A 115,343-nucleotide genomic window follows, 5' to 3' on the forward strand; every position below is an offset into this window, starting at 1 on the left:
GATGATGATTGGATCTTAGATGCACTCTATAATGAACCCTTAAGACTACGAAGTTATATCGCTAATAAACTTTGGTTAGAAATACATACACCTTACTATATTAGTGACGAACCAAATGCTAAATCTGGTGCAGATGTCATGTATGTTGAGATGTTTTTAAATGGACAATACAATGGAGTATACAACCTTTCTGAGCAAGTTGATAAAAAACAATTAAAACTTAAAAGTTTTAATGATAACATGAGAGGTGAACTCTACAAAGGTGTGTCTTGGGGAGCTTCTACTTTTACTGACATACCAAGTTACGATAATGAAAGTAGATTATGGAGCGGTTATGAATTTAAATACCCAAAAGAAGATGAAATCACTGATTGGACAAACTTATACCAGTTTACAGATTTTGTAATCAATTCATCAGTAATAGACTTTACTAATACTATTTGGACAAGGTTTAATGAAGACAATTACATTAACTACTTTTTATTTCTCAACTTAATACGTGCAACCGACAATACAGGTAAAAACATTTATCTAGCAAAATATAATACTGATGAACCATACATTTATATACCTTGGGATTTAGATGGTTGCTTTGGAACAATCTGGAATGGCACAAATGACAACACTACTAATGATATTTTAAGTAATGGATTCATTAATAGAGTTATAGACATAAACCCTAATAATATATCACCTAATATAGCAAGTACGTGGTTTGATTATAGAAGTACTATTTTTAGTAGTGAATCTTTATCTAACAACATTACAGATCAATATAATTTCCTCCAAACCAATAAAATTTATGAAAGAGAATCTTTAGTTTATCCAAATTATTCATTTGACAATCAAGATTTATCTTACACTCTAAATTGGTTAGAAGACAGATTAGAATACTTAGATATTTATTTTGGAGATTTTCTTTCAGTTGATTCATTAACTCATTCAGATAAGATGAGTATGTATCCAAATCCTGTTAAAGACAAAATCTATATACATTCAACAAGTAAACTAAATGACAAAAACTATAAGATATACAATAACTTAGGACAACTAGTTACCGAAGGCATCATTCAAAATGATTTTATTTCATTTGAAAAATTCAAAAGAGGATTATATTTTATTAAACTTGATGGTAATACATATAAATTAATAAAAGAATAACGTTTTTACGTGATATAACATTCCATTCAACAACTTAACATAAACCCATCTTAAATCAAAAATAAACATGGCTACAATAACATTAAAAGGACAACATATTAACACGTCTGGCACACTTCCAAAAATAGGAACACAAGCTCCAGATTTTAAATTAACAGCTGTTGATTTATCAACCAAAACTTCTAGCGATTTTTCGGGACATAATCTCGTATTAAACATTTTTCCGAGTGTAGACACTGGAACCTGCGCACAATCTGTAAGAACATTTAACAAAAAAGCTAGTGAACTAAGCAATACTAAAGTACTTTGCATTTCTAAAGATTTACCTTTTGCTATGGCTCGTTTTTGTGGTGCTGAAGGTTTAGATAATGTCATCAGCTTATCTGATTACAAAAGCGGAAACTTTGGCAAAACCTATGGTTTAGATTTTATTGATGGTCCATTAGAAACATTACTATCACGTTGTATTGTGGTGATAGACAAAAACGGAACCATCATACACACTGAACAAGTCAAAGAAACCGTAGATGAACCTAACTACCAAGCTGCTTTAGAGGTATTATCTTAAAACATGTCGAAAAAAGAGTCGTTTTTGGTAAACCGATTAAAAAGTGTTGGTTATGCTTTTAAAGGCGCTATGTACCTTTTAAAAACTGAAGCTAGCATCAAAATTCAAGTCTGCATTGCCATTATTGTAACTGTAGCAGGCTTTTATTTTGACATTTCTAAAACCGAATGGCTTATACAAATCACCTGTATTGGTTTAGTAATGAGTTTAGAAGGCATGAATACTGCTGTAGAGTATATTGCAGATTTTATTCATCCAGACAGACATGCAACCATTGGTAAGATAAAAGACATTGCTGCAGGTGCTGTTTTTATTGCTGCCACTTGCGCTACAATTGTTGGTCTAATTATTTACTTGCCTAAAATCTTTTAAGGTTAATAACTCCGTTAATATCTCTTTGGTTAAAATACTTTTAAGTTAGGATAAACGTTAGTAATTTGTATTTTTGTTTTACACTAAGAATCCTTTAATGGCGAAGAAAAAAACGAAGACTAAAAGCAAAGCTAAAACAACGCCTAAACTAAAAAAACCGAGTTTTAAATTATCAAGTCAACAAAAATTGATTGTTGGTAGTTTATTAATTATTCTTGGCATCTTGTTATTTATAGCATTCTTATCGTTTTTCTTTACAGGAAATGCTGACCAAAGTACTCTTACAGAATTTACATCTCGTGACGTTAAAACGCAAAACTGGCTTAATAAACTAGGTGCTTGGGTAAGCGATTTATTTATTAAAAAAGGCTTCGGAATATCATCCTTTATTTTCTCTGGTTTATTATTTCTATCTGGTGTATACGTAACTTTAGACATTAATAAATCGAGATTACGAAGACATTGGATTTGGGGAACATTAATTGCAATATGGATTTCGGTTTTCTTTGGTTTTTTTGCTCACAAATACGATGCTCTTGGAGGTACTATCGGTTTTGAATTGAATAGCTTTTTTCAAGATTACATAGGAAAAATAGGAACTATACTCCTACTCGTTTTTATTCTTATTGTGTATTTAGCCATTCGGTTTAAAGTTACAGGAGAATCTATTGCAACACTCTTTAAAAAGGCGAATAAAGAATTTAGAGATGATATCAATTCAAATAAAGACACTGATAAAGATGTCATAGTTCCTCTTGATAATGATTTATCTGCTGAAGCTGAAGACATCAAGTCGGCTTTTGAATTAAATGTAGACAATCCAGAACCTACCATAGAAAAACATTCGAAGCCAGAACCCAAAACTGAAACTCCAAAAGTAGAAATCACTCAACCTGAGCCAGAGCCAGAATTAAATATTGAAATTAAAACTGTTGAAGAGGAAGTTTCAGAAACCGATAACCTATCAAACAAACTCGTTGAAGATTTCGGTCAGTTTGATCCAACTTTAGACCTTAGTAAATTTGAATTTCCGCCTTTAGACCTTCTAAAAAAATACGATACTGAAGGCATTACCATCAATCAAGATGAGCTCGAAGAAAACAAAAACCGAATTGTTGAAACCTTAAACAACTATAAAATCGGGATTGCTAGCATTAAAGCAACCATTGGTCCAACAGTTACACTTTATGAAATTGTACCTGAAGCTGGTGTTCGTATTTCAAAAATTAAAAACCTAGAAGACGACATTGCCTTATCACTTTCGGCATTAGGCATTCGTATTATTGCTCCTATTCCTGGTAAAGGAACGATTGGTATTGAAGTTCCTAATAAAAATTCAACCATTGTTTCGATGCGTTCTGTAATTGCTTCACAGAAATTTCAAAAGTCAGAAATGGAGCTTCCTATTGCGTTTGGTAAAACCATTAGCAATGAAACTATGGTTGTCGATTTAGCAAAAATGCCTCACCTTTTAATGGCTGGAGCAACAGGACAAGGTAAATCGGTTGGTTTAAATGCTGTATTAACATCTTTACTTTATAAAAAACATCCAGCCGAAGTTAAATTTGTTTTAGTCGATCCTAAAAAAGTTGAGCTCACACTTTTTAATAAAATTGAACGTCACTACTTAGCTAAACTTCCCGACAGTGAAGATGCTATTATTACAGACAACACCAAAGTTATCAATACCTTAAATTCGTTGTGTATTGAAATGGACAACCGTTACGAAATGCTAAAAAATGCCATGTGTCGTAACATTAAAGAGTACAACACAAAATTTAAAGCACGTAAACTCAATCCTAATGATGGTCATAAATTTTTACCATACATCGTATTAGTTGTAGATGAGTTTGCCGATTTAATCATGACTGCTGGTAAAGAAGTTGAAACACCTATTGCTCGACTTGCGCAACTTGCTCGTGCTATTGGTATTCATTTAATCATTGCAACGCAACGTCCTTCAGTAAATGTAATTACTGGAATCATTAAAGCAAATTTCCCTGCACGTATTGCCTTTAGAGTAACTTCAAAAATAGATTCAAGAACTATTTTAGATGGCTCAGGCGCAGATCAGTTAATTGGTCGTGGTGATATGTTATACACACAAGGAAATGATATTATTCGTATTCAATGTGCTTTTGTTGACACTCCTGAAGTAGAAAAAATAACCGATTTTATTGGCTCGCAAAAGGCTTATCCTGAAGCACATTTGTTACCAGAATTTATAGGAGAAGAAAGTGGCACAAGTCTTGATAACAATATTGCAGATAGAGATAAATTGTTTAGAGAAGCTGCCGAAATTATTGTCACAGCACAACAAGGCTCTGCATCTTTATTACAAAGAAAGTTAAAGTTAGGTTACAATAGAGCCGGACGATTAATCGACCAACTCGAAGCTGCTGGTATTGTTGGAGGATTTGAAGGCAGTAAGGCTAGACAAGTGCTTGTTCCAGATTTAACTGCTTTAGATCAATTATTAGAAAACGAATTATAATTATAACTAACATTATTTTAGAAGATGAAACAGATTGTAGTAGTATTAGCCGTTTTAATAAGTGCCTTTGGGTTTTCACAAGATGCTCAAAGTTTACTTGATGACGTTTACAACAACACTAAATCTTATGAAAACATTTCGATAGACTTTAAGTATGTGCTTCAAAACACTAGCGAAAACATCAATCAAGAAACACGAGGTGATGTTGTTATTGAAGGTGACAAATATGTGTTAAACATTCTAGGTGTTACTCAAATTTTCGATGGAAAAACATTGTACACTATAAGTCCAGAAGATGAAGAAGTGACTATCTCTTCAGATAACACCGAAGAAGAATCAACAATAACGCCTAGTAAGATGTTGTCATTTTATAAAGATGGATATACTTATGAACTCGATATTGTTCAGAATGTAAAAGGACGAAAAATTCAATATGTAAAGTTGAATCCAATTGATACCAATTCTGAAATAAAAGAAGTCCTTTTAGGAATTGATGCCAACACAAAACACATCTACAATTTAATTGAAATTGGTAAAAACGGAACAAAAACAACCTTAACTGTTAATTCTTTTAAAACGAACGAGCCCATTTCAAAAACCTTATTTACATTTGACAAAAGTAAATATGGAGACTATTACATTAATAGACTCGATTAGGCGAACAACCATCAATGAAAATATTAGATAGGTACATACTAACGACCTACTTAAAAACTTTTTTGAGCGTGTTTATTATACTCATGCTCATTTTTGTTTTACAGTCTATTTGGCTATATATTAGTGAATTAGCCGGTAAAGATTTAGCTATTGGAGTGGTTTTAAAATTCTTAATATATGTTACTCCTACGCTTATTCCATTAATATTACCTCTAACTGTATTATTAGCTTCAATAATGGTTTTTGGGCAATTTGCCGAAAACTACGAGTTCGCAGCAATGAAGTCTACTGGTATTTCGCTTCAACGTGCTATGAGAAGTTTAAGTGTGTTTATTATAGCATTGGGTATTGGCTGCTTTATTTTCTCAAACAATGTCATTCCGTGGGCTAATTATAACTTTTACAATCTTAGAAAAAACATTGCTAAAGTACAACCTGCTATGGCTATTGCCGAAGGTCAGTTTAATGACATTGGCGATTACAATATTAAAGTTGAAAAGAAAAGTGGTGATAAAGGTGAGTTCCTAAAAAAAGTCGTTATTCATAAAAAAGGCGTAAGTCGCTCAGGAAACACTACTGTTATCATTTCAGAGTCTGGAGAACTAAAGAGTAATCCAAACTCAAATATTCTTCAGTTAGTTTTGTTTGATGGTCATTATTACGAAGAAATATTTAGTAAAAGTCCAAAACAACGAGCAAAAAAACCTTTTGCAAAAAGCTATTTTGAAGAATATACAATTAACGTAGATTTAGAAGGATTAAATGATGTTGATATTGATGATAAAAGTTACGACAATCGCTACAACATGCTCAATGTAAATAGTCTTGATTACACTATTGATAGTTTGTATCAAAAGCAATTTGACCAACAGAAAAGTTTTTCCAAAACACTATACTCACGTTCAACATTTGAAAATCTAAATGAGAATATTACAATAAAAGAAGATTCAATTTTCGAAGGAAATATTCTTGACTTATTTAAAAGTAAATCTAAAGTCCAATTACTCAATCTAGCATCTAACACAGCATCTAGCTCAAAACAAATTATTTATTCTAATAAAAAAAACGCAGCTGGAGCTACAAAATGGCTAAACAAACACATTATTTCTCTACATGAAAAATACATTTTAGGCTTAGCCTGTATTATTCTCTTTTTTGTTGGAGCTCCTTTAGGTGCCTTAATTCGTAAAGGTGGCATTGGCTTACCTTTAGTCATTGCTATTCTACTATTTTTAACCTATCACTTTATTGGGATATTTGCAAAAAACAGTTCTTTAGATGGCACATTAAATCCTGTTTTTGCGACTTGGTTATCAACCTTAATCATGTTGCCTTTAAGTATTTATCTAACTAGAAGAGCTACAAAAGACAGACAGTTATTTGATTCTGAAGGACTTCTAGATCCACTTAAAAAGTTATTCAGAATTAAGAGTAAAACTCTAGCATTTAACACCAATACCTTAGACAACAACTCTGATGAGTACCAAAATCTAGAAAATTACGACAACAACAAATTAATTGATATTGTTAAACACTACAGACAATATAATTATGGTATAGAATATAAAAATTCGTCGCTAAGCATATTAAATTCTAGAGGCATTACACAGCAGCAATTAAAATTTGCAGGTAATCTAACCGATTACTCTTATGAAGAATCTTTAAGGCTAAAATATTTATACGAAGAAAACTCAAAGTTAGCTTTTGTACTTTATGGCATTACATTGTTATTAATGCTACCAGGAGCCATTTTAAAAAATAACGGCTTCCCTTCTATTGGTCAAGCACTATTTGTTTGCGGAATTATTATTGGTGTGTTTTATGTGTTTGCGTTAATAAAATCATTTGTAGATAGTTCTAACCTTAATAAACATTTAGGCAAAAACAACATCTCTAATGCTTTAATTTTTGTGTTATTCGGAACGCCTTTATATTTTATATTTTACTTTTTTCAAAAGAAAAAAATAAAGGAAGATTTAAAAATTAGTACTAACAACAAAAGCAATACAAAAAGCTCAGATAAAAGCGTTGCAATTTCTCATACTGAAGGTTTAAGTACTTTAATAAACGATTACAAAACCTATTCTAAATTTTCACTTATATTTTACCTCATCGCTGTTGCGCTTATAGTATTATATTTTGTATTTAAAAACAATAAGCTACCAGCTGCAGAAAGTGCTTCTTTTGAATTGTCTATCATTTCAAGCCTTCTATTTTTATTATACACCATAATTTCAAGTATTAGCTTCAAAAAAATATACACCTTAACAAATCAAACGCTAAGTTCTCATGTACTTTGGACTATTTTAGGGTTTATGGTGTACCCTCTAATTTATATTAAGAGGCAAAATAAAATAACTAAAGACTTTTCAGCATAGAAAAAATAAGCCATATCTTTGCGCCACTAATTCATTGTTATGCAAACTATAATGTCAAAAACAACAGATTCAAAAAAAATACAACTCAATACCATTTCCGAAGCCATTGAAGACATCAGGAACGGTAAAATCATTATTGTTGTAGACGATGAAAACAGAGAAAACGAAGGTGATTTCTTAGCTGCCTCAAGTAAAATTACTCCAGAAACCATCAATTTTATGGCTACTCATGGTCGTGGATTGATCTGTGCTCCTCTTACCGAAACCAGATGTAAAGAATTAGATTTACACATGATGGTAAACAACAATACAGACCCTATGGAAACAGCGTTTACGGTTTCTGTTGATTTACGAGGAAATGGAGTCACTACTGGGATTTCGGCTAGTGATAGAGCTAAAACGGTTAAAGCGCTTATTGATCCTAACACAAAACCTTTTGAATTAGCTAGACCAGGACACATATTTCCTTTAGTTGCCAAAGATGGAGGTGTTTTAAGACGTACTGGTCATACTGAAGCTGCCATAGATTTCGCAAGATTAGCTGGATTAGAACCTGCTGGTGTTATTGTTGAAATCATGAACGAAGATGGCTCAATGGCACGTTTACCTCAACTTATGGAAGTTGCCAAAAAGTTTGATTTAAAAATAGTATCTATTGAAGATTTAGTGGCTTACAGAATGGAGCACGATTCTTTAATAGAGAAAAAAGAAGATTTTGATATCGAAACGCGATTTGGAAACTTTCGCTTAAGAGCATACCAACAAACCACTAACAATCAAATACATATTGCCTTAACTAAGGGAAGCTGGAAAAAAAACGAGGAGGTACTAACTCGTGTTAATGCTACTTTAGTTAATAATGATATTTTAGGTACACTTACTAACAATGCCGATAAAAAGCTAGATGACATGTTTAAAGTCATTAATGATGCTGGCAAAGGTGCTATTGTGTTTATCAATCAGCAATCACAATCTATGAATTTGTTAAAACGACTAAATCTTTTAAAAGACTCTCAAGTTGAAGGCAAAGTTGTGAAAGCTCCTAGAATTGATATGGATTCTAAAGACTTTGGTATTGGCGCTCAAATCCTACATGATTTAAACATTCACAAACTCCGATTAATATCAAACAGCCAACAAACCAAACGTGTTGGTATGATCGGTTATGGTTTAGAAATTGTGGATTATGTTAACTATTAATTGCGTCTTTTATACAAGAAACCATCATTTCAGCTCTTTGTCTAACCTCCTCTTCGGCCCAAGACAGCTTGATTAAACACGATATGTTTCGGCCAATAAAGTGATCAGATTGTTCAAATGATTTACTTTTAAGTTGCTCTAATTCTTCTTTAATTTCTGAAGACAAAGGATACAACGATTTAGCATCCTTTAAATGATTCCACTTACGAACATAGTGCCAATTGTTATCGTAATAATTCCAACAAGCATCAATACCATTAGTTTTGAAGGTTTCTACAACCTTACGAGCAGATTCTAAATCTGGTAAAAAGAAATTCAGAAAAGCATAACTTTCTTCGCCTCCTTTGGGAACTCTTCTAAATGTAACTTCAGGAATTTCAGCTAAAGCATCTCTTAAAACCGTATAATTCTTTTTCTGAATTGCTATAAACTCTTTAAGACGATTAACTTGTGCCAAACCAACAGCAGCATGTAATTCTGAAATTCTAAAATTATAACCCAAAAACGGATGGCTTTCTGCGCCTCTATCACTTCCTATATGATCATGACCATGATCGCTATAATGGTCGGCATTTTTATAATACTCAGGATTGTTTGTAATTACTGCGCCTCCTTCGCCACAGGTAATAGTTTTTACAAAGTCGAATGAGAAACAACCTAAATCGGCTATACTTCCTAAAGGTTTTCCTTCATACGTTCCTCCAATAGCTTGGCAAGCATCTTCAACAAACACCAAATTATGAGCATCACAAACTGTTTTTAATGCTGTCATATCTGCCATACTACCACACATGTGCACCACCATAACTGCCTTAGTTTTTTCAGTTATTGCAGCTTCAACCGCTTTTGGATCTAAAGTTAAGGTATCATCAATATCAACGAGAACAGGAATTGCGCCAAGCATCATAATGGCTTCAAAGCTTGCCACAAAGGTAAAGGTAGGCATAATAACTTCATCACCTGCTCCTATTCCAGCAGAAGCTAATGCTACAGAAACAGCTGCTGTTCCACTTGATACAAGTTGAACATGATTAGACTGAAACGTGCTCTGTAATTCTTTTTCAAGGCTTTTAGCTTTCCAATGGCCTTTTCGCATGCCATCGAAACCATAACGCATCAACACGCCATTATCTAGAACATCGTTAACTTCTTTACGTTCTAAATCTCCAAATAACTCAAATCCTGGCATATATTAGTGTTTGGTCTTTGTTTTAAGAAAACTCATAAACTCAGAAATAGATTCTGAATTAAATTCTGTTAAGGCCTTACCTATCGTGTTTCCATTTTTATCAACTAAAACCAAAGCAGGTACAGCATCGCTTTTAGTATAATGTTTAGCTAAACGCTTATTATAACTATTAGTTGTAGTATTAAGATTTAATAGTATAAAACTTGATGTATATGATTTGAATGCCTTTGAATTAAAAACTTGATCTTTTAGCACTTCATAACTTTTGGTGTTAGACTCATCGTCAACAAAAACCAAAACTGGATTATTATGTTTTTCTGAAGTTTTTAAAGCTTCTTTATAATCTGTTAACCAGTTTAGAGTATTTGTTTGAGCCGAAAGATTAGCACAAAAAGCAAATAGAATTATAGCAATTATTTTTTTCATAACATGAATTTTTGAATGTACAAAGCAAATATAAGATATTCGTTTATAACAACTCTAGAAATTATATAGTGATGACAGATTCATCAACTTGTTTTCTAACTTTTTGAAATGTAGCAAACTTATCGTCCTCGGCTCTATAACCAATAGGAAGCAATAACACAGACCTCAAATTATAGTCTTTAAGATGTAACAACTCATCGTATTTGCTTGGTATAAAACCTTCCATTGGGCACGCATCTATATGTTCAAAAGCACAAACGGTCATTAAATTACCAAGTGCTATATAGGCTTGTTTTATAGACCATTCTTGACGTTCGGTTTTGGTCATGTTTTGCATCATTACTTTTAAATCTTCTCTGTAAGGTTCTAAAATAGATGCTGGTGTTTGCCTTAATTCCGATATTGTATTAAACAAACCTTCTACGTCGGCATCTAAAATATCGTCTTGAATGCAAATCACTAGCAAATGTGATGCATCGGCTACCTGCCTTTGATGATACGAATGCTCTACCAGTTGTTCTCGCTTATCTTTATCACTAACCACCACTAAACTTATGGTCTGTAAGCCATAAGAAGTCGCTGTTAGATTAAACGCCTCTTTAATGATATTAATTTTTTCGGGAGATAAACTCTTATCCGAATCAAATTTTTTAGTTGCATAACGCCATTTTAGAGCATTGATCGTTTTCATGGTAATGTATTTAAGTGCAAACTTAAGCCTAGTTTTATGGAATTAAAAGCATCTTTCAATTAATAAAATGAATAGTCGTATAATTTAGTTTAAAAATATTATGATTTTATTTGAAAGAGTAAAAAAAGCGTTCTATATTTGCATCCGCATTCAGCAAATAGCTGATGAGGCACTCAAGGAGAAATGGCAGAGTGGTCGAATGCGGCAGTCTTGAAAACTGTTGAGGGTCACACCTCCGGGGGTTCGAATCCCTCTTTCTCCGCAAAAGAAACCCGCAACTCTTGTTGCGGGTTTTGTGTTTTTAGGAGGTGTTAAAAGCTTGCTTTTATAAACCACTAAAAATACAAAACCTAACAAACGTAGTTTGTTTGCGGTTTTATGCTTGTTCAGGATTCCCTTTTTGGGATATCCAATCCCGCTCTCTTGTATGTAAGCACAACTAAAAATACAAAACCTAACAAACGTAGTTTGTTTGCGGTGTTATGCTTGCTCAGGATTATCGCTATGAGATAACTACAAGTACCCCCTCTTTATCCAAATAAAGCCTTGTAAAAATACATTTACAAGGCTTTATTTTTTTAGTTAACAGGGTAATTGATTTTAACACTACTCAACACCATTAATAAAAGTCTTCACAAAATCTTTTATCTTTTCTGTTATTCTATTACTTATAGTTTCACGTTGTAAAACACTTGGCTGTTTTTCTAATGCTTCAATTACCTCATCTTCGGTTGCCATTCTGCCTGTAAACAAATAATCACTTATAATATCTTCTACTTTATCTTCCTGTAAGGCTTCCGTTTTACTTAAAACTTTTAAAGCTTTTTTAGATTCTTCTTTCCAATAGCTTTTAAATTCATTTTCTATGTCTGCACTATTGGCTATTTTAGGTAAATTGTTTTGAATAAACTGCTCTATTAATTCTCTTTTACTTCTTAGTGTAGATTCACCTGCCAATAAATCTAGTATTTGTTTTTTCTGTTTAGCTTGTTCTTTTGGTTTTGCTTCTTTCAACTGCGTTAACAATTGCATAATGTAGGTTACGTTTATTTCGTCTTTATGCAATAGTTCTATTTCAAAATCTATTTCGTTTAATATAGATACTTTTTGTTTTTGAGTATTAAATCTAATTTTATCGTTTAAATCTTGATATTTAGTAGCAAAATCTTGAAATTCTTGTGCTGACATAGGCACATCATCAAAAGTAAATTCTGTAAACGATTCTAATACGTTTTTCAAACGCATAATATTTCTAAATGCTTTTGCAAATTCTAGTTCATCTTCTTCTGTTACCAAATCATTAACACTATTGGGTGTTGGTGTAAGTCCTATTAATTTAACATAAGCTTCTTCAAAAAACGTGAGTTGCTTTTTATAGGGTGCAATAGTAATGGTTTCTTTTGCCGACAGATTAGAAAACAAACGTACTGCATCATCCGTATTTTGTTTTAAATTACGAAAGGTTACTATATTACCTTGTGATTTACTATCATTTAATATTCTATTAGTACGCGAGTAAGCTTGTATTAAACCGTGGTATTTTAAGTTTTTATCTACATACAAGGTATTCAGTGTTTTACTATCAAACCCTGTTAAAAACATATTTACTACTAACAATATATCTATGTCTTTATCACGTACTCTTTTAGAAATGTTAGTTTTATAATTTAGAAATGATTTAGCATCGTTGGCAGAATGTGCATCATTAAACATAGTATTATAATCGGCAATAAACTCGTCTAGTTTATCTCTTACAGATTGGTTTATAGGTGCATCATCTGTTACATCTTCTTCTGCAATATTACCATCTATAGTATCTACTTCTGGATTTGCTGCATACGAGAAGATAGTTGCTATTTTATAATCATGTTCGCCTGCTTGTTTTTTAGCTTTAAAAAGCTCGTAATATTTAATTAAGACATCTACACTACTTACGCAAAACATTGCTGTAAATTGCCTGCTATTGGTTTTGTAGTAGTGATTTTTAAGTATATAATTAGTAATAGTTTCTAAATATCCATCACTTTCATACACTTCTTTTGTATCTATGGCTTCTACTTTTACATCTTCTTCATCTTGAATTTTCTTTTTAAAAACATTGTAGTACTCTATTGAAAACTTTAATACATTTTCATCTCTTATAGCATCTGTAATAACGTACTTATGTAAACACTCGTGAAATAAATTTGCTGTAGTTTGTTTTATACTTTTTACACTTAAAGCATTTTCTTCAAAAATTGGCGTCCCTGTAAAACCAAATAGTTGATGATTGGTAAAAAAGTTTACAATAGCCTTGTGTGTTTCTCCAAATTGAGAACGATGACACTCATCAAAAATAAAAATAGTTTTATCGTCTTTAATTTTTTCTATTTGATTTTTAAATGCTGCTTTTTTTATGGCAACATTTAATTTTTGAATCGTAGTTACTATTAACGGTCTTGTTGGGTCTAAAAAGTGTTTTACTAATGTTTTGGTATCTTCTGTTCCATCAATACTTTCTTTATCAAATGCTCTAAACTCTTTTACGGTTTGATCATCTAAATCTTGCCTATCTACTACAAATACCACCTTTTTAATTTTTGGGTTATTGGTTAGTAGCTGACTTGCTTTAAAAGAGGTTAGTGTTTTACCAGATCCTGTGGTATGCCATACATAACCATTTTTATCGCTATTTTTAACCCGATCTATAATAGCCTCTACTGCATAATACTGATAGGGTCTAAGTACCATTAAAACCCTGTCTTTTTCGTGCAGTACTACATACTTGGTTATCATTTTAGCAATATGGCAAGGCTCTAAAAAGATATTGGCAAATTTGTCTATTTGGCTAATGCGTTTATTTGTTTTATCACTCCAATAGCTTGTAAATTTATAACTTGGCATTTTACCTTGTTTAAAGGTATTGGCATAATATTTTGTGTTTTCGCCATTACTAATCACAAAGAGTTGCACGTAATTAAATAACGCGTGGTTTGATGCAAACGATTCTTGTTGATACCTACATACTTGCCTATGTGCTTCTTTAAGCTCTATACCTCTGCGCTTTAATTCTATTTGTACTAATGGCAAGCCATTAATAAGAAGGGTAACATCGTAACGATTTTCTCGTTTACCGTTAATGGTGATTTGATTGGTGACTTGAAACTCGTTTTGACACCAAAAGTCTTGGTTTATAAACTCTATATATGCTTTATCACCATTATCTTTTTGAAGTACATATTTTGGCTGACGTAAAAACTGAGCTTTATCAAAAATATTACCTTTAGATAAGTCGGTTAAAATACGATTAAACTCAGTAGCTGTAAAGGTGGTTTTATTGTGCTTTTCTAATTGTGTTTTTAGGTTGCTTACTAAATCATCTTCGGTTTTTATAGTAACCAATTTATGACCTAAGCCAATTAATTGGCTTACTAAATTATGTTCTAATACGTGTTCTGGTTGCGTGGTCATGATTATTTTTCGAGTAATGAACGGTAATCTTTTATGAATCCTAAGATTTGAGCTGAAATACTATTTGTAATTTTAATTAATTCATCTTTATCATTTAGCAACTTTAAGAATGATACATCATTTAATCTAATTTCCTTATTATTATATCTTAATGGTTGATGGTGTACCCAGTTTTTTGTAACTGGTAAAAAATAATCTTGAGTAGACAAATTATTTTTATCGTCAAAAATCCCAATAAACAATAAAGAATCCTTATGTCCCTTTCCACTAAAACTTTCTATTACAAACCACACTTTTTCGAACATTTTAGGTTTAGTATTATGAAACCAAATATGTGAATGTTTATTATTAATGTTATTATTTGTAATATGAAAATCAGTTAATTTGCTTTTCAAATCTTCTAAAACCTTGTCTCGAAACCTCTTTTTTAATCGATTACTAAGTTGGTTGTATTTAGATACTATTATTGCTGCTTCTTCAAAATTCTCTCCAATAATAGTCGTTAACTCTTTATCTTCTTTGTCTCCCAAAGTATTTGTTATTTGTTGAATTAATATCTTGTATTGCTTTATACTTTCCCTTAAAATAGGTTGGTCGCTTGCTAAACTTTGGCATTCTTCCAGCCAATTTATTATATCTTGCTGATAACTAAGAATATGAAAATCTTTTCCTTCTATATAATCACCTTTACTATTGTAATCAGGACTATCTCCATATTTTGAAATATAGACAACCTTATTCCCATTTTTTTTATTATAATTATAGTAACGCTCAATTTGAAACAATTGGTCTCCTGCATCAATTTTGTTTTCAATAACTATGGTCTTATTATAGCCATCTTTTATTAAAATATCTATTCGTCCTCCAATCTTTAAATCATTATTAATTGGTCCAGTATGATACTCAACCAAAACTGTACAAGTTTCGGCATCAATATAGTCTTTAAAATATTCTAATGGCAACAACTTTATAAATGCTTCTAAAAAAACTGAACCTAAAAAATGTGTGCCTTTCGGATTTAATAATTCTGCAATAAAAGCCGAGTGCGTGCGCACCTCTTTGGTCTTTAAACTAAGTATATTGTAAATATTAAAAAGCTCTCCTTTTGCTTCCGACAATTCATGATGATGCTTAGCAATTCTTTTTACATCTTTAATAATCTGTTTTTGTTTGGCTAACATTAAGTTAAAAATTGTGTTTTACTAAATTATGCTCTAATACGTGTTCTGGTTGCGTGGTCATGTAATTTAGGATATTTTATATAAAGCTAATACATTAACTATTCTTGCTCTACAAGATTCTCCATGATCAAAATCTACCCAAGTATATAAAAACGGGTCTTTTTCATCATTGCTTTTAAAAACGGCATTCCAATAATTTTTAGGGGATTCTGAATATTGTGGACTTAAACAAAATAATGTTTTAATAGATTTCTTTTTTACAACCTCAAGAGCTGTAACTAACATAGAAAATGTGTTATCAAATCCCTTTACGTCAAATTCTATTATTACAGCATTATTTAATTCTATATGATTAACAATAAATAAAGACATAAAACGCTTATCTGTTTCACAAACTATCAAATCTTTATCTAATCTACTTTTAATAATTAACCCTTCATAAGAATTATTAAGCTTAAAATTAATATCCTTTTGTAACTCGCTTTCTAATCTATAGATAAACTCTCCTAATCTTGTTGATCTATTTTTTAACCCTCGATTTAATATTTGCTCATAACTACCTAATCCAATTAAAATAAACCCCATTAACCAACAATACACATCACTTCCACCATACATTAAATCATGCTCTAAAAACAATCGATTACCATCTTGATTATTAACGATTATATACCCATCAACAAGTGAAATATCATTGTGTAGATTAATGTTTCTCATATTATTCTAAACAAACATTTTTTGTAATAAGCCTTTTTTAAAGACTTTACTTTGTTCTATCTTAGCATTTAAAGCTTCTAGCTTTACATCTATATCCGATAAGAAATTGGCTATTTGGGTTTGTTCTTCTATACAGGGAATTGAAAAAACAATATTTATCATTTGAGAAACTTTAACACTCGGTTGTACCGCTCCCATTTCAATTCTTTTGAATTTATTATTATTCTTATTTTCAGTTAATAAATAATACATAAAATTAAAATTTTCTTTTTCAAATCTTAAACCAACTAAATTTTGAGCTATTGCTGACAATACATCTTGTTTGTATATGGCACAAATTGCTGTTTTACCAACTGTAGAAAAAAGTAAATCACCATCTTGTAAATATTTTCTAAACCATTCTTTATATACATTTTCAGAAACAAACTTCGATACAAGCCTATAATCAACAAATCGGTTTTTTATAGAATTAATCTCTATTAGTGGAATACCTGTTTTTTCTATTGGTGGTGTTTTCCCTCTATTATCAACTATTGTTTTTAATAAATCCCCTAACTTCTTCTCAACCCATTTAGGAAATTCATTATCATTCTTATCTTTAAACCGTAGTTCTTGACTAAAGATTTTTTGCATTAAGCCTTTTTTGTATTGCTCTAAAAGGGCTTTCTTTTTGGTTAGTTGGGTAATTTTAGCATCTACATCTGTAAGGAATGAAGCTATTTTTTGTTGTTCAGTAATATTTGGAATATTTATACTTATTTTCGATAAGTCAGTAGAATTAATTGCTGGATAACTTGTACCTGTACATCTAACTAAAACCTTATTTACAAATTTTTCTGTATGTAAATATTGGTAGAGATATTTAGAAACTTGCTTTGTTCTTATTTGTGCATAACCAGTAGATGCAACATAATCATTTGCATTTTTATCAAAAAAATAATTGTTCTTTTGATAAGGTCTAACTGTTTGATATATAATATCATCTTTTCTTAACAATCTTTGTGCTCTACTTGGTGCTTCAGATTTATTAATTCTTTCTTCTTTAGATAATAGACCATTTTTCACACTTTCTAAATCTATATAAATAAAAGATTCAGGAAGCTCTTCACTTTTAGGATTAAAAGTCGCAATTTTTTTAAGCTCAACCCTTTTATAACCTAAATCAAACTCTGGAAACCTCAATTGTGGTAATAATTGTTCTTCCATCATTAAAAAGGCGTTTTAATATTTAATTCTTTGCAGTAAGAAGCAATACGTTTATCGGTTTTTGCTATTTCTATATCTAAGGCTTGAATTTGTTCCGCAACAGCATCAATATCAATAGGTGCTTCTTCTTCAAAGGTATCTACATAACGTGGTATGTTTAGGTTATAATCGTTATCTTTTATTTCCTGTAAGGTTGCTCTATAACTGTATTTATCTATAACCTCTCTGTTGGTATATGTATCTACAATGTCATCAATATGGATTGGTAATAATTTATTGTCTTTACCTTGTTTTTCAAAACCTTGTGAAGCATCAATAAACAAAACATCTTCATTAACTTCTCTACATTTTTTAATTACTAAAATACAGGTTGGAATACCTGTACCGAAAAATATGTTTGCAGGTAAACCAATAACAGCATCTATATAGTTTCTATCTTCAATTAAATACCGTCTTATATGTGCTTCTGAACTTCCTCTAAATAATACACCGTGAGGTAAAACGGTTGCCATGATTCCACTTTCATCTAAATGATGAATCATATGCTGTACAAATGCAAAATCTGCTTTTGTTTTAGGTGCTAACTTACCATACTGACTAAACCGATCATCAGTACTAAAAATACCTTTTGCACTCCATTTAGCAGAAAACGGTGGATTGGCTACAATAGCTTCTGCTTTTAAGTCGATTGCCATATGTTGAGGCTCTTCTAAAGTATCTTCTTGTTTAATATCAAACTGACGATAATTTACACCGTGTAGAATCATATTCATACGTGCCAAGTTGTAGGTCGTTCGGTTTAATTCTTGGCCGTAAAACATACCTACATCATCCACTTCTTTAGCTACTCGTAACAACAAGGACCCACTACCACACGTTGGATCATATACTGATTTTAAACGCTTTTTACGAGTAGTAACAATTTTTGCTAATATGGTTGATACTTCTTGAGGGGTATAAAATTCACCTGCTTTTTTACCTGCTCTTGATGCAAATTCGCCTATTAAATATTCATAAGCATCACCCAATAAATCGCTTTCAGTATCTTCTAATTGAAAGTCTATTGCATCTAAATGCGTGATAATTTTTGCAATGGTTTCATTTTGGGCTTTTACGGTTCTACCTAACTTACCAGACGTTAAATCTAAATCTTCAAATAGTTTTACAAAATCATCTTCTGATTCTGTACCCATGGTGCTCTGCTCAATATTGGTAAGAATACGCTCTAAATCTTCAATGATGAAAAACTGTTTAGCTTCATCAATTTCATTAGTTTGGATTTCTGATAAGTTATTTCCTTTTTGAGCTATAGATGTAAATAATTCACTTGGCTTTAAAAAATAACCTAATTCTTTTACACAAGCTTTTTTAACCGCTTCTATATATAACTTACCTTGATCTGAATGTTCATCTAATTGCTCATAGGTTAAATTATCAGGCGCTAATATTTTATTAGCATATAGGTGTAGCTTTTCCGAAAGGTATTTAAAAAAGATAAAGCCCAAGATGTAGTTTCTATAATCGTCCGCATCCATTTTACCTCGTAAAAGGTTGGCAATAGCCCATAATTGTTTTTCAAGTAACTTTTTTTGTTCTTCAGACATTGATTGATTATTGTTTTAGAATGTTAAAAATATAAATCTTTTAGCCGATATAGTACTTAATAAAAAATATTATTTAACCCGTTCTGTATTTTGAGTACAATTAAGCATCAAACTGACGAATGTTATCAAAACACACAACAATAAAAAATAAACACAAAACAACACAATAAAAAATTCCCCCTCAGTACAAAACCAAGGAAGAACCCTCACATCTAAAAATCCAACAATCTAAAGATCTAAAAATCTAACAAGTCTAACAATCTAACAAGTCTAAAAATCCAACCACCAAACCCAATTCCGACAACGTCGGAAAACCACGCCTCTAACATCTGGCAGGCGAGTGTCAATAGCATGCAAAAGAACAAATAAAAAACAACAAACCACCCGTCATGCCGAACCAGTTTCAGCATCCATCAAAAACACAACACAACACAACACAACACAACACAACACAACACAACACAAAACAACACAAAACAACACAATAAAAAATTCCCCCTCAGCACAAAACCAAGGAGGAACTCTCACATCTAAAAATCTAAAGATCTAACAAGTCTAACAATCTAAAAATCCAACCACCAAACCCAATTCCGACAACGTCGGAAAACCACTGTAAGCAGAAATAGCGAACTGAATAAACACCAAAACCAGAACCATCAAGGATTGAAGCAAAACCATACTAAAAACCAAAAAACAAGAAGCACAAAAGTGAGCGTTACGAAGTAATTTCCTCTTACAGTAAAGGAGTTTTTGGTTCATTTTTGCTCCATCAAAAATGAACAATAAAAAATAAACAAACAACAACACGATAAAAAAGAGATTGTCACGTCCTATGTCCTCACAATGACAACCATTAATAATAATTCAAAGAAACCATCAATCAACTTCCAATTCCGACAACGTCGAAAAACCACGCCTCCAACATCTGGCAGGCGAGTGTCAATAGCATGCAGAAGTCGTAAAAAAAGAAATGCTGTTAGAGCGCAGCGAGTTCATTTCTTTTAGACTTCAAAAGCGTAATAGACCGCCGAAGATGTAAAGGCTAGACCTTTTTGGTTCTTTTTTTGGCAATGAAAAAAAGAACATACAAAAAACAACAAACCACCCGTCATGCCGAACCAGTTTCAGCATCCTATCAAAAACACAAGACAATACAATAAAAAAATTCCCCCTCAGCACAAAACCAAGGAAGAACCCTCACATCTAAAAATCTAAAGATCTAACAAGTCTAAAAATCTAACAAGTCTAAAAATCTAAAGATCTAAAGATTCAGCCACCTAGCCACCAACAGCTATTTTCATCGCATGACCCTGAGCAAGCTCATACAACTCACCATTCACCATTTGGTAAAACACAATACCAGTACCAGCAAAAATAGCACTAGTTACAGGTACAGCGCCAAACGAAGACATATCAACCTCCAAAGACGTATCATTACCAACCATGCCACCAACAGCAATCTCAGCACTATAAGTCACCATACCACGGCCATTAACAACCTCATCAACAGGCTCATAACCCCTAATAGCAGGAACCCATTCATAATTACTCGTATAACCAGCAGCTAATACCAACTTAAAATGCGTAGCTCCTTCAGGCACACGAACATAAGCATCCGTATTAAAATCAGGAATTTCCCATTTCGCAACATGTCGATCCAAATCTATTGTAGGAGCATTTGCAGGTGCATTAAACTGAGTATCAAAAGGCTTATTCAAATTAAAATTAAACCCATTAAGCAAGTCAACATGACTAACAACATCAATAACACGCTCACCACGAACACCCGTTCCATAAGAACAAATATTACGCATAACACTACTCAATCGAGCACTAATATAAGTATCTCCAACAAGCCTTAAAATTCCCGAAAAACTCTCTCGCAAAGCCTTAGCAGTTCGTGCCGAACCACCAAACTCTTGCATATTCTCTCGAGTTCTACGATAAGCAGGATCATTCATAATACGATTCTTACTAACTCGGTTTTTTGTCTTTACAAAAGACTCACCATTCTTTCTATAAAAGGTTAACCCATCCAAGGTACCTTCAAGTTTAATAAAGCTATTGTTCCTAGCCATAATCTTAAAGTTTTATGATTGTTTAAATATTGAAACAATCTGGTTAATATTCAAAAAGCAACAACAGTCACTTTTCACGATAAATGAGGGAAACTATTTATAAGGGAATAAATAAATAGGGTGAGGCTGTACAACCAACATAAGTCTAAAATTTAGCTTCCGGACAACATAAATTTCAAGCCTTACATGCCAAACATAGCAAATAAAAAATAAACCAAATTCGCTTCAAATTAAATGATTATCAATAGATTACACGTTTTATTGAATTTTTTTCAAAACTCAAACCAATAGAGGTAGAATATTTTCTATATTCTCAACACCACCCGAACACGCACTAAGAATATCATAAAAATCAAAAAAATTGAAAAAAAAGCAAATTCATAAGTAAAAAGCATTAATTGCTTAAGCGGGTCATAAGCGAGTCATCCTCGGGTCATAAGCGGGTCATCCTCGGGTCAGTCAAAACAAAAAACCATCAAACATCAAAAACCAATCAATCTAGAAACCTATAATACCCACATTTTAAGTAAGCACCTTCAGTAAAACCAATAGGATGATCAATGTCGTGTTGCGTCTTCTGCTCTATTTTAAACGGTCTGTTACACTGCTGTAACGTTTGTGCATTAATATCATAAAACGCCGTAGCAGTCACTCTAGACGAACAAGATGCTAACACTAGCATGCCTTTTTTAGCCGTAAGCTTTACACCTAGCTCAGCCAACTGTGCATACTTCTTTTTGGCAAGCGCTACTTCAGATTGCTGCTTAGCAAAGCTCGGCGGATCAATAACCACCACATCAAAGGTTTTGCCTTTTGAAATCAATTGCTCAAGCACCTCAAAAGCATCACCAGCTAGAGTCTTATGCATTCCAGAATAACTGTTGAGTTTTCCATTCTGAAGTGCAATCTCTAACGCCTGAGCACTAATATCAACACTAGTAACCTCTTTAGCATCATTAGCCAACGCATGCACCGAAAATCCGCCAGCATACGAAAACACATCTAAAACCGTTTTATCTCTACTTAAGAGTCCCACTTGTCGCCTATTATCACGATGGTCTAAAAAGTAACCCGTTTTATGACCTTTAATCACACTTGCCGAAAAATTAACACCATGTTCAACAAACTGAACCACTTCATTGTCTAATGTTCCATAAACAACTTGTCCGTCGTTAAGCTGATGTGATTTAGAATTTTGAAGACTTCTACTCAATCTAATAACAACAGTTTCACATTCTGAAACCTTAACCAAACTCTCTAAAATGCTGTGCAAGTATGGCAACCATATTTCCGAATAGAGCTTCACCACTAAAACGGAAGCATACACATCGGCAATCAACGATGGGAATCCGTCGTTTTCACCAAACAGTAAGCGATAACTATTGGTATTTGTTTCTAAAAGCGGAAGTCGTTTTTGATACGCCTTTTGAATCTTACTAAGAAAAAAAGCAGCATCAATAGTCACCGATGTCGTGTCACTATAAATCATTTTAATCCGAATAGGTGACGCAGCATCATACAAACCAATGCCAATCATTTTGTTAGCACGCTTCCCGAAGATAATAGCCAAATCTCCTGTTTTAGCATCAGTATTAATTTTAGTAATACTATCTGAAAACACCCAAGGATGGCCTTGCTGTACGTAGTTTTCACCTTTTGCTGTAAGCTTAACGGCCAGGCGTTTGGGTTGGTAGTTAGTGTTTAATTTATCTAAAAAAGGCATACTTGTTTATTAGGTGTCGAAAGTACAAAACTTATCATTAAATCAGTTTTTTTTATCCTTGTCAGTTCGAGTAATTTGCCTAAGCAAATTGTATCGAGAACTTGCTTTTAGTTAAAATACTTCTCGATACGATTTCAAGTTCCTTGAAATCACTCGAAGTGACGCATAATATAAAAAAGCGCAACCCTTTAGGATTGCGCTTTTACAAATGTTAAGTAATTATATTTGAGATTCCTCGACGATGCTCGGAATGACAATTTTATGAGATGCTGAAATTAATTCAGCATGACGTTATTCTCTTGAGCTCCCAAATCAAGTTTGAGATAAGCGAATCACCCAATTCCGATAAATTAGGAATTGGTTCTCTGCTTATTTTACCTCTTCGAAGTCAACGTCTTCTACATCATTACCTTCTGCTTGTCCGTTTTGGCTAGCATCTGGTCCTGGCGCTTCTGCTCCACCTTGCTGTGCTTCGGCTTGAGCTTTATACATCTCTTCTGAAGCGACTTTCCAAGCTTCGTTTATTTTTTCTAAAGCAGGCTCAATAACAGCGATATCTTTAGTTTCGTAAGCTTTTTTCAATTCTTCAAGTGCTGCTTCAATTGGCTGCTTTTTATCATCTGATAATTTATCACCAAACTCTTTTAACTGACTTTCCGTTTGGAAAATCATCGCATCTGCTTGATTCAATTTATCAGCAGTTTCTTTTGCCTTAGCATCTGCTTCAGCATTAGCTTCAGCTTCTTGCTTCATCTTTTGGATTTCTTCTTCTGTCAATCCTGAAGACGCTTCAATTCTAATATCTTGCTTCTTACCAGTGGCTTTATCTTCCGCAGATACTTTAATGATACCATTAGCATCAATATCGAACGTTACTTCAATTTGAGGTGTACCACGACGTGCTGGTGGAATACCATCTAAGTGGAAACGACCAATTGTTTTATTATCTGCTGCCATTGGACGCTCTCCTTGTAATACATGGATTTCTACCGATGGCTGATTATCTGCTGCTGTAGAGAATACTTGCGATTTTTTAGTAGGAATCGTTGTATTTGCTTCAATCAACTTCGTCATTACATTACCCATAGTTTCAATACCAAGAGATAATGGTGTGACGTCTAATAATAAGACATCTTTTACATCACCTGTTAATACACCACCTTGGATACCAGCTCCTAGAGATACAACCTCATCTGGATTTACACCTTTACTTGGTGCTTTTCCGAAGAACTTCTCAACAGCTTCTTGTACCGCAGGAATACGTGTTGATCCACCAACTAGAATCACTTCATCAATATCAGATTTTGATAAACCTGCCGCTTTTAAAGCTGCTTCACATGGTTCGATGGTACGTTTTACTAAATCGTCAATTAATTGCTCAAATTTAGAACGTGTTAATGTACGTACTAAGTGTTTTGGTCCTGAAGCTGTCGCTGTTACATAAGGTAAGTTGATCTCTGTTTGCGCAGACGATGACAACTCAATCTTTGCTTTTTCAGACGCTTCCTTTAAACGTTGTAACGCCATTGGGTCTTTACGTAAATCAATTCCTTCTTCAGCATTGAATTCGTCTGCTAACCAGTTAATGATTTTTTCATCAACATCATCACCACCTAAGTGTGTATCACCATCTGTAGATAGTACTTCAAAAACGCCATCACCTAATTCTAGGATTGACACGTCATGTGTACCACCACCAAAATCGAAAACCACGATTTTTTGATCTTGCCCTTTTTTATCTAAACCGTAAGCTAAAGCTGCTGCAGTAGGTTCGTTGATAATTCTACGAACTTTTAAACCTGCAATCTCACCAGCTTCTTTAGTAGCTTGACGTTGCGAATCGTTAAAGTAAGCTGGTACAGTAATTACTGCTTCACTTACATCTTGACCTAAATAATCTTCAGCTGTTTTCTTCATTTTTTGAAGAATCATTGCTGACAATTCTTGTGGTGTATATAAGCGTCCGTCGATATCAACTCTAGGTGTATCATTATCGCCTTTTACCACTGTATATGGTACACGTTCTGCTTCTTTTTTAGATTCAGAATATTTATTACCCATAAAACGCTTAATAGAATAAACCGTTTTTGTTGGGTTAGTTACTGCTTGTCTTTTAGCTGGATCACCAACTTTAATTTCTCCACCTTCTACAAAGGCGATAACCGAAGGTGTTGTTCTTTTACCTTCAGCGTTTGGGATAACAACTGGTTCGTTACCTTCCATTACAGAAACGCAAGAGTTAGTTGTTCCTAAATCGATTCCAATAATCTTACTCATAATAGTGTATTTGTTTTATAGACTTCTGAATTGTATCAGAAATGTTGTGTTCATTTTTAATTACGATTGGATTATGACAATCTTTATGCCATGACAAAAAATATGACATGATGTCATTTTTAACACTAAACTTTTAGACAAATCGTATCACAATGTTTTAAAACAAACTATATTTGGCACACTAAACGATTATGTACATGGAATGTATTTCTGTTTTTGACATGCTCAAAATTGGTGTTGGTCCTTCGAGTTCACATACATTAGGACCTTGGCGAGCTGCAGAACGTTGGATTAAAGAATTAAAAGACAGCAACACCTTTGATAAGGTTGAAAAAATAACCGTTGACCTCTATGGCTCCTTATCGCTTACAGGTAAAGGTCATGCTACAGATTATGCTGTAATTTTAGGCTTGTTAGGTCATGATCCTGAAACGATTCCTACCGAAGATATTTCAAAACACATAGAACAACTTAAGCAAAGTTGTATTTTGAATTTTAATGGCGAAAAATCTATTGGTTTTAATCCTAAATTAGATATTGTATTCCATAAGACATTTTTAGATTTTCATTCTAACGGATTAACATTCAATGCCATAATACATGGTAAAAAACAATCATCTACCTACTACTCTATTGGTGGTGGATTTGTTGTGCAAGAAGAACGAAAACTTGCTAAAGCTAATAAGATTATCTTTTATTGTACATTTCCGTATCCAATTTCTAATGGTGTAGAATTATTAAAGGCTTGTCACCAACTTAATTTACCAATTTCTGGTGTAGTTTTAGAAAATGAAAAATCGATTCGTGATGAAGCCTCTATAAATTCAGAATTACAACGCATTTGGAATACGATGTTAGACTGCATGTATATAGGTTGCCATACTGAAGGTTATCTTCCTGGTGGTTTAAATGTAAGACGAAGAGCTTATGACATGCACCAAAGCTTAAAAGGGAGTGCTCCATATACAACACCAATTGAATGGCTTAACGCTATTAGAAACACCGAAGTAAAGTTTCGACAAATTCTTAAATGGGTCAGTTGTTTTGCTTTGGCTGTTAATGAGGTTAATGCTTCATTAGGTCGCGTGGTTACTGCACCTACTAATGGAAGTGCTGGTGTAATTCCAGCCGTCTTAATGTATTACTTAGTTATTGAAAATCACGATGGTAATTTTGACGACATTAAACGCTTTTTGTTAGTCGCTGGAGAAATCGGAAGCATCTTTAAAAAAGGCGCAACCATTAGTGCTGCAATGGGTGGGTGTCAAGCAGAAATCGGTGTCTCTTCTGCTATGGCAGCTGGAGCCTTGTGTGAACTTTCAGGTGGATCACCAGAACAGGTTTTAGTTGCTGCCGAAATAGCCATGGAGCATCATTTAGGCTTGACCTGCGATCCTATTGGTGGATTGGTTCAAATACCCTGTATAGAACGCAATGCCATGGGAGCAATTAAAGCCATTAACGCTTGTGAATTAGCACTAGACACAGATCCAAACAATGTAAAAGTGCCATTGGATAAAGTCGTGAACACCATGTGGGAAACCGCAAAAGACATGAATACTAAATACAAAGAAACTTCTGAAGGAGGATTAGCAGTTGGTGTACATTTAAGCGACTGTTAAGCCTTCAAATTAATTTACATAACAAACATTATCATTTAATATTTTTATTTTTACATCATAAATCCATTGCACTTATGTCAACCGCAAAAAAAGAATACAAACGAATTACCGTAAAATCTCTAGTAGATATGAAATCTAGAGGCGAAAAAATCTCAATGCTAACAGCTTACGATTACACAATGGCTAAAATTGTAGACGAAGCTGGAATTGATGTGATTTTAGTTGGTGATTCGGCTAGTAATGTTATGGCAGGTCATGAAACCACTTTACCAATTACTTTAGATCAAATGATTTATCATGCATCTTCTGTAGTAAGAGCTATAGATAGAGCTTTAGTGGTTGTAGATTTACCTTTTGGAAGTTATCAAAGTGATCCCAAAGAAGCTTTACGTTCTGCTATTAGAATTATGAAAGAATCTGGTGGTCATGCCGTAAAAATGGAAGGCGGAAAAGAAGTCAAAGAATCTATTAAACGTATTTTGAACGCTGGAATTCCTGTAATGGGACATTTAGGCTTAACACCACAGTCTATTTATAAATTTGGAACCTACACTGTAAGAGCCAAAGAAGAAGCTGAAGCACAACGCTTAAAAGAAGACGCCTTAATGCTAGAAAAAGCAGGTTGCTTTGGCATTGTACTTGAAAAAATACCAGCAAAGTTAGCTCAGGAAGTTGCTGAAAGTGTTTCGATACCTGTTATTGGAATTGGAGCTGGTGCAGGAGTTGATGGACAAGTATTAGTGCTTCACGATATGATTGGTATGACCCATGAATTCAATCCGCGTTTTTTACGTCGCTATATGAATTTATATGAAGAAATGACTGAGGCCATTGGTCAATATGTTAGTGATGTAAAGTCGGTTGATTTTCCAAATGAGAAAGAGCAGTATTAGGTTAGACTTGTTAGCTGTTAGCTGTTAGCTGTTAGCTGTTAGCTGTTAGTGAAAATTCATAAAACTTGTGTCAAAAAAAATTCTTTCAAACAAAAACAACCTTCAAGTACTTTACGAAGACAATCACATTATTATTGTAAATAAACGTGCTGGTGATATTGTTCAAGGTGATAAAACTGGTGATAAGCCTTTAAGTGACGTTGTTAAAGACTATCTCAAGAACAAATACAGCAAACCTGGCAATGTATATTTAGGTGTTGTGCATCGTTTAGATAGACCAACAACTGGAATCGTGTTGTTTTCTAAAACTAGTAAAGCATTACCTCGACTCAATAAACTCTTTTCAGAAAAAAAAGCCACTAAAACCTATTGGGCAATAGTTAAGCAATCACCTAAGTCTCAAAAAGGAACTTTAACTAACTGGCTTAAAAAAAATCCGAAGAACAACAAATCAACTGCTTATTCAAAAGAAATTAGTGGCAGTAAAAAAGCCATTCTTCATTATAGTATTAAACAAGTTTTAGATAATTATACATTATTGGAAATTGAATTAGAAACTGGAAGACACCACCAAATTAGGTGTCAGTTAGCCAATATTGGTTCACCTATAAAAGGGGATTTAAAATACGGATTTGATCGCAGCAATAAAGATGCAAGCATTAGTTTACATGCTAGACGTTTGCAATTCACACACCCAGTCTCTAAAGACCAAATTGATATTACTGCACCTTTACCAAATGATGCTATATGGAATGCTTGTAAGATTTAATAAGGATATTTTATTTTTAATGTTACACCTTCGTTAGGCTTTGACACTAAACTGAAAGTCGCATTAATTAACTCTGCTCTACTTTTCATATTGATTAATCCAGATCCTTTTTCAGACGTTTCCATATCAAAACCAACACCATTATCTGAAGCAGTTATTATTAGTTGAGACTCTTGGTAATTTAAACTCACATCAATATTTTCAGCTTCAGAATACTTTACAGAATTTGAAAAGAACTCTTGTAATATTCTAAACAATATAAGTTCATGCTTTTTATCTTGAATCTCTTTTTGACTGCCATTTATTTGTAATTGAGCAGATTCAAACTTCATGCGTTTTAGTCGATTTAATTCGTTAGAAATCGATTCCTCAAAGCCTAGATTTAACAAGACTTCATTATTAAGAGATTTTGATAACGAACGTACTTCTTTAAGGCTCTCTTTAACGCTTTCTGAAGCTTCATCCATTTTATTTTTAAGTTCTTCTGGCGCTTTAGACATGACCATTTTTAATTGCATGTTCGCATAAATCAATAACTGACCAACATTATCATGAAGTTCCCAGCCTACATGCTTTAAAGTTTGCTCTTGAATTTCGGTTTGAGTTCTAGAAATTTCTTCATCAAATCGCTTCTGTTGTTCTATCTGTTCTAATAATAGTTTATGCTTTCTTTTCTGAAAGGTTACAAAAAATAGAATTATCATAACACATAACAACAATAATGCAAAAATAACATAACCTATTAAAACTATTTCCTCCTTATTTATTGTTTGCTCCTTTTGAGTGAGTACCAAAAACCGAATGTAATACATGAATACGTAAAAATGTTAATATATAACAATAGCAATGTTCTGAAATTTACAAATTCTGTATTAAAAGGCAATAAATAACCATGATAAATGAATAAAGGTGTTGCGCATAAATGCCATAATAACAACGCTACGCTAATATAAAAAGATGGTAATTTATAATACTGTAAAATAAAATCAGAGCTCATCAACTCTTTAAAGTATAAAATAATAAAAATAGATATAATTACTGATCCCAAGATATTATCATATGGCAAACCAATTACAAAAAATGCATCGGTAAATACATAATAGCATATAGAAAACACACTATAAGTAATAATAATAAATCTTATAATTAGCTTTGAAGTTGTATTAGTTATCAAATCTGAATAAAAAACACCTAAGAATCCTATAGTAAGAAAATTATATATGTTATAGATCCAAATATTTTGGCAGAACACACTATTTTTCCAAGCTATAAACCAACTATAGTCATAGTTATCTTGAAGTAAATGTTTATAGTAACCTAATATTTCTACCACAACTGTTATCCATAAAAAAACAACAAAAACTTTTAACTTCTGATTTTTTGTGTGCTTTAAATAAATAGATCCTAAAATCGCAGCAAATACTTCTAAAAACTTTGTAATAAAAGACCTATTCTCATAAAGAAATTCATTCACCTTAATAGTTTATTTACTGAGGATAATTAGCTCCAGGAGGATCTCCTTCTCCTCCATGATTTAAACCATTACCTCCTTGAAGGTCATTACTTTTCCCTTTTTGCATTGACAACATATTGCCTTCAGATTTATTTTCATAACCTGTAGGTACTAGTAAAAATGTAGAATATCCTGGTCGTTCTTTCAATTGAGGATGTGCTCCTGGATAAATTCTGATTCCATCCATAGTGTATCCCATTTCACTTGCCTGTTGTTCAGCTAAAGCAAGAAAATTTTTCAAATCTTCAAGAGCATACCAAGACGACCTATTGTCTCCTCCCTCAACACCCGCAAATACAGAGTCGTTTATGGCTTGGTATCTTGGGTTATACGCTTCGGTTAATGTTTTAATTTCTGTTGGCTTAATAATGCCTTTTGGAACTGGTATTTCTTTCACAGGGTCATCATTTTTATCGTTACAACAATAAAAATACATCGCTAGAGCTCCTAAAACAAATCCTAGAATTAGTAATACTAACTTTTTCATAATTTGGCTGGTTTAAATTAATTAATCAGTCTAATGTATTGAAAATCTTAACATAAAACCAAAAAAACATCTTTTTTTGAAGTTTTTTCTTACTCATCAACACATTTCAACCTAAATTTATCACCAAAAATCTTTTGTGATAGCAGATTTATGGAATTTCCAGATAGCTGAAAAATTCTCGAATAGCCTCCTGTAACTTGACTGTCTTGCATTAAAATCATTAACTTCCCTAAAGGTGTCAATTGAATTGTTCCAGGCAAAACCAATAATGTGATTATTGATTCTAATCTATTTTCAACTGCTTCTTCAACTTGATATGCCATTCTATTACTATCCTTAGAAATGGTAAACTCGGTAGATCATATTTTGTTTTGTTTAGATTTAGATAGCGCATTACATTCAATTCCTTTAAACACTTCAAGGTTTAGAGTATTAAAATGAAAATCATTAGCTTTTATTGAAGCAGATACTCGTGCATTAAAGTTATATTCTTTAATTGTTAGCACTTCGAGCATATCGTCTTTCTTCAACCATGAACATATTCGCTTTCTATGGTGTAAATTCCTTCTTGTATTGCTTTAGATATATCTGCATGCATTTTTAATATTACAGGAATCTTCCAATACCTAAAAGCACGATTTTTTTCACTTACTCTTTCGGAACAATGTGCTTTCAATACTAAAAATTCATCATTGATTTTATCAATACTATGCTTTCAAGACATTAATATTGAGACATATAAATAATTCATTTAAAGTATTTATTTAACACAAAATCTATAAGATGATTTTTAAAATTTAAGACATCTTCTAAAATTTCTTTGTCAATTATCTGAGGACATTACACCAAACGATTGGCTTGTTCTAGATTTAAAGTTGGAATTGAAGTTTGTGGTATTTCAACTAAACTCGATGGTTTTTTTGTTGTTCAGAAGAACTGTACATCAACACAAAAATCGCAAAACTGAGTACGTAAACATTTTCATGTTATAAACTTAAACATGTTTAGAATTAACCCAACCAACCTTCGCGATCCATGCTTCTATACTGAATGGCTTCTGAAATATGATTCCCTTGAATATGTTCTGAAGCTTCCAAATCAGCAATTGTTCTCGATACTTTTAGAATCCGATCATAAGCTCTAGCCGAAAGATTTAAACGCTCCATTGCATTTTTTAGAAGCTCTAAGGAATCCTTATCCAATTTACAATACTTACGAATTTGCTTGGTCGTCATTTGCGCATTGTAATGCACATTCTCTGAAGTTCCAAAGCGCTTCGTTTGAAGCTTCCGAGCTGCTGTCACGCGCTTTCTTATGTCGACTGAAGACTCACCTTTACGATCATCAGATAGTTTATCAAAAGGCACAGGAGTGACTTCAATATGAATATCGATACGATCTAACAAAGGCCCAGAAATCTTACTCAAATAGCGTTGCATTTCAGCTGGAGAAGATGTTGCAGGCGCATTAGGATCATTGAAATAACCACTCGGACTCGGATTCATACTAGCCACTAACATAAATGATGAAGGATAGGTTACTGTAAATCTCGCTCTAGAAATCGTCACTTCACGATCTTCTAAGGGTTGACGCATCACTTCCAGCACTTCGCGTTTAAATTCTGGTAACTCATCTAAAAACAACACGCCATTATGCGATAATGAAATTTCTCCAGGTTGCGGATAACTTCCGCCTCCAACCAAGGCCACATTTGATATCGTGTGATGCGGACTTCTAAATGGTCGTTGCGCCATGATTCCTGTATGCGCTTTAACACGACCAACTACCGAATGAATTTTTGTAGTTTCTAAGGCTTCATCTAAAGTCATAGGCGGCAAAATACTTGGCAATCGTTTAGCTAACATAGTCTTGCCAGCTCCTGGAGGTCCAATCAAGATAATGTTATGTCCACCAGCAGCTGCAATTTCCATACAACGCTTGATACTTTCTTGACCTTTAACATCGCTAAAATCAAACTCAGGAAAGTCTAAGTTTTTGTAGAATTCCTCTTTGGTATTGATAATCGTTTTCGGAATTAATTCGCCTTTATCAAAATGATAAATCACGTCTTTAATATTCTCAACACCAAAAACTTCTAATCCATCAACAATAGCAGCTTCTTTTGCATTTTGCTTCGGAAGAATAAATCCTTTAAAACCTTCCTCTTTCGCCTTAACAGCAATAGGCAAAGCGCCTTTTATAGGTTGCAAGTTTCCATCTAAAGACAATTCTCCCATAATGAGATAGTCTTCTAAATGTTCAGCTTTAATTTGATTCGTAGCTACTAAAATCCCAATTGCCAAAGTCAGATCATAAGCCGAACCTTCCTTACGCAAATCGGCAGGCGACATATTGATAATAATCTTTTTTCCTGGAATTTTATAACCATTATTTTGAAGTGCTGCGGCAATTCTGAAATTACTTTCTTTAATCGCATTGTCTGGCAAACCCACCAAATGATAACCAATTCCTGTATCAACATTAACTTCGACAGCTATTGTGGTGGCTTCAACACCAAAAACTGCACTACCATAAACTTTTTTGAGCATTTGAAGAATATTTACTCAAATATAGATAATATTCTATCAATTATAGAATTTAAAAAATAGTAAACATTGATTTAATTTTTCACAAATCGAATCACTTGCCCTTTACTATCAGCTTGAATTTTCAAGAAATAGATACCATTAGATAGGTTTTCGACATCTAAATTTACATTTTGGCTCGCTTCTAGATTATCAAAAGTTTTTAAAATTCTTCCGTTGATATCAACAATACTAATGTCATGAATATCAACGTTACTCTGAATCGTTAGTTTAGAATTTGTTGGATTAGGAAATACTGTGAATGTATTATCTTCAAATTCAGAAACCGAAAGTACATCTGTAATATCATACACTTGAGCAAAACCAGCATAACTAGCATTATTATCGTTACTTGGATCACCAACAACAACTTTTGTTCCATCGGTTGTTAGGTCAACTACCCAACCAAATTCATCATTTCCGTTCACACCTGTTAAAGGATTTCCAATCTGATTCCAATTATCGTTAGCAAATCTATAGAGCTTCATATAATTAGCTTGAGGTGCTCCAACAGCTAAAATGCTTCCATCTCCAGACAAATCAATAGACCAACCAAAACGCTGAAAGCCTCCATCACCTTGAAGAGCTAGACCTAAAGGCTGCCAAGAATTAGCATTCAATTCAAACACCTCAACTTCGCCAGAATTATTACCGTTATCATCATTTCCCCAACTACCAATAGCAATTCTGGTTCCATCATCAGAAATTGCAGAGGACGCTCCAAAAAAGATACTCGGAACATCTCCTGTAAGTGTAGCACCAACTTGAGTCCAAGTAGAATTATCAAAAGCATAGACTTTAGCATAACCTACTCTAGTTGTACCATCTTCATTAATCCAAGCACCACAAATCACATGATTTCCGTCACCAGACATATCTACAGACATTCCAAAAACATCATTTGAGGTATCGCCTTCAACTTCAAAAGATAAATTCCACTGACTGCCATCATAATCAAAAATCTTTAAAGCACCTGTATCGCTTCCGTTTGTGGCACTGTCAAAATAAGGTGCGCCAACAGTAATTCGGTTACCATCATTAGAAATAGTGACATTTGTACCAAATTCGTGAAAACCATCACTACCATATAAGGTACTTCCTTTTTGAATCCAATCATTTCCATCAAATCCAAATACTTGAACACTTCCTTCAGTAACTTCAAACGTGTCACTATACTGAATTCCGATAACAATTGTTAATCCGTCGTCAGTAATATCAACTGAACGTCCTGCGTTATCACTTTCTGCATAAGCATCAAACGTACTTCCTAATTGTACCCAATCTGTACCATCAAACTGAAACACCTTTATTTGACCAGAACTATCGCCATTTATAGAGCTATTTGGTGCTCCTACAACAATTGTTTGTCCGTCACCAGATGTCGCGACCGACCAACCTAAAGCATTGTAAATTGCAAGTCCATTAATATCGCTACCTAATTGCGTTTGAGCTGTTATTGACATTGAAACTAATAAGATTAAAGAAAAGACGAAAAAGTGTTTCATTATAATTCATTTTTGTTCAAATCTATGGCTTTAGTTGTTGACTAACAAACTCTAAAGCACGCATTTCATTATAGTAGATATTATTCTCTTGAATAACCCTTACACGCACACCATTTTTCATGTTTTCGAACATCGTAATTGAAGCTTCTGCATCTAACATAACTGACTGAAAACTTACCGTTCGTCGAATAAATAATACATTTTATAGATAAAATGAAAAATAATTCTATGTTTGTCATCCCAAATTTAACCTACTATGAAAAAATTACTACAATCAAACCTATTGTTGTTTACAATATCGTGTTTGCTGTTTTTTAGCTGTACAACCGAATCAGATGAAACTGAAACAGCTTGCGAATGTGAAGAAATCACTTGCATCGAAGAAAAATACGTAGAAAACGGCATCTGGTTATTAAATAGAATTGAGACCAATCGTGTTGCTGTAGAATGCCAAGATGAAACCGACTTTATTAGAACTGGTAATGGCACTGAAGCAAGAAGCATACAATGTAATAATAACTAATCTTGCACTGTAGCTTTAACAAACTCTAAAGCACGCTTTTCGTTATAGTAGATATTATTCTTTTGAATAAATCCTACGTGACCACCAAATTTTGGCATTTCTAAATGTAGATTATCATTCTGTTTTGCTTCTTTTACTGGAAAGCATTCAGCAGACAAAAACGAATCATTTAACGCATTTATTAGTAATGTTGGAACTGTTATGTTTTTTAAGAATTGCAAGCTACTTGATTGTTCGTAATAGTCTAAAGCATCTTTAAATCCATGAGCTTTAGATGTATAAACCTCATCAAAATCTCTTAAAGTTTTTATTGAATTAATTTCTGTAACCGTAATATTATCAGGGAATTGATTGATTTTTATTTTCAACTTATTTACGAGGTGATTTTTAAATCGAATTGCAAAAGCTTTGTTTTTAAATTTATGCAATTCTTTTGAAGCACTAGCTAAATGAACAGGAACTGAAATCGCTATTGCAGCTTTAATCTCAGACGGAATTTCTCGGTGTTCACCTAAGTATTTTAAAGTAATATTTCCACCTAAACTAATGCCTTTAATGTAAATTTTTGAATAGCCTTTTTGAATACAATGTTGTACCACATCATCTAAATCGTTTGTAGCTCCAGAATGGTAACTGTGATAAAAACGATTATCCTCTCCACTACAACCTCTAAAGTTCACACAAACCGCATCTACTCCATTTCGATTAAATAGTTTAGCAGCTCCAGTAACATATGGTCGCTGAGCATGACCTTCAAGTCCATGAAGTAAAATAATTACAGCATCAGATTTACTTTCTGCATAACTCCAATCAAGATCTAAAAAGTCATTATCTCTAGTATTTATGCGTTCACGTTGTTGCTCTAACCCTTTTATTTTTCTAACTAAACCTGAATAGACTGTAGCAACAAATCCGTTTTTAAATTGAAAAGGAGGTTTGTAGGTTGATTCTAATATTGGCATTTTATTAATTAACCGTTAAGGACGTAAATTCAAAAACATTTCCGTTAAACAACCCTTTATCACTTAACTTTAATGATGGAATTACCAGTAATGCCATAAACGACAAGGTCATATAAGGCGCATTAAGCGTACTACCAAGTTGTTTAGCCATTTTATCAAGCTCTGCATACTGTTTCCCAATAGTTTCTCCATCTTTATCGCTCATAATTCCTGCTACTGGAAGTGGAACAATTTTTTCTTCGGAAGAGGATACTGCACAAATTCCGCCTTTATGTTCAACAATTAAATTTACAGCTTTACAAATCGCTTCATCTGAAACTCCAACAGCAATGATATTATGTGAATCATGACCAACTGAAGATGCAATGGCACCTTCTTTAAGTCCGAAATTTTTAATAAACGCAATAGCTGGTTTATCATTTTGATAACGATTAACAACAGTCATTTTTAAAACATCAGTATCGATGTTTGACACCAAGTTTCCATCTTGAATCGTGACATCTTCAATAAGCTCATTAGTAACCAACTGACTTTCAAGCGCTTCAATAACTCGTATTTGCTTTGCTTCAGCAGAAAGTTTAAAATCTAAAACTTCTTTCTTACTAGTATTAAAGTTATTTAGGTTTTCAAAAGCTATTGACTTCAATTTAGAGATTCCGTTTTCGCTTACTATTTCACCATTGATATAGGTTTGTAAAACCTTGAAGTCTTTTAAATTTTCTACCACAATACAATCTGCATCATCTTCAACTCGTAACAAGCCAACATCAAGATTATAGTGCTCAACAGGATTGATACATGCTGCCTGCAACACTTTAAACACGTCGATTCCTTTAGCAACTGCTCGAGCACATAATTTATTGATATGACCTACAATTAAGTCGTCTGGATGCTTATCATCACTACAAAACATCATATTTTCAAAATATTCAGGAAGCAAATCGATTAAAGCTTCAAAGTTTTTTGCTGCACTACCTTCACGAATTAAAACTTTCATGCCTTTTTGAAGCTTCTCTAAGCCTTCTTCATAAGTAAAACATTCGTGGTCAGTAGACATTCCTGCAGCTATATATTTTGTAATATCATCACCAACAACTCCAGGTGCATGACCATCAATTGGTTTGTTATAATGTTTTGCCCAAGCGATTTTTTTCAACACCTCTTCATCGTCAAACAAAACTCCAGGATAATTCATCATTTCTGCCAAATACTTAATCTCAGGTCTTGACATTAATTCCTTGATAGCTTCAGCATTAATAACAGCTCCAGCCGATTCAAACGATGTTGCTGGCACGCAAGAAGGTGCTCCAAAATTAAATTTAAATGGTGTTTGCTTTCCATTTTCAATCATAAAATCAACGCCTTCTACTCCAAGCACATTGGCAATTTCATGAGGATCGGAAACGGTTGCTATTGTACCATGATTGACTGCAATTTTAGCAAACTCACTTGGTACCAACATTGAGCTTTCAATATGAATGTGCGCATCGACAAAACCAGGTAAAATGAAGTGATTTACATTATGATCTTTTTCTTCAATAGATTTAATTTTACCTTTTTCAATAAGAATTTCGCCTTTATAAATGCGACGATTTTTGATGTCTACAATTTGTCCTTTTAATATCATAAATAGGTCTTAAGACTTCTCAGCTACGCTCGAAGTGACAGTTAATTGAATTTTTAAAATATTAGTTGTGTTTTCAGTAACTTTAAAACGATTATCTGCTCGTCTTGCAATTACCCAAACAATTTTGTCTTCAGAAGTCAGCAACCACACATTTTCTTTGTCAACTAACGATAGTTTTTCATCTTTAAAATATTTGCTGAGTTTTTTCTTGCCTTGCATTCCGAAAGGATAAAACACATCGCCTTTTTCCCATTTTCGAAGCTGCAAAGGGAATTGCAACTGGTCTTTATCTATATAAATTATAGTTTTCGAATGTTCTTCAATTGCTTTAACTACTTCAAAATTTAAAGTACCAAATGGTGTTTTAGTTACTTTATCATTTTCATTAATAATAAAAAAAGATGCTTCAGATGTACTTCCTTCTGAAGGACATCTATTGGTTAAAATCAAGTAATCTCTATCTTTAAGCAATCGATGCGATTTGGACAAGACTTGTTTACCAGATTGAGCTTTAAGAAGGTTTACGACATCATTCCACTCTGTGAATCCGTAATCTTTAAACACTTCAAACAGATATGCTTTTGGGTTACTGACTTTATTAAATTCTGAAATTTTAAATGTCACTTGAGTTGTGTTGTCAGCTTCGATTACATGTTCTAAAAATTCATTCAAATGTTCTGCCACAATCGTTTCAGTTTCCTTAAGATTAGAAATTGTTGTATTGAAATTTGACAACAATTCTGGAGTCATATCTTTGAGTTGCGGAATGATATGATGTCTAAGTTTATTTCTTAAATAATCATCTGAAGCATTACTACTATCTTCTCGCCATTGCAAATCATTTTGTTGTGCATAATCTTCGAGTTGTGTTCTAGAAAATGGCAATAATGGTCTGACGATATTATCATTAATTTCTGGAATACCTGTTAAGCCTGTTAAACCAGAACCTCTAGTAAGGTTAATTAAAAACGTTTCAAGATTATCATCGGCATGATGTGCTGTTAAGATATAATCGAAGTTAAAGCTTTTAGCGAGTTCAAAAAACCAATTGTAACGCAATTCGCGAGCAGCCATTTGGATGGATAACTTTTCAGTTTCAGCAAACGTTTTTGTATCAAAATGCTCTATAAAAACTTCTAAACCCAATTGTTCGGCTAAATCAACTACAAATTGTTCATCTACATCACTTTCATTTGCACGTAACTTAAAATTACAATGTGCGAGTGTAATATCTAGATTTAACTTTGAACATAAATGCGTTAATACCACACTATCTAATCCACCAGAAATAGTAATAAGCAACTTACCTTTGTTTAGAAAAGGGAAATTATTAGTTATATGTTGTTTGTATAGAGTTAGCACTTGTGTTAGATCATTAGATGGTTAGATGGTTAGATTGTTAGATTGTTAGATTGTTAGATTGTTAGATTGTTAGATTGTTAGATTGTTAGATTGTTAGATGAATCTACAATATTTTTTAAATCAATTAATAACAACTTTTTTTACTTTCAACTTTTAAACTTTATAACTATTCATTATCCTTCCAAAACTTCACGCATTGCTTTTGCTTTAACGAGACATTCTTCATATTCTTTAAGTGGATCACTTTTAGCAGTAATAGCTCCTCCTACAGAGTAAGATACATATTTTTTAGATGCATTGTATAAAATACTTCTAATGACCACATTAAAATCGAAATCTTGATCTGGAGTAAAATAGCCAACAGCACCAGAATACAATCCGCGTTTGGTTTCTTCAAGCGTTTCAATAATTTTCATTGCTGAAATTTTTGGTGCTCCTGTCATGCTTCCCATAGGAAATGTACTTTTAATAACTTCAACTGGACTTATGTCTGGTTGTACTTCTGAAACTACAGTAGAAATCATTTGATGCACTTGCTCAAAGGTATACACCTTACAAAGCTCCTCAACCTTTACACTTCCTTTGGTTGCCGTTTTAGACAAATCATTTCTAACTAAATCAACTATCATAACATTTTCACTACGCTCTTTAATATCTTCGGAAAGTATCTTTTTAAGCTCATCATCTTCCGTTTGATTTAACGATCGTTTTGCTGTGCCTTTAATGGGTTGTGATACGATTTTAGTGCCTTCTTTTTTAAGATAACGCTCAGGAGAAGCCGACAATAAATACTTATCATAAACTCTTAAAAATGTTGCGAAAGGTGGTTTTGAAATCCGATTAAGATTATTGTAGATCTCTATTGGATGAATCGATGTGTTTTCGGCATAAAACTCCTGACAAAAATTAGCTTCGTAAACATCTCCTCTTTGAATGTGAGCCAACATAGCATTTACTTTGTCAAAATATGCATCCTTATGGATACGTAATTTGATTTTGATGTGCTCTGATAGACTTTGATTTTGAGACTTCTCGACTGCGCTCGAAGGGACAACAGACTCAATTTGTTTTAAATCGGTTTCTAATTCATCAGACACAAAGTTTAAGTACTGAATTTCTAATTCATTTCCTTTAAGTAAAAATATTTTTTTAGGTTGAAAGAAAAACAATTCTGGAAAATGTAAACCATCAAAATTACGAGATGATAATTGTTCGACATCATTTTTTAAGTCGTAAGACAAATAACCAAATAACCAGTCTTTTGTTGAAGATTGATAAACTTTTAATTGTTCAAAAGCATCATCGTAATCGGTGTGAATACTTGTAAATGCTTCAACTGCTAAAACAGCATCATAACTTGAATATTGCTGTTGGTAGTTATTAGAATCTAACCAAACGACTTCTTCAAACTGAGTGCTCCAACTTAAGAGTTGATCTTTAAAATCTTTAGGATTAGAAATATGTTTCCGTGTAAGTGTTCTCAATGCCATTTTATGATGCACAAAAATACAGAATTAAAGCGATGAATAACAAGTATCATATTCCGAAGTAAAAAAGTACCTTTGCATCATGGAGCAAGACATCACTTTTCAGGATTTAAACTTAAACACACCTCTTTACAACGCTTTAGACGATCTAGGATTTATAAAACCTACTCCTATTCAAGCGCAAGCTTTTAACATGGTCGCTTCAGGAAAAGATGTTGTTGGTATAGCACAAACTGGTACAGGAAAAACCTTTGCTTATATGCTGCCAATTTTGCGTCACTTAAAATATTCTACTCAAGACAATCCAAGAGTTCTCGTTTTGGTTCCTACAAGAGAGCTTGTAGTTCAAGTTGTTGATGAGATAGAAAAAATAGCAAAGTACATCAATGTTCGTGTTTTAGGTGTTTATGGAGGCACTAATATCAACACTCAAAAGCAAGCTGTAGCTCAAGGACAAGATATTATTGTTGCGACTCCAGGACGATTGTTTGATCTAGCTGTAAGTCGTGTTTTACAATTAAAAAGTATTCAGAAATTAGTTATTGACGAAGTAGATGTAATGTTAGATTTAGGTTTTAGACATCAATTACTAAACATTTTTGACATCTTGCCTGAGCGTCGACAAAACATCATGTTTTCGGCAACTATGACTGATGATGTTGATGAATTAATTACCGATTTCTTTATCAAACCTCAACGTGTTACAATTGCAGTTTCGGGAACACCTTTACACAATATTGAACAACAACGCTATGATGTTGAAAATTTTTATACTAAGGTTAACCTTTTAGAATATCTATTACACGACTCTGAATCTTACAATAAAGTCTTAATATTTGTAGCTTTTAAAAAACTTGCAGACAAACTTTTTGAAGAGTTAGAAGAGCGTTTCCCAACCCAATCTTGTGTAATACACTCTAACAAAACACAAAATTACAGATTGCGAAGCATTGAGCAATTTAGAGCTGGAGAGAACAGAATTCTCATTGCTACAGATGTTATGGCTCGTGGTTTAGATATTGAAAATATTAGTCATGTTATTAATTTCGACACACCTAAATATCCTGAAAACTACATGCATCGCATTGGTAGAACAGGTCGTGCAGAGCAACAAGGACAAGCACTTACGTTTTCAACAGAAAAAGAACAAGAAGCGATTGAAACGATTCAAGACTATATGGAAATGCAAATTCCAGTTATAGATTTTCCTGAAACTGTTGAAATTTCAAAGCAACTCATAGAAGAAGAGCGTCCGCAAATTAGAGAACGCAACAATCCTACAAAACGCAAATCTGATGAGGAACCTGGAGCTGCATTTCATGAGAAAAAGGACAAAAACAAAAAAGAGAATTTAGGAGGTTCGTATAAATTTAAAATTGCTGCTAAGTACAAGAAACCCAAAACTAGAGGAGATAAAAATTACAACAAACGCAATAAGAGGAAATAGCTGTTGGCTGTTGGCTGTTGGCTGTTGGCTGTTGGCTGTTGGCTGTTAAAATATAAAAAACCCTTTCCATAAAAATGAAAAGGGAAGCGAAAAATCTTCAAATTGTTAGAGCCATATAATTGTACTAACCTTTAACCCTAAAATTATATTAATCCATAACTTTTATCTGATTTTCCACTATATCTTTGATAGGCACCACATGTTTCCCTTCAGCGTTTTTTAAAACGACAGAAATATTACTAATCTCAACAACCTCATAGATATCGTTTTTAAATTCAATCTTCTTACCTACTTCATAGGTTTTTCTCGTATAAAATGTTCTTAGCAAATCTGCTATAATTTCACGAGCACCTAAACCAAACGCTATAGCAAACGACAATAAAAATGCAGCAAGAATCATGGTTAGATTGCTGGTAATAATTTCTGTATTAACGCCTGCTTGATTTAAAGCGGTTATTGAAATAAAAATAACCAACAAGAAGAATACGATTTGACTGATAATTTTTCCGCCTGACAAATCCATTGATTCGAAAAAGGATTGCAATCCTTTCTTAACAAAATTTGCGAATAATAAACCTAGAGTAAAAATGACTAAGGCTACAAATAATTGAGGTACATATCCTAAAAAGTTACTGATTTGCTCAGATATAATCTTTAGGTTTAAAATATCAGACACCACAATAAGTATCATGATATAGATCATCCATTTTACAAAGGTTGATACAATTTTTATCGTATCGAAATTAAGTTGTTTTCCTTCTACAATTTCAATTTCATTTAGTTTATCGTCAAGCTTATTAGCTTTAGAAAGCTTTAGTGCTTTTTTAATGATTTTAACAATAAGTTTAGACACTAACCAACCAATAATTAAAACGACTATTGCTCCTATTATACTTGGAAATATTTTCGTCATTTCTAACCACATCGTAGAGAGCGATTCCATGGCTATATTTTTATACTCAGTTATTGTATTCATTTTTAATTGATTATTTATTAATAGCGATTATTTTTTATCTCGTTTATTCATTACTGTTTCGATAACATCTCCAAGGTTATAAGAGAATAATTCTGCTAATTCCATTAATAATTTTGCAATGGCAATATCGTTCATCACCTTAGATTTTAACTCTGGTGGAACAGCTTTTAATGGCTTATTTATGTCTTTAAAAGGATTCTCCATCACGCAAAATTCTTATTATAAACGGTTAGCAATTTATCCTTAGCACGTTTAATTCTCATTTTAACAGCACTTTCTCCAATATCTAAAACACTTTCCATCTCTTTTATAGAGAGATTGTCTTGGTATTTTAGCAATAGTATCATTTTTTCATCAGGCGATACGAGTTCTAAAGCTTGTTTAAGCTTATCTAACCTCATATCACTAAAGCCTTCATCATTTGGTTCTTCTGAAATATTTTCAATATCTGTATAATCTACAGATTGCTTTTCAAATTTTTTAGCTGTATTTCGAGTGACATAATTCACACAATGATTATACGTAAACGCATATAACCATGTTGAAAATTTAGACTTCCCTTTGAAGCTTGCCAGCTTCACAAATAGCTTTAAAAACACATCCTGTGTTAAGTCTTTTGCTTCGTCTTCATCTTTAGCAAATCCATAACATTTGTTATAAACTAAAGACGCAAAACGATCGTACAAAACTTCAAACAGTAAAGTATCATTGTTTTTAACAATGTTACTCACTAATTCTTCATCAGTTTGTTTGCTAATTTTCTCTAAGGGTTCCAAATATTTTGGATTGATTATAAAGGTTATTATTAAGACACTTGCTTTATTGAAAAGTCACATTAAAACATTAAAAAAAATAAATTTATCAAAATTCACTCAAACTTTTGAATCAGAAAAACAAAAAAAAGCGAACTATATAAGTTCGCTTCACATAAATAAAAAATAGCTTTATTTAGTCACCTTGTAGAGTTTTTATACGTGTTTTTAGTTGTTCGGTGTTATTTATGTTATAAGCCTTACTAAGATATTTTATGGCTTTGTCAATCTCGTTAACAGATTCAAAATAATCTGCTAACACTTCGTAAGCCATAGTACTCTTAGGATAATACTCTATAGCTTTATGCATAAACAATTTGGCTTTTTCTATTTGTTCGGTTTGAAAATACATATGCCCATAACCTATAAAAAGCTCTTCTGCCATTGGTGGCACAATATATCCAAAATGATTTTTATAGATGACCTCTTGTGATTTTAATAGTGCGTTTAAAGTTTCAATGGAAGTTTCAGGATTGTTATACATTTGAGGATTTTTAAATTGATACCATTTAAATAATTCAACTAATCCGTCTCGAATAGCTGGCAATGGAACAGTGCCATGTAAATCTTCAGGATATACTTTCCAACTAAATTGGAGTCCGTTTTGTTTATTAGCTAAGGCACATTCAGAAAACTCTACAATTGAACGCGAAAACAATGTAAATTCTGAAGTGTTCTCTTTAAGGTTATCTATAGTAACTGTTTCATCATACATGTGCAATTGTTCTGCTGCCATAGCCACAAAAAGAGATTTATTTTTAAAGGTTTTGGTTTTCAACAAAACTTTAGCTTCTTTCAATAGTTTTTGGTTATCCCAATCTAAACTTGGGTCAATCGAGATATAATTATTAAAAAGATGAGTATGGTTTATCAATACATTTATAGTAAATAAACCAGCATACGAATGTCCTATTAATGTTTTATAACTTGATGTTTGATAATCTTTATCAATTTTTGGCATTAATTCGTCTTCAATAAATTGCGTAAACTGTTCTGCTCCTCCAGATTGAGCATTAAAAACACTTCCTCTTTTGGTTTCGATTTTTGATGTGGTCAAATCATGTGTTCGGTTTTTTCTATTAGAGATACCTACTAAAATCATATGAGGCATATAATGTCCCCAATAATTATTATAAACGACATCTAAATTTGATTTTAAAGAAAATCCATCTAACATATAGACCACAGGATACTTTGTGTCATTTTTCGGGTTGTAATTCTCTGGTAATTTCACCCAAAACTTTCGGTAATCTTTTAATATTTCTGAATACACACTATCAACAACCTCTGCATTTGCTTGAAAAGCCTCGTGATTAGTTTGAGCATAAGTTGATAGCGTCAAAAAAGTTAAAATGATTAAAACTGCCAATTGATATGTTTTTGCCATACTAGTAGAGTTACTTATTTTGTGTTAGAGTCTAATACCATTCTTAAAACCAAAATCCCTATTCTGGCGACAACAAAAGAAAAAAGTCCGAATGTAGCTGTTAACAACGATACTTTTAATCCACCAGCAAAGATAGATGGATCAGGATTACCCATTGCTTCAACCGAATCAAACGCAGTAATTAACCCTAAAACAGAGCCTAAAAAACCCAACACCAAACCTAATAAACTTGAGTCTATGGTAAGTTTTAACATTTTATGTGCCTTTTCAGAAGATTTCCTAGATTGAATAAATCCAAGTATCAAAAATCCTACTGACATGAGTAAGCACAATAAAATAAGTGTCATAAAAAGCGGACCACCTTCAACAAAAATATTATTAAAAATAGCAAGCGAAACCATTGAGTTTAGCATTTGTGTTAATGTTATCATAGTTTTAAATTTAGTTAAACATATCCAAACATACATATCAAATCATGTAAAACTATTTTAATGCGACCAACAACCTGTTTTCTTTTGGATTCTACATAACTGTCAAAAACCTTACTAAATTGGTTATTCATCTCTAATGCATTTGCTTCAGAAGAAAAAATACTAATATTGCACAACAACTATGATTTCTCAACAACTCATATTTAGAAAGATTGCTCAAGTTTTACTTCATTGTATATTCTGGATTGGTGTTTTGTTATTTTACTCCTATTTTTTTGAAACCAATACCAGTAATCGCGAAGACACTTTTCATTTTGCCTTGTTTCTAATGCCAATAACTATTGCAACCACTTACGTTGCCACTCACAAACTTATTCCAGATTACCTAATCACCAAACGTTATTGGAGGTTTGTTTTATATAGCACATATACCTTTATTGTTTCGTTATACCTATTGTTTGTTTCTATTTTCTTCAGCCTGATTTACATCTCAAATTTTCAATATGCTGAAATGAATCCGCTTACAAAAAGTGTTTTAATTATAATGACTGCAGTTTATCTGGTTGTTATTATTGTTAGTGCTTTTAAACTCCTGAAACTTAATTTAAAACAAACTTCAAGAGCAAAAACTCTAGAAACTAAAATCTTAGAAACGCAACTCAAACTTAAAGAACAAGAATTGAATTATTTAAAGATGCAAATTCATCCGCATTTTTTATTTAATACTTTAAACACTATGTATGGTTTTGCTCTTAAAAAAGCCAACCAAACACCAGATATGATATTGAAATTATCAAACCTTTTAGATTACTTATTATATCAAGCTAAAAAACCTTCAGTTTTGATTACTGAAGAAATTGAGCACATAAAAGATTATATCGACTTAGAGAAAATGCGATTTAACAACACTTTAAATATTGATCTTAACATAAACATTCAAAATGAAAACTTAACCATTGCTCCAATGCTATTACTTCCTTTTGTTGAAAACAGTTTTAAACATGGTAACCTTACACATGGAATTCTAGATATCAATATCACGTTAGAAGCAAACTCAAAAGCCATCACATTTCAAGTTGAAAATACTGCTACAAAACCTCAAAACTCAAATTCTGGTATTGGTTTAGAAAACATAAAAAAACGATTAGAACTACTTTATCCTAACACCTACGAATTGCACATTTCAAATCAATTAGGCATTTTTAAAGTCATTCTAATTTTAAACACTTTGCAACATGACAGCTAACAAACCCATTTCGTGCTTGATCGTTGATGATGAAGCCATTGCCAGAGACATCATTGCAACACATTTATCTAAAATTAATAACATTAATATAGTAGATAGCTGTAGTAATGCTACTGAAGCTTTTAATGTGATAAGCAATACAACAATCGATTTGGTATTTCTTGATATCAACATGCCTCAAATTTCGGGTATTGCCTTTGCAAAATCTATCAATAGTGATATTAAAGTTATTTTTACAACTGCTTACAGAGATTATGCTGTAGAAGGTTTTGAACTAAAAGCAGTTGATTATTTATTAAAACCCATTTCGTTTGAACGTCTGCAAAAAGCTATCAATACTTATTTTGAAGTACACACAAAATACAATCACAATCAAGACTATACCAATGACAATTCAAATTTCATTTTTGTAAGATCCAATCGAAAAATGATTAAGGTAGATTTTGAATCTATCATCTACATTGAAAGTTATAGTGACTATCTAAAAATTCATACCACAGAGCAAACCATTGTAACCAGAGAAACCATAACAGCAATTGAAGCTAAGTTACCAAAATCTCAATTTTTAAGAATTCATCGCTCTTATATTATTGCTTTAAATTGTATCGATTCGTTTACATATGAACAAATTACCATTAATGAAAAATCGTTAACAATTAGTAGAAGTTATAAAAACGAAGTCTTACAATTTTTGCAAAAATTTTAACGTTATTCAATAAAGCTTCTTTTATTGCGTTGGACTATTATTAGTATTTTTGAACAAAGCCTAATTAATGTCTGAATACCTACACAAACTTTTACCAAATCTCAAACCATTTAATTATGATCGTCATCACGACACTCTATTTATTAATAAGGAATGGGTTTTAGTAAATGGGATTTCTAAGAAAAAATCGGTATATACTTTTAAAGATGAAAACATCTTGGAAATTTCAAGAAAAGCATCGGTAATTAAAACCTCATGGACACTAAGTTTTAATAATATTTTCACTATTGAAACCGAAGATGGTATCATTACTGTAAAAGCATTTTTTAAAGATGATGATATTTTAGTTTTGAATCATCAAGACAAAGACGATTTCGCTTTATTCATCAACACAACTAACCATCTAGAAGACTTGAATAGCGTAGAAGACATTCAAGATTATTTAAAGGAAAAATACAAGCAAAAAGTATCTAACCTAATTTACGAACACGAATTCTATTATATTGAAAAATCAAAAGAATTTGGACCTTTTACAGTTGAAGCCCTTTCAAAAAAGGTTAAAAATGACGACATAAGTGCTTATTGTTTTGTAAGAGATATTAATGAAAACGATTACAGCAAACGACTTCGAATCATCGATTTAATTAAAGAACTATAATCTAAAATAAAAAAGCGAACCACACTTCGACTAAGCTCAGTGACTAGATTCGCTTTTTATTATAAGATTCCTCGATTTTCTCGGAATGACAATCTATTTATTACTAGAATCTGAAAACAAGTTCAGATTAAACATGTAGTGCTCTATCGTCTGTTGCTGCTAAAGCAGCTTCTTTAATCGCTTCAGCAAACGTTGGATGCGCATGCGACATACGAGAAATATCTTCAGCAGATGCTCTATATTCCATAGCTACAACAGCTTCAGCAATTAAATCGGCACAACGTGCTCCAATCATATGAACACCTAAAACTTCATCTGTATTTTTATCGGCTAATATTTTTACAAATCCGTCAATATCACCACTAGCTCTCGCTCTTCCTAAAGCTCTAAATGGAAATTGACCAACTTTATATTCGGTTCCTGTTTCTTTTAATGCTTCTTCCGTTTTACCAACTGCTGCAACTTCTGGCCAAGTATAAACCACACCAGGAATTAAATTATAGTCAATATGTGGTTTTTGTCCTGCTAAAGTTTCCGCAACAAAAACACCTTCTTCTTCAGCTTTATGAGCTAACATTGCTCCTTTTATCACATCACCAATCGCGTAAATATTAGACACATTGGTTTGCAAGTGTTCATTAACTTCTACTTGACCTCTATCATTTAATTTTACTCCTGCAGCTTCAGCATTTAAACCATCAGTATAAGGACGACGTCCAACAGACACCAAGCAATAATCTCCTTTAAATTCAACAAGCTCTCCTTTTTTGTTTTCAGCTTTTACAATCACCTCATCACCATTACGCTCAACAGATTGCACTTTGTGCGACACCATCATTTTACATTTGGCTTTCTTAAAGACTTTATTTAATTCTTTAGATAAACCAGCATCCATCGTTGGTAAAATGCGATCCATATACTCAATCACAGTTACTTCTGCACCAAGACGTCTGTATACTTGTCCGAGTTCTAAACCAATAACTCCACCACCAATAATCATTAAATGCTTTGGAATTTCTTTGAGTTTTAAAGCTTCAGTAGATGTAATAATACGTTCTTTATCAATAGTAATAAAAGGTAAACTTGATGGTTTAGAACCTGTAGCAATAATGGTATTTTTTGCTTCAATTTCGCCTGCATCTTTACCTTCTATCTTGATATGGGTTGCATCTTTAAAGCTTCCTAAACCTTCATAAACGTCAATTTTATTTTTCTTCATTAAGAAATCAATTCCTCCTGTAGTTTGATCGACAACGGCTTGTTTGCGAGCAATCATTTTTTCAAGATTCACTTTGATATCGCTAGGAATTTCAATGCCATGATCTTCAAAATGTTTTGTTGCTTCTTCATAATGATGAGAAGAGGACAATAAAGCCTTACTAGGAATACAACCAACATTTAAACAAGTACCTCCAAGTGTTGAATATTTTTCGATTATTGCTGTTTTCATGCCTAGTTGCGCACAACGAATTGCTGCTACATATCCACCAGGACCAGAACCTATTATTGCTACATCGTATGATTTCATAAAGTATTTTTTTATCGGTTTTTAATTCAAATACAAAAATACAATTTTGATTAATGATTTACTAGTATTTTTAAGTGTTTACACAAGCACAAAAAAAGCCCATTCATTTTTAGATTTTCATAAAAACCTAATCCGAATGAGCGTATTTTTTCCCTCTTGAATTAATAACAGTTCAAAATTCTGTTTTTTCTTTTAATCAAGCAATACTCAATTTGAGTATTTGTTATTAATCATATAAAATGTTGATTCATTTTAAGCATTCCAACAAGTTCTCCTGTAGAAGAGACATTAAGTTTTTTGAGAATATTTCTTCTGTGCGTATCAACAGTATGCGGACTTATATTCAATTTTTCTGAAATAGTTTTACTAGAATGATCTAACAAAAGTAGCCTTATAACATCACGCTCTCTGTTGCTAATACCATCACTAAGCAATTTTTGAGAAAAATTGTTGTAATAAATAGTTTCGTATTCATTTTGAGCATTTAGCAATTTAGCAGATGCTGTTATTTTCATTTTAATACTTGAATCTAATACAGTATAATGTGCTAATCCAATAATTGGTTTCCCTTCTGAATCGAATGCTAAAGGTGTGGTATTCTGAATAATATTAACATAAATACCGTCTTTATTTTTGAATCTAAAATTCCACGTATAATTTGCTCTATCTCGATCTGCAACTGGAATATTCCCTAGAGTAAACTCCATAAGTTGGTTTAATGCAGAAAGCCAACCTTCAATGTCTTCAGGATGAATTCTTGACCAGAAATAACGCATACCTTTACTACTCATTTCATTAGAATCAAGTCCTAAACACGCATTAAAATTCTTACTAATATATTCAAACGTTAAATTTTGAGTGTTTGTGATACAAAAGAACGTAGAACTGTATGGTAAAAACTTATCAAGTTCTATCATCTTTTTAATATGTTCTTTAAGCAGTGGTTTTTCGTAAGATTCAAATATAGATTTATAAAAATCTTTAATTCGATGGTATTTCATAGTATTGTTCAGCTGTATTTAGAGCATTATAAAAGTACACGTTTTTTTTAACTAGGAAACCCTAGCATTTCTCCCATTCCAACAGTAAACAACCAACAACCATAGATAGCGTGTTCGATAGATACTAAAAATGTTGATTTTGTTTTTTTAAATGTTAGTGCAAATAAAATTCCACCAATAAAAGTTAAAACCATTACCAGGCCGTTTCTAAAAAAGATATGAGCTAATGAAAACAAACTCGCATTTAGTAAAATAAAAAATTTTTCATTTTTGAATATATGTTGATACCGTTGAAAGAAAAATGTTCGATAAATTAATTCTTGAGGATATACTGAAAAAACACTGTAAATAAACAAGATAACCATCCAAAGTAACGGTTTATTCTTAATTACTACGAATAGGTTTGATTTATCTACAAACCACATATACGCTATTGTTAGTATAACAATCCCAAAAAACTGAAGCATTATTCGTTTAAAGAATGCCTTCCAATTAAGATTAGGTGACATTTTAAATTGGTTTTTTTCAACTCTAAGAAGTACAAAAAGCACATAGATAAATCCAACAATTCCAATAATCATTTTAATAACCACAGGATATTGAACTGCAAAACTTACAGGTACTAATATAAAAATGATAAAAAATTCTGTGAGCTTATAAATTGTGGTTTGCATAGCATACATATAAATAATTTATAATTGAATAGCAGTAGTGTGTTTCACTTGATTGATCATAAATGCACTATGTGTGCTTCCAATATGACTTATTTTAGTCAATTTTTTCACCATAAACTCTCGAAATTCGTCCATATCTGCTACAATAACTTTAAGCAAATAATCATAATCACCACTAATATGATAACACTCTAAAACTTCTTCGAGCTTTGCTACTTCTTTTTCAAACTTAACGACGTAGTCTTTACTGTGTTGAACTAGCTTAATACTACAAAATGTCACAAAAGCTTTATCGACACTTTTTTTATCAATCAAAGCTACATAATTAGAAATTACACCTTCACGTTCCAACTTCTTAATGCGCTCATATACCGCTGTTACTGAAAGCCCTAGTTTATTAGACAACTCCTTATTAGTTTGTTTACTATCGTTTTGAATTAACCGCAACAAGTGCTTATCTACATCATCTAATTGAATCATCTCTTGATTTTTTTTCTATTAAACATAATATCTCACAAAAAATATAATAAAAATAACCATAAAAAGCATATAATATAGTTTTATTTTCTAAAATATCACAAAGTGATTGATTTATAATCTAAACATTACGACTTTTGAAGTGAATAAAACTAAAAAAACTTAAGTAATGGGCTTTAAACCAGCAAATAACATACAAGACCTACAATATTTTGGAGAATTTGGAGGAGTTAACCCATCGGTTTCCGACTCATCAACCTATACATTTCTTTCGGCAAAAACCATGTTTGACACCTTTGAAGGTAATGCAGATGGATGCTATCTGTATTCACGTCACTCTTCACCTTCTAACCTATATTTAGGTGAAGCTTTAGCTGCTATGGAAGGTACCGAAACTGCAAATGTATCAGCTTCAGGAATGGGAGCGATTACTCCTGTTATTATGCAACTTTGTGGTGCAGGTGATCATATTGTGTCAAGCAGAACCATTTATGGAGGTACATATGCGTTTCTAAAAAACTTTACACCTAGATTCAATATTGAAACCTCATTTGTAGACATAACCAAATTAGACGTTGTTGAAGCTGCAATTACTAAAAACACAAAAGTATTGTACTGCGAATCTGTAAGCAACCCTTTATTGGAAGTTGCAGACATTAAAGGCTTGGCCGAAATTGCTAAACGTCATAATCTAAAATTGGTTGTTGACAATACGTTTTCTCCACTGTCTATTTCGCCTGTAAAATTAGGAGCAGATGTGGTCATCCACAGTTTGACTAAGTTCATCAATGGTTCTAGTGATACAGTTGGTGGTGTGATTTGTGGTACTCAGGAATTTATTGACGATTTAAGAAATGTGAATGATGGTGCTTCTATGTTATTAGGTTCAACTATGGATAGTTTACGTTCGGCTTCAGTTTTAAAGAATTTAAGAACACTTCATATTCGTATGCAACAACACAGCCATAATGCTACATATTTAGCTGAAAGATTTGAGCAAGACGGACTCAAAACTGTGTATCCAGGTTTAGCATCTCATCCTTCTCATGAATTGTTTAAATCGATGATGAATGAAAAATATGGTTTTGGAGGTATGCTAACCATTGATGTTGGAAGCTTAGATAAAGCCAATGCGCTTATGGAAATGATGCAAGAAAAAAACTTAGGTTACCTTGCTGTTAGCCTTGGATTTTATAAAACCCTATTTTCGGCACCTGGAAGCTCAACCTCTTCTGAAATTCCTGAAGAAGAACAAGCCGAAATGGGATTGAGTGATGGTTTGATTCGTTTTTCTATAGGATTGGATGCAGATATTGAGCGTACCTACAACATGATGCGTGAATGTATGGAAACATTGAACATACTAAACAAGAAAGAAACAGCTATTTTAAGCTAAACTATATTTATTTTGTTACAAAAAGCCTTTTGAAGATAATTTAAAAGGCTTTTTATATGCCTTTTATCCTTGTCCAAAGCGACATCATAGTAAACTCAAAATCTTCCATTTCAGGTTCAAAAGGCTTCATATCTAAACGCTCATTTTTTTCGTATAGCTTCAGATTAAAAACGGGTTTATAGCCTGCTTTGGTATTCACCATAGGATATCTTAGATCATAATAAATGTATTCCGTTTCAGTAGTTTTCTCTACATTATAATAATCATTGCTAAACCAAGCTAGGCATGAAATATCGTCATTATATTTTGAATCTTTCAATCGCTTTTTAGGAATAGTTTTCCATTCTGAAAAACGATTACTCCTATCAAGCAATGAATAAAAAGCCACTTGATAGTCACTTTCAGTTTCTGCAATACCATACCATAAAATATTATTTAAAATAGAAGGTTGTGTGCTAAATCTAGTATGCAAAATCTGATTTTCAGATAGTGATGACTTAAAAACAGCATCAATATAAATCTTGTTCACTAAGGTAAACATCATATACACAGAACTTAAGCCAATACCAAGTTGCAACCAAAATTTACGCTTTGTGTTTTGCCTTTTAAAAAACATCACTACAATCATACACAACAAAAAAGGAACAGTATATCCTAAATCTGCCACAGCAATATTATTAAAAGCCACGCGATAACTACTTATTGGTGCAAATAGTTGCGTTCCATAAGGTGTAAAACAATCTAAGATTGGATGTGTAAACAAAGACCAAAAGAATAATAATACCCAATCTTTTTGAACTGTAGTATCTTTTCGTCTACCATAATTATAGAGTCGATGTACCAACCATCCTAGAGCAAAAGCAGCAATAAAAGCAAAGAAAATAGAATGCATAAATCCTCTATGAAAAAGCATGGCATCAATCTCATTTCCATACAAAAGGCTTCCTATAAAAACATCTAAATCTGGTATTGTTCCTCCAATTGCACCAAAAAGCAAAGCTTTGTTACCGATTTTTTTTCCTAAAACAGCTTCTCCACAAGCAGCTCCTAATACAATTTGAGTTAATGAATCCATCGCAGTTTATAAATGACTGACAAAAATACGGAACTTAATGAATTTGCAATTCGCTTTACAAAATCGTAACATTACAAAACAAAAATCAAGATTAAATGCAAGACGACGATAATATTTCAAATTTTAAAGCAGACAAACAAAATATTGTAAAAAATAAAGAGCTTAATATTTTTGAAGCACTTGTTCCTGTAGTAATTTTAATGGGCTTATTAGCTTATAACATCTTTTTTGTTGAAGATCAAGAATGGTTAGGAGCCTACACCAATCAACTTATTCTATTAATGGGAGGTTTTGTAGCCATGATTGGAGGTTTTATGAATAAAGTCCCATTAATGGTTATGGTTAAAGAAGTATGGGAAAACTTAAAAAGTGTATTCGTTCCTATCATGATTTTATTTTTAGTTGGAGCACTCGCAGGCACGTGGTTGGTAAGTGGTGTGATTCCTGCAATGGTTTATTATGGATTGCAAGTGTTGAGCCCTGAAATATTTCTACCAGCTTCGGTCGTTATAGCTGCACTTATTTCAATTGCAACTGGCAGTTCATGGACAACCTCTGCAACCGTTGGCATTGCATTAGTTGGTATTGGTACAGCTTTAGGCATTCATCCAGGAATGATTGCAGGTGCTGTAATATCTGGCGCTTATTTTGGAGATAAAATGTCACCTTTAAGTGATACTACAAACTTAGCTCCTGCTATGGCTGGAACAGATTTGTTTACACATATTAGATATATGACGCTAACTACTGTACCAACTATCATAATTACTTTAATTGCTTTTAGTGTAATTAGTTTTTCCATTGACACTTCTGGCGAGACAGATATTAGCGGTTTATTAAACTCTACTGATACTACTTTTAACATTTCTCCTTGGTTATTTTTGGTACCATTAGCAGTAATCGCTTTAATTTTATTAAAAACAAAACCACTTATTGCTTTAGGTTGTGGTGTTGTTCTTGCAGGAATATTTGCAGTCATTTTTCAACCTGAAATCCTTATTAGTTTAGCAGATTCAAAATTTGAAGCCATTTTCAATTCCATAATTACCGATACATCCATTACAACTGATAATGAAAAACTTAACGACTTATTTTCTGCTGGAGGAATGAATGGCATGCTTTGGACCATCTACTTAATACTTTGTGCAATGGTATTTGGTGGTATTATGGATGCCATTGGAGCCTTATCAAGAATTACTCAAGCCTTATTATCGGTAGCCGCTACTGTATTTGGATTATTTGCTAGTACAGTTATAAGTTGTTTAGGATTAAATGCAATTGCTTCAGATCAATATTTAGCATTGGTAATTCCTGGAAAAATGTTTAAGAAGGCGTATGAAGACAAAGGTTTAGCGCCAGAAAATTTAAGTCGAACACTAGAAGATTCAGGAACTGTAACGTCTGTATTAATTCCTTGGAACACCTGTGGAGCCTACCAATCTGGTGTTTTAGGCGTTGGTGTTGGTGAGTATTTTTTATACGCTATTTTTAATTGGCTAAGTCCGTTTACCACATTATTATTTGCTGCATTCAGAATAAAAATAAAGCAACTAACTACTAAATAGTTAATACCTATCGGCAAATAAAAAATTCAAATTTGTATTCGTTCAAACAAGCAATCTATTGTACTATATTTGCATAGAAAATTAATCTTTTTAAATATAAAAACATGGTATTAGTAGGTAAAAAAGCTCCTGAATTTAGTGCACAAGCAGTTGTAAATGGTAGAGAATTTGTTGAAGATTTTTCATTAAATCAGTACAAAGGTAACAAGTATGTTATTCTTTTCTTCTACCCAAAAGATTTCACTTTTGTTTGTCCGACTGAATTACATGCATTTCAAGATAAATTAGCTGAGTTTGAATCTAGAGGTGTAGCTATCGTTGGTGTTTCAACCGATACTGAGCAATCTCATTTTGGTTGGTTACAAGTTGATAAAGGTCATGGTGGTATTAAAGGTGTTACATATCCTTTAGTTGCAGACACAAACAAAACTATTTCTGCAAATTATGATGTATTAGCTGGAGAAACATATTACGACGAAGATGATATGTTACAATCTGAAGGTGAGTTAATTGCTTACAGAGGATTATTCTTAATTGATAAGGAAGGTGTTGTGAGACATCAAATTGTAAATGACTTACCATTAGGAAGAAACGTTGACGAAGCAATACGTATGGTTGATGCTTTACAATTTTTTGAAGAAAATGGAGAAGTTTGTCCTGCAAACTGGAGCAAAGGAAAAGAAGGTATGAAAGCTAATCACGAAGCTACTGCTGAATATTTAGCATCTCACTAATTTTTAGAATCTTCAATAGATAAAAAAACCACTTCAATTGAAGTGGTTTTTTTATGAATTAATTAATCGGATAAATGGTATATTTTTTGTAAATTACTATAAGAATTTTAAATCGTAAATTATGACAGATACAAATTATAATAAAGTCTTTTCTGGTAATTTTATAGTCGTTCAAATGATAAAAGACCGATTGGAAAGCGCTGGCATTAGTCCGATAATTAAAGACGAATCAGAATCTGGTCGTTTAGCTGGTTTTGGAGCTTCTATTCAAGGGTTTCAAGAATTATACGTTAGCAATGAAGAGCTTTCTAAAGCTACTGCTATTGTAGATGCCGTAAATGAAGAAATAAGTTCTTCAAATGAATCTTAAGTATTTGATTCATTTTTAAACAAAAAAAGTTGGTATTATATGATACCAACTTTTTTGTTTTATAATATTCTCTTCTTTTAAGCTGTAACCGAATACATCTTTTCGCGAAGTTCTTTAATTTTTTTATCGTTCATATACTCATCAAAAGTTGTGTAACGATCAATTATTCCACCTGGAGTTAACTCAATAACTCTATTAGCTACTGTTTGAGCAAATTGATGGTCGTGAGTTGTAAACAACACAGTACCTTTAAAATTTTTGAGCGAATTATTAAAGGCAGTAATACTCTCTAAATCTAAGTGGTTTGTTGGTTCATCTAACATTAGTACATTAGCTCTAACCATCATCATTCGGCTTAACATACAACGTACTTTTTCTCCTCCAGACAATACATTTGATGTTTTAAGCGCTTCTTCTCCACTAAAAATCATCTTACCTAAAAACCCTCGTATGTAAACTTCTTCACGTTCTTCTTCTGTAGTTGCCCATTGACGTAGCCAATCTACCAAAGTTAAATTATTATCAAAATACTCACTATTATCAAGTGGTAAATACGATTGAGACGTTGTAATTCCCCAAGCATATTTTCCAGCTTCAGCAGTTTCTTTTCCGTTGATAATTTGGTAAAAGGCTGTAGTTGCTCTAGAATCTTTAGAATAAACAACTACTTTGTCACCTTTATTCAAATTAATGTCGATATTTTTAAACAACACATCTCCATCAATTGAAGCGGCTAACCCTTCAATATTTAAAATTTGATCTCCAGCTTCACGATCACGTTCAAAAATTATAGCAGGATAACGACGACTAGAACGTTTAATTTCAGCCACATTAAGCTTCTCAATCATTTTCTTTCTACTTGTTGCTTGCTTAGATTTAGCAACATTTGCAGAAAAACGTCTAATAAACTCTTCGAGCTCCTTTTTCTTTTCTTCAGCCTTTTTATTTTGCTGAGCATGCTGTCTTGCAGCAAGCTGAGAAGACTCATACCAAAATGTATAATTACCAGAGTAGTGATTAATTTTTCCGAAGTCGATATCAGAAATATGAGTACATACAGCATCTAAAAAGTGTCTGTCGTGAGATACAACAATTACACAGTTATCGTAATTTGCCAGAAAATTTTCTAGCCAAGAAATGGTTTCATAATCCAAGTCATTGGTAGGCTCATCCATGATTAACACATCAGGATTTCCAAAAAGTGCTTGCGCTAAAAGCACACGTACTTTTTGTTTACCATCTAGATCTTTCATTAAGGTATAATGAAACTCTTCTTTAATACCAAGATTAGATAACATTGCAGCTGCATCACTATCGGCATTCCAACCATTCATTTCTTCAAATTGTACTTGAAGCTCTCCAATTTTTTCGGCATTTTCATCTGTATAGTCTGCATATAGTGCATCAATTTCAGATTTGAGTTTAAAAAGAGGCTTGTTTCCCATGATAACAGTTTCAAGAACTGTATGCTCATCATATAAATTATGATTTTGCTCTAAAACCGACATACGCTTACCTGGTTCTAAATGAACATGTCCAGAAGTAGGCTCTTGTTTTCCTGCAAGGATCTTTAAAAATGTGGATTTTCCTGCTCCATTGGCTCCAATAATTCCGTAACAATTTCCATTATTAAAAGTTGTGTTAACTTCGTCAAATAGAACGCGCTTTCCAAATTGAACTGAAAGGTTAGAAACTGATAACATATCTAGTATTTTAATTTTTTGCAAAAGTAGAAAAACCAATCCATTGTAAGAAACAACTAAGACTAATTTATTTTTAAATATAAATTACCTAAAAACATAGCATACATAAGATTTAACAACGAATTAACAAGACTTAATAATGACAAGCTCTATTTTTGTTATGTTTATTGAACGACCTACAACATCTATGAAATTATATTTCTACACCTTACTTACTACTTTGCTTTTTATGAGCTGTAAAAATTCTAGCTCATCTAAAGGTGATTATGCATATTTTGGTGGAGAAATTATAAATCCTAACAACAACTACGTTACCATAAATAATACGCTTGGTAACAAAGACACAATTTACCTAAATAAGAATAATAGATTTTTATATAAAGTTGAAAACCTTGTACCTGGTTTATATTCATTTACTCATGGTGGAGAATACCAAACTATTTTATTAGAACCAAATGACAGTTTACTTTTTAGATTAAATACCAACGATTTTGACGAATCTTTAGTGTATACAGGAATTGGATCTAAAAAGAACAACTACCTTATAAAATCCTTTTTAAGTGATGAGATTGAAAATAAGGAGTTTATGCAGACTAGCCATTTGGAGCCAGAAGTATTCATGAAACATATGAATAAACTCAGAAAACGAAAACTAGAACATTTAGATCAGTTTTCATCAAATAAACCAACTTCTGACCTATTCAAAAGTATTGTAAAATCTAGTATCGATTACAATCATTATGCTTATCATGAAATGTATCCATTTGGATATTACGGAAACCATAAATTAATTCATATTAAAGATTTACCTGAAGAATTTTATGAGTATCGAAAAGCTATAAATCTTAACGATGAGCAATTAAGCGAACTTTATGTTTATAATAGATTTTTGTTTTGGCATTTTAATAATATGGCTTTAAAACAATATTACAAAAATGGTAATCATGGTGTTTTTAACAGAATGGCTTTAAACTACAATACTGAAAAACTAAGGCTCATTGATAGTTCTATTACTAGCGAAAAAATTAAAAATTACTTATTAAAACATGTCACAAAAGATTTTGTATTAAATACAGATAATCGTGATGCCACCAATCAAATAATTAATTATTACTTTGAAAAAAGTACAGATTCTAAAGATAAAGCTTATTTAAAAGACCTTGTAAAATCTGCAAATAAATTAACACCTGGCAATATACTTCCTGATGCTAGTATTATAAACTATAATGGAAACACTTTAAAGTTAAGCTCGATTATAGATGCACCAACTGTAATTTATTGTTGGTCGACTAATTTTAAAATGCATTCTAGAAATAGTCATTTTAAAATTAAAGAATTGAAGGCAAAATTTCCTGAAGTGAATTTTATTGCCATTAATTTTAATGATAATGATTTACACTATTGGAAAAAAACAGTTAGATCTTTAAAATATACACCTAAAAATGAATACATGTTTTCTAACCCTTCTAAAGCCATAGAAAAATATGTTATTACGTTCTCTCATAAAATCTTTGTCATTGATGAGCAAATGAAGATTGTCAATTCTAATGTTGGTCTTTATAGCGAAGAAATGATTAAATGCTTAAAAAAGGTGTCTTCACCCAATTCATCATCAAATACAAAATAAAAAAACACTCTTGAACATATTCAAAAGTGTTTCTTTTTATATCGTTTGCTACCTAGTAAGTTTAGTTGCCTTTATTATAATCTGCTAAAAACTTTTCTAAACCTATATCTGTTAAAGGATGCTTTAACAATCCAACTATTGAACTTAAAGGACCAGTCATGACATCTGCACCAAGCTTAGCACAATCTATAACATGCATTGTATGACGAACAGAAGCTGCAAGAATTTCGGTATCAAATCCATAGTTATCATAAATCATTCGTATTTCTGCAATAAGATTTAATCCGTCTGTAGAGATATCATCTAAACGACCAATAAAAGGAGATACATACGTTGCTCCAGCTTTGGCTGCCAACAAAGCCTGACCTGGTGAAAACACCAAAGTCACATTTGTTTTAATACCCTTATCACTAAAATATTTACAAGCTTTTACACCATCTTTAATCATTGGCAACTTGATAACTATTTGGTCGTGAAGTTCTGCTAATGCTTCTCCTTCTCTAACCATACCTTCAAAATCTGTTGAAATAACTTCGGCAGAAACATCACCATCTACAATATTGCAAATGTTTACATAATGTTTCATAATATTATCATGACCAGTTATTCCTTCTTTTGCCATTAATGATGGATTTGTGGTAACACCATCTAAAATACCCATATCTTGAGCTTCTTTTATTTGATCAAGATTTGCTGTATCGATAAAAAATTTCATATAAAATTGTGTTATTATTTCTTCATTTTTGATTGAATTAATTTCAGAATTGAAGAAACGTCGTTGTGATTAAATGTTGTCACGAAATTACAACTTAAACCTTGTTTTAATACCATCTTTTTTTTAAAACATATCAACAAAGTTATATGCAATTACAACTCGTTAATAGTAATTGTAAATTCTTTTGAAGTTGAATCTGAACACATGACACTTTCATATTCGCCAGTGTCATCATCATAATTTAAAGGCGGATCGACATACAGTAATAACGTAAACCTAAAAGTTCCTGATATCTCTGGAGTTCCTTCAAAAGATACTGTTCTATAATTCGCGAACATTTGAATGCCTTCAGGCAAATCTCCATAAATGTCATAGAAATATCCATAATCATCATCACGAGGTTCATTTTTAATTTCTGTAGTAACTTCTTCATAATAATAAATGCCAACAACACCATCTCTAAATGTTTTATCATGAATCTCTGGTCGTTTATTTATAACACATTCAAATAGATCTTCACAGCTATATAATGTGAAAAAAGAGCAACATAAAAGAAGAAGTAATTGTTTTTTCATGATGATTGAGTTTCTCACTTATCATCAAAAAACATACCATGACTTATAGTTTATGGTGATTGAGTAATAATTTTTCGTAGACCTTACCTGGAAGGATTCGTTTTAAAATCACTGAAAACTTTTGCATAAAAGCTCCCACTTTGTAATGTATTTTTGGATGCGAAGTATTTATAATCTTATAAATAGCATTTGCAACTAAAGTAGGATCGTTTCCGTTATCAACATCTTCATCAATTGATTTTAATACTGATCCATATTGGGATTTATAAGGCGAATTTTCAGTTACTGATACATGATAACGACCTGCAGCAATATTTGTAGCAATATCGCCTGGAGCCAAGTTGGTCATTTGAATATTGAAATCCTTAATTTCCATTCTAAACGCTTCAGTTATTAATCCTAAAGCACCTTTACTTGCACTATAAATTCCTCGATAAGGCAAGCCCATGTATCCAGCTATCGAAGTGATGTTAATGATTAAACCTGAGTTTTGTTGACGCATTTGAGGTAACACAGATTTAATCACATTAATTGGACCAAAAAAATTGGTTTCGAAGTTACGTTTGATTTCTGCATCAGGAATTTCTTCAATCGGACCAGTAATTCCTGCTCCAGCATTATTAATGAGAATATCGATTCGTCCTGAAGTCTCAATTACTGCTTGAACGGCTTTTTTAATTGAATTAACATCTGCAACATCTAAAGCAATTAATTTAAACTTTGATGAAGCATAACGTTCTGGATTCCTACTCGTGCCATAAACGACATATCCTTTAGAGAGTAAAAACTCGCCTGTAGATTTCCCAATACCTGAAGAACCTCCAGTAATTAATACAACTTTAGACATAAATATAAGTTTAAAAGATAAAAGTAAAGAAGTTGAAAGTTAAATGCTATTAAAAGCAAAAAATCTTAGCAAATTATAAGTATCAAGACTTGAATTTAGCGCACAAAAAAAGGCAAGCTACCTACATCACACCGCTACGACCGCGTACCTTTGCTTCGTTCCCGACCTGGAGGATTAAGCAGGAGCTGGTTGTGTAGGACTTGCCGACTGCAAAGATACAATCTTTTAATACTTTTCCAACGATTTTTTTAACCGAATTTTATTAAATAACTTGCATCAAAATTTGATAAAAAATGTCTGCATTTAAATCTTTCATTCTCATAAGTTTATCTTTGTTATTGCTAAACTGTGGTAATTCTGAAAACAAAATAAACAACCTCTCTATACAAACTAATGTTAAGGATCATGTGATTAAATTAGGAGAAACACTTACACTCTCTATTAACAATCCTGATAACATTGAGATTTCTTCGGTAGATTATGTTTTAAATGACACATCTATTGATGAATCTATCGTTTTAAACAATCAACGTTTAGGTCAACAAACCATTACTGCTACAATAAGTTATGGAGAGCAAAAAACAAACATCTCAACTAAAATTACAATTCTTAATAATGAGCGTCCAAAGATATATAGTTACAAAATCGTTAATGAGTATCCTCACGACATCACTTCGTATACTCAAGGTTTAGAATTTTATAATGATGAATTGTACGAAAGCACAGGTCAGTATGGAGAGTCTAAATTGAGAAAAGTAGATTATAAAACAGGGAATGTGCTTAAAAATGTGAATTTAGCCAATCAATATTTTGGTGAAGGCCTAACCATTTTAAACGATAATATTTATCAGCTTACATGGCAAGAAAACACTGGGTTTGTTTACAATGTAGAGTCTTTTGAAAAAACTAGTAGCTTTAAATACGGACAAAGTAAAGAAGGCTGGGGAATTTGTAATGATGGAATCACACTTTATAAATCTGATGGCACCGAAAACATTTGGTTGTTACATCCTAAAACTTTAGCCGAAGATTCTAAGCTTCAAGTTTACACCAATAAAGGAAAAATAATTGGCATTAATGAAATGGAATGGATTAATGGTAAAATTTTTGCTAATCGTTATCAAAAAAATGGTGTTGCTATTATCAATCCAAAAAATGGAGCTGTTGAAGGTGTTATCGATTTTTCGCCACTTCGCAAATTAGTTACTCAGCATCAAGGTTTAGATGTACTTAATGGTATTGCTTATAATCCTGAAACCAAAACTATTTTTGTTACTGGCAAACGTTGGGATAAACTATTTGAAGTTGAAATATTTGAAAAGTAGTTTTACTCACTCAAATCTCCAGTTTACTCATTCTTTATTTTAAAACTATATATTCTTTAGGTTCTTTGAACCATGAGAACATCAATTCAAATAGACATTCCAAAACCTTGTCACGAAGATTGGACAAAAATGACTCCTAAAGAAAAAGGGCGTCATTGTGCATCTTGCAAAAAAACAGTTTACGATTTCACAAATAAAACAGACGAAAGTATTGTAAAAACATTTATATCTGACGGAAAAGTCTGTGGTCGGTTTAAAGTTTCTCAACTCAATAGAGAACTTGTCTTAAACAGAAAAAAGAAAAACAACTACTTATCCTTTATTGCTTCTACTCTATTTACTTTTTTAAGCATCGGAAATCAAGATATTAAAGCTCAAGAGACACCTGTTTTAACTAAAATAGATAAGGCTCTTCAAGGAAATCTAAATTTCGGAAGCATTACTAAAACCGATAAAGAAAAGCTAATTTATGGAAACGTCACATCTGCTTTAGATAGATTACCACTTCCTGGAGTAAATATTATAATTAAAGGAACCTCAAAAGGTGTACAATCAGACTTTGATGGTAATTTTAGTATTAAAGTAAAAACAGGAGATGTCTTAGTCTTTTCTTTTCTTGGAATGAATGAAAAAGAAATTATTATTTCTAACCAAAATACTATATCAATAAGCCTAGAAGAAGATATAAATGAATGCTTAAAGGTCGTAGTAATTGGATATCCTTCGGTAAATTATTATAATAAATGTGAAGCAAAAAAAAGAAAGAATCAGAGAAAACTACACCGTGAACAAATAAGAAACGGAAATATTGAGCGTACAAATGTTGGTAAATTCTTATATCGTATTACCAATATTTTTAGAAAAACAAAAGAATAGCTAGTAATATTAATAGTTACTATTCAATTTATACACCAAACTTTTGAAAAGGAAATGACTGTTAAAGTATCATAATTTCCATTTAGTTATGGTTCAATTTTTATTAATTTGAATCACTAACAAACCTATTTCTTGAAAAAAGCAAGTCTTCTTATTCTTCTGTTATTACCAGTTAGCATAGTTGCTCAAACTATTAATGGTAAAGTCTATGATGCAGAAACAACTGTAAAAGGTGCTTTAATTGTCAATATTTCGCAAAATATTATGACATACACCAATGATGAAGGTGATTTTAAAATTCAAGCAAAAGTAAAAGATACCTTGTATGTAAGTTCATTATTTCATACTAAAACACTTAAAGAAATATCAGAAAAAGACTTTAGTCATATAGTAATCATCGAAGTAAAAAAAACTATAAACGAACTCGATGCTGTGCTTTTAAGAGATGAGCGTGAAAAAAAGTTTGATTCCATCAAAATGGAAACCCAAATAACCAATCAAATTAAAGAAGATATTAAACGACATCCTTATAAATATGGAGTTCAACCTAAAGGAGGTATCGACTTTGTCTATATTGCTAAAATGATTGGTCGTCTTTTTAAAAAGAAAAAAACTGAAAAAGAACCAATCATTCCTATTACCTACAAAGAATTTGATACACTTTTCAAAAACGATTCCTTTTTTAATAATGTATTACTCACCTTCGATCTAAACATCCCAAAGAAATATCAACCATTGTTTTTTGATTATTGTGATGCACAAGAAATCGATTCAAAATTGTTAGACAAAAACAAACGCATGCACTTACTTGAAGAATTGGTCATTTGTAGCCAAGAATTTCAAGACATCATTGCTGAGTCAAAAAAAGACAATTAAATTATACGATTTACACTAAATTTTAGTTTTTATACCATAAATTGACTTCAAAAGTTTTATTTTTAGCCACATATTACGCGTTTATATTTCACATGTTTGCGCAGTAGATATTAAAATAGTTATGAAAAGAATATTATACTTTTTACTTACCATTTCAATCCTAATCTTTTGGAGTTCTTGTCGTAAAGACTTTGACTTTTCACCAAGTACAGGAGATTTAGCATTTTCTAAAGACACCATTTATTTAGATACTGTTTTTGCAGATATTGGCTCAAGCACTTATAACTTAAAAGTGTATAACCGAAGTGATGACGACATTTCAATTCCTAGTGTACGTTTAGCACAAGGCGAAAATTCTAATTACAGACTTAATGTTGATGGAATGCCTGGAAAAGTATTTGAAGATGTTGAGTTACTTGCAAATGACAGCCTGTTTATATTTATAGAAACTACTTATAATACTGAAGGAAATCCACTAGCTGATCTACAGTTTTTAGACACTGATGCTATTGAGTTTGATTCTGGTAGCAACCTTCAAAAGGTAGAATTGGTTACGCTTATTCAAGATGCTGTTTTCATTTTTCCTGGTAGAGATGAAGACACTCACGTTATTGAAACTTTAAGCTTTGATGTTGATGGCGATGGTACTCCAGACGAAACCACATTACAAGGTCGTTTTCTTGAAGATGACGAGCTTACATTTACTAACGAAAAGCCATATGTAATTTATGGTTATGCTGCTGTAGATGAAGGCGACGTACTCACTATTGAAGCTGGAGCTCGAGTACATTTTCATGCTAATTCTGGGTTATTAGTTACCAATAATGCTTCTTTAAAAGTAAACGGACAATTAAGTGACGACCAAGAGTTATTAGAAAATGAAGTCATTTTTGAAGGCGATCGTTTAGAGCCACTTTATGAAGACATTCCTGGACAATGGTCAACCATTTATTTATTTAATGGTAGTGTCGATAATGAAATTAATTATGCCACCATTAAAAATAGTACTGTTGGTGTACTCGTTGAAGGTGATCAAGATGCAGTAACAGATAAATTAACCATTACCAATTCAAAAATCTATAATTCTAGTAACTTCGGAATTTTAGCAAGAGCTACTTCTATTAGAGCTGAAAACCTTGTCATCAACAACTCTGGCCAGTCTTCTTTTGCTGGAACTTTAGGTGGAAAATACAATTTTACACATTGCACGATTGCAAATTATTGGAATTCTAGTTTTAGACAATTCCCTTCAGTATTACTGAATAATTTTTTGATCAATGCAGATAATTCAATTGTGATAAACAACTTAGAAGCAACCAATTTTAATAATTGTATTATCTACGGAAATGATAATGCTGAAATTGATATTGCTGGAGATTCTGATGCTGACTTAGACTATAAATTTACAGATTGTTTAATCCGTTTTCAGTCTAATCAAAATCCGTTTGATTTTGATGATGGTATTCATTTTGAACGCATTACTTTAAACGAAGATCCAGACTTCAAATCACCTTTTGAAAATGATTTAAGACTCAACGAAAATTCTGGTGCCATAGGTCTAGGTAATTCAATGTTACCTGTTCCTGATGATATTTTAGGGATTGATAGACTCTCTACATTTGATTTAGGTGCTTATCAGTTTGTCCCTTCAGAAGAAGATTAAAAATCTAACAACTAATTACAACACATAAAAAAAGCCTCTGAGTTAAATTCAAAGGCTTTTTTTTTATACTGACTGTAATTCTCTACTATTTAGAAAACAAAGGCTTATCACTCATCATCGCATTTACAGCTTCTGCAATAGTTTCAAGTTGAGTGTCATTATCATGATTATTAATTACATCGTCTATAAAACCTACAATAGTTTCCATATCTGCTTCTTTTAAACCTCTAGTGGTTATTGCTGCAGTTCCTACACGAATACCTGAAGTCACAAACGGACTTTTATCGTCAAAAGGCACCATATTTTTATTTACTGTAATATCAGCTTTTCCAAGGGCTTCTTCAGCAGCTTTACCTGTAATATCTTTATTTCGCAAATCGATTAACATCATGTGATTATCGGTTCCTCCAGAAATAATATGGTAACCTCTACTCACAAAAGCTTCAGCCATGGCAGCAGCATTTTTCTTAACCTGAAGCATGTAATGCATAAATTCATCAGACAAGGCTTCACCAAAAGCAATTGCTTTAGCAGCAATAATATGTTCTAATGGTCCACCTTGATTTCCAGGAAACACTGCAGAATCTAAAAGTGTAGACATCTTTTTTAGATTTCCATTTTTCAATTTTAATCCAAACGGATTTTCAAAATCTTGTCCCATCATAATCAATCCACCACGAGGCCCACGTAAGGTCTTATGAGTTGTAGTTGTAACAATATGACAATGTGGTAATGGATCGTTTAAAATGCCTTTGGCAATCAAACCAGAAGGATGCGAAATATCTGCTAACAATAAAGCATTTACACTATCAGCAATCTCACGAAAACGCTTAAAATCAATATCACGAGAATATGCTGAAGCTCCAGCAATAATCAACTGAGGTTTTTCACGAGTTGCAATCTCTTGAATCTTATCGTAATTTAAAACACCTGTCTCCTCTTCTACGCCATAAAAAACTGGATTGTAAAGTTTCCCAGAAAAATTAACTGGAGAACCATGAGTTAGATGTCCACCATGAGATAAATCGAAACCTAAAATCTTATCTCCTGGTTTTAAACATGCTGCAAAAACTGCAGTATTAGCTTGACTACCAGAATGTGGTTGTACATTTGCCCAAGTAGCACCAAATAAGGTTTTTACTCTATCTATAGCAATTTGCTCAACCTCATCAACAATTTCACAACCTCCATAATAGCGCTTACCTGGATAACCTTCGGCATACTTGTTGGTTAATACAGATCCTGCTGCTTCCATCACTTGGTCGCTAACAAAATTCTCTGAAGCAATAAGCTCCAAACCATTTATTTGTCGTTCTTTTTCTGCTTCAATGAGCTCAAAGATTTGTAAATCGCGTTGCATAAATATTATTAGAATTAAAATTTATCAAAAATAAGAAATCATCTTATGAAAAGGTTTTAAAAAAGTGAGTTTAACGCAAAGTTTTATAAGCAGGTTATCAACATTATTTTTTAACCTATTTTTTAAGATTTTATGCAAAAAAAACAAAAAAAAATATGTACGTTTGAATAGAAAACAAAAACAAAAAAACACCATATATATTATGTCTTTATCTGCAAATAATCCTAATAGAACTTCTTGGCTATATGTAAATAAGTATTCCGACTTTCCAATTCAAAATATCCCTTTTGGAGTTTTTCTTACAAGAGAAGATATTATTACCATTGGGACTCGAATTGGAGATACTGCTATCGACCTTGGAGCATTACACCAATTAGGCTACTTTGAAGGTATTCCTTTAACAGATGATATCTTTCTTCAGGATTCACTAAACGATTTTATTGCAGACGGAAGAAAAACATGGAGAGCTGTAAGAAATCGAATTGCTGAGATTTTTGACAGCAATAATGCAACGCTTAGAGATAATACTAAGCACAAAGAGATTGTTTGCTTTAGGTTAGATGAAATCGAAATGCAAATGCCTGTTTTAGTTGGTGATTATACCGATTTTTATGCAAGTAAGGAACATGCTACAAATGTAGGCACGATGTTTCGTGGTAAAGACAATGCATTGATGCCAAATTGGTTACACTTACCTGTTGGTTATCATGGTCGAAGTTCATCAATAATTACCACGCACATTCCAATTCACAGACCTCAAGGACAAACCATGCCTGAAGGTGCTGATGCACCAGTTTTTGGTCCAAGTAAATTAGTAGATTTTGAATTAGAAATGGCTTTTATAACTACTGATGCTAATGATTTAGGAGAATCAATTCCTGTAGAAGAAGCTGAAGAATACATCTTTGGTTTAGTAGTTTTTAATGATTGGTCAGCTCGAGATATTCAAAAATGGGAATATGTACCTTTAGGTCCATTTTTAGGAAAAAACTTTGCGTCATCAATGTCGCCTTGGATTGTGACTTTAGATGCCTTAGAACCCTTTAGAGTTGAAAGTCCGAAACAAAATCCAAAGCCATTAGAATATTTACAAACAAAAGGAAAAAAGAGCTTTGATATTCATCTTGAAGCTGGTATTATTCCAAAAGACGGAAAAGAAACACTGGTTTCTAAATCGAATTTTAAATACATGTATTGGAATATGGCTCAACAATTAGCACACCATACAGTTAATGGTTGTCCTGTAAACTCAGGTGACATGATGGGAAGTGGCACCATTTCTGGGCCAACACCAGATTCTTATGGTTCGATGTTAGAGTTAACTTGGAAAGGCACAAAACCTATAAAAATGAAAGATGGAACCGAACGTAAATTCATTAATGATTATGATACAGTTGTGATGAGAGGCTATTGCGAAAATGATGATGTTCGTATTGGTTTCGGACAAGTAAAAACACAATTATTACCAGTATTTAATCCGAAGAAAAAGAAGTAATTACTCATAATAAAAACATTTATAAAAACTCGATATAAGCTAATGGTTTATATCGAGTTTTTCTTTTGGCATCATATTTGAATTCTAATTAGAAACAATCATTAAAATCCAGAATTATGAAGAAATTATTACTCTCTACAGTAGCACTTCTTCTGGTACTAACATCGTGTAGCGGAAGAAAACAAATTGAAAGCGCCATAAGTCATGGTAATTATGACTTAGCTATTGCTAATGCACTTCGCAAACTCGAAAACAACAAAGACAAAAAGCGAAAACAAGATTACATCGTAATGCTTGAAGAGGCTTACTACAAAGTTTTGGAAGAAGATTTACTAGACATTGAACATCTTAAAAAAGATGGTAATCCAGAGCAATACAAAGCTATTTATGAAATGTATGTTGATCTTGATGAAAGACAAAATGCAATTAAACGTGTATTACCATTACAAATCAATGGAAAGAATTTAGATTTAAAATTCAATGATTATTCATCTGAAATTGTTGAATATAGATATAAAACATCTGATTATTTAATTGATGAAGGCATTGCGCTTTTAGATTCTGAAAATAAATATGATGCTAGAAAAGCATATGAAATCTTTAGCTACATAGAACGTATCAATCCAAATTTTGAAGAAACAAGGCATCTATTAACAGAAGCTCATGAAAAAGGAACTGATTATGTAAGCGTGTCTATTGAAAATCAAACACATCAAATCATACCTCAGCAATTAGAAGTCGATTTACTAAATTTTAACACCTATGGATTAGATCAATTTTGGACGGTTTATCATTCTGATGTAGTAAGCAATATTGATTACGATTTTGGGTTACAACTTCAGCTCAAACAAATTAATGTATCTCCTGAACAAGTGAACACAATTCAGAAATTAAGAGAACGTCAAATTATTGATGGCAAGGAATTTAAAAAAGATCGCAATGGAAATTTTGTCTTAGACAGTTTAGGGAACAAAATTAAAATTGATAAAATCATAAACGTTCGTGCTCGTTATTTTGAAACACACCAATTTAAATCAACTCATGTTATGGCAAATGTGGTTTATACTAATTTGAAAACAAATCAAACTATAGATATATTTCCAATAGATAGTGAGTTCATTTTTGAACATACTTATGCTACATTTAGAGGTGATAAAAGAGCGCTTAAGCAAAGAGATCGTGAGCTTATAAGAAGCAGACCTTTATATTTTCCAACAGATGCTCAAATGGTTTATGATACTGGTGAAGACCTAAAACTAAGATTTAAAGATGTACTAAATTCATATCTATTTAGACAAGGATAAAGTAAAAACTCCCACTATGATCATTGAGCTTACCGAAATGTGGGAGTTTTTTTTATAAACATTTCAATATTTGTATCTTAAAGCAAATTTATTCTCTAGATACATTTAGATGTAAGAAAAATATTATTCTAATTTTTACGCAACCATTTACGATTGCATGTATCTATTAAATAACTTAATCATTCAGCTATGAAAAAAATTATTTTATTTTCCTGTATCCTACTATCCTATTTATTATCTCATGCTCAAGACCCAACAGTTTATATTACAAATGGTGGATTTGGATATTCTGTTATTGAAGGAAACTCTTATGATTTTACCGTTAGTATGTATAGTGCAGCCACAACAGATGTTATTGTTGATGTATCAACAATTGCAAATACTGCAGATGCCAGTGATTATGTACCAATTAATACAACTGTAACAATTCCTGCTGGTCAGCTAAGTAGCAATGTGCTCTCGATTCCAACAACGAATGACTCAACCGTAGAATTGAATGAGTATTTTACTATAGAAGCTACAGTAACGTCTAGTAATACTCTCAATTCTGAAATCATACGATCAATAACACTTTGGGATAATGACGCAACTCCAACTGTAAATTTTTACGATACTCCTTCAATAGTTGAAGGTCAAGCTTTCTCATATCCTGTTACTTTAAGTAATTATTTTAGTTCAGATGTATCCATAGTTTTTTCTACATCTTCAGGTACAGCTGGTGCTTCAGATTATAATGACACATCGACTACAGTTACAATTCCAGCTGGACAAAATTCAGGAAATATTATTATCAGCACACTAGATGACACGCTCACAGAAGCTGATGAAACCTATACCATTTCAGGTAATATTACCACAGGAAATACCACAAACGCAAATGTTACGATTACTGTAACAATAATTGATAATGATACACCTCCTACTTTACTCCCTTTTTATGAATATACTACTTATGAAGGCAGTGGAAACAATAGTAGTTATGTATCTGTGAGTTTGGATCGGGAATTTAATTCAGATATAAACATCCAATTCAATACATCGAATGGAACAGCTGGAGATACCGATTTTACCTCAATTTCTCAAACTAAAACGATAAGTGCAGGTGATAGAAATACATATTTCATCATACCTATTACAGATGATGTCTTAGATGAACCTGAAGAAACTATAAACATAACTGCTACAGTTATATCTGGCAATACTGCAAATACAATGGTAACTGGAACTGTTACTATTATAGATAATGATGGTTTACCTGATTTCAAACTATCGAGTTACTTTAATGATAATAGTCCTACAGGTTCTATAGATAGTTTAGCTGCAGAAGAAGGATATCCAATAAAATTTTATTTAGCATTGACTCATCCAAGCCCTATCGATACAGACATTTCGATAACAACAACTAATGGAACAGCCGACAATTCAGACTATACAACATCAACAATTACAACTACAATTCCTGCTGGTCAATATCATAGCTCTTATGATGATTTGTTCTATTCAACGATTCTAGACGAATTAGACGAAGATGATGAAAACTTCTTTATTACTGCGCAAGTAACCTCAGGAAATACATATAATTCGAGCGTTACCGAAGAGGCTTTTATACTTGACAACTATGCTATTAATGCACAGCCAGACGACATTATCTCAATATTAGAAGTGGGAACAACTTTTCAAGTATTAGATAATGATACTTTTGAAGGCTTGCCAGTCAATGCGAGTGATTTAAATATTACACTTCTTGGCAATAATACTATTGGCGCAACCTTAAGTCCAACAGGTATACTTACTGTTCCTGCTAATATACCGATTGGTTATTATAATATACAATACGAAATTTGTGAGTCTGCCAATCCAACAAGTTGCGATACTGCCTATTTAATTATTAGAGTTGAATCTCCTTTAGAAGCTAGCTATACAGCAACTTATGTTGATTTCAATGGTGATGGATTCACAAGTGCTGGTGATACAGTTGAATTTGAATTCTCAATAACCAACAATGGAAATCAAACCATTACAGATATTGATGCAGATGTGTCTTTCCAAAATATAGACATTGTTGGAGGTCCACTTGCTAGTTTAGCACCAGGAATTACAGATGATACAACCTTTACAGCATTACACGCTATTACACAAGAGGACATTAATTTTGGTTACTACGGAGGAGATTTAGAAGGCGCATATTTTTTTGGAACTTATTATGGAAACGAAGTCATTGATTATCTATATGATGAAAGTCAAAGCTATCAGTTACAGCAATCTGATGGCTTAAAACTAAATGCTTTTGTTGACAGTAATGCTAATGGAATACAAGAAAGTGGTGAGCCCAATTTTCAGTTAGGTGAATTTGAATATGAGGTTAATAATGATGGTGTCATTCGTCATTTATATGTATCTCCACACTACTTATATGAATCAAATCCAAGCACTACTTATGATTTAAGCTATGTAGTAGATAGTGATTATGCTTCGGCAGTTACGAGTTCAGCCAGTTATTCTAATGTGACCGTTCCAACAGGATCTGAGATTACCACATACGACTTTCCAATTACAGCTACACCTTATGATGATTTATCAATTGATATTGCAGCCTCATGGAGACCTCCTATTCCTGGTTTTCATTACTGGAATTACATAACATTTACAAATAACTCCACAGAAGTAGTCAGTTCAGGAACCATAGATTTTACAATGGATAACGCTGTAAATCTTGACAATGTTTACAATGTCTCAAATTGGTATGGTTTTAATCCTGCAGCTTATACTACAACAGCCACTGGTTTTACTTATAGCTTTAGCAATTTGCAACCCTTCCAAACACGTCATCTTTGGGTGAAAATGTATGTGCCAACACTTCCAACTGTTAGTCTCGGACAATTGGTAAACAATTCAGTAGATATTGAGGTATTACCTGGAGATATTGTTCCTTCAAATAATTCGTCGAGTCTCACTCAAACGATAGTTGGTTCTTACGATCCTAATGATATTACAGAACGACATGGTCCAGAGATAGTCCATTCTGAATTTACTACAGATGATTACTTAACCTATACCATCCGCTTCGAAAATACTGGAACAGCAAATGCAATCAATGTGAGAATTGAGGATTTGCTTGACGAACAACTTGATGAATCCACATTAAAAATGGTTGATGCAAGTCATGCATATACGTTAGAACGTATTGGAAAGCAATTAGAATGGAATTTCTTCGGAATTGATTTACCGCCTTCAGAAGATGACAATTCACTTATTGGTCATGGCTTTTTGACGTTCAAAATAAAACCATTTCCAGATTATGCCATAGGTGATATTATACCTAATACTGCGGAAATTTATTTCGATTTCAATCCTGCTATTATAACCAATACATGGCTAACTGAATTTGTTGAAGAAGAATTGAGTGTCACAGATTTCACATTTGAAGGTTTGAAAATATATCCTATTCCAACAAAAAATAATCTTGTTATTGAAAATAATACTATAATAGATAATATTACAGTTACTTCTATTCTTGGTCAGCAAATCTTATATAAAGACATAAAAAATACAACTGCGCATATAGGACTAAGTAATATCACTAACGGAGTTTATTTCGTAACCTTATCTTCCAATAAAACTGAAAAAACTGTGAAAGTTGTAAAAGAATAGAGCCTAAGAATCAACTTAACATAATAAAAACTCCCAGACAATGTTTGGGAGTTTTTAATTAAATGTCTTTCTAAACTCTAGAGGAGATAGTTCTGTTTTATTTTTAAATAACTTTGAAAACGATGTTGATCTTTCAAAGCCTAATTTATAAGCGATTTCACTAATTGAAAGCTCAGTTGTAGATAATTGTTCTTTAGCTTTCACAATTAACTTCTCATGAATATGTTGTTGTGTACTACGCCCTGTCAGTGATTTGAGTAATCCGCTTAAATAGTTAGGAGACAAGTTTAAAGCTTCACTTACTCCTGCTACTGTAGGCAATCCTTTATCAATCAAATCGTCATTTTTAAAATATGCATGTAAATACACTTCTAACTTATTTAAAACCTGATGATTCATTTGTTTTCTTGTTATGAATTGTCGGCTATAAAAACGTTCAGAATAGTTTATCAGTACTTCTAAATGGGAAATGATTATCTTCTCGCTAAACTTATCAATATTTGAATGATATTCCTCTTGTATTTTTTTTAATATATCCAACATCTGAAGTTCTTCCTTTGAAGATAAAAACAAGGCTTCATTAATACTGTAACCAAAAAATTCACATTGAGATATTCGCTTTGAAAGTTCAGAATTCCATAAAAAATCTGGATGTATTAACAATAAAAAACCAGACGGATTACCATTCACATTCGGATTGTCACCCATACTCATTACTTGCTTAGGTGAAATAAAAACCATAACACCTTCGTCGAAGTCATATTCATTTTGACCATAAAAAAGTTTATGAGGCACATTGCGTTTTAAAGCAATGGTATAATAATCTTGTGTCCATTTTATATCATGAATATTTTCTGGATAATTAACCTCAGCGTAATCTATTAAACTAATAAGTGGATGTTCAGGAGGAGTTAGATTCGCAAAATGATGATAATCACTTACTTTTTTAAAATGTTTGATCGTTTTCATTATCTAAAAATATAAAACTGATTTTAAACTACACTAACATACCTCCAGACACTTCAATACGCTGACCATTAATCCATCCTGCACGATCTGAACATAAAAATGCTACAATACCTCCAATATCTTCTGCTTTCCCTACACGACCTAAAGCGGTTATACTAGAGATTAGATCTGCCTTTTGTGGATCTTTATTACTTCCATTGGCAAAATCTGTAGCAATAGCACCAGGAGCAACCACATTTGCTGTTATTTTTCTTGATCCAAGTTCTTTTGCTAGATATCTTGTAAACACTTCAATACCACCTTTCATCATAGCATAAGCTGACATTCCTGGTAGACTAAAACGAGTCAATCCACTGGAAATATTTATGATTCTTCCTCCTTCATTTATATACGGAAGCGCAGCTTGCGTAAGAAAATAGGAACTCTTCAGATGAATATTCATCATATTGTCAAATTGCTCTTCGGCTGTATCTGGTATTAAATTAAACACTCCTGTACCTGCATTATTAATCAAGAAATCAAATTTTGGAGTTCCGTAAGTATCTTTCAAATATGCTTCAATATTCTGTATGAGATCTTTTGAAGATTTAGGATTATTAGCATCATATTGAAATGCTTTCGCACGTTGCCCTATTGCCTCAATAGATGTAATAACTTCTTTTGCTTTTAATTCATTTTTATGGTACGTGAACATGATATCAACACCATCTTTCGCAAGATTCAAGGCCATATCCTTACCCAAACCTCTGCTCGCTCCTGAAATAACTGCTATTTTTTTATTCATTTTATATTGTGTTTTGTTACACCACAAAATTCAATGAATTATAGTTAAAAAATCACTCCATTTCTAACAAAGACTTATCCATATCTAAGGAATAAGGTACTAAACAAATGTGCTCAAATCCACCTCATTTACTGCTCCATGAGATGCATGAGCAACTGTTACTCCTTTCTTTATAACAAGTAATTGAGGTGATTGGTGCATGACTTGAAACTTATAGCCTACTTCATTTGACACATCTCGATAACTTAATAAATCAAGATAATACAAATCCATATTAGCATCAATATCATACATGCTCACAAACTGGTTCATTACCATACTACTTATTCCACAACGTGTAGAATGTTTAAAAATGACTTGCGTTTTAGTTTCCGAACGCTTAACAATTTCATTTAATTGAGCAGTATTAGTTAAAGCTTGCCAAGGCAATACTTTTTCTTCTTTGGGTTCAGATGAACCAAATATATGTTTTAAAAATCCCATAATTTAAATTTATACATCAGTCGCAAATCAATTAAAATCTTACAACCTGTCGAAACGTCACATTAGCTTCAATAAAACCAGTCATTTTGTCGTTTATTTTCTATGATTTCTGATTGGTAAGATTATTGACCATTACAAATAGAAAACAAAAATAAACAATTAGTTACTTCGAGTAATTTTTGAAAAAAATTGTATCGAGAATTAAGAATAACAAATAAACATATATGAACTTTAATAATTATACCATAAAATCGCAAGAAGCCATTCAGCAAGCACAACAACTTGCTCAAAGTTTGGGACATCAACAAATTGAAAATGAACACATTTTTAAGGCCATTTTTGAAGTTGATGAAAATGTATTGCCATTCATCCTTAAAAAGCTGAATGTTAATATTGACATACTCAAAATTGCATTAGACAAACAGATTGAAAGCTTTTCAAAAGTTTCAGGAGCAGATTTAATGATTTCTAGAGAAGCGAGCAAAACACTCAATGAAGCTTCAATTATTGCAAAATCAATGAACGATGAGTATGTATCTATTGAACATCTCATTCTTTCCATTTTCAAATCCAAAAGCAAAATTGCTCAAATGCTCAAAGATCAAGGCATTACAGAAAAAGGGTTAAAAAGTGCCATCGAAGAATTGCGAAAAGGTGATCGCGTGACGTCTCAAAGTCAAGAAGACACTTATAATTCGCTCAATAAATATGCAAAAAACTTAAATCAATTGGCAAAAGATGGAAAGCTAGATCCAGTCATTGGTCGTGATGAAGAAATTAGACGTATTCTTCAAATTTTATCACGTCGTACCAAAAACAATCCGATTTTAGTTGGTGAACCTGGAACTGGTAAAACTGCTATTGCTGAAGGTTTAGCACATCGTATTATTGATGGTGATATTCCAGAGAACTTAATAAACAAACAAATCTATGCTTTAGATATGGGAGCATTGATTGCTGGTGCAAAATTTAAAGGCGAATTTGAAGAACGCCTAAAAGCTGTCATTAAAGAAGTAACAACTAGCGAAGGTGATATTGTCTTATTTATTGATGAAATTCACACTTTGGTTGGTGCTGGAGGTGGACAAGGCGCTATGGATGCAGCCAATATTTTAAAACCTGCATTAGCTCGTGGTGAATTACGTGCTATTGGAGCTACAACTTTAGATGAATATCAAAAATATTTTGAAAAGGATAAAGCTCTAGAAAGACGTTTTCAAAAAGTAATGGTAGATGAGCCAGATACCGAAAGTGCCATTTCTATCTTACGAGGAATTAAAGGCAACTACGAAACACATCATAAAGTTCGTATAAAGGATGAAGCTATTATTGGTGCTGTAGAATTGTCCGAACGCTATATCACCAATCGTTTTCTTCCAGATAAAGCTATTGATTTAATGGATGAAGCAGCTTCTAAATTGCGTATGGAAATCAATTCTAAACCTGAAGAATTAGATGTTCTAGATCGAAAAATCATGCAACTAGAAATTGAAATTGAAGCGATTAAACGAGAAAAAGATGAAGCAAAATTAAAATCGTTGCGTGCAGATCTAGCAAACCTTAAAGAAGAACGCAATGAGTTGAATGCGAAATGGAAAAGTGAAAAAGAAATTGTTGATAATATTCAAACGACCAAATCTAACATTGAAGCCTACAAACTTGAAGCTGAAAAAGCCGAACGTGAAGGTAATTATGGAAAAGTAGCAGAAATTCGCTACGGAAAAATTAAAGAAGCTCAAGAAACACTTGAAACTCAGCAAGCCATATTAGCAAATCAACAAGATAATGCACTTATCAAAGAAGAAGTAACCTATGATGATATTGCAGAAGTGGTGGCCAAATGGACTGGTATTCCTGTAACCAAGATGCTACAAAGCGAGCGTGATAAACTCTTAAAACTAGAAGACGAGCTACATAAACGTGTCGTTGGCCAAGAAGAAGCTATAACAGCAGTTAGCGATGCTGTAAGACGTTCGAGAGCAGGTTTACAAAATCCGCAAAAACCTGTTGGCACCTTCTTGTTTTTAGGAACCACAGGTGTTGGCAAAACCGAATTGGCAAAAGCTCTAGCCGAATATTTATTTGATGATGAAAATGCTATGACTAGAATAGATATGAGTGAATATCAAGAACGTCATAGTGTGAGTCGATTAGTTGGTGCTCCTCCAGGATATGTTGGTTATGATGAAGGCGGACAACTTACTGAAGCGGTTAGACGAAAGCCATATTCTGTAGTACTACTAGATGAAATTGAAAAAGCACATCCAGATACCTTTAATATTCTTCTTCAAGTACTAGATGAAGGACGATTAACAGATAATAAAGGTCGTGTAGCCGATTTTAAAAACACCATCATTATTATGACTTCTAACATAGGAAGCCATATTATACAAGAACGCTTTGAGGCGACCAAAGATATTGATTCTGCAATGGAAGCTGCCAAAATAGAAGTTTTAGGATTACTAAAACAAAGTGTAAGACCAGAATTTTTAAATCGAATTGATGATACAATTATGTTTTCACCTTTAACAAAGGAAAACATTAAGGATATTGTTGGCTTACAATTAAAAGGTGTTCAAAAAATGATTGCAAAACAAGGCATTACCTTTGATGCTACACCTGAAGCTAAAGCATATTTATCGGAACAAGGTTATCATCCAGAATATGGAGCAAGACCAGTAAAACGAGTCATTCAAAAAGAAGTACTCAACGCATTAAGTAAAGAAATATTATCTGGAAAAATCACAACAGATAGCATCATACTTCTTGATGAATTTGATGATAAGTTGGTGTTTAGAAATGAAGCTAGTTTTGTTGCAGAAGAAATTTAATATCTAGTGTAACAAAACTTTAAAATAACAGTCTTTTAAGTGGTTGGTTAGTTGAAAAACAACGTGAGTTTTATATTTAAAATGAGCGTTGTTTTTCTTTATAGAAATTCATAAAAAAAAGCCACTAAAAAGTGGCTTCAAAAATATCTTAAATTCATTTTTTAGAACTTCATTCCTACTCCAAATCCTAAAAACAGCGGATCTAAATTAGCTTCTACTGAACTATTAGAATCATTATCTGGAGTGATTTCAGTTTTCAAAAACATTTTCTTAAAGTCTAAATTTATAAACCATTTGTCACTTATATTGTAATCAAGTCCAGCTTGTAAAGCATAACCAACTTGATTTTTATATTCGATATCTTCTAAATCACCAGAATCTTCACCATAAAAAAGTGTATAGTTTAAACCTGCTCCAAGGTAAGGTTTAAAATTTTTATAATAGAAATGATATTGTAAGCTAAGCGTTGGTGGCAAAATAGAAACACTACCTAAATCTGTACCATCTTCAATCTCTAAATCGTGTTTAGATGTTGATAGCATTAACTCTAATGCAATATTTTTACTCAAAAAATACGTGATATCCACTTCTGGTGCAAATGCAGTTGAAATATCTAAATCAAAACCATCAATTGTATCATAGAAATATGGCTCAGGAGCTACAGCTATTGCTCTAACTCGAAGCTGCCATTTATTTGGCGCTTTTTTATAAGTATTCTCTCCTTTAGGTGAAGTGTTTTCTTCATCTTGAGCATTTACATTAAAAACACAAAAACAAATTATAAGTGTACAAAGTAGTATTTTTTTCATAATGTATATTGTTTAATATTATGCAATATATATGATTTAGGGATTAATGCAAAATATTGTATCAATACAGTTGAAATCACTTCAATTTTAATTCAGACAATTATTATTTTAATCATTAAATATATTTTTAAGCACTTCAAAATATACCAATTGGTATATTTTGTTATATTTGTGTTATGCTAACTAAAGCAGAACATACAAAACTTCATATTTTACAAACTGTAGCACCAATTTTTAATAAAAATGGTTATGCGGCAACTAGTATGAGCGATATAACAAAAGCTACTGGTTTAACAAAAGGAGCTATATATGGTCATTTCAAAAATAAAGAATCGTTGTCGATCTCTGCTTTTAAGTTTAATGTAAAGCAAATGATGCAAAAAATTTCTGACCATATTTCAGTTAGCGATTCTCCTATTAAAAAGTTATACCTTATTTCAGATTTTTATCGCAACTATTATGATTTTAGTTTGAAATTAGGTGGTTGTCCTGTCTTAAATATAGGAGTCGATGCAAACAATCAAAACAGTCTTTTGTTAGAAAATGTTAGAATTATAATAGAAAAAATTCAAGATCAAGTGGCTTCAATTATTGAACGTGGAATTGAATTAGGTGAAATCTCTTCAGAAATAAATGCCATGCAATACGCAAAGCGAATAGATACATTAATTCAAGGTGCTGTATTTATGACCTACACTATGAACGATAATTATTACATGAAAGAAACCATGAATCAAGTTGACCAAATGATAACCAACGAAATGAAAGCTTAATTTTTTTAACCAAAAATATACCAATTGGTATATTTTAAAATACTATAAAAATGAAATTATTAAAAACAGTAACCAGCAATGCAACAATTAGATTTCAAGATTGTGATCCTTTTAACCATTTAAATAATGCAAGCTATATTAACTACTTTATGAACCATCGTGAAGATCAACTAATAAAACAATACAATATTGACATTTACAAAATGGCTCAAAACAAAGGCGTGAGTTGGGTGTCAAACAGTAATAAAATTGCATACATGAAACCTGCTCTATTAATGGAAAAAGTTGTTATTGAATCTCAATTAATTGATTTTGACAATAGCAACTTAAAAGTAGAAATGCGAATGTATAATGAAGATAAATCTAAGCTAAAATCTGTCATTTGGAGTGGTTTCACGCACTTTAATTTATTAAAACAACAAAAAGAAATTCATCATGAGAAATTTATGTCTTTATTTAAATCAATTTTAAATCCAATAGATGAAACTAATTTCGAACAAAGAATTTCACGTTTAAGGTCTAAAAAGACTTTAAACAAAATACAATTAGAGTAGCTTGATGAATTAACTACAGAGTAAAAACTTTAAGCTAATCATAAAAAAAACGAGCTTGTTTAAGCTCGTTTTTTTTATGATTATTTTTATCTAGAAACTAAAACTTCATACCAACACCTAAACCAACAACTAGAGGATTGATGTCTACTTCAGCTTCAAGTTCCCCAGAACCTGTATCTACAGTGACATCTGTTTTAAGAAACATCTTTTTAATATCTAAGTTTAAAAACCATTTTTCATTTAAATTATAATCTAAACCTGCTTGTAAAGAAAAGCCTATCGCATTTTCATAATCGATATCTTCAAAATCTCCTTCATCTACACCATAAAACATAGTATAATTAATCCCAGCTCCAACATAAGGCTTAAAATCATCTGCATAAAAATGATACTGTAAATTAAGCGTTGGTGGTAATAACCAAACGTGACCTAGATCTGCTCCATCTTCAATTTCAACATCATGCTTAGTTGTTGCTAATATTAACTCGGCAGCTAAATTTCTATTAAAAAAATAGGTGAAATCGAATTCTGGAACAAATGCAGTAGCAATATCTACATCAGCTCCTTCAATATCATCATCTACAGATGGAATTACTGAAATGATTCTAAAACGCGCTTGCCATTTACTAAAATCATCATTGGTTGTTTCTTCATCTTGCGCTTGAATACTAAACACGCATAAACAAGCTAAAATTGCACTAAAAACTACTTTTTTCATAATACTTATGTTTTAATATTTAATGCAAAAATATTGCACAATGTACCCCTAAATACTGACAAAAATCATTGTTTGAAAACTATAATTCTTTCAGATTTAATACCCAAACATCACCATGAAAACCAAGAGTGTTTTTCATACCTGATTATGAGACTTTTAAACTAAATTACACACCTGACTTCCTCCTTAAATATTGTATGTTCTTTAAAAAATTTTAGAAATTATAACTCTGAAAAAGTTAACTGTAAAAGCATCTATTAAATCTTGCAAAAAATGAGCTTGAAACTATAGATAGGCAACTTCCTTTTTATGAAACAATTAGATTTTTTTAAAAAAAATATTCGATGAACTACACAATAAAAATCAAGATTTAACATTAGTATTAACATATAAATATTAACTTTGAACCGCTATTAATTCCAATCTAAGCTTTAGACAATAATTAAATTTTGTTTAAGCATTCCCTCTGCTCATAAAGCGTTATTAAGTTATTTTAAATACCTACTAATAGAATACTATGGAGTTAAATAAATATATTGACCATACCTTATTAAAGGCTACTGCCACAGAACGAGATATTATAGACCTTTGTAATGAAGCAAAAAAACATAAATTCTTCTCAGTTTGCATTAACAGTAGTTATATCCCACTTGCAAAACAACTTTTAAAAGGATCTTTTGTAAAAATTTGTACTGTTGTTGGTTTTCCTTTAGGAGCAACTGCTACCGAAACTAAAGTTTTTGAAGCCAAGCAAGCTATTGAAGCTGGTGCTCATGAAATTGACATGGTCATTAACATTGGTTTTTTAAAGAGTAAAAACTATGTTGAAGTCTTTAAAGATATCAGTGATGTGAAACTTGCCATAGGAAAAACACCTCTTAAAGTCATCATAGAAATAAGTGAATTATCTAAAAACGATATTGTTAAAGCCTGTGAAATTTGTTTGGATGCAAAAGCAGATTTTGTAAAGACGTCTACTGGTTTTTCAAAAAGTGGAGCTACACTTACTGCCGTAAAAATCATGAAAAAGACAGTAAAAAACAGAGCGAAAATAAAAGCATCTGGTGGAATTGGTGATTCTGAAACCGCAAAAAAATATATCGAAGTTGGTGTTGATCGCATTGGCACTTCAAAAGGTGTTGCTATTGTTTCAGAACAAATGTCTGAAGCTTAAAAATCTATCATTTGATTTACTTATCTTTGACACATGAGTGTACACATTGAAGCCCAAAAAGGTGATATCGCTGAAACTATTTTATTGCCTGGAGACCCATTACGTGCAAAATGGATTGCAGAAACATTTTTAGAAAACCCAAAATGCTTTAACAAAGTTAGAGGCATGTTAGGTTACACAGGAACCTATAACGGAAAACGTATTTCTGTGATGGGAACAGGAATGGGAGTTCCGAGTATTTCAATTTACGCTAATGAACTTATCACAGAATATGGCGTTAAAAACTTAATTCGTGTTGGAAGTGCTGGTTCTTATCAAAAAAATGTAAACCTTAGAGATATTGTATTGGCTATGGCTGCATCTTCAAATTCTGGAATTAACAGTTCTAGATTTAATGGAGCGTATTATGCACCAACAGCAAATTTTGATTTATTCATTAATGCAGTTAATATTGCTAAACAAAAGAACATTCCTATAAAAGCTGGTAATGTATTGTCTTCTGATGAGTTTTATGAAGACGACAGTAATTCCTATAAAAAATGGTCACAATTTGACGTTTTATGTGTAGAAATGGAAGCTGCAGGATTATATACTATTGCAGCTAAGCACAATGTTAAGGCGTTGGCAATTCTTACCATTTCTGATTCGTTGGTTACAGGAGAATCTACAACAAGTAAAGAACGTGAGACCACTTTTAAAAGCATGATAGAAATTGCTTTAGAACTAGCTTAAGGCAACTTTAACATCGCTTTTAGAAACTACTAAAGAGAGTTTTATATATTTACCTATACACAATATCAAAATGAAATATTTTTTAATATTAGCTTTTGCGCTAAGTTTTATTGTGCCAGTAAATGCACAAAACGATTCTAAGTCTTCAACAACTGTTTATTACCTAATTAGGCATGCTGAAAAAGATCGATCTGATAAAAGCAATAGAAATCCTAATCTTACTGAAACTGGTAAAGTAAGAGCTGAAAATTGGAGCAACATATTTAAACATGTAACGTTTGATGCTGTATATTCAACAAATTACAATCGTACGATGCAAACTGCTACTCCAACAGCTAAGGCTCAAAAGATTGAAATTCAAACCTATGATCCTAGAAGCCTAAGTTTTGAAGAATTTACTGAAGCAACCAAAGGTAAAACTGTTTTAGTTGTTGGTCATAGTAATACAACTCCTATGTTTGCTAATGCTATTTTAGGTGAGCAGAAATACGAATTTATGGATGACAATGATAATGGTCGTTTATTTATTGTCACTGTTACTGAAAACCAAAAAATTGATCAGATTCTAAACATCAATTAACAGATACGTTTTCTAACTCTATTTTTGATAAGAGTTTCAACCTTCCTTTTTCAAACAATTTTGGTAACTCTAAAAGTGTTACAGAAGTTTCATTTGGTTTGTAATTATTGTAATCTACAAAACGAATTCCATTGACATAACGCTCGTTATAAGCTTCTCTAAAACGCATACCTTTTCCGTCATCTTCATTATATGAATAGGCTAAATAATCGATTTTAAATGTTTCAGAATTAATCCAATACAAAAACACATCTTCATAATCTTCTCCTCCTCCTTCTTGCTGAAATGTAATCTGAATTGTATAATATGTTTCATTATTAATCAAAATATCATCCAAACGCGTTTTAATCACAGCCTCATTATTAAGTCCATAAGGCAACACCGAAAAATAATGAACCGAATTCACTGAAGCCGAATATTTTGCCTTCATAGAATCTTCAAGAAAAAATTTTTCTTTATTAACCTGTCTTACAAATCCGTCATTACTTAGCATATCATAAATTGAATCCTTGTTAGCTTCAGCAAAAAGACGCATTAAAAGAAAGTTTCCTTGGTGTCTTTTAGCATAGTAATGCTTATCTCTAAAATCAAAATCAATTGTAGAAATTCCAACTTTATCAGCTCTAGACACTTCAATAGATTTATTAACAATAAACTCTGCCGAAAGTTGTTCTGTTTTGTTCTGCTTGCAATTCAAAAGAAAAATAAAGAGCACACTTAAGAATATGTATTTCATATATTTTGTTTTTTTAGAAGTCGTAAAGTTAGGCATTCAATTACAGCAAACTAAAACTTATAACTTTTAAACTTTTTACTTTTAACTTTAAAAACTACTTTTGTGACTTATGCAAAAACCAGTAAACATAAAGAACAAAAAGGCTAAGTTTGAGTACGAAATTCTTGATACGTACACTGCTGGTATTGTCTTAACTGGAACCGAAATTAAATCCATAAGAGATAGTAAAGCTTCAATTGCTGAAAGCTTTTGCGAATTTAGTGACAGAGGTGAATTGTTTGTAATTAATATGACCATTCAAGAATATATTTACGGTAATTATTACAATCATAAACCTAAAGCAGAACGTAAATTATTACTCAATAAACGTGAACTTAAAAAGCTTGAAAAAGAAGTTAATATAAAAGGAAATGCCATCATTCCATTACGCCTTTTTATAAATGAAAAAGGTTTAGCTAAGCTAGAAATTGCTTTAGGAAAAGGTAAAAAGTTGTACGACAAACGTGATACTATTAAAGATCGTGATAATAAGCGAAACTTAGATCGCATTAAAAAAATCTATAAATAACCTCCTTTGCTTTGGCATCGTATTTGTACGAAAATATTTAACAATTTTAAACGTTTTATTTAAGATTGTTTAACAGAAGACCTCTTAATAAATGTCTATGTTTAACTTTTAATAGGCAACCTTTTTATCAAAAAGTGCGTCTATAGTAATAAAGACCATCAAACCATTTATATGAAGACAACTCTACTCTCTATTCTTACATTACTTTGTACTATCACATCATTTTCACAAATTACTGGAACGGTTACAGATACTAAAAACAAACCATTAGCCTTTGTAAATATTTTTATCGAAAACACCTATAAAGGCACAACGAGTAATGAAGATGGAAATTATGAACTTAATATTTCTAAACCAAACACCTATACTGTTGTATTTCAGTTTTTAGGCTACAAAACAGTTAAAAAAACAGTAACCATTGAGGCTTTTCCATTTAGTCTTAATGCCGTTTTAGTTGACGAAGAAATATCTCTAGATGAAGTTGTTGTAAATGCCGAAGATAATCCTGCAAACCATATTATAAGACAAGCGATTGCCAAACGAAAGGAAAACCTCGAAAAGATTCAAAGCTATAAAGCCGATTATTATTCTCGTGGTTTGATTAGAATAAAAGATGCTCCTGAAAAACTTCTCGGACAAGAGATTGGTGATCTTGGAGGTGGATTAGATTCTACACGAAGTGGAGTGATTTACCTTTCTGAAACCATTTCGAAATTAGAATTTTTAAGACCTAATAAGCTAAAAGAAAAAATTGTAGCTTCAAAGGTAAGTGGTAACGATAATGGGTTTAGTTTTAACAATGCCATTAATGTTGAGTTTAATTTATACAACAATACGATAGAACTTGGCAATCAAATTATTTCTCCAATTGCCAATAATGCCTTTGGATATTATCGTTACAAATTAGAAGGTGTTTTTTATGATGACAAAGCACATTTAATCAATAAAATTAAAGTCACACCTAGACGTAAAAATGATCCGGTTTTTGAAGGCTATATCTATATTGTAGAAGACCAATGGACCATCTATGCTTCAGAATTAAGTATTACTGGTATTCAAGCACGAATTCCTGCTGCAGATAACATTACAATTACTCAAAATCATTCATATTCTGAACAAAATAAACTTTGGACTAAAATGTCACAAAGTATAGATTTTGAATATGGTTTATTTGGAATTAAAGGTGATGGTCGTTATACGTCTGTGTATAGCAATTATATCATCAATCCAAGTCTAACTCGTAAAGACTTTGGAAAAGAAATCGTTTCCTTTGCTGATGAAGCTAACAAAAAAGATGCAATATTTTGGGAAACCTTAAGACCTGTTCCTTTAACTGAAGAAGAAATTACAGATTACATCAAGAAAGACAGTATTCAAATTGTTAAAAGCTCTAAAGTTTATAAAGACTCTGTTGATAAGGTAAATAACAAATTTAAAATTGGAGATATTTTAGGTGGATATACTTACAATAACTCTTATAAAAATTGGAATGCAGGCATCTCCTCTCCTATTGAAGCGATTAGCTTTAATACTGTACAAGGCTGGAATGGGAATGTAAATGGATTTTATACTAAAGCCTACGACGAAGACTACAATCGTTACTTGAGTGTTAATGGTAATATTAATTACGGATTTAGTGACGATCGCTTAAGAGGCACATTATCTACAACATACAAGTTTAATGATATTAGTAAACCAATACTTACGCTTTCTGGTGGAATTCAAGCCACACAATTTAATGCTACAAATCCTATTTCGAGGTTAGAAAATACAATTAGTAGTTTGTTTTTTGAAGATAACTATATGAAACTATACGATCGTAGTTTTGTGCAAGCAAGTTACTCTAAAGAATTGTTTAACGGATTTAGATTACAAACTTTTTTAAGTTATGAACGACGAAAAGCGTTATTCAATACAACCGAACAGGTATTTTTCCCTGAAGGTGATGATGTTTACACAAGCAATAATCCGTTAAGTGAAACGGCTTATAATGTTGCGCCTTTTAAAACACATAATATTGTTAAGTTTAATGTGATGGCTCGAATTAATTTCGGACAAGAATATTTGAGCTATCCTAATAGTAAATTCAACATTCCAAAAGCAAAATACCCAACACTTCTGCTTGGTTATGAAAAAGGATTTGGTGCAACCATTAGCGATTATAACTTTGATCAAGTAAAAGCAAGAGTATATCAAGCGCTTAATGTTGCTAATAAAGGACGCTTTAGTTATAATCTTAGAGCAGGAAAATTCTTTAATGCCGATGATATTTCGTTTGTAGATTTTCAACACTTTAACGGAAATCAAACTCATTTTAGTCAAAGAGGAAGCTACACCAATGTGTTTAATAATTTAGGGTATTACGATTTAAGTACAAACGATTCTTATCTAGAAATGCATGCCGAACATGACTTTAATGGATATATTTTAAGTCGTATTCCTTTACTTAAAAAGTTAAACTTCAATCTGGTTGTTGGAGCTCATACGCTCTCTACTCCAGATCATAAACCTTATCAAGAATATTCAGTTGGTTTAGATAATATAGGTTGGGGAAAATGGCGTTTGTTACGAGTAGATTATGTACGTTCGTATCAAAGCGGATTTGTAAGTGATGCTATCGTATTCGGATTGAAATTTTTCTAAGTTACTATGGCTTGATTAATTTAAATGTTTCCTTAAAGTCTTCAGAAAACACACTAAAAAAATACAATCCTGAAGATAGGTTTGTCGTATCTATTTCAAATTGATTTTGAAATTTCGCAACCTGCTTTCCGAAGCTATCATAAATAATAACATTAAAATCATGTAATTGAGATTCAATTGATATTGTATCTTGAAACGGATTAGGACTTATTGACATAAAGATCATTTCAGTTTCAGAAACACTCAACAAATCACAATTAGGATTGGTAGAATTTGCATTAGCAAATGTTCCGTTTACAACAGACCAATCTTCCCAAATCACTCCTTGAGAATTTGACCAATCGGTTAAATCGATATAATTTTCGGCACTATACAAGCCTGGTATTTTAGCAACTTTTATGGCTTCACCAGAATGATTCCAAGTTAATGGTTGCCCTTCTACACAAGTTTCAGGCAAAAAATCATCTACACAATTAGATTGCAAAAAGAAAGCAAACTCAGGATAATCAGGATATTCGCCATAAACATAAGCTCGACCTAATTCGTTAATACAAACTGCTGTATATTCGTTACAAGCAATTCCAAAAGCACGTGTATTATTATCGGTTGCATAGCGTGCTAAAAAAGTCGCATGACGTGCGCTTCGGTCTGGATCATCATAATGTGAATCTGTAATGACATGTTCTAAAAACGGAATTTCTAAAAAATCATTATAACCTAAAGTCATTCGGTTGTGATACGGATTTGATAAAGCTTGTGCATTCGTTACAGTTCCATTTTCAGCCGAAAAATAAGCACTTCCTAAAATGGCCATCCCTGCACTTGTGCCTCCAATGACACCTTGTTTTGTATTGATAAAAGCATTGAGTGTGTCTTCCATCGCATTATCTTTAAAAAAGCTCACATAATCAAACTGATCTCCTCCAGCAAACCAAATAGCTTCTGCATTTGCCACTTTTTGAAGCACGTAAGGATCTGTAGCTCCAGCTTCATTTTGAATGACAAACGTGGTCACAGAATTTATAGTCACACCCAAATCTGAATAAAAATAATCGTTGTAACCATCACTTCCAGAAGCTCTTAAAACCACTACATCTCCTCCATCAGCTCTATTTAAAAACCAAATCATTGCATTGTCATTTTCACTTGCGCCTCCCATCATACAAATTCCAAATTCGTGATTTGTAGTCACATCTACAGTACTTCCAGTAGCATATTCTGTATAATTCTGAGCACCAACAACTTGAACCAAAAACACAAATAAGGCTGTAATTTTTTTCATCATTTAATTTTTATCTTCTAATAAAGGTACAAATCTAAATTCACCAAACTCATGTTGTTCAAACTCCTTAGGACCTTTTCTAATAAATAAAGTCATAATCTGAACAGCGTCACCTACAGGAATCACCAAACGACCTCCTATTTTTAACTGACTCAATAAAGGCTTCGGAACAAAAGGCGCTCCAGCAGTAACAATAATGCTATCAAAAGGCGCTTCATCTTCTAAACCAATATAACCATCTCCAAAAATGAGTTTTTTAGCGCGATAACCTAATTTTGGCAAAAACTTACTTGTTTTTTTATACAGTTCATGTTGTCGTTCAATACTAAACACTTTGGCGCCTAACACACATAAAACTGCAGTTTGGTAGCCACTTCCTGTTCCGATTTCTAAAACTTTATCATCCTTTTTTACCTGAAGTAATTCACTCTGAAAAGCCACAGTATAGGGTTGCGAAATGGTTTGATCTGCTGCAATTGGAAACGCTTTATCTTGATACGCATGATCTAGAAAACTAGAATCCATAAATAAGTGTCTAGGTATGGTTCCTATAGCTTTTAGTACATTATCATCTTTAATACCTTTAGCTTTTAAGGTGTCTACCAACTGTTGACGAAGTCCTTGGTGTTTAAATGTGTCTTTCAAAAGTAGTTGAGTTTACTAGGTAAAAATAATTCAAACATTTTTATACTGAAAGCGAAATCGTCTTGAATTATTAACGCTTGCAAACCTCTTATTTTTTATTGTCAAATTCTCATAAATAAACTATGAAAAATAGTATTTTTGTTGAAAACGTAAAACAATGCTAAAAGCTGGTGTTCTTGGTGCTGGTCACCTAGGAAAAATTCATTTAAGACTTCTTAATCAATCTGAAAAATATGAGCTCGTTGGTTTTTATGATGCTGACGAAGCGAATGCAAAAAAAGTCGTTGAAGAGTTTGGATATACCTACTTTGATTCTATTGAAGCCTTAATTGATGCTGTTGATATGGTCGATATTGTTACACCAACACTCTCACATTACGATTGTGCAAAAAAAGCCATAGCCAAAGGCAAGCATATCTTTATTGAAAAGCCAATTACCAATACGGTTGAAGAAGCCGAACATATTAGAGAGTTACTCGCTCAACACAATATTCGTGGGCAAGTTGGTCATGTCGAGCGCTTTAATCCAGCCTTTATAGCTGTTAGAGAACAAGTAAACAATCCTATGTTTATTGAAACGCATCGCTTGGCCGAATTTAATCCTCGTGGTACAGATGTTCCTGTAGTTTTAGATTTAATGATTCACGATATTGATATCATTCTCAGTGTTGTAAAATCTAAAGTGAAACATGTATCTGCAAGTGGTGTTTCGGTAATTAGTGATACTCCAGATATTGCCAATGCACGTATCGAATTTGAAAATGGATGTGTTGCGAATTTAACTGCTAGCCGAATTTCATTGAAAAACATGCGTAAGACGCGCTTTTTTCAAAAGGATGCTTATATATCTGTTGACTTTTTAGAAAAGAAATGTGAAGTTGTAAAAATGAAAGATGCTCCAGAGCAACCAGGAGATTTTGATATGATTCTTCAAAATGCTGAAGGCATCAAAAAACAGATCTATTTCGATAATCCTGATATAGCGAACAACAACGCTATTTTAGACGAATTAGAAACCTTTGCAGATGCCATAAATAATAATACAACACCAATTGTAACACTTCATGATGGCACTGAAGCACTACGTGTTGCAACAATGATAATTAACCAATTTTAAACTAACTATAATTTCCTTTTAAGGATTAAAAAGATAAAAACACATGAAAAATGTAGCTGTTATTGGAGCTGGAACCATGGGAAATGGAATTGCTCACACTTTTGCTCAATCTGGATTTAAAGTTCAATTAATCGATATTAGTGAAGCCTCTTTAAAACGAGGAATGGATACCATTGCTAAAAATTTAGATCGAATGGTCGCTAAAGAAAAAATTTCTGAAGCCGATAAACAAGCCACATTAGATAATATTACTACGTTTACAAATATTACTGAAGGTGTTGAATACGCTGGATTAGTGGTTGAAGCGGCAACAGAAAACATCGACTTAAAGCTTAACATCTTCAAACAATTAGACGATGCTTGTCCAGACGATACTATTTTGGCAACCAATACGTCTTCTATCTCAATTACTCAAATTGCTGCAGTAACCTCACGTCCAGAAATGGTCATTGGCATGCATTTTATGAATCCTGTTCCAATTATGAAACTGGTCGAAATTATTCGTGGTTATAACACTAGTGATGAAGTGACAAATACCATAATGGAATTATCTAAAACTTTAGGTAAAATACCAACCGAAGTAAACGATTATCCAGGTTTTGTAGCAAATAGAATCTTAATGCCAATGCTTAACGAATCTATCGAAACTTTATACAATGGTGTTGCTGGAGTTCAAGAAATTGATACAGTTATGAAACTAGGCATGGCACATCCAATGGGTCCATTACAATTAGCCGATTTTATCGGACTTGATGTTTGTCTATCGATTTTAAATGTCATGTACGACGGATTCAAAAATCCAAAATATGCTCCTTGTCCGTTATTAGTTAATATGGTAAGAGCTGGAAAACTAGGTGTAAAATCTGGAGAAGGATTTTATGATTATTCAGAAAGTAGAAAAGCTGAACATGTGTCAAAACAGTTTTTGAAGTAATAAGTGTCTAGTGTCTAGTGTCTAGTGTCTAGTAAAAGTATTATATTTCAATTATGAAAGTACAAGATTTACTAGCTTATAAAAAAGGGTTCAAATTAGCTATGGATATTTATAACATCTCAAAATCTTTTCCAAAAGAAGAGACCTACTCTCTCACAGATCAAGTAAGACGTTCATCAAGAAGTGTGTGCGCTAACTTATCTGAATCTTATAGAAAAAGACGCTATCAAAAGCACTTTATAAGTAAATTAACTGATAGTGATGCAGAAAATGGCGAGACTCAAACTTGGTTAGAATTTGCCTTGGCATGTAAGTATATTTCCAATCAACAATTTAAAGAACTCTACAAGGCATCAGAAGAAGTTGCCAAACTCTTAAATTACATGATATTAAACCCTAAAAAATTTGGTTCAAGCTAATACAAATCAACACTTTAACTTTATACTTTATACTAAACACTTCAAACTAAACCATGGCCAAAGTAATTCCGTTTAAAGCTGTACGACCAACAAGAGCAATTGTTGGTTTAGTGGCTGCACGTCCTTATCAAAGTTATACTGTTGATGAGCGTGAGTCTCGAATGGATTACAATCCGTTTAGTTTTCTTCATATTGTAAATCCTGGTTACAAATACGACAAGGTTATAACTGGAGAAGAACGTTATAAATTGGTAAAAAATCGCTATCAAGAATTTAAGGAAGGTGGTGTTTTTGTTCAAGATGAGAAACCTTCTTTTTATGTTTATAAAATTGTAAATAGACATGGACAAGAATTTAACGGAATTATTGCAGCAACTAGTGCTGAAGACTATGAAAACGATGTTATTAAAAAACACGAAGACACTTTAGCCAAACGTGAAAAAACATTTAAAACCTATTTAAAAACCGTTGGTTTTAATGCAGAACCTGTTTTACTTACCTATCCTGATAACAATACCATTGCCAAAATTATAAAAGACACTCAAAAAGGTCATGCCGAATTTGAGTTTACCATGACATACAAAGACACTCATTATTTATGGAAAATAGATAATGAAGCTACTATTGATGCCATTCAAAAAGAATTTGAACTTATGAATACTATTTATATTGCAGATGGTCATCATCGTTCGGCTTCTTCACATTTATTATTTAAAGATGAAAAAGCAAGTAATATAAATCATAATGGTTTAGAATCGTACAACTTCTTTATGTCGTATCTCATTCCAGAATCAGATTTGGTTATTCATGAGTTTAACAGGCTTATAAAAGATTTAAATGGTTTAAGTAAAGAAGCCTTTTTAATTAAACTTGATGCTATATATCGTATTGAAAATAGAGGTGCAATGCCATACAGTCCATCAAAACCACATCATTTTAGCATGTATTTAGATGGTGAGTTTTATTCTTTATATTTAAGAAAAACCTATTATAAATTCAATACTGCATTAGATCGATTAGATGCGCAATTGCTTTATAAAACCATTTTACAACCTATTTTAGGGATTAACGATTTACGAAATGATAATCGTATTGAATATGTTAATGGAAGACATGAAATGATTACCATTAAAAGTAGTGTTGATAGTGGTAAATTTAAAGTTGGCTTCGGAATGTGTCCCACTACTGTTCAACAAATGAAGCAAATTGCAGACGAAGGTTTAAAAATGCCACCAAAAAGCACTTATATTTTACCAAAGCTAAGAAGCGGAATTACGATTTATGAGTTTTAATATGAATATAGAAAGCAACTTAAATCACATAAAATCTAGTTTACCAGAACATGTAACACTTGTGGCAGTTTCTAAAACCAAGCCAGTAAGTGATTTAATGGAAGCCTATCAAGCTGGTCAACGCATTTTTGGAGAAAACAAAGTCCAAGAAATGGTTGAAAAACACGAACAAATGCCAAAAGACACACAATGGCATATGATTGGGCATCTTCAGCGTAACAAAGTGAAGTATATGGCTGAATTTGTAGACTTGATTCATGGTGTGGACAGCTTTAAATTACTGAAAGAAATAGACAAACAAGCCAAAAAACATAATAGAACAATCAATTGTTTACTTCAAATAAAAATTGCTGAAGAAGATAGCAAATTTGGAATGTCTTCAACTGAAGCTAAATCTTTACTAACATCTGAAGATTTTTCAACCTTAACCAATGTTTCTATTGTTGGTGTTATGGGAATGGCTACATTTACTGATGATACTAATCAAATCGAACAAGAATTTAAACGACTTAAATTGGCATTTGAGGACTTAAAATCGATTCATACAAAACTTGAAATAATATCGATGGGAATGAGTGGTGATTATCAACTCGCTATTGATTGCGGAAGCACAATGGTTCGTGTAGGAAGCAGTATATTTGGAGTAAGAAATTATTCAATGAACAATTGATAATAAAAATCATGTCATATTGAACTAAGCCAAAATATCTTATAACTTTTAACTTTTAACAAATTTACGCAATACTAGACATAGAAACTACTGGAGGAAAGTACAATGAAGAAGGCATTACTGAAATTGCCATATATAAGTTTGATGGTCACAAAGTCGTAGATAAATTTATTAGTCTTGTAAATCCTGAGCGTGACATTCAGCCTTTTGTGGTAAACCTTACTGGTATTAATAACAATATGCTAAAAACTGCTCCAAAGTTTTATGAAGTCGCTAAACGTATTGTTGAAATTACTGAAGATTGTATTATTGTTGCTCATAACTCATCCTTTGATTATCGCATCCTTCGTACCGAATTTAAGCGTTTAGGTTTCGGATTTAAACGTGAAACCCTTTGCACTGTTGAGCTATCAAAACAATTAATTCCAAATCAACCGTCTTACAGTCTTGGAAAACTCACACGATCTCTCGGAATACCTGTGAGTGATAGACATCGTGCTAATGGTGATGCCATGGCAACGGTTAAGCTTTTCAAAATGTTACTCTCTAAAGATTTAGATAAGTATATTATTGAAAATAACATTAAAAAAGCAGTTGCCGAAAAACGACTAAATCCAAATCACAAAGCCATTATCGAAGCCTTACCTGCTGTTACAGGTGTGTATTATATTCATGATGCAAATGGCAAGATTATTTATATTGGAAAAAGTAAAAACATCAAGAATCGCATCAACCAGCATCTTACCAATAAGAGTACAAAATCTAAGAAAATTCAGTTACAAGTGGCTTCGGTAACGTATGAAAAAACAGGAAGCGAACTAGTTGCCTTATTGAAAGAAAGTGAAGAAATAAAACGAAATAAGCCACTTCACAATAGAGCTTTAAGACGAAACATTTTTACACATGCCTTGTATAGTTATCAAGACGAAAATGGATATACAATTCTTAATATTGATGTCGCTAATAAAGATCAACGACCAATAACAACTTTCACCAATCGACAAAGTGCTAAAAGTTTTATGTTTAAAGTTGTAGAAGAATACAATTTATGCCAAAAACTTACTGGGTTATATCCTTCAAAAAGTAATTGTTTTAATTATACAATTAAAGAATGTTTTGGTGCCTGTGTAAATGAAGAACCTTCAGAAACATATAATAAACGTGTGCTTCAACTTATTGATAAATATAGTTACAACAATAAAGACATGTTAATTATCGATCAAGGAAGAGATGTTGATGAACGCAGTGTTATTTACATTCAGAATGGCGTATTTAAAGGTCTAGGTTTTTTTGATTTAAATTATCAAATTACAAATATTGAGGTTTTGAAATCTATCATTACTCCTATGGAAAATAATAGAGACACTCAGCATATCATTCAAAGTTATTTAAGACGAAACAAACGACTAAAAGTAGTACCTTTAAATACTTCTAAATAAGATTTTAGTATTTTTGAAACTATGAGTGAACAAAGCTCACATAAAACTTGGAGAACTAAGCTTCATGAAATTATCTATGAAGCAGATACACCTGCTGGAAAGCTCTTTGATATTATTTTACTTATCGCAATTCTAGCCAGTATACTTTTAGTTATGCTTGAAAGTATTGCCAGTTTTGATGAAAAGTATCACACCATTTTAAACATTTCTGAATGGGTAATCACCATCCTTTTCAGTATAGAATATATTGTGCGAATCATTTCAGTTAATAAACCTTTAAAATATATACTTAGTTTTTATGGTATTATCGACTTATTATCTACCATTCCAAAATACATTTCTTTATTCTTAGCAGGAACACATGCACTTGTCGCTTTGAGAGCTTTAAGACTACTTCGTGTGTTTAGAATCTTAAAGTTGGCGCGCTATTTAGGAGCTTCAAACCAACTTGCCAATGCCATTAAAGCAAGTAGAGCTAAAATAGCTGTATTTCTATTTGCTGTGCTAATTGCGGCAGTTATTTTTGGAACCATCATGTATCTTGTTGAAGGTGAGGAACATGGTTTTTCTAATATTCCTAAGAGTGTGTATTGGTGTATTGTAACCTTAACTACTGTTGGTTTTGGTGATATTGCTCCAGAAACACCTTTAGGTCAATTTATTGCTACTTTAATTATGATATTAGGTTATGGTATTATTGCTGTTCCTACAGGAATTGTGTCTGCTGAATATACCAAAGCTTCGGGTGACAAAGAAGGCAAATATTCTGATGAGGAACACGAGCATATAAAAGATCTTCAACTCAACACACAATGTTGTGTCAATTGCCTTGCTGAAACCCATCAAGATGGTGCAGAATTTTGTCATAAATGCGGTTGTAAATTACATCATGACTAATATCTTAATTTCCATTATTGGTCCAACTGCTATTGGAAAAACAGCTCTAAGCATCAAATTAGCACAATATTTTGATACCGAAATACTTTCCGCAGATTCTAGGCAGTTTTACAAAGAAATGTCTATTGGAACTGCTGCTCCTACTCCAACCGAATTAGCTTCAGCGAAGCATCATTGCATTCATCACAAATCTGTTATTGACAATTATACTGTTGGTGATTTTGAAAACGAAGCGATTACGATTCTAGACGACATCTTTAAAAGCAAAAACATTGCTATTATGGTTGGTGGTTCTGGACTTTATGTAGATGCTGTTACTAAAGGCTTAGACAAATTTCCAAAAGTAGATTCTAGCATTAGACTTTCATTAAACGAAAGGTTAAATTCTGAAGGAATAACATCGCTTCAAGAGCAACTAAAAATTTTAGATCAAAAAGCTTATAATTCAATAGCCATTGATAATCCACATCGATTAATAAGAGCCTTAGAAATTTGTATTGGTACCAATAAACCATATTCTTCTTTTCTTACGTCAACAAACAAAACACGTAATTTTAAAACCATCACAATTGGTTTAACTGCTGAAAGAACTATTATATATGATAGAATTAATCTTCGCGTAGATCAGATGATTACTGAAGGATTGCTTGATGAAGTGAAACAACTAGAATCTATGCAAGATTTGAATGCTTTAAACACTGTTGGTTATAAAGAATTGTTTCGTTATTTAAATGACGAATGGACTTTAGAGTTTGCAATTTCAGAAATTAAGAAAAATACACGACGCTTTGCTAAACGTCAACTGACTTGGTTTAAAAAGAATACTGAAACACTTTGGTATGATTATTTAACTGAACCTGGAGTTATAATATCTGATATCAAAAAGAAAATCAACGCATAAAAAAAGCCAATCATTTTGATTGGCTTTTCAGTATTTATATAAAATTTAGACATCTTGATTTATGACTAATCTAAACCCTTCACCATGAATGTTTAATATCTCAACATTCTCATCGAGTTTTAAGTATTTTCTAAGTTTAGCAATGTATACATCCATACTTCTTGATGTAAAGTAGTTATCATCTCTCCAAATTTTGGTAAGCGCTAATTCTCTTGGCATTAAATCATTTTCATGAAGTGCTAAAAGACGAAGCAATTCGTTTTCTTTTGGAGATAATTTTATAGGATCTTTACCATCAAATTTTAAGAAACGTAACTTAGAGTTTAAATCGAATCGACCAATTTTAAACTCAAATTGTTTACTATCTGCAATCGTGTCGGTAGCTTTACGTTGAATGATAGCTTTTATCTTCATTAAAAGTACTTCACTATCAAACGGCTTATTTAAATAATCGTCTGCTCCCACTTTATAACCTTTAAGCACATCTTCTTTCATGGCTTTAGCGGTTAAGAAAATGATTGGCACATCTGTATTTTTCTCACGAATCTCTTTCGCTAAGGTAAAACCATCTTTATAAGGCATCATGACATCCAAAATACAAAGATCGAAATCGTCTTTTTTAAATTTCTCAAATCCTTCCATACCATTTTTAGCATGAACGACTTCATAATCATTCATATTTAGGTAGTCTTTTAAAACAGTCCCGAAATTTGGATCATCTTCAACTAATAGTATTTTTTTGTTTTGTTCTTCCATAATTTATGATATTAGTGGCAGCTTAATCGTAAAGACACTACCTTTTCCTTTTTCACTTTCTACTGATATATGACCTTGATGGTCGTCTACTATTCTTTTTACATAGGCTAATCCTAAGCCATGACCTTTAACATTGTGTACATTTCCTGTGTGTTCTCTATAAAATTTTTCGAACACTCTTTTTTGCACTTGTTTAGACATTCCGTTTCCTTGATCTGCAATTTTTAATAAAATATTGTTACCTACGTTTTCAGTGTACACATCTATTTTTGGAGTATCGTCACTATATTTTACTGCATTATCCAAAATATTAACAATCACATTTGTAAAATGCGTATCGTTTGCGAGTACTGAAGATTTTTCGGCATTTAAATGTGTTTTTACATAGCCTTTTTTATCTTCTACTATCAATTCAATATGCGTTACTGCATCATAGATTAGGTCGTGTAACTTTACACGTTCCTTACTTATATTAAGCTCATTCTTTTCTAACTTAGAAATTCGCAATACATTTTCTACTTGTGCATGCATACGTTTGTTTTCATCTTTTATCATCTTTAAGTATCGCATCACCTTTTCTTTATCTCCAATTATTTTTGGATTTTTAATAGAATCTAAAGCCAAATTAATGGTCGCAATTGGCGTTTTAAACTCATGTGTCATATTATTAATAAAGTCGGTTTTAATCTGTGAGATTTGACGTTGCTTTATTAACTGATAAATAGCACTAGAATAAGCAATAACTATAACTGTAGTAAACAGAATAGATAATGCTATCATTCCCAATATTGATGATAATAAAAACTTCCTTCTTTGCGGAAAATCAACATACAGCATATAATCACTTTCGTTATTATTATCCAGAAACACAGGAACTCCAATTGTAGAATCTGGATTTAAATCGAAATTTCCAGATTGCACTTTTGTTGAAAGGTCTCTATCATAAATGGCAAATTCAAATTTTGTATTAATACCATTATTGAAGAGTTGCTTTTTAAGCAAATAAGAAACTTCATCTGTCGATACGCGCTTATAAATAGGAATATTTTTAAACTGATCTCTTGTGATGGATTCAAACTGAGCTTTTTCTAATAATGTAAGATTGCTAAAATTCTTGATAGATTTTTGTAAGCTAATTGCTCGATTACCATCTATACTATTATTGTCGTATGTTTCAGTGATTCTCGTATTTTTAATACGACTTAAATTGAAACTGTCTAAACCAATGTCAAAGAACAACGATGGCACTTTAAAACTTTCTTCAGAAATAGCATTTCCATAAATTCTGGTCTCATTAGATAAGTCATCTTGTTCTAAAATAAATACCTGCCGCATTGCTGTCGAATCAGGATCTACACCACTTTCGATTAGATTTTGGAGTCGTTTTGAATAGACTTCAAATTCTTTATCTTCAATAGCTTTTGAAACCGAACTTAAAGAACGCTTTACATTTAATGTAAAGTTTATTTCTTCGTTCTCTAAGGTATTATTAATAAAATACGCTTGAACGAAAATGATGCCTATGAGTGATAAACTCATTAAAATCACCAATAAGATGAATAGCTTTTTGCCCATCGCTCAAATTTAACATTTTAACATTTACATGAGTTGTCCTTTAACCTTACATTAACACAAAAGTTAAATTGTAGAATTTTTAATGTGTTTCAATATAGATTCATGAATTTTTCGCACTTGATACTCTAAAGTACTTTTATCATTATTAACAATCACAAAATCTGATAGTTTAGCTTTTTCTATATCATTCATTTGATTGTTCATAATAGCTAAAACCTTTTCAGGAGTGCTCTTATCTCGAGCTAAAACGCGTTGTAAGCGTTTATCTTTATCAGCTATAATAGAAATAATTAAATCGTATTGTGATTGCTGTTCGTGTTCAAAAATAATAGCAACTTCTTTTATAACATAAGGTGAATTTTGTCGTTCTAACCATTGTTTAAAATGCGCTCCCACTTTTGGATGCACAATAGCGTTCATCTTATCTAAGTACACTTTATCATTAAAAATCTTATCAGCAATAAATGGTCTGTTAAGTTCATCTTTTAAGTATGCTTCTTCACCAAAAAGAGCAATAAGTTCTTGTTTTATTCCCTTAGAAGTATTCATCAAAAGCTTAGCCTCAACATCAGCAATATAAATTGGGATGTTAAAGCTTCTAAAAAGCTTTGCTGCTGTAGTTTTACCACTACCAATTCCGCCTGTAAGTCCAACAACTATCATTCTGTTATAATATATTCTATTTTATCTTGTTTCATTTTAACACGCTTAATACGTTCTGGTTGTTTTATAAGCTTGGGTGTAAAATAGGACTTGTTTGAGTTTTTTATCTCTAAGTAATCACATTCAATTTTAAAAGCTGAAGGCTTAATAGATTTATAATCATTTAAACTAACCTCAAAAGAAACCTTAATAGCCTTAGGAAAGTAATTAATTTGAATCTCTGAAGGAAGATTATTTATAATCACAGGAATCTCTAAAGTTCCTTCTGTAAATTTTTGCACATTAGCTGTAACTGAAATTTCATTTTCAGATAGTTTAACAGTATTACCAGTTTCTGGAAGCTTTAGACCAACAGTCGCATTGATATCCTTTTTAATGTTTGGTAAATTTAATTCTGAAGTTTCAATATAATTGACATGCTTAATTTCTGTGTCAGAACCAATAACCTCAACAGAATCTGGTTTTAAAATCATTCCTTTTAGCGTGTCATATCCTGAAGCATAAGTCACATTTGAGTTTAGCCTAACAGGAACTTTTTTAGTTGATAAAATTCCAAAGGACAAACTTAAAGTATCTGGCTGTATAGAAACTATTTCAAAGCGTTTCCCTAATTGTTTTTCAATATCAGGCAATGCGCGATTAGCCACCCAATTAAAAGTATTATTATGCTGATAAGCATTTTTTTCTAAATCAATTTCAATTGTGTTATTATGAAAATATGAACCCAAAAGATAAAAACCATATGTATTTACCACAATATCTAATTTTGGTGTATTTGTAATGGCTAATACTTTATCCTTTGGTAAATTAACAATATTAACTTCAACTGCTAATGTTTCGGTATACAGTTTTGAAAGTTTACTTAGTACCAATATTAAAAAAGCCAATAAAAGGAATAAACTAAAAACATTAAGCCTTTTGTTTTTAGTTAATTTAATTAGTATGAATCTTAATCTAGACAGCATCCTTAAAAAATAAATTAGGGTAATATTTTTCTGGTTCTTTTTTTAAGATTTTAATAGCAAATGTAGATTTTAAAAACCCAAAACCATATCCAAAAAACTGAATAAATATGGCAACTATTGCTTGTAAAGCAATGACTAAATCTTTGGTTTGAATAACTGCTAAAACAAATGCAAAAATTATATATAGACCAAATGCGAATAACAAAGCATAGTAATTAAAAATTGCTAGTAACATTGCAAATACAAACCCTAAACTAAATAATGTTGGTAACCAATAAATCAAGCGTTCGCTCTTTGGATGCCATAAATTTAATATTGGTCTTACTAGGCCAAATTTATGAACCTGTGTGTAAAACTTAGACCAAGATATGCGACGCTTATGATACACAAAAGCTTGACTAAAAAGTTTGGTCTTAAAACCTAGTTTAGTTAATCTTATAGATAAATCTGGATCTTCTCCAGGATGAATGCGTCCAAAACCTCCTGAAGCTTTAAAAGCAGCTTTAGAAATACCCATATTAAAGCTTCTAGGCTGAAACTTTTTATTCTTTGTTTTTGAACCTCTAATACCTCCTGTTGTTACAAAGGAAGTCATAGCAAAATTAATAGCTTTTTGCAGGTTTGTAAATGTTTTATCTGCAGCATCAGGACCTCCAAAACAATCAACATATTTCCTTTTAAGCGCGTTATCAACAACCTCTAAATATTGTGGAGGTAGCAAACAATCTGAATCTAATATTATAAAATAATTGCCTTTAGCCTTAGACATTCCAAAATTTCTAGAATCTCCAGGACCAGAATTGGGTTTATTATAGTATGATATCTCTAATTTATTATCAAACTCAGCTACAACCGATTTACAATCTATTGTAGATCCATCTTCGACGATAACAACTTCAAAAGGTATATTACCTTGAATTGCCACGAAACTTTGTAATAATTCTTTAATTTCATCTGGTCTATTATAGACAGGAATAATAAATGAATAATGTAATGCATCCATACCATACAAAGGTAACTAAAGAAAACACAAAAGCCACCTTTAAGGTGGCTTTTGAAAGTATATTTATAAAAGCTTATTGCTTTAAAATTCTTACCGTTTCAGTAACGTTATTAATTGTAACCTGTACGAAGTAAGCACCTTGATTTAATTCGTTCATGCTTAAGTTACTTTCTAAAGTATTAGGTGTAGCTCTAAGAACTTCTTGACCTAACATATTAAATACTGATACATTTTGAATGTTACTTTGAGCTTTCAAAGATAATTCGTTCTTCACAGGATTAGGGAAGTACGTAAAAATATTTTCATTATCAAAAGTATTAAGAGATAATGAAGCATCAGAAAGAGTGATATCAATTGTCCCTTCTTCAGAACCATTATTCCATAGTTGAATATAATATGTTGCTCCATCAGTTAAACCTGTTAAAGAAGCACCAGAAGTTACATCAGTACTACAATCTAATTCTACTAATGCACCACATGTACCTTCATACACTGCAAGGTGTGCAGCAGTTGCAGTTCCTAAAGCTGTAACGATGTTTACTTCACCACTAGCAGGAGCTTCAAAAGTGTACCATAAATCAGCAATCGTTTGGAATAACTCACATGAATTTGTTTCAGCATTAACTGTTGCACAAGTATTATCTTCTGTAGAAGCAGACCCATCAACTAATAAAGGTGTTGCACTTGCACAATCTTGATTAATTTGAGCTGGAGTACATGAAGCCTCACATGTAACAGTTAATGTAAAATCTCCTGTATCAGTTGGATCAAAACCTTCAACAGCAATCCAATAAGTATCTGTACCATTAGCTGTAAATGTCCCTTCACTTTGCACGCTAAAAGGTCCGCAAGTTTCATTATCATCATTTCCTCCTACGAGTGTTAAATTTCCAGAAGTCCCAGTATATACTAAAATAGAAGTATCATACGTAGAGCCACATAAGCTAATTGTTACATCATTAGCACCTTCTACTGAGCTATCATAGCTAAACCACACGTTAGGCGCATCCATATCTGCAGTAAATCCATCAGGTGCGTCATCTTCATCTAAAGTTGCCGAAGTTGTACTACCTGTAAGACCAGTTGTTGAACAAGTAATTGCTTGTGCATCTGCAAAATTATCATTTGCAGGTGCAGGAGGAGGGCAAGAATCAACAGCAGGTGCAAAAATAAAGTCGCATGCATTATCTGATTCGTGTTCTACAACAACATTAACAGGTGTTCCTGCTGGAAATGGTCCAATAGTAACAGTAGTTGGCACAGTATTAACAATCTCATCAGGTTCTCCACCATCATTTGTAACTGTTACTGAAGCTGAGTCGCCTAAATCAGTTACCTCAATTTCAAGGCTAAACTCAAGGTTTGGACAATCTTCAAGTAAGGTTCCCGCTACTGTAGGAGGTGTACATGTTAATGCATCTCTAACTAAAACATTGTCTACCCACCATTCAGCTGCAAAAGTTCCTTGGTAATGAAATGCTACATAAACATCTGTTCCACTTGATGGAATAGCAAAAGGTCCATTACGTACCCAAGTATCTTCAGTACCAACAATAGCATTAAGAGAATTCCATGTTGCTAATCCAGGATCTCCAGATCCTGTATAATCTTCAGACCAAAGTACATCTTGAATTGCTGCAAAACCAGAAAAATTAACAATATCATCATAAAGTAATTCAGGGTTTACCGCAGAAGATAAGTCTAACGAAGGAGATATTAACCATCTATCGTGAGATTCACCACTATCAAAGTCATCAAAAAAAGCAGATTGTCCATTATCTATTCCATTAAGAACCTGAAAAGGAGCTCCTTCTGCCCAAGCATCTCCGTTATCGACTAAAGCAGTACCAACTTCGTCTATCCATCCTACTGGTGGAAACGTCCCACTTTCAAAATCTTCGTCTAAGTATTGTGCATTTGAGTTAAATGACCATACTAGAGTAAAAATCGTTAATAAAGTAATTTTTTTCATATTAATTAAAGTATTTGTTAATAAGTAAATTAAATCGAGTCTAAATGTATTGATTATCTTATAAATAAGTAATATCGTGAGCCTCTTATTCTCGAATATATTAAATTAATCGATGTGACACAAAAAATAGTCGATGAAATACATTTTAGTAATTTATAAAAAAAGAGGCTTTGCTAAAGCAAAACCTCTTTATTAAGTATTTAATTATGTTTTAAAACTAGGTTATTTTTTAATAACTCTTACAGTTTCTGTTACATCATTAATTGTAACTTTAACAAAATAAGAACCAGATTTTAAACTGTTCATATCTAATACATTTTCAAAAGCATTAGGTGTTGATCTTAATACTTCTTGCCCTAAGATATTTAAAACAGATATGTTTTGAATATTTTGTGTAGCTGTTAAAGTTAAAGTATTTTTTACAGGATTAGGGAAATATGTAAACGCATTTTGATTTTCATAATCATCAATAGATAATGTTGAATTATATGCAGAAACAGCAAATGGTTCGCTTTCGTTTCCACCATATTCCCAAACTCTCAAATAAATAGTCTCTCCAGGAGTTAATCCAGTTAAATCTAGTAATGAAAAATTACCCGTTGCTGCATCATCATCATCACACTCAATTGAAGTTAAAGCTCCACATGTGCCAGAAAACGCTTCAATAACTGAATCAAATAATTGATTATCAGTAGCAATATCAGGCCCAGTTTCTAGAGTAATATTTCCATCTGCTGGCACGACAACTGAGTACCAAACTCCAGGTCCATTTGTACCACAACCTGCTACTTCAGATCCAATTGTTGCTCCTACTACTGTACCATCTACTGCATTTGCTGCGAAATCAGCTCCAGGTGTTAGAGCTAATGCTCCTGAGCAATCATCGTTAACAGGTGGACAAGCTACTTGAGTCAGTGTACCACTTGCTTGGCTACAATCTCCATCATCATTATCAGTTATAGAAATAACTACATCTGTACCATTAACATAAGGTCCAAAAGTGAACATCCCAACTACTCCAGTAGATTGTGTAGCACTACCTTGATCATCATTAATATCTAATGATGTTGAAGTACCAAGATCAGTAACATCTACCAAAATATTAAATCCTCCAGAAATTGCACAATCCTCTTCAACAGTATAAGTAACTGTAGCTGGAGCGCAATTTAAATAATTCACACAAACTTCTAAAACACCTTCTTCATCACTACCATAATCCCAAACTCTCAAGTATACAGTTTCACCAGGAGTTAACCCTGTAAAAGTTCTTGTCGCTGCATTATTACATAACACAGGATCTAAAGCTGTTAATGAACCACAAGTTCCTGTGTACAATTCTACTAATGTAGAAAATCCAGGGTTTGTAATAAATTCAAAATCAAACTCTCCTGAAGCTGGAACAGTTAATGTAAACCAAACATCAGCAGGAGTTGCATCTCCATCAGAACAAGCTCCACTTGGAGCAACTTCACCTGCAGAGTTTGTAGCACCAGCATTACTACCCGAGTACACCATAGTACAAGTACCATCAGAATTTGCAAAAGGATCTAAATCGATTGCATCTGCACAGTCATCATTTGACACTGGACATACAGTTTGTGTTAGCGCATTACTAGTTTGATTACAATTTGCATCATCATTATCAGTAATAGAAATAACAACATCTGTACCATTAACATAAGGTCCAAAAGTAAACATTCCTGTTACTCCAGTAGACTGTGTAGCACTACCTTGATCGTCATCAATATCTAGCGACGTTGATGAACCAAGATCTGTAACATCAACTACAATATTAAATCCTCCTGAATTATCACAATCATCTACAACACTATAAGCAACTGTTGCGTCGACACATGAGTTTTCAGTAATATCTAAAGTATAGGTTGTTGATTGTGGTGATGCCCAAGTAGAAATTACAATATAATATGTTTCACCATTAGTAACATTTAAATCAAACCCTAAATCTACTACACCATCATTAAAGTCATAATTATCACCTATTGTAGCACACATCACTCCTATATCAGTACAATCATTATATGCAAAAATTCCTGTATAAGTACTTCCAATATTAGAAAGACTTACATTAATAGATGTATCTGATGTTGCTGTATATTCATAAACCACATCATCTCCATTTAAATAATTATTTGCTGTACCACAATCTGTTCCAGGAGCACCATCATAATCATCGCCATAATTTGCAGTGTCGTCGGATGTATTATAAGGTAAAGCACCAACAACTATAGCAGACTCACAAACATTACCTGGAAGAGGTTGAGACCAAGCTAAAGGCCCAACCCAATTTGAAGTTCCATTTGCATCACAATCTGCTTGCACATAAAACTCATAGTCATTACCTGGAGTTAACATCGTTTCGGTGTAAGGACTAGTTACTCCTGAGTATGTTGCAGTCATTGTTTGAGTTCCTCCAGCTGTTACATCAACAATTTCAATATCCCAACTCATTGCTGTTCCATTTTCAACCCATTCTAAGGTTACATCTGTTGTATTTAGTGTTGTAGCAACTAATCCTGATGGATCAGCGCACGAAGGTGGCGTTGCAGATGTAATTGTAGGTGATTGAAAACAAAAACCATAATTCCAATCTCCACCTGCTGGATCATCATCATAAGCTATTCTGTATCTAAATCCTGATTGTTGAGTTGCAGTAAATGCTGCAATATTTAATACATCAGATGTATACGTAGATCCTGTACCAGCACAAAAATCGTCAGTTAGTACTGTTTCATTTCCTAGTAAATCAAAATCAGATCCCCAATTTTCCCATGTTGCACTATCAGCATCCCAGTATTGAAATCTTAAATCATCGTTAGCTAGATATCTGTATACATAATCTGCTGTAACAGTTATCCATGTTTCTCCAGCATTAAAAGCTGCTGTAAGGTCTATTATTGGTGATTCTGCAGCGATATCATCATCACTAGGATTCCCAGCATCATCATCATCATATGCAAAATTTGCACCTACTGTTGGGTCTGCTTCAAAAGCAGTTGGGTCAGCGTTATAAGTTCCTGTAATTGACCAGCCAGCATTAGGCCAATTCGCATTTTGGTTTAATACTTGTGCATTCATGGTCAAAAAAACCGAAGACAATAACACAAAGCATAAACTAAGAGTAATTTTTTTCATATTTTAATTGAGTTTAGTTAATTAAGCTATTAAATTAATCCTTTTTTATTTGAATGAAAAAAGGAAGAATAGCTAATCGTTTAAACTCAAAAAACTCGGACGAAATACACACAAATATAGCATGTATCAAAAAATAAAAAAGCCACTCTATCAAATAATGAGTGGCTTAATTTTATAAGCATTTGATTTTTATTTATTCAGCAAACTTTTCCATTACTGCTTCACTAACTCCCATGTTATTAAAACCTCCATCATTATATAAATTTTGTAATGTAACGCGTTTTGTTAAATCGCTAAATAAAGTGACTGTATAATTAGCACAATCTATTGCTGTTGCGTTTCCTAATGGTGACATTTTATCGGCATAGGAAATAAAATTATCAAACCCTTTTACTCCTTGACCTGCAGTTGTTGGTGTTGGTGATTGCGAAATTGTATTTACTCTTACTTTTTTATCCCTTCCGAAGAAATATCCAAAACTACGTGCTATACTTTCTAAATAGGCTTTATTATCTGCCATATCGTTATAGTCTGGAAACACACGTTGCGCTGCCATGTAGGTTAAAGCCACAATACTTCCCCATTCGTTCATAGCGTCAGCTTTATATAGCGTTTGCATAACTTTATGAAAAGACATTGCTGATACGTCTGTTCCTTTTTGAGTCCAATCGTATTTTTGATCTGTATATGGTCTTCCTTTTCTAACATTTATTGACATACCAATAGAATGCAATACAAAATCTAGTTTACCGCCAAGTATTTCCATAGATTGCTCAACAAGGTTTTGTAAATCTTCTTCAGAAGTTGCATCAGCTGGAATTATCTGAGAGCCTGTTTTTTCTGCTAATTCTTTTATTTGTCCCATTCGCATAGCTATAGGCGCATTGGTTAACACAAAAGTTCCTCCTTCTTCATGAACACGCTCAGCTGTTTTCCAAGCGATAGAATTTTCATCTAATGCTCCAAAAATAATTCCTCTTTTTCCTTTTAATAAATTGTATGACATATGATTTATTCTTTAAAGTTTTCGTTTTTTGGTCTAAAATTTACGAGCTCAAAGTTAACTCTATTTTTTTGAATTTTAATCTTAGTACAATAAATTCAATTAATTCAATAACTCCTTAGCATGCGCAATTGCAGATGATGACACATCTTTACCTCCTAGCATTTGAGCAATTTCTACAATACGATCGTCAAGATTGAGTTGCTTAAGCTGTGTTTGAGTTACATTATTGACGTCGTGTTTAAACACCTTAAAATGCGTATCACCTTTAGCTGCAATTTGAGGCAAATGTGTAATTGTAAACACTTGCATTGTTTTGCTCATTTGTTGCATTATGGTAGCCATTTTATTTGATACCTCTCCAGAAACTCCTGTATCAATTTCATCAAACATAATGGTTGGCAATTGCATATACTTTGATAAAATTGATTTTATAGCCAGCATAATTCGTGATAACTCTCCTCCAGATGCCGATTTTTTAAGTTCGGTAAACTGACCTCCTTTATTTGCTGAAAATAAAAACTGAAGTGTATCTCTTCCGTTATTTAAAAAGGATTCAGCTTGTTCTAATTGAATATCGAATCTAGCATTTGGCATTCCTAAGGTTGCTAATATAGATTCTAATTGAGATATTAATTTAGGAATAATTGCTAATCTGTTTTTGCGAATAGTTTCAGATTCTGAAATTAATTTTGCTTCAAGAGTATTGATCGCTGTTTCTTTTTCTGAAATGATAGTATCTAAGTTTTCGGTTTCAAAAACTTTTGAACCTAAGTTTTCTTTTATCTCAATTAATTCTTCAACACTAGAGACTGTATGCTTTTGCAACAAATTATTAATTATTTGAAGCTTAGAATTTACCTGATCTAATCTGCTTGGATCTGCGTCTAAACTTTCTTGTAAGCTTTCAATTTCTGAGCTCACATCATCAAGTTCTATTAAACTACTTTGAATGCGTTCATAAATAGAATGATACTTGGTAGAATAACCTGAAAGTTTAGAAAACTGATGTTTTATTTCAGTGAGTTTTGTTATAATTCCTACCTCATCATTATTCATGGCGTGATGAGAAATAGACAATCGTTCTTTAATATCTTCAACGTTATTTAAGGTATCGTATTCCGTTTCTAGGAGTTCCAATTCTCCTGAAATTAATTTAGCATCTTCTAATTCTTTCAAAAGAAAGCTATGATAATCTAACTCTTTTAACGCTGTATTTTTCTTTTCTTGAAGTGAGCTAAGTTCTGTCTTTAGTTGTCTAAACTCTTTTAATAATGTGGTATATACTGATAATAGTTTTTCGTTTTTTGCTAAAGCATCAATAACCTGAAACTGAAAATCGTCATTTGTAAGTTGTAAGGTTTGATGTTGTGAATGAATGTCTAGCAAGCGCTCTCCAAGAATTTGCAAACTATTTAATGTAACTGGAGTATCATTAATAAAAGCTCGCGATTTACCAGAGGGTAAAATTTCACGTCTAATTATCGTTTGCGACTCATAATCAAGAGCTTCAGTTTTAAAAACAGTCTTTAAATTATACTTAGCGATATCGAATGTAGCTTCAATAATGCATTTTTTAGATTTGTCTTTAACATGACTTAAATCTGCTCGTTTTCCTAAAATAAGGGATAATCCTCCTAATAGAATAGATTTACCTGCTCCTGTTTCACCAGTAATTATTGTAAGACCTGTATTAAAGCTTACATACAGTTCATCAATAAGAGCGTAATTTTTTATAGTTAAATTGGTGAGCATAAAATATAATCAAGACAAAATTAAAAACTGTAAATGTAAAGCTCGACAGTTAAAAGATAAAAATACGTATAAAAAAGTAAGTTCTAGAAATTAATATTACGCCATTTAGAAGCATGCATTGGCGCAATTCTAGTTAGAGTCGATACTAAATCTGAAATATTTATCGTAGGTCCACCACTAAAGATATCTTCAATTTCTTCGGCTTTAGCATCGAAAAACACACGCATTAAATAAGAATTTGGTCTTCTTTTATTCATATCTCTCAACAGCTTAATACTATTGGCTATTTCAGATTTACCTTCTTTAGTGTCTTTGCTCATTCTATCAAGACCTGTTCTATGATATTGATATAATACATCTCGAAATTCCTTATAGGTTTCAGACAAAACATTGTCTATTAAAATAAAACGAGTTTGTTGACCATCTTCAAGTTTCCAACCTTCATAATAACCTTGTTGAGAATAATTTAAAATAACTTGGGCTTGGGCATAATACTCTGAACCACCTTTAGGAGAAAAAGTGTCTGCATCCATTCCTAGAATCATATAGGCATGAAATGCTAAAATTGAAATTAAGTTAGATTCATATTGTGTAGGATTATACACCATATTTTGAAACTCTAAATACTTAAAATCAAAGTCCTTATCATTATAATTATACACTGGAGTGCTATACGAAGACCCGTAAACTGGTCTAGAAGATTGCACCTGAATAGAGCCTTGAAAATCATCGCCATTGTAATCTGTTATATTAATAACCATACTACAATTAATACGCTCTTGAGGTTTATAAGTTTTGTTGGTCCATGACGTATTATTTATAAACTCTTTAAGTTGTCTTTCTAGAGTTTTAAATATTTGTACATTTTCATTTCCTGTAAGCTGAGCATTTACAACAACCTCACAATTAAGTTCTTGTGCAAAAGATTGAATTGAAAATGTAAGTATTAATAAATAAATAAATTTACGCATCCTGTTGTTTAATAATTTGTTGCATTAAGTCTTGAGCGACTTTTGTTTTAGATTTAAGCTGATGCTCTATCACCTTTTTTGTATCTGTTATAAAAGTAACTTTATTTGTTGAACCACCAAAACCAGCACCTTTATCGTTAAGAGAATTTAGTACAATTAAATTTAAGTTTTTTGCTTCAAGTTTACCTTTGGCATGTTCTAATTCATTGTTTGTTTCTAGAGCAAAGCCTACCAAAAACTGGTGTTTTTTATTTGCTCCTAATGACTTTAAAATATCTTTTGTTTTCTCTAACTCAATACTAAACGTTGAAGGCGCTTTTTTTATTTTTTTATCTGAAACGTTTTTTGGCTTGTAATCTGCAACTGCTGCTGAAAGAATTGCAATATCAACAACATCAAAATATTTATGAGCAGCATCATACATCTCTGAAGCACTAGTAACATGTGTTAGGTTTACAAGACTATGAGTGATTTTTTGGTGAGTTGGTCCAGAAATAAGCTCGACTTCAGCTCCAAGATTTGCGGCTGCCTTAGCGATTTCAAATCCCATTTTGCCGCTTGAGTGATTTCCAATAAAACGTACTGGATCAATTGCTTCGTATGTTGGACCTGCAGTCACTAATAGCTTTTTACCACGAAGTGGCAATTGATCTAAAATATCATTTTCAATAAAAGATAAAATGTCTTCAGGTTCAGCCATGCGACCTTCACCAACCAAACCGCTAGCAAGCTCTCCAGAAGTTGCTGGAATCATTGTATTACCAAAAGATTTTAGCTTTTCAAATGATGCTAAAGTCGATGGATGTTTATACATATCTAAATCCATCGCTGGAGCAAAATACACTGGACATTTAGCTGAAAGATAAGTTGCCAATAATAAATTATCGCAAGTTCCATTTGCCATTTTCGACATGGTATTCGCTGTTGCAGGAGCAATTACAAAATAGTCAGCCCAAAGTCCTAACTCTACATGATTATTCCAAACAGCATTTTCATCGTCGTCGTTTGTAAACGAAGAATGCACAGGATTTTTAGATAATGTCGAAAGTGTTAAAGGTGTAACGAAGTCTTTAGAAGCAGGTGTCATAACGACCTTTACGTTTGCACCTGCTTTTATAAATAACCTAACTAGGTTAGCTGTTTTATAAGCAGCAATACCAGCAGTAATGCCTAAGAGTATGTTCTTGCTGCTTAATATAGACATGCTTATTTTTGTATTACTCTTTAACGTCGTCGTCAGTATTTCTATAGTAGATTTTGTCATCTAACCATTCTTGTACTGCTAACGCGTGAGGTTTAGGTAATTTTTCGTAGAATTTTGAAACTTCGATCTGTTCTTTGTTTTCAAAAATTTCTTCAAGGCTATCATTGTAAGTAGCAAACTCTTCTAGCTTATCTACTAACTCTCTCCTAATATCTGTATTGATTTGCTCTGCTCTTTTAGAGATTACAGAAATCGCTTCGTAGATATTGTCTGTTGGCTCATCAATAATGTTTCTATCGTAAGTTTGAGTTGTAACAGGAGCATTGGTTTTCTTTAAATCTGTCATAGCTATATGATTAACTTTTGGTATTGAATTGTTTTAATTGGGTTTGCATTTCTTCATTCATCTTTTCTACTTCTTCTGTTCTTTCAGAATTTGGATAATATGTATGAAATGCATTGTAATAGCCTAAAGCTATATTTAATCGTTTTTCTTTTTTCTTACTAATACTGTTTACTGCTAATTTATATGCTGAGTCTAGTCTATAAAACATAGCCTCTTCTCTAAAACTAGTACCAGGATGATCGACTAAAAAATTATCAAAAGCTTTTATTGCTGCTTCATAATCTGAAGACTCAAAATAAGCAATTTTATTGTATTGCTTGGCAATTTCAAAAGCTTTCTTTTCTAACTTAAAATCTAACTCCTTAATAAGCGTGTTGGCTTCAGCTAAATAATTTGATTCTGGATATTTATTAATAAACAGTTGCAATTTTTCAAGCGCTTCAATCGTTTCTTTTTGCTCTTTTGAATACACAGGAGATAATTCGTAATAGCTTTTTGCCGATAAAAATGAAGCTTCTTCGGCTTTATCACTTCTTGGGTAGCTGTTTTCAAAACGCTCAAAATGATATCCAGAAACATGATAATCTTTTAATTGGTAAGAGCACATCGCACTCATAAACATTAAACGCTCTGCTTGAGGCTTACCTCTGTATTTAGGCAGCACTTGGGCAAAAAGTTTTTCGGCTTTAGTATATTTACCTTCTTCAAATAGTGATGTAGCGACTGTAACCTTAGTCTTTACGTCTTCAGATTTTAAGGCTTTTTGGTACTCACTACATGACGATACTGTCACGATTAATAAAAGGATGTAAACTAATTT

General features: G+C 32.4%; 100 protein-coding genes, 1 tRNA gene, 1 other RNA gene and 1 pseudogene (2 of these 103 only partly in view). 44 read left to right on the top strand and 59 right to left on the bottom strand.

Annotation, left to right across the window (positions count from 1 at the left end):
- The 7 genes from ACP15M_RS03135 to ribB form a co-directional block, all read left to right on the top strand.
- On the top strand, positions 1-1,161 hold the 3' portion of the coding sequence (locus tag ACP15M_RS03135) for a CotH kinase family protein (protein WP_425075716.1). 522 nt of this gene lie to the left of the window's left edge; the window shows 1,161 of its 1,683 coding nt (coding positions 523-1,683); its start codon lies off the left edge, out of view; it ends in the stop codon at positions 1,159-1,161.
- Between the two features lie 67 nt (positions 1,162-1,228).
- The gene (gene tpx, locus ACP15M_RS03140; RefSeq protein ID WP_425075717.1) at positions 1,229-1,729 is read left to right on the top strand and encodes a thiol peroxidase; all 501 of its coding nucleotides are present in this window, start codon (positions 1,229-1,231) and stop codon (positions 1,727-1,729) included.
- A gap of 3 nt (positions 1,730-1,732) precedes the next feature.
- Positions 1,733-2,101, top strand: a complete 369-nt coding sequence (locus ACP15M_RS03145; RefSeq protein WP_425075718.1) for a diacylglycerol kinase — start codon at positions 1,733-1,735, stop codon at positions 2,099-2,101.
- A gap of 97 nt (positions 2,102-2,198) precedes the next feature.
- Positions 2,199-4,595, top strand: coding sequence for a DNA translocase FtsK (locus ACP15M_RS03150; protein WP_425075719.1), 2,397 nt, complete (start codon positions 2,199-2,201; stop codon positions 4,593-4,595).
- Between the two features lie 24 nt (positions 4,596-4,619).
- Complete coding sequence (locus ACP15M_RS03155) at positions 4,620-5,252, top strand: LolA family protein (protein WP_425075720.1); 633 nt, start codon at positions 4,620-4,622, stop codon at positions 5,250-5,252.
- Positions 5,253-5,266: 14 nt separating this feature from the next.
- The gene (locus ACP15M_RS03160) at positions 5,267-7,630 is read left to right on the top strand and encodes an LptF/LptG family permease (protein ID WP_425075721.1); all 2,364 of its coding nucleotides are present in this window, start codon (positions 5,267-5,269) and stop codon (positions 7,628-7,630) included.
- 39 nt (positions 7,631-7,669) lie between these two features.
- Positions 7,670-8,830 carry a 3,4-dihydroxy-2-butanone-4-phosphate synthase gene (gene ribB, locus ACP15M_RS03165; RefSeq protein ID WP_425075722.1) on the top strand — a complete coding sequence of 387 codons (1,161 nt, stop codon included), beginning with the start codon at positions 7,670-7,672 and terminating at the stop codon, positions 8,828-8,830.
- On the opposite strand, the gene ACP15M_RS03170 is transcribed toward ribB, so the two are convergent.
- From ACP15M_RS03170 to ACP15M_RS03180, 3 genes are all read right to left on the bottom strand, one after another.
- Complete coding sequence (locus ACP15M_RS03170) at positions 8,820-10,019, bottom strand: DegT/DnrJ/EryC1/StrS family aminotransferase (protein WP_425075723.1); 1,200 nt, start codon at positions 10,017-10,019, stop codon at positions 8,820-8,822. The two genes, ribB and ACP15M_RS03170, sit on opposite strands and share 11 nt — an antisense overlap.
- Before the next feature lie 3 nt (positions 10,020-10,022).
- Complete coding sequence (locus tag ACP15M_RS03175) at positions 10,023-10,445, bottom strand: thioredoxin family protein (protein WP_425075724.1); 423 nt, start codon at positions 10,443-10,445, stop codon at positions 10,023-10,025.
- A gap of 61 nt (positions 10,446-10,506) precedes the next feature.
- A complete protein-coding gene (locus tag ACP15M_RS03180) occupies positions 10,507-11,136 on the bottom strand; it encodes an NAD(P)H-dependent oxidoreductase (protein ID WP_425075725.1) in 630 nt (209 codons plus the stop codon).
- 177 nt (positions 11,137-11,313) lie between these two features.
- Between ACP15M_RS03180 and ACP15M_RS03185 the strand changes: the two genes are divergently transcribed.
- A tRNA-Ser gene (locus ACP15M_RS03185) sits at positions 11,314-11,398 on the top strand.
- A gap of 344 nt (positions 11,399-11,742) precedes the next feature.
- On the opposite strand, the gene ACP15M_RS03190 is transcribed toward ACP15M_RS03185, so the two are convergent.
- The 8 genes from ACP15M_RS03190 to dnaK form a co-directional block, all read right to left on the bottom strand.
- Complete coding sequence (locus tag ACP15M_RS03190; protein ID WP_425075726.1) at positions 11,743-14,586, bottom strand: type I restriction endonuclease subunit R; 2,844 nt, start codon at positions 14,584-14,586, stop codon at positions 11,743-11,745.
- Positions 14,587-14,588: 2 nt separating this feature from the next.
- Entirely contained in the window at positions 14,589-15,767 is a 1,179-nt protein-coding gene (locus ACP15M_RS03195; RefSeq protein ID WP_425075727.1) for a PD-(D/E)XK nuclease family protein, read from the bottom strand.
- A gap of 66 nt (positions 15,768-15,833) precedes the next feature.
- Positions 15,834-16,484 (bottom strand): hypothetical protein, encoded by a 651-nt coding sequence (locus tag ACP15M_RS03200; protein WP_425075728.1) that lies wholly within the window; start codon positions 16,482-16,484, stop codon positions 15,834-15,836.
- Positions 16,485-16,490: 6 nt separating this feature from the next.
- Positions 16,491-17,693 carry a restriction endonuclease subunit S gene (locus tag ACP15M_RS03205; protein ID WP_425075729.1) on the bottom strand — a complete coding sequence of 401 codons (1,203 nt, stop codon included), beginning with the start codon at positions 17,691-17,693 and terminating at the stop codon, positions 16,491-16,493.
- Positions 17,693-19,294 (bottom strand): type I restriction-modification system subunit M, encoded by a 1,602-nt coding sequence (locus ACP15M_RS03210; protein ID WP_425075730.1) that lies wholly within the window; start codon positions 19,292-19,294, stop codon positions 17,693-17,695. The genes ACP15M_RS03205 and ACP15M_RS03210 overlap by 1 nt, the downstream gene beginning before the upstream one ends.
- A 1,277-nt stretch (positions 19,295-20,571) precedes the next feature.
- Positions 20,572-21,372 carry a hypothetical protein gene (locus ACP15M_RS03215; protein ID WP_425075731.1) on the bottom strand — a complete coding sequence of 267 codons (801 nt, stop codon included), beginning with the start codon at positions 21,370-21,372 and terminating at the stop codon, positions 20,572-20,574.
- A 493-nt stretch (positions 21,373-21,865) separates the two neighbouring features.
- Positions 21,866-23,095, bottom strand: coding sequence for a class I SAM-dependent rRNA methyltransferase (locus tag ACP15M_RS03220; protein ID WP_425075732.1), 1,230 nt, complete (start codon positions 23,093-23,095; stop codon positions 21,866-21,868).
- 369 nt (positions 23,096-23,464) lie between these two features.
- Positions 23,465-25,372, bottom strand: coding sequence for a molecular chaperone DnaK (gene dnaK, locus ACP15M_RS03225; RefSeq protein WP_425075733.1), 1,908 nt, complete (start codon positions 25,370-25,372; stop codon positions 23,465-23,467).
- A 197-nt stretch (positions 25,373-25,569) separates the two neighbouring features.
- Between dnaK and ACP15M_RS03230 the strand changes: the two genes are divergently transcribed.
- From ACP15M_RS03230 to ACP15M_RS03240, 3 genes are all read left to right on the top strand, one after another.
- On the top strand, positions 25,570-26,994 hold the full coding sequence (locus ACP15M_RS03230) for an L-serine ammonia-lyase (protein ID WP_425075734.1): 1,425 nt from the start codon (positions 25,570-25,572) through the stop codon (positions 26,992-26,994).
- A gap of 74 nt (positions 26,995-27,068) precedes the next feature.
- Positions 27,069-27,887: a 3-methyl-2-oxobutanoate hydroxymethyltransferase gene (gene panB / locus ACP15M_RS03235; RefSeq protein WP_425075735.1), complete on the top strand. Its 819-nt coding sequence runs from the start codon at positions 27,069-27,071 to the stop codon at positions 27,885-27,887.
- 67 nt (positions 27,888-27,954) lie between these two features.
- The gene (locus tag ACP15M_RS03240) at positions 27,955-28,656 is read left to right on the top strand and encodes an RluA family pseudouridine synthase (protein ID WP_425075736.1); all 702 of its coding nucleotides are present in this window, start codon (positions 27,955-27,957) and stop codon (positions 28,654-28,656) included.
- On the opposite strand, the gene ACP15M_RS03245 is transcribed toward ACP15M_RS03240, so the two are convergent.
- The 7 genes and pseudogenes from ACP15M_RS03245 to ACP15M_RS03275 form a co-directional block, all read right to left on the bottom strand.
- Positions 28,653-29,360: a sensor histidine kinase gene (locus tag ACP15M_RS03245; RefSeq protein ID WP_425075737.1), complete on the bottom strand. Its 708-nt coding sequence runs from the start codon at positions 29,358-29,360 to the stop codon at positions 28,653-28,655. The genes ACP15M_RS03240 and ACP15M_RS03245 overlap by 4 nt on opposite strands.
- Positions 29,361-30,143: 783 nt before the next feature.
- Positions 30,144-30,656 carry a hypothetical protein gene (locus tag ACP15M_RS03250; protein ID WP_425075738.1) on the bottom strand — a complete coding sequence of 171 codons (513 nt, stop codon included), beginning with the start codon at positions 30,654-30,656 and terminating at the stop codon, positions 30,144-30,146.
- 89 nt (positions 30,657-30,745) lie between these two features.
- Positions 30,746-31,003 (bottom strand): annotated as a pseudogene (locus ACP15M_RS03255) (allophanate hydrolase subunit 2 family protein); the annotation flags it as partial.
- A 12-nt stretch (positions 31,004-31,015) separates the two neighbouring features.
- On the bottom strand, positions 31,016-31,186 hold the full coding sequence (locus tag ACP15M_RS03260; protein WP_425075739.1) for a hypothetical protein: 171 nt from the start codon (positions 31,184-31,186) through the stop codon (positions 31,016-31,018).
- 480 nt (positions 31,187-31,666) lie between these two features.
- Positions 31,667-33,205, bottom strand: coding sequence for a YifB family Mg chelatase-like AAA ATPase (locus ACP15M_RS03265; RefSeq protein WP_425075740.1), 1,539 nt, complete (start codon positions 33,203-33,205; stop codon positions 31,667-31,669).
- 71 nt (positions 33,206-33,276) lie between these two features.
- Entirely contained in the window at positions 33,277-34,746 is a 1,470-nt protein-coding gene (locus ACP15M_RS03270; RefSeq protein ID WP_425075741.1) for a T9SS type A sorting domain-containing protein, read from the bottom strand.
- 22 nt (positions 34,747-34,768) lie between these two features.
- Positions 34,769-34,906 carry a hypothetical protein gene (locus ACP15M_RS03275; protein ID WP_425075742.1) on the bottom strand — a complete coding sequence of 46 codons (138 nt, stop codon included), beginning with the start codon at positions 34,904-34,906 and terminating at the stop codon, positions 34,769-34,771.
- Positions 34,907-35,002: 96 nt separating this feature from the next.
- Between ACP15M_RS03275 and ACP15M_RS03280 the strand changes: the two genes are divergently transcribed.
- Positions 35,003-35,269 (top strand): hypothetical protein, encoded by a 267-nt coding sequence (locus tag ACP15M_RS03280; protein WP_425075743.1) that lies wholly within the window; start codon positions 35,003-35,005, stop codon positions 35,267-35,269.
- Here ACP15M_RS03280 and ACP15M_RS03285 read toward each other — a convergent pair.
- The 4 genes from ACP15M_RS03285 to ACP15M_RS03300 all read right to left on the bottom strand — a co-directional run bounded on the left by ACP15M_RS03285 (position 35,266) and on the right by ACP15M_RS03300 (position 40,710).
- Entirely contained in the window at positions 35,266-36,231 is a 966-nt protein-coding gene (locus tag ACP15M_RS03285; RefSeq protein WP_425075744.1) for a YheT family hydrolase, read from the bottom strand. The two genes, ACP15M_RS03280 and ACP15M_RS03285, sit on opposite strands and share 4 nt — an antisense overlap.
- A 4-nt stretch (positions 36,232-36,235) precedes the next feature.
- The gene (gene ade, locus ACP15M_RS03290; protein ID WP_425075745.1) at positions 36,236-37,858 is read right to left on the bottom strand and encodes an adenine deaminase; all 1,623 of its coding nucleotides are present in this window, start codon (positions 37,856-37,858) and stop codon (positions 36,236-36,238) included.
- Between the two features lie 9 nt (positions 37,859-37,867).
- A complete protein-coding gene (gene tilS, locus ACP15M_RS03295) occupies positions 37,868-39,160 on the bottom strand; it encodes a tRNA lysidine(34) synthetase TilS (protein ID WP_425075746.1) in 1,293 nt (430 codons plus the stop codon).
- 233 nt (positions 39,161-39,393) lie between these two features.
- Entirely contained in the window at positions 39,394-40,710 is a 1,317-nt protein-coding gene (locus tag ACP15M_RS03300) for an anthranilate synthase component I family protein (RefSeq protein ID WP_425075747.1), read from the bottom strand.
- Between the two features lie 79 nt (positions 40,711-40,789).
- Between ACP15M_RS03300 and ACP15M_RS03305 the strand changes: the two genes are divergently transcribed.
- Positions 40,790-42,154, top strand: coding sequence for a DEAD/DEAH box helicase (locus ACP15M_RS03305; protein ID WP_425075748.1), 1,365 nt, complete (start codon positions 40,790-40,792; stop codon positions 42,152-42,154).
- A 148-nt stretch (positions 42,155-42,302) separates the two neighbouring features.
- Here the strand turns inward: ACP15M_RS03305 and ACP15M_RS03310 are convergent, their stop codons facing one another.
- The 5 genes from ACP15M_RS03310 to ACP15M_RS03330 form a co-directional block, all read right to left on the bottom strand.
- On the bottom strand, positions 42,303-43,130 hold the full coding sequence (locus tag ACP15M_RS03310; protein ID WP_425075749.1) for a mechanosensitive ion channel family protein: 828 nt from the start codon (positions 43,128-43,130) through the stop codon (positions 42,303-42,305).
- A gap of 27 nt (positions 43,131-43,157) precedes the next feature.
- Positions 43,158-43,334, bottom strand: a complete 177-nt coding sequence (locus ACP15M_RS03315) for a hypothetical protein (RefSeq protein ID WP_425075750.1) — start codon at positions 43,332-43,334, stop codon at positions 43,158-43,160.
- On the bottom strand, positions 43,334-43,906 hold the full coding sequence (locus ACP15M_RS03320) for an RNA polymerase sigma factor (protein WP_425075751.1): 573 nt from the start codon (positions 43,904-43,906) through the stop codon (positions 43,334-43,336). Before ACP15M_RS03320 ends, ACP15M_RS03315 begins: the two co-directional genes overlap by 1 nt.
- Before the next feature lie 172 nt (positions 43,907-44,078).
- Entirely contained in the window at positions 44,079-45,329 is a 1,251-nt protein-coding gene (locus ACP15M_RS03325) for an alpha/beta hydrolase-fold protein (protein ID WP_425075752.1), read from the bottom strand.
- 14 nt (positions 45,330-45,343) lie between these two features.
- Complete coding sequence (locus ACP15M_RS03330; RefSeq protein ID WP_425075753.1) at positions 45,344-45,760, bottom strand: MotA/TolQ/ExbB proton channel family protein; 417 nt, start codon at positions 45,758-45,760, stop codon at positions 45,344-45,346.
- A 181-nt stretch (positions 45,761-45,941) separates the two neighbouring features.
- Between ACP15M_RS03330 and ACP15M_RS03335 the strand changes: the two genes are divergently transcribed.
- The 3 genes from ACP15M_RS03335 (at position 45,942) to ACP15M_RS03345 (ending at position 48,370) form a co-directional block, all read left to right on the top strand.
- Positions 45,942-47,006, top strand: a complete 1,065-nt coding sequence (locus tag ACP15M_RS03335) for a sensor histidine kinase (RefSeq protein ID WP_425075754.1) — start codon at positions 45,942-45,944, stop codon at positions 47,004-47,006.
- Complete coding sequence (locus ACP15M_RS03340) at positions 46,996-47,712, top strand: LytR/AlgR family response regulator transcription factor (RefSeq protein ID WP_425075755.1); 717 nt, start codon at positions 46,996-46,998, stop codon at positions 47,710-47,712. Before ACP15M_RS03335 ends, ACP15M_RS03340 begins: the two co-directional genes overlap by 11 nt.
- A gap of 67 nt (positions 47,713-47,779) precedes the next feature.
- Entirely contained in the window at positions 47,780-48,370 is a 591-nt protein-coding gene (locus ACP15M_RS03345) for a hypothetical protein (RefSeq protein WP_425075756.1), read from the top strand.
- Between the two features lie 127 nt (positions 48,371-48,497).
- On the opposite strand, the gene lpdA is transcribed toward ACP15M_RS03345, so the two are convergent.
- From lpdA to ACP15M_RS03365, 4 genes are all read right to left on the bottom strand, one after another.
- Positions 48,498-49,898: a dihydrolipoyl dehydrogenase gene (gene lpdA, locus ACP15M_RS03350; protein ID WP_425075757.1), complete on the bottom strand. Its 1,401-nt coding sequence runs from the start codon at positions 49,896-49,898 to the stop codon at positions 48,498-48,500.
- A gap of 230 nt (positions 49,899-50,128) precedes the next feature.
- Positions 50,129-50,899: a LuxR C-terminal-related transcriptional regulator gene (locus ACP15M_RS03355; RefSeq protein WP_425075758.1), complete on the bottom strand. Its 771-nt coding sequence runs from the start codon at positions 50,897-50,899 to the stop codon at positions 50,129-50,131.
- A 47-nt stretch (positions 50,900-50,946) separates the two neighbouring features.
- Positions 50,947-51,573, bottom strand: a complete 627-nt coding sequence (locus ACP15M_RS03360; protein ID WP_425075759.1) for a CPBP family intramembrane glutamic endopeptidase — start codon at positions 51,571-51,573, stop codon at positions 50,947-50,949.
- Positions 51,574-51,591: 18 nt separating this feature from the next.
- Positions 51,592-52,053, bottom strand: coding sequence for an Lrp/AsnC family transcriptional regulator (locus tag ACP15M_RS03365; protein ID WP_425075760.1), 462 nt, complete (start codon positions 52,051-52,053; stop codon positions 51,592-51,594).
- A gap of 166 nt (positions 52,054-52,219) precedes the next feature.
- Between ACP15M_RS03365 and ACP15M_RS03370 the strand changes: the two genes are divergently transcribed.
- Positions 52,220-53,446, top strand: a complete 1,227-nt coding sequence (locus ACP15M_RS03370; protein WP_425075761.1) for an aminotransferase class I/II-fold pyridoxal phosphate-dependent enzyme — start codon at positions 52,220-52,222, stop codon at positions 53,444-53,446.
- A 52-nt stretch (positions 53,447-53,498) separates the two neighbouring features.
- On the opposite strand, the gene ACP15M_RS03375 is transcribed toward ACP15M_RS03370, so the two are convergent.
- Positions 53,499-54,521, bottom strand: coding sequence for a metal-dependent hydrolase (locus tag ACP15M_RS03375; RefSeq protein WP_425075762.1), 1,023 nt, complete (start codon positions 54,519-54,521; stop codon positions 53,499-53,501).
- Positions 54,522-54,616: 95 nt separating this feature from the next.
- On the opposite strand from ACP15M_RS03375, the gene nhaC reads away from it, so the two are divergent.
- The 3 genes from nhaC (at position 54,617) to ACP15M_RS03390 (ending at position 57,190) form a co-directional block, all read left to right on the top strand.
- On the top strand, positions 54,617-56,086 hold the full coding sequence (gene nhaC, locus ACP15M_RS03380) for a Na+/H+ antiporter NhaC (protein WP_425075763.1): 1,470 nt from the start codon (positions 54,617-54,619) through the stop codon (positions 56,084-56,086).
- 104 nt (positions 56,087-56,190) lie between these two features.
- Positions 56,191-56,820 carry a peroxiredoxin gene (locus ACP15M_RS03385; protein WP_425075764.1) on the top strand — a complete coding sequence of 210 codons (630 nt, stop codon included), beginning with the start codon at positions 56,191-56,193 and terminating at the stop codon, positions 56,818-56,820.
- Between the two features lie 121 nt (positions 56,821-56,941).
- On the top strand, positions 56,942-57,190 hold the full coding sequence (locus ACP15M_RS03390; RefSeq protein ID WP_425075765.1) for a putative signal transducing protein: 249 nt from the start codon (positions 56,942-56,944) through the stop codon (positions 57,188-57,190).
- Positions 57,191-57,267: 77 nt separating this feature from the next.
- Here ACP15M_RS03390 and ACP15M_RS03395 read toward each other — a convergent pair whose 3' ends face one another.
- Entirely contained in the window at positions 57,268-58,893 is a 1,626-nt protein-coding gene (locus ACP15M_RS03395; RefSeq protein WP_425075766.1) for an ABC-F family ATP-binding cassette domain-containing protein, read from the bottom strand.
- 187 nt (positions 58,894-59,080) lie between these two features.
- Here ACP15M_RS03395 and ACP15M_RS03400 point away from each other — a divergent pair, with 187 nt between their 5' ends.
- Positions 59,081-60,520, top strand: coding sequence for a TlpA family protein disulfide reductase (locus ACP15M_RS03400; RefSeq protein WP_425075767.1), 1,440 nt, complete (start codon positions 59,081-59,083; stop codon positions 60,518-60,520).
- Positions 60,521-60,581: 61 nt separating this feature from the next.
- Here the strand turns inward: ACP15M_RS03400 and fsa are convergent, their stop codons facing one another.
- The 4 genes from fsa to ffs all read right to left on the bottom strand — a co-directional run bounded on the left by fsa (position 60,582) and on the right by ffs (position 62,863).
- Entirely contained in the window at positions 60,582-61,235 is a 654-nt protein-coding gene (fsa, locus tag ACP15M_RS03405; protein WP_425075768.1) for a fructose-6-phosphate aldolase, read from the bottom strand.
- Between the two features lie 152 nt (positions 61,236-61,387).
- Positions 61,388-61,810 carry a hypothetical protein gene (locus ACP15M_RS03410; protein WP_425075769.1) on the bottom strand — a complete coding sequence of 141 codons (423 nt, stop codon included), beginning with the start codon at positions 61,808-61,810 and terminating at the stop codon, positions 61,388-61,390.
- A 43-nt stretch (positions 61,811-61,853) separates the two neighbouring features.
- On the bottom strand, positions 61,854-62,657 hold the full coding sequence (locus ACP15M_RS03415) for an SDR family oxidoreductase (protein WP_425075770.1): 804 nt from the start codon (positions 62,655-62,657) through the stop codon (positions 61,854-61,856).
- 107 nt (positions 62,658-62,764) lie between these two features.
- Positions 62,765-62,863, bottom strand: an RNA gene (ffs, locus tag ACP15M_RS03420) — signal recognition particle sRNA small type.
- A gap of 87 nt (positions 62,864-62,950) precedes the next feature.
- On the opposite strand from ffs, the gene ACP15M_RS03425 reads away from it, so the two are divergent.
- The 4 genes from ACP15M_RS03425 (at position 62,951) to ACP15M_RS03440 (ending at position 67,397) form a co-directional block, all read left to right on the top strand.
- A complete protein-coding gene (locus ACP15M_RS03425; protein WP_425075771.1) occupies positions 62,951-63,982 on the top strand; it encodes a glutaminyl-peptide cyclotransferase in 1,032 nt (343 codons plus the stop codon).
- A gap of 72 nt (positions 63,983-64,054) precedes the next feature.
- Positions 64,055-64,858, top strand: a complete 804-nt coding sequence (locus ACP15M_RS03430; RefSeq protein WP_425075772.1) for a carboxypeptidase-like regulatory domain-containing protein — start codon at positions 64,055-64,057, stop codon at positions 64,856-64,858.
- Between the two features lie 132 nt (positions 64,859-64,990).
- A complete protein-coding gene (locus ACP15M_RS03435; protein WP_425075773.1) occupies positions 64,991-65,734 on the top strand; it encodes a hypothetical protein in 744 nt (247 codons plus the stop codon).
- Positions 65,735-65,855: 121 nt separating this feature from the next.
- On the top strand, positions 65,856-67,397 hold the full coding sequence (locus tag ACP15M_RS03440; protein WP_425075774.1) for a right-handed parallel beta-helix repeat-containing protein: 1,542 nt from the start codon (positions 65,856-65,858) through the stop codon (positions 67,395-67,397).
- A gap of 85 nt (positions 67,398-67,482) precedes the next feature.
- Here ACP15M_RS03440 and glyA read toward each other — a convergent pair whose 3' ends face one another.
- Positions 67,483-68,757 carry a serine hydroxymethyltransferase gene (glyA, locus tag ACP15M_RS03445; RefSeq protein ID WP_425075775.1) on the bottom strand — a complete coding sequence of 425 codons (1,275 nt, stop codon included), beginning with the start codon at positions 68,755-68,757 and terminating at the stop codon, positions 67,483-67,485.
- 202 nt (positions 68,758-68,959) lie between these two features.
- Between glyA and fahA the strand changes: the two genes are divergently transcribed.
- The 3 genes from fahA (at position 68,960) to ACP15M_RS03460 (ending at position 75,207) form a co-directional block, all read left to right on the top strand.
- Positions 68,960-70,252 (top strand): fumarylacetoacetase, encoded by a 1,293-nt coding sequence (fahA, locus tag ACP15M_RS03450; protein ID WP_425075776.1) that lies wholly within the window; start codon positions 68,960-68,962, stop codon positions 70,250-70,252.
- 116 nt (positions 70,253-70,368) lie between these two features.
- Positions 70,369-71,556, top strand: coding sequence for a hypothetical protein (locus tag ACP15M_RS03455; RefSeq protein ID WP_425075777.1), 1,188 nt, complete (start codon positions 70,369-70,371; stop codon positions 71,554-71,556).
- Positions 71,557-71,745: 189 nt separating this feature from the next.
- The gene (locus ACP15M_RS03460; RefSeq protein ID WP_425075778.1) at positions 71,746-75,207 is read left to right on the top strand and encodes a DUF7619 domain-containing protein; all 3,462 of its coding nucleotides are present in this window, start codon (positions 71,746-71,748) and stop codon (positions 75,205-75,207) included.
- Between the two features lie 54 nt (positions 75,208-75,261).
- On the opposite strand, the gene ACP15M_RS03465 is transcribed toward ACP15M_RS03460, so the two are convergent.
- The 3 genes from ACP15M_RS03465 to ytxJ all read right to left on the bottom strand — a co-directional run bounded on the left by ACP15M_RS03465 (position 75,262) and on the right by ytxJ (position 77,443).
- The gene (locus ACP15M_RS03465) at positions 75,262-76,176 is read right to left on the bottom strand and encodes a helix-turn-helix domain-containing protein (RefSeq protein ID WP_425075779.1); all 915 of its coding nucleotides are present in this window, start codon (positions 76,174-76,176) and stop codon (positions 75,262-75,264) included.
- A 28-nt stretch (positions 76,177-76,204) separates the two neighbouring features.
- Positions 76,205-76,960, bottom strand: a complete 756-nt coding sequence (locus ACP15M_RS03470) for an SDR family NAD(P)-dependent oxidoreductase (protein ID WP_425075780.1) — start codon at positions 76,958-76,960, stop codon at positions 76,205-76,207.
- 99 nt (positions 76,961-77,059) lie between these two features.
- A complete protein-coding gene (ytxJ, locus tag ACP15M_RS03475) occupies positions 77,060-77,443 on the bottom strand; it encodes a bacillithiol system redox-active protein YtxJ (protein ID WP_425075781.1) in 384 nt (127 codons plus the stop codon).
- 224 nt (positions 77,444-77,667) lie between these two features.
- Between ytxJ and clpB the strand changes: the two genes are divergently transcribed.
- Entirely contained in the window at positions 77,668-80,274 is a 2,607-nt protein-coding gene (gene clpB, locus ACP15M_RS03480; RefSeq protein WP_425075782.1) for an ATP-dependent chaperone ClpB, read from the top strand.
- Positions 80,275-80,435: 161 nt separating this feature from the next.
- Here clpB and ACP15M_RS03485 read toward each other — a convergent pair whose 3' ends face one another.
- Positions 80,436-81,083 (bottom strand): OmpW/AlkL family protein, encoded by a 648-nt coding sequence (locus ACP15M_RS03485; protein ID WP_425075783.1) that lies wholly within the window; start codon positions 81,081-81,083, stop codon positions 80,436-80,438.
- A 176-nt stretch (positions 81,084-81,259) separates the two neighbouring features.
- Between ACP15M_RS03485 and ACP15M_RS03490 the strand changes: the two genes are divergently transcribed.
- Both ACP15M_RS03490 and ACP15M_RS03495 read left to right on the top strand, forming a co-directional pair.
- A complete protein-coding gene (locus ACP15M_RS03490; RefSeq protein WP_425075784.1) occupies positions 81,260-81,856 on the top strand; it encodes a TetR/AcrR family transcriptional regulator in 597 nt (198 codons plus the stop codon).
- Positions 81,857-81,906: 50 nt separating this feature from the next.
- The gene (locus ACP15M_RS03495; protein WP_425075785.1) at positions 81,907-82,410 is read left to right on the top strand and encodes an acyl-CoA thioesterase; all 504 of its coding nucleotides are present in this window, start codon (positions 81,907-81,909) and stop codon (positions 82,408-82,410) included.
- Between the two features lie 97 nt (positions 82,411-82,507).
- On the opposite strand, the gene ACP15M_RS03500 is transcribed toward ACP15M_RS03495, so the two are convergent.
- A complete protein-coding gene (locus ACP15M_RS03500) occupies positions 82,508-83,128 on the bottom strand; it encodes an OmpW/AlkL family protein (RefSeq protein WP_425075786.1) in 621 nt (206 codons plus the stop codon).
- Positions 83,129-83,645: 517 nt separating this feature from the next.
- Here ACP15M_RS03500 and deoC point away from each other — a divergent pair.
- The 3 genes from deoC to ACP15M_RS03515 all read left to right on the top strand — a co-directional run bounded on the left by deoC (position 83,646) and on the right by ACP15M_RS03515 (position 85,614).
- Positions 83,646-84,302, top strand: a complete 657-nt coding sequence (deoC, locus tag ACP15M_RS03505; RefSeq protein ID WP_425075787.1) for a deoxyribose-phosphate aldolase — start codon at positions 83,646-83,648, stop codon at positions 84,300-84,302.
- Positions 84,303-84,335: 33 nt separating this feature from the next.
- Complete coding sequence (gene deoD, locus ACP15M_RS03510; RefSeq protein WP_425075788.1) at positions 84,336-85,034, top strand: purine-nucleoside phosphorylase; 699 nt, start codon at positions 84,336-84,338, stop codon at positions 85,032-85,034.
- Between the two features lie 70 nt (positions 85,035-85,104).
- Positions 85,105-85,614: a phosphoglycerate mutase family protein gene (locus ACP15M_RS03515; protein WP_425075789.1), complete on the top strand. Its 510-nt coding sequence runs from the start codon at positions 85,105-85,107 to the stop codon at positions 85,612-85,614.
- Here ACP15M_RS03515 and ACP15M_RS03520 read toward each other — a convergent pair.
- Positions 85,607-86,350 (bottom strand): DUF6503 family protein, encoded by a 744-nt coding sequence (locus ACP15M_RS03520; protein WP_425075790.1) that lies wholly within the window; start codon positions 86,348-86,350, stop codon positions 85,607-85,609. The genes ACP15M_RS03515 and ACP15M_RS03520 overlap by 8 nt on opposite strands.
- Positions 86,351-86,459: 109 nt before the next feature.
- Here ACP15M_RS03520 and smpB point away from each other — a divergent pair, with 109 nt between their 5' ends.
- Positions 86,460-86,918 carry an SsrA-binding protein SmpB gene (smpB, locus tag ACP15M_RS03525; protein ID WP_425075791.1) on the top strand — a complete coding sequence of 153 codons (459 nt, stop codon included), beginning with the start codon at positions 86,460-86,462 and terminating at the stop codon, positions 86,916-86,918.
- 171 nt (positions 86,919-87,089) lie between these two features.
- Positions 87,090-89,561 (top strand): DUF5686 and carboxypeptidase regulatory-like domain-containing protein, encoded by a 2,472-nt coding sequence (locus tag ACP15M_RS03530; protein WP_425075792.1) that lies wholly within the window; start codon positions 87,090-87,092, stop codon positions 89,559-89,561.
- Between the two features lie 4 nt (positions 89,562-89,565).
- Here the strand turns inward: ACP15M_RS03530 and ACP15M_RS03535 are convergent, their stop codons facing one another.
- Both ACP15M_RS03535 and ACP15M_RS03540 read right to left on the bottom strand, forming a co-directional pair.
- Positions 89,566-90,846: a T9SS type A sorting domain-containing protein gene (locus ACP15M_RS03535; RefSeq protein ID WP_425075793.1), complete on the bottom strand. Its 1,281-nt coding sequence runs from the start codon at positions 90,844-90,846 to the stop codon at positions 89,566-89,568.
- Positions 90,847-91,488 carry a protein-L-isoaspartate(D-aspartate) O-methyltransferase gene (locus ACP15M_RS03540; RefSeq protein WP_425075794.1) on the bottom strand — a complete coding sequence of 214 codons (642 nt, stop codon included), beginning with the start codon at positions 91,486-91,488 and terminating at the stop codon, positions 90,847-90,849.
- Positions 91,489-91,645: 157 nt separating this feature from the next.
- Here ACP15M_RS03540 and ACP15M_RS03545 point away from each other — a divergent pair, with 157 nt between their 5' ends.
- The 8 genes from ACP15M_RS03545 to miaA all read left to right on the top strand — a co-directional run bounded on the left by ACP15M_RS03545 (position 91,646) and on the right by miaA (position 99,157).
- Entirely contained in the window at positions 91,646-92,605 is a 960-nt protein-coding gene (locus ACP15M_RS03545; RefSeq protein ID WP_425075795.1) for a Gfo/Idh/MocA family protein, read from the top strand.
- A gap of 43 nt (positions 92,606-92,648) precedes the next feature.
- Entirely contained in the window at positions 92,649-93,539 is an 891-nt protein-coding gene (locus ACP15M_RS03550; protein WP_425075796.1) for a 3-hydroxyacyl-CoA dehydrogenase family protein, read from the top strand.
- 53 nt (positions 93,540-93,592) lie between these two features.
- Positions 93,593-93,958 carry a four helix bundle protein gene (locus ACP15M_RS03555; RefSeq protein WP_425075797.1) on the top strand — a complete coding sequence of 122 codons (366 nt, stop codon included), beginning with the start codon at positions 93,593-93,595 and terminating at the stop codon, positions 93,956-93,958.
- A 53-nt stretch (positions 93,959-94,011) separates the two neighbouring features.
- Entirely contained in the window at positions 94,012-95,250 is a 1,239-nt protein-coding gene (locus ACP15M_RS03560) for a DUF1015 domain-containing protein (RefSeq protein WP_425075798.1), read from the top strand.
- 1 nt (position 95,251) lies between these two features.
- Complete coding sequence (locus ACP15M_RS03565; RefSeq protein WP_425075799.1) at positions 95,252-95,920, top strand: YggS family pyridoxal phosphate-dependent enzyme; 669 nt, start codon at positions 95,252-95,254, stop codon at positions 95,918-95,920.
- A gap of 62 nt (positions 95,921-95,982) precedes the next feature.
- Complete coding sequence (locus ACP15M_RS03570) at positions 95,983-97,359, top strand: exonuclease domain-containing protein (protein ID WP_425076060.1); 1,377 nt, start codon at positions 95,983-95,985, stop codon at positions 97,357-97,359.
- A gap of 21 nt (positions 97,360-97,380) precedes the next feature.
- Positions 97,381-98,256: an ion transporter gene (locus ACP15M_RS03575; protein ID WP_425075800.1), complete on the top strand. Its 876-nt coding sequence runs from the start codon at positions 97,381-97,383 to the stop codon at positions 98,254-98,256.
- Positions 98,207-99,157, top strand: a complete 951-nt coding sequence (gene miaA / locus ACP15M_RS03580; protein WP_425075801.1) for a tRNA (adenosine(37)-N6)-dimethylallyltransferase MiaA — start codon at positions 98,207-98,209, stop codon at positions 99,155-99,157. The genes ACP15M_RS03575 and miaA overlap by 50 nt, the downstream gene beginning before the upstream one ends.
- 45 nt (positions 99,158-99,202) lie before the next feature.
- Here miaA and ACP15M_RS03585 read toward each other — a convergent pair whose 3' ends face one another.
- From ACP15M_RS03585 to ACP15M_RS03645, 13 genes are all read right to left on the bottom strand, one after another.
- On the bottom strand, positions 99,203-99,913 hold the full coding sequence (locus ACP15M_RS03585; protein ID WP_425075802.1) for a response regulator transcription factor: 711 nt from the start codon (positions 99,911-99,913) through the stop codon (positions 99,203-99,205).
- 3 nt (positions 99,914-99,916) lie between these two features.
- Complete coding sequence (locus tag ACP15M_RS03590) at positions 99,917-101,488, bottom strand: sensor histidine kinase (RefSeq protein ID WP_425075803.1); 1,572 nt, start codon at positions 101,486-101,488, stop codon at positions 99,917-99,919.
- A 63-nt stretch (positions 101,489-101,551) separates the two neighbouring features.
- Complete coding sequence (coaE, locus tag ACP15M_RS03595) at positions 101,552-102,151, bottom strand: dephospho-CoA kinase (protein ID WP_425075804.1); 600 nt, start codon at positions 102,149-102,151, stop codon at positions 101,552-101,554.
- Positions 102,148-103,023: a CdaR family protein gene (locus tag ACP15M_RS03600; protein ID WP_425075805.1), complete on the bottom strand. Its 876-nt coding sequence runs from the start codon at positions 103,021-103,023 to the stop codon at positions 102,148-102,150. Before ACP15M_RS03600 ends, coaE begins: the two co-directional genes overlap by 4 nt.
- 82 nt (positions 103,024-103,105) lie before the next feature.
- Positions 103,106-104,119, bottom strand: coding sequence for a glycosyltransferase (locus ACP15M_RS03605; RefSeq protein ID WP_425075806.1), 1,014 nt, complete (start codon positions 104,117-104,119; stop codon positions 103,106-103,108).
- A gap of 73 nt (positions 104,120-104,192) precedes the next feature.
- Complete coding sequence (locus ACP15M_RS03610) at positions 104,193-106,091, bottom strand: T9SS type A sorting domain-containing protein (RefSeq protein ID WP_425075807.1); 1,899 nt, start codon at positions 106,089-106,091, stop codon at positions 104,193-104,195.
- Positions 106,092-106,313: 222 nt separating this feature from the next.
- A complete protein-coding gene (locus ACP15M_RS03615; protein WP_425075808.1) occupies positions 106,314-109,244 on the bottom strand; it encodes a T9SS type A sorting domain-containing protein in 2,931 nt (976 codons plus the stop codon).
- A gap of 193 nt (positions 109,245-109,437) precedes the next feature.
- Positions 109,438-110,250: an enoyl-ACP reductase FabI gene (locus ACP15M_RS03620; RefSeq protein ID WP_425075809.1), complete on the bottom strand. Its 813-nt coding sequence runs from the start codon at positions 110,248-110,250 to the stop codon at positions 109,438-109,440.
- A gap of 99 nt (positions 110,251-110,349) precedes the next feature.
- A complete protein-coding gene (recN, locus tag ACP15M_RS03625) occupies positions 110,350-112,002 on the bottom strand; it encodes a DNA repair protein RecN (protein ID WP_425075810.1) in 1,653 nt (550 codons plus the stop codon).
- Between the two features lie 83 nt (positions 112,003-112,085).
- On the bottom strand, positions 112,086-112,973 hold the full coding sequence (locus ACP15M_RS03630) for a DUF4835 family protein (protein ID WP_425075811.1): 888 nt from the start codon (positions 112,971-112,973) through the stop codon (positions 112,086-112,088).
- The gene (gene coaBC, locus ACP15M_RS03635) at positions 112,966-114,177 is read right to left on the bottom strand and encodes a bifunctional phosphopantothenoylcysteine decarboxylase/phosphopantothenate--cysteine ligase CoaBC (protein WP_425075812.1); all 1,212 of its coding nucleotides are present in this window, start codon (positions 114,175-114,177) and stop codon (positions 112,966-112,968) included. The genes ACP15M_RS03630 and coaBC overlap by 8 nt, the downstream gene beginning before the upstream one ends.
- A 13-nt stretch (positions 114,178-114,190) precedes the next feature.
- Entirely contained in the window at positions 114,191-114,523 is a 333-nt protein-coding gene (locus ACP15M_RS03640) for a DNA-directed RNA polymerase subunit omega (protein ID WP_425075813.1), read from the bottom strand.
- 10 nt (positions 114,524-114,533) lie between these two features.
- Positions 114,534-115,343 carry the 3' portion of an outer membrane protein assembly factor BamD gene (locus ACP15M_RS03645; protein ID WP_425075814.1) on the bottom strand. 6 nt of this gene lie beyond the right edge of the window, so only the last 810 of its 816 coding nucleotides appear in the window; the start codon falls outside the window, past its right edge; the stop codon is at positions 114,534-114,536.

Origin of the sequence: Psychroserpens sp. S379A, from assembly GCF_049800755.1 — a bacterium.
Classification (GTDB): domain Bacteria; phylum Bacteroidota; class Bacteroidia; order Flavobacteriales; family Flavobacteriaceae; genus Psychroserpens.

What these genes read in the sequence shown, in the direction of transcription:
- tpx (WP_425075717.1), top strand. Translation starts at nt 1,229, where the DNA reads ATGGCTACAATAACATTAAAAGGACAACATATTAACACGTCTGGCACA.
- ACP15M_RS03145 (WP_425075718.1), top strand. Translation starts at nt 1,733, where the DNA reads ATGTCGAAAAAAGAGTCGTTTTTGGTAAACCGATTAAAAAGTGTTGGT.
- ACP15M_RS03150 (WP_425075719.1), top strand. Translation starts at nt 2,199, where the DNA reads ATGGCGAAGAAAAAAACGAAGACTAAAAGCAAAGCTAAAACAACGCCT.
- ACP15M_RS03155 (WP_425075720.1), top strand. Translation starts at nt 4,620, where the DNA reads ATGAAACAGATTGTAGTAGTATTAGCCGTTTTAATAAGTGCCTTTGGG.
- ACP15M_RS03160 (WP_425075721.1), top strand. Translation starts at nt 5,267, where the DNA reads ATGAAAATATTAGATAGGTACATACTAACGACCTACTTAAAAACTTTT.
- ribB (WP_425075722.1), top strand. Translation starts at nt 7,670, where the DNA reads ATGCAAACTATAATGTCAAAAACAACAGATTCAAAAAAAATACAACTC.
- ACP15M_RS03170 (WP_425075723.1), bottom strand. Translation starts at nt 10,019, where the DNA reads ATGCCAGGATTTGAGTTATTTGGAGATTTAGAACGTAAAGAAGTTAAC.
- ACP15M_RS03175 (WP_425075724.1), bottom strand. Translation starts at nt 10,445, where the DNA reads ATGAAAAAAATAATTGCTATAATTCTATTTGCTTTTTGTGCTAATCTT.
- ACP15M_RS03180 (WP_425075725.1), bottom strand. Translation starts at nt 11,136, where the DNA reads ATGAAAACGATCAATGCTCTAAAATGGCGTTATGCAACTAAAAAATTT.
- ACP15M_RS03190 (WP_425075726.1), bottom strand. Translation starts at nt 14,586, where the DNA reads ATGACCACGCAACCAGAACACGTATTAGAACATAATTTAGTAAGCCAA.
- ACP15M_RS03195 (WP_425075727.1), bottom strand. Translation starts at nt 15,767, where the DNA reads ATGTTAGCCAAACAAAAACAGATTATTAAAGATGTAAAAAGAATTGCT.
- ACP15M_RS03200 (WP_425075728.1), bottom strand. Translation starts at nt 16,484, where the DNA reads ATGAGAAACATTAATCTACACAATGATATTTCACTTGTTGATGGGTAT.
- ACP15M_RS03205 (WP_425075729.1), bottom strand. Translation starts at nt 17,693, where the DNA reads ATGATGGAAGAACAATTATTACCACAATTGAGGTTTCCAGAGTTTGAT.
- ACP15M_RS03210 (WP_425075730.1), bottom strand. Translation starts at nt 19,294, where the DNA reads ATGTCTGAAGAACAAAAAAAGTTACTTGAAAAACAATTATGGGCTATT.
- ACP15M_RS03215 (WP_425075731.1), bottom strand. Translation starts at nt 21,372, where the DNA reads ATGGCTAGGAACAATAGCTTTATTAAACTTGAAGGTACCTTGGATGGG.
- ACP15M_RS03220 (WP_425075732.1), bottom strand. Translation starts at nt 23,095, where the DNA reads ATGCCTTTTTTAGATAAATTAAACACTAACTACCAACCCAAACGCCTG.
- dnaK (WP_425075733.1), bottom strand. Translation starts at nt 25,372, where the DNA reads ATGAGTAAGATTATTGGAATCGATTTAGGAACAACTAACTCTTGCGTT.
- ACP15M_RS03230 (WP_425075734.1), top strand. Translation starts at nt 25,570, where the DNA reads ATGGAATGTATTTCTGTTTTTGACATGCTCAAAATTGGTGTTGGTCCT.
- panB (WP_425075735.1), top strand. Translation starts at nt 27,069, where the DNA reads ATGTCAACCGCAAAAAAAGAATACAAACGAATTACCGTAAAATCTCTA.
- ACP15M_RS03245 (WP_425075737.1), bottom strand. Translation starts at nt 29,360, where the DNA reads ATGATAATTCTATTTTTTGTAACCTTTCAGAAAAGAAAGCATAAACTA.
- ACP15M_RS03250 (WP_425075738.1), bottom strand. Translation starts at nt 30,656, where the DNA reads ATGAAAAAGTTAGTATTACTAATTCTAGGATTTGTTTTAGGAGCTCTA.
- ACP15M_RS03265 (WP_425075740.1), bottom strand. Translation starts at nt 33,205, where the DNA reads ATGCTCAAAAAAGTTTATGGTAGTGCAGTTTTTGGTGTTGAAGCCACC.
- ACP15M_RS03270 (WP_425075741.1), bottom strand. Translation starts at nt 34,746, where the DNA reads ATGAAACACTTTTTCGTCTTTTCTTTAATCTTATTAGTTTCAATGTCA.
- ACP15M_RS03275 (WP_425075742.1), bottom strand. Translation starts at nt 34,906, where the DNA reads ATGTTAGATGCAGAAGCTTCAATTACGATGTTCGAAAACATGAAAAAT.
- ACP15M_RS03280 (WP_425075743.1), top strand. Translation starts at nt 35,003, where the DNA reads ATGAAAAAATTACTACAATCAAACCTATTGTTGTTTACAATATCGTGT.
- ACP15M_RS03285 (WP_425075744.1), bottom strand. Translation starts at nt 36,231, where the DNA reads ATGCCAATATTAGAATCAACCTACAAACCTCCTTTTCAATTTAAAAAC.
- ade (WP_425075745.1), bottom strand. Translation starts at nt 37,858, where the DNA reads ATGATATTAAAAGGACAAATTGTAGACATCAAAAATCGTCGCATTTAT.
- ACP15M_RS03300 (WP_425075747.1), bottom strand. Translation starts at nt 40,710, where the DNA reads ATGGCATTGAGAACACTTACACGGAAACATATTTCTAATCCTAAAGAT.
- ACP15M_RS03305 (WP_425075748.1), top strand. Translation starts at nt 40,790, where the DNA reads ATGGAGCAAGACATCACTTTTCAGGATTTAAACTTAAACACACCTCTT.
- ACP15M_RS03310 (WP_425075749.1), bottom strand. Translation starts at nt 43,130, where the DNA reads ATGAATACAATAACTGAGTATAAAAATATAGCCATGGAATCGCTCTCT.
- ACP15M_RS03315 (WP_425075750.1), bottom strand. Translation starts at nt 43,334, where the DNA reads ATGGAGAATCCTTTTAAAGACATAAATAAGCCATTAAAAGCTGTTCCA.
- ACP15M_RS03325 (WP_425075752.1), bottom strand. Translation starts at nt 45,329, where the DNA reads ATGGCAAAAACATATCAATTGGCAGTTTTAATCATTTTAACTTTTTTG.
- ACP15M_RS03330 (WP_425075753.1), bottom strand. Translation starts at nt 45,760, where the DNA reads ATGATAACATTAACACAAATGCTAAACTCAATGGTTTCGCTTGCTATT.
- ACP15M_RS03335 (WP_425075754.1), top strand. Translation starts at nt 45,942, where the DNA reads ATGATTTCTCAACAACTCATATTTAGAAAGATTGCTCAAGTTTTACTT.
- ACP15M_RS03340 (WP_425075755.1), top strand. Translation starts at nt 46,996, where the DNA reads ATGACAGCTAACAAACCCATTTCGTGCTTGATCGTTGATGATGAAGCC.
- ACP15M_RS03345 (WP_425075756.1), top strand. Translation starts at nt 47,780, where the DNA reads ATGTCTGAATACCTACACAAACTTTTACCAAATCTCAAACCATTTAAT.
- lpdA (WP_425075757.1), bottom strand. Translation starts at nt 49,898, where the DNA reads ATGAAATCATACGATGTAGCAATAATAGGTTCTGGTCCTGGTGGATAT.
- ACP15M_RS03355 (WP_425075758.1), bottom strand. Translation starts at nt 50,899, where the DNA reads ATGAAATACCATCGAATTAAAGATTTTTATAAATCTATATTTGAATCT.
- ACP15M_RS03360 (WP_425075759.1), bottom strand. Translation starts at nt 51,573, where the DNA reads ATGCAAACCACAATTTATAAGCTCACAGAATTTTTTATCATTTTTATA.
- ACP15M_RS03365 (WP_425075760.1), bottom strand. Translation starts at nt 52,053, where the DNA reads ATGATTCAATTAGATGATGTAGATAAGCACTTGTTGCGGTTAATTCAA.
- ACP15M_RS03370 (WP_425075761.1), top strand. Translation starts at nt 52,220, where the DNA reads ATGGGCTTTAAACCAGCAAATAACATACAAGACCTACAATATTTTGGA.
- ACP15M_RS03375 (WP_425075762.1), bottom strand. Translation starts at nt 54,521, where the DNA reads ATGGATTCATTAACTCAAATTGTATTAGGAGCTGCTTGTGGAGAAGCT.
- nhaC (WP_425075763.1), top strand. Translation starts at nt 54,617, where the DNA reads ATGCAAGACGACGATAATATTTCAAATTTTAAAGCAGACAAACAAAAT.
- ACP15M_RS03385 (WP_425075764.1), top strand. Translation starts at nt 56,191, where the DNA reads ATGGTATTAGTAGGTAAAAAAGCTCCTGAATTTAGTGCACAAGCAGTT.
- ACP15M_RS03390 (WP_425075765.1), top strand. Translation starts at nt 56,942, where the DNA reads ATGACAGATACAAATTATAATAAAGTCTTTTCTGGTAATTTTATAGTC.
- ACP15M_RS03395 (WP_425075766.1), bottom strand. Translation starts at nt 58,893, where the DNA reads ATGTTATCAGTTTCTAACCTTTCAGTTCAATTTGGAAAGCGCGTTCTA.
- ACP15M_RS03400 (WP_425075767.1), top strand. Translation starts at nt 59,081, where the DNA reads ATGAAATTATATTTCTACACCTTACTTACTACTTTGCTTTTTATGAGC.
- fsa (WP_425075768.1), bottom strand. Translation starts at nt 61,235, where the DNA reads ATGAAATTTTTTATCGATACAGCAAATCTTGATCAAATAAAAGAAGCT.
- ACP15M_RS03410 (WP_425075769.1), bottom strand. Translation starts at nt 61,810, where the DNA reads ATGAAAAAACAATTACTTCTTCTTTTATGTTGCTCTTTTTTCACATTA.
- ACP15M_RS03415 (WP_425075770.1), bottom strand. Translation starts at nt 62,657, where the DNA reads ATGTCTAAAGTTGTATTAATTACTGGAGGTTCTTCAGGTATTGGGAAA.
- ACP15M_RS03425 (WP_425075771.1), top strand. Translation starts at nt 62,951, where the DNA reads ATGTCTGCATTTAAATCTTTCATTCTCATAAGTTTATCTTTGTTATTG.
- ACP15M_RS03430 (WP_425075772.1), top strand. Translation starts at nt 64,055, where the DNA reads ATGAGAACATCAATTCAAATAGACATTCCAAAACCTTGTCACGAAGAT.
- ACP15M_RS03440 (WP_425075774.1), top strand. Translation starts at nt 65,856, where the DNA reads ATGAAAAGAATATTATACTTTTTACTTACCATTTCAATCCTAATCTTT.
- glyA (WP_425075775.1), bottom strand. Translation starts at nt 68,757, where the DNA reads ATGCAACGCGATTTACAAATCTTTGAGCTCATTGAAGCAGAAAAAGAA.
- fahA (WP_425075776.1), top strand. Translation starts at nt 68,960, where the DNA reads ATGTCTTTATCTGCAAATAATCCTAATAGAACTTCTTGGCTATATGTA.
- ACP15M_RS03455 (WP_425075777.1), top strand. Translation starts at nt 70,369, where the DNA reads ATGAAGAAATTATTACTCTCTACAGTAGCACTTCTTCTGGTACTAACA.
- ACP15M_RS03460 (WP_425075778.1), top strand. Translation starts at nt 71,746, where the DNA reads ATGAAAAAAATTATTTTATTTTCCTGTATCCTACTATCCTATTTATTA.
- ACP15M_RS03465 (WP_425075779.1), bottom strand. Translation starts at nt 76,176, where the DNA reads ATGAAAACGATCAAACATTTTAAAAAAGTAAGTGATTATCATCATTTT.
- ACP15M_RS03470 (WP_425075780.1), bottom strand. Translation starts at nt 76,960, where the DNA reads ATGAATAAAAAAATAGCAGTTATTTCAGGAGCGAGCAGAGGTTTGGGT.
- ytxJ (WP_425075781.1), bottom strand. Translation starts at nt 77,443, where the DNA reads ATGGGATTTTTAAAACATATATTTGGTTCATCTGAACCCAAAGAAGAA.
- clpB (WP_425075782.1), top strand. Translation starts at nt 77,668, where the DNA reads ATGAACTTTAATAATTATACCATAAAATCGCAAGAAGCCATTCAGCAA.
- ACP15M_RS03485 (WP_425075783.1), bottom strand. Translation starts at nt 81,083, where the DNA reads ATGAAAAAAATACTACTTTGTACACTTATAATTTGTTTTTGTGTTTTT.
- ACP15M_RS03490 (WP_425075784.1), top strand. Translation starts at nt 81,260, where the DNA reads ATGCTAACTAAAGCAGAACATACAAAACTTCATATTTTACAAACTGTA.
- ACP15M_RS03495 (WP_425075785.1), top strand. Translation starts at nt 81,907, where the DNA reads ATGAAATTATTAAAAACAGTAACCAGCAATGCAACAATTAGATTTCAA.
- ACP15M_RS03500 (WP_425075786.1), bottom strand. Translation starts at nt 83,128, where the DNA reads ATGAAAAAAGTAGTTTTTAGTGCAATTTTAGCTTGTTTATGCGTGTTT.
- deoC (WP_425075787.1), top strand. Translation starts at nt 83,646, where the DNA reads ATGGAGTTAAATAAATATATTGACCATACCTTATTAAAGGCTACTGCC.
- deoD (WP_425075788.1), top strand. Translation starts at nt 84,336, where the DNA reads ATGAGTGTACACATTGAAGCCCAAAAAGGTGATATCGCTGAAACTATT.
- ACP15M_RS03515 (WP_425075789.1), top strand. Translation starts at nt 85,105, where the DNA reads ATGAAATATTTTTTAATATTAGCTTTTGCGCTAAGTTTTATTGTGCCA.
- ACP15M_RS03520 (WP_425075790.1), bottom strand. Translation starts at nt 86,350, where the DNA reads ATGAAATACATATTCTTAAGTGTGCTCTTTATTTTTCTTTTGAATTGC.
- smpB (WP_425075791.1), top strand. Translation starts at nt 86,460, where the DNA reads ATGCAAAAACCAGTAAACATAAAGAACAAAAAGGCTAAGTTTGAGTAC.
- ACP15M_RS03530 (WP_425075792.1), top strand. Translation starts at nt 87,090, where the DNA reads ATGAAGACAACTCTACTCTCTATTCTTACATTACTTTGTACTATCACA.
- ACP15M_RS03535 (WP_425075793.1), bottom strand. Translation starts at nt 90,846, where the DNA reads ATGATGAAAAAAATTACAGCCTTATTTGTGTTTTTGGTTCAAGTTGTT.
- ACP15M_RS03545 (WP_425075795.1), top strand. Translation starts at nt 91,646, where the DNA reads ATGCTAAAAGCTGGTGTTCTTGGTGCTGGTCACCTAGGAAAAATTCAT.
- ACP15M_RS03550 (WP_425075796.1), top strand. Translation starts at nt 92,649, where the DNA reads ATGAAAAATGTAGCTGTTATTGGAGCTGGAACCATGGGAAATGGAATT.
- ACP15M_RS03555 (WP_425075797.1), top strand. Translation starts at nt 93,593, where the DNA reads ATGAAAGTACAAGATTTACTAGCTTATAAAAAAGGGTTCAAATTAGCT.
- ACP15M_RS03560 (WP_425075798.1), top strand. Translation starts at nt 94,012, where the DNA reads ATGGCCAAAGTAATTCCGTTTAAAGCTGTACGACCAACAAGAGCAATT.
- ACP15M_RS03565 (WP_425075799.1), top strand. Translation starts at nt 95,252, where the DNA reads ATGAATATAGAAAGCAACTTAAATCACATAAAATCTAGTTTACCAGAA.
- ACP15M_RS03575 (WP_425075800.1), top strand. Translation starts at nt 97,381, where the DNA reads ATGAGTGAACAAAGCTCACATAAAACTTGGAGAACTAAGCTTCATGAA.
- miaA (WP_425075801.1), top strand. Translation starts at nt 98,207, where the DNA reads ATGGTGCAGAATTTTGTCATAAATGCGGTTGTAAATTACATCATGACT.
- ACP15M_RS03585 (WP_425075802.1), bottom strand. Translation starts at nt 99,913, where the DNA reads ATGGAAGAACAAAACAAAAAAATACTATTAGTTGAAGATGATCCAAAT.
- ACP15M_RS03590 (WP_425075803.1), bottom strand. Translation starts at nt 101,488, where the DNA reads ATGGGCAAAAAGCTATTCATCTTATTGGTGATTTTAATGAGTTTATCA.
- coaE (WP_425075804.1), bottom strand. Translation starts at nt 102,151, where the DNA reads ATGATAGTTGTTGGACTTACAGGCGGAATTGGTAGTGGTAAAACTACA.
- ACP15M_RS03605 (WP_425075806.1), bottom strand. Translation starts at nt 104,119, where the DNA reads ATGGATGCATTACATTATTCATTTATTATTCCTGTCTATAATAGACCA.
- ACP15M_RS03610 (WP_425075807.1), bottom strand. Translation starts at nt 106,091, where the DNA reads ATGAAAAAAATTACTTTATTAACGATTTTTACTCTAGTATGGTCATTT.
- ACP15M_RS03615 (WP_425075808.1), bottom strand. Translation starts at nt 109,244, where the DNA reads ATGAAAAAAATTACTCTTAGTTTATGCTTTGTGTTATTGTCTTCGGTT.
- ACP15M_RS03620 (WP_425075809.1), bottom strand. Translation starts at nt 110,250, where the DNA reads ATGTCATACAATTTATTAAAAGGAAAAAGAGGAATTATTTTTGGAGCA.
- recN (WP_425075810.1), bottom strand. Translation starts at nt 112,002, where the DNA reads ATGCTCACCAATTTAACTATAAAAAATTACGCTCTTATTGATGAACTG.
- ACP15M_RS03630 (WP_425075811.1), bottom strand. Translation starts at nt 112,973, where the DNA reads ATGCGTAAATTTATTTATTTATTAATACTTACATTTTCAATTCAATCT.
- coaBC (WP_425075812.1), bottom strand. Translation starts at nt 114,177, where the DNA reads ATGTCTATATTAAGCAGCAAGAACATACTCTTAGGCATTACTGCTGGT.
- ACP15M_RS03640 (WP_425075813.1), bottom strand. Translation starts at nt 114,523, where the DNA reads ATGACAGATTTAAAGAAAACCAATGCTCCTGTTACAACTCAAACTTAC.